Raw genomic sequence first — 115,343 nt, 5'->3', positions numbered from 1 at the left:
CTTGCCGCCCCGGTAGGCGGCCGCCTGGTAACAGAACATGCCGCCCTGCGAGTAGCCACTGAGATGCACGTCGCGACCGGTGAGTGCGTGCACCTTGTCGACGACCTCACTGATCGCGACGACGTGATCTGCGAGCGTGCGCCCCCAGCCGCCTTCCTCGGTGTCGGGCGATCCGAAGTCGACGACCCACGGGTCGAGACCCATGCTGTGCAGGATGCCCGCGGCGCCTTGGTCGGTGGTGACGTCGTAGACGTCCGCGGACACCATCATCGGCGGCACGAGGACTACCGGAGGCTTCGACTCCCGGTCGGCGTCCTCCGGGAAGTATCGACGCAATCGATACATCGCGTCCCGGTCGACGACCTTGAACGGCGACGGATCGACTTCGGTCTCGAGGCCACCGAGCCGGATGACCTCCAGACCGTTCTGTGCAGTGGCGATCGCACGCCGCAACGGCTCCCGAAACGCATCTGCATTCAGTCCCACCACAACAACTCCTGCGTTCGACTCGGCGACCCGACCGCCCACCCACCTTCGTAGGTTGAAGCTTCTCACACCGACCGCATCGAATTCCGGCGTGCGTGACTTTTTGTGTCAGTCCGTGATTAGTGCTGTCCGGGCCCACGTCCGTAGTTGCTCGGCCGACGATCGAACGCCACCCAATTGTGACGCGACCTGAACCGCAGCCGTACCGCCGCGCGAATCCCGTGAGGAAATCGATCCCTCGACGGTGAGAACCTCACGAACGGCAGGCGTCAGCGACGAGTCGATCGACGCCAACTCCTCGTCGGTCAGCTCGTCGAGTCCGACGCCACGAGCCTCGGCGGCCCTGACGCATGCGCCGGCTGCCTCGTGCGCGATTCGGAACGGCGTTCCCTGCCGGACCATCCATTCGGCGATGTCGGTCGCCAACGTGTAGCCGGCAGGCGCCAATTCGGCCATGCGATCGACGTCGAACGTCAGCGTCGACACCAGTCCCGCGAGGGCAGGCAACAACAACTCCAGTTGCGCGACGGAGTCGAAGACGGGTTCCTTGTCCTCCTGCAGATCCCGGTTGTACGCGAGCGGCTGCGCTTTCAGCGTCGCCAACAGCCCGGTGACGTTTCCGATGAGTCGTCCCGTCTTGCCACGCGTCAATTCCGCGACGTCCGGATTCTTCTTCTGCGGCATGATCGAACTGCCGGTCGACCACGCGTCCGCGAGCGTGACGTAACCGTATTCGGGCGTGCTCCAGGACACGATCTCCTCGGCGAGTCGCGACAGGTCGACGGCCGTCATCGCGAGCACGAACGCAGCCTCGGCCGCGAAGTCACGCGACGACGTGGCATCGATCGAGTTCTCGGCCGACGAGTCGAATCCGAGTTCGGCGGCGATCTGCTCTGGGTTCAGTCCGAGCGACGAACCTGCCAGAGCGCCGGAACCGTACGGGGACACCGCAGCTCGTTTGTCGAAGTCCTGGAATCGCTGGACGTCGCGCAGCAGCGGGTGCGTGTGTGCCAACAAGTGATGCGCCAGCAGAACCGGCTGGGCGGCCTGCGAATGCGTCTTGCCCGGCATGACGGCACTCGGATGCGAAGCCGCCTGCGTCGTCAACGCGTCGACGACGTCGAGCACGCCCGCCGATACACGACGGGCCGCGTCGCGCAACCACATTCGGAACAACGTCGCCACCTGGTCGTTCCGCGACCGGCCTGCACGCAACCGCCCGCCGACCTCGGGTCCGACGCGGTCGATGAGCCCGCGTTCGAGCGCACCGTGCACGTCCTCGTCGGACTCGGCGGCGACGAACTCACCCGAGGCGACATCGGCGGCGAGGCGCGCCAAACCGTCGAGCATCGTCTCGAGGTCCTCTGCGGTGAGCAGACCGGCACCGTGCAACACCCGCGCGTGTGCCATCGACGCGCGAATGTCGTAGGGCGCCAACACCCAATCGAAATGCGTCGACTTGCTCAGCGCCGCCATGGCCTCTGCAGGGCCGGACGCGAAACGCCCGCCCCACAGAGACCCTTCGTTGGTCTTCTGGCTCACAAGCCCAGGTCCCGCTTGGCCGCGATCTTGGAGGACAGGCCGTGCAGCTGCACGAAGCCCTTGGCCGACGACTGGTCGAACGTGTCGCCCTCGTCGTACGTCGCGAGGTTGAAGTCGTACAGCGACTCGCCGCTGCGACGACCGTTGACGTTGATCGTGCCCGCGTGCAGCGTGAGTCGGATCTCACCGGACACGTGCTCCTGGGTGTGCGTGTTGAACGTGTCGAGCGCACCCTTGAGCGGCGAGTACCAGAGACCGTCGTAGACCAGCTCGGCCCACTTCTGGTCGGTGTGGCGCTTGTAGCGTCCGAGCTCGCGCTCGAGGGTGACGTGCTCGAGCTCCTCGTGCGCGCGAATGAGCACCATTGCGCCCGGTGCCTCGTAGATCTCACGGCTCTTGATGCCGACGAGACGGTCCTCGACGACGTCGAGACGGCCGACACCCTGAGCGCCTGCGCGGGTGTTGAGCTCCTGGATGGCTTCCAGCACCGAGACGGGACGGCCGTCGATGCTGACCGGACGACCCTTGTCGAAGCCGATGATCAGCTCGTCGGGAGCCGTCCAATTGGCCGTCGGATCCTGCGTGTAGTCGTAGACGTCCTTGGTCGGCGCGTTCCACAGATCCTCGAGGAACCCGGTCTCCACGGCACGACCCCAGACGTTCTGGTCGATGGAGAACGGCGACTTCTTGCTGACGTTGATCGGGATCTTGTTCTCTTCGGCGAACGCGATGGCCTTCTCACGGGTCCACGCGTAGTCGCGGACCGGAGCGAGGACGTCGAGCTCGGGTGCGAGGGTGTTGAAGCCGACCTCGAACCGGACCTGGTCGTTGCCCTTGCCGGTGCAGCCGTGCGCGACGACGGTTCCGCCGTGCGCACGCGCGTTCTCGACGAGGTGCTTGACGATCAGCGGACGGCTGATGGCCGACACCAGCGGGTAGCGATCCATGTAGAGAGCGTTGTTCTGGATGGTCGGCAAGCAGTACTCGTCGGCGAACTCGTTGCGAGCATCGACGACGACGGCTTCGACTGCGCCACAATCGATCGCACGTTGGCGCACGACCTCCATGTCCTCGCCGCCCTGACCGAGGTCGATGGCGACGGCGACGACCTCTTTGCCGGTCTCCTTGCCGATCCAGCTGATGGCGACGGAGGTGTCCAATCCCCCCGAGTAGGCGAGAATGACGCGTTCGGCCATGGTGTGTGCGCTCCTTAACTAGCTTTTGTGTAGGTCTGTCGTTGTGCCGTCGACGGGGTGTTCACTCCCCGCGTCGGGCCAGTTTCTCTATCTTGTCCGCGAGCTCGCTGCCGGTCGTGGGCTCGCGCGCGATCATGAAGATCGTGTCATCCCCGGCGATCGTCCCGACAACCTCCCTCAGCGACGCCCGGTCGAGCGCGCTCGCGAGATAGTGCGCCGCGCCAGGGGGCGTGCGCAGGACTGCTTGGTTCCCGCTCGAATCGGTCGAGACGAGCAGCTCCCCGAGCAGTCGCGTCAGGCGGTCGGTGCCGCCCGACACGCCGCGGACGGGACTGCCGTCCTCTGGCACCACGTACACACCGACCCCGCCGTCCGCGGCGCGCAGTTTCACCGCGCCGAGTTCGTCGAGATCTCGCGACAACGTGGCCTGGGTGACGTCGATACCCTCGGCCGCCAGCAGCGACGCGAGCTCCGGCTGACTTCTGACCTGGTTCGTCGCCAGCAGAGTCACGATCCGCGCCTGCCTGCCTGCGCGGGTCGATGCCGTCAGCGGCGTCGACGACACCCCCTCGCTCACGGTCGTCGCGCCTGCTCGAGCAACCACACCAGAAGTGCCTTCTGGGCGTGCAGACGGTTCTCCGCCTCGTCGAGGACGACGCTCTGCGGGCCGTCGAGGACCTCGTCGGTGATCTCCTCGCCGCGGTGCGCGGGCAGGCAGTGCAGAACGACGGCGTCGGACTTCGCCTTGGTCAGCAGATCGGTGTCGATCCGGTACGGCCGGAACGGCGCGACGCGGTCGAGGCCGTCGTTCTCCTGACCCATCGACGTCCACGTGTCGGTGACGAGCGCGTCGGCGCCGGCCGCAGCTTCGTGGGGGTCCTCGGTGATCGTGATGGTGGCGCCGGTCTGCTCTGCACGCGCACGCGCCGCGTCGACGACGTCACCCAGCGGCGCGAACGCCTTCGGTGCAGCGATGGTCACGTTGATGCCCGCGGTGACACCGCCCAGCATCAGCGAGTGCGCCATGTTGTTGGCGCCGTCGCCGAAGTACGCCAGCTCTAGCCCCTTCAGGTTCCCCTTCTGCTCGACGAGTGTCTGCAGATCCGCGAGCACCTGGCACGGGTGGAACTCGTTGGACAGCGCGTTGACGATCGGAACCGTCGATCCGGTCGCCATCTGCTCGAGGCGCTTCTGGCCGAACGTGCGCCAGACGATCGCGTCGACGTACCGCGACAGGACACGGCCCGTGTCCTGCAGCGTCTCCTCGCGTCCGAGCTGCGTGCTCTGGCCGTCGACGACGACCGCGTGACCGCCGAGCTGCGCGATACCGATCTCGAACGAGAACCGCGTCCGGGTCGAGTTCTTCTCGAAGATGACGCCGACGCCCTTCGGTCCTTCGAGCGGTCGCTTCGAGAACGGTGCACGCTTGATCTCGGCGGCGAGCGCGAGAACTTCGCCCTGCTCCTGCGGGGTCAGGTCGTCGTCACGCAGAAAGTTCCTCAGTGCCATGGTTATTCCGTTTCCTGGGCTGTGTCGAGAATTGCGGGCAGGGCCGTCACGAACGTCGCCGCCTGCTCCTCGGTGAGAACGAGGGGCGGGGCCAGGCGTAGAACGTCGGGCTGTGCGGCGTTGATCAGGAACCCGGCGTCACGCGCTGCGGCTTCGGCCTTGGGCGCGACGGCTCGAGTCAGCACGACGCCGAGTAGCAGGCCTGCGCCCCGTACGTGATCGACCAGCGGGTGGTTCAGTTCTTCGATGGAATGCGTGATGACCTTGCCGAGTCGATCGGCGTGGGACACGAGATCCTCGTCGGCGATGGTCTTCAGAACCGCGAGAGCCGCCGACGCGCATACCGGGTTTCCGCCGAACGTCGTGCCGTGCTTGCCGGGATGCAGCAGGTTGCCTGCTTCGCCGATGCCGATGCAGGCTCCGATCGGCAGACCGCCGCCGAGTCCTTTCGCGAGGGTGATGACGTCCGGCACGATGCCGACGGCCTGATGCGCGTAGAACCATCCGGTCCGGCCGATACCCGTCTGCACCTCGTCGAGGATCAGCAGCGCACCGTGGCGTGCCGTGATTTTCCGCGCGGCAAGAAGATAACCCTCCGGCGGGACGACGACGCCACCCTCGCCCATGATCGGCTCGAGGAACACCGCGGCGGTATCCGAGTCGACGGCTGCTTCGAGTGCGGCGACGTCGCCGTACGGCACGTGGTGCACACCGGCAGGCATCGGTTCGAACGGTGCACGCTTGTCCGGCTGGCCCGTGAGCGCCAGCGCACCCATCGTGCGGCCGTGGAACGCCTTCTGCGCGGCGATGATCTTCGGACGCCCGGTCAGACGTGCGATCTTGAACGCGGCCTCGTTGGCCTCGGTTCCCGAGTTGCACAGGAACACTCGGCCGTGGGTGCCCGCACCGAGGTGCGACAGCAACTGTTCGGCGAGAGCGATACCGGGTTCGGTCGCGTAAAGGTTCGACGTGTGACCGAGCGTCGAAAGCTGTGTGGTCACCGCATCGACGACGGCCGGATGTGCATGTCCGAGAATATTGACAGCGATGCCGGCCAGCAGGTCGAGATAGTCCTTGCCGTCGGCGTCGGTCACGACGGCTCCCTGACCGCGCACCAGCGCGACGCGAGGAACACCGTAGTTGTCCATCAGCGAATTCGACCACCGGGTCTGGAGGTCTGCTGTCCCGTGATCACTCATGAAAGGCCCCCTGTGACAGTAGTGTTCGAGTCGGATACGGGCAGCTTGGCCACCATGGTGCCGATGCCTTCACCCGTGAACAGTTCGACGAGCACCGAATGCGGCACACGTCCATCGATGACGTGCGCGGACGGCACACCCCCGAGGACGGCGCGCAAGCATGCTTCCATCTTCGGGACCATCCCCGCGTCGAGAGACGGCAGCAGCGCGGCCAACGCGTCGGGGTCGATCTCGGACGTCAACGACGACCGATCCGGCCAATCGGTGTACAGCCCTTCGACATCGGTGAGCACGACGAGTTTCTCCGCGCCGATCGCCTCGGCAAGTGCGGCAGCCGCGGTGTCGGCATTGATGTTGTGCACGACGCCGTCCGCGTCGGGTGCGATGGTCGAGACCACCGGAATGCGCCCTGCCGCAACGAGATCGAGTACCGCGTCGGGGTTGACGGACGTGACGTCGCCGACAAGACCGATGTCGGTGAGAACGCCGTCGACCATCACCTCGCGCTTGGATGCGGTGAACAGGTGCGCGTCCTCGCCCGAGATTCCGACGGCGTACGGGCCGTGACTGTTGATCAGCCCCACGAGTTCTCGGCCCACCTGACCGAACAGGACCATGCGCACGACGTCCATGGCCTCGGGCGTCGTGACGCGGAAGCCGCCGCGGAATTCACCGGTCATACCGAGCTTGGACAGCATGGCCGTGATCTGCGGGCCGCCTCCGTGCACGACGACCGGCTGAATACCGGTGGTGCGCAAGAACACCATGTCCTCGGCGAACGCGCGTTTGAGCTCGTCGTCGACCATGGCGTTGCCGCCGTACTTGACGACGACGATCTTGCCGTGGAACCGCTGCAGCCACGGCAGTGCTCCGGCGAGTGTGTGCGCCTTCTGCGACGCCGACAGTTCGGGTGCGGTCATGACGAGTACGCCGAGTTCTCTTCGACGTACGCGTGCGACAGATCCGTCGTTCGAATGGTGACCGAGCTGTCACCGATTCCGAGGTCGATGACGACCTCGATGTCCTCGCCGGACAGGTCGACGTCCCTGGCACCGGGCGCGCCGACGCCGTCGACGCAGACGGGACTGCCGTTGAAGGACACCGAGATTCGATCGGGGTTCAGCTCGATCGGCGCGATGCCGATGGCCGCGAGCACACGGCCCCAGTTGGGGTCGGACCCGAACAGCGCGGTCTTGACGAGGCTGTCGCGTGCGACGGTACGTGCACCGATCAACGCATCGTCCTCGGACGCGGCGCCGGACACCGTGACCTTCACCCGCTTCGTGACACCCTCGGCATCGGCCATCATCTGATCGGCGAGGTCGTCGCAGACGGCCAGGACGGCGGCGTTCAGTTCGTCCTGGGTCGGCGTCACGCCACTGGCACCGGACGCGAGCAGCAGCACGGTGTCGTTGGTCGACGTGGCGCCGTCGACGTCGAGGCGGTCGTACGACAGTCTCGTCGCGTTGCGCAACGCCTCGTCCAACTGCTGTGCGGTGGCGACGGCGTCGGTGGTGACGACACTGAGCATCGTGGCGAGCGACGGAGCGAGCATGCCTGCGCCCTTGGCCATACCGCCCACGTTCCATTTGTCGGTGTGGTGAAAGGCGGCCTGCTTGGGGACGGTGTCGGTCGTCATGATGGCGTATGCCGCGTCGGTCCCGCCGGAGATTCCTCCCGCGAGTTCGTGCACGACTTCGGTGACGCCGGGAATCAGCTTGTCCATCGGCAAACGGTCACCGATCAGACCCGTCGAGCAGACCGCGACCTCGACGGCACCCGTCTCCGTACCCCAATTGCTCAGTGCACCTGCGACTTCCTCCGCAGTGCGATGCGTGTCCTGAAACCCCGGCGCGCCCGTACACGCGTTGGCGCCACCGGAATTGAGAACGACAGCACGAAGCTTGCCGGTCTGCAGTACCTGCTGCGACCACAGCACCGGTGCAGCCTTGACCTTGTTCTGCGTGAAGACGCCTGCCGCGGTGGTGTCCGGGCCCTCGTTGAACACCAGCGCCAAGTCGGGCTTGCCGTTCGCCTTGATTCCGGCCGCGATACCCGCACCGCGGAACCCGGCGGGCGCGGTGACGCCCTGACTGCGAACGAGCTTGCCCGACAATGCCTGTGCCTCGGTGGCGCTGCTCACGGTGCGACTCCAACTGTCGAGAGACCATCGGTCTCGGGGATGCCCAAGGCAAGATTCATCGATTGGATCGCGGCGCCTGCGGTCCCCTTGGTTAGGTTGTCGACGGCGGCGACCACGACGAGCAGACCTGCGTCCTCGTCGACGGACACACTCATCTGCACGGCGTTCGACCCGATCACCGCACCGGTCTGCGGTAGGCGACCTGCGCCGAGTACATGAACGAAAGGCTCGGCAGCGTACGCCTTTTCGTAGACCTCGGTGGCCTGCTCCTGCGTCGCCGTCGTCACCGCGGTGCAGGTGGCGAGGATGCCGCGCGGCATCGGCGCGAGAACGGGAGTGAACGACACCGTCACCGGCTCCGGCGACAACGCGGACAAGTTCTGCGCGATCTCCGGCGTGTGCCGGTGTGCGCCCGCAACGGCGTACGCCCGCACCGACCCCATGATCTCCGCGCCCAGCAGGTCCGCTTTCGGGGCGCGACCCGCACCCGATGCTCCGCTGACCGCGACGACGTTGACGCGCGGTTCGACGATGCCGGCCGCAACTGCCGGAGCGAGAGCAAGAGACGAGACCGTCGGATAGCAGCCGGGCACGGCAATGCGCGTCGCGCCGACGAGCTTCTCACGATGACCGGGCAGTTCGGGCAGACCGTACGGCCAGGTACCGGCGTGAGCCGACTTGTAGTACTTCTCCCACGCGGACGCGTCGGACAGGCGGAAGTCGGCGCCACAATCGATGATCACGACGGACTCCGGCAGCTGCTGGGCGATCTCCCCCGACTTGCCGTGCGGAAGTCCGAGGAAGACGACGTCGTGGCCGGACAGCTCGTCGATGGTGGTTTCCGTGAGGACTCGATCGGCGAGCGGGAGCAGGTGCGGATGGAACTCACCCAGCGCCGAACCGGCATTTCCACCTGCGGTGAGCGAACCGATCACGAGGCGACCCGACGCCACCCCTGGGTGTCCGAGCAGCAGGCGCAGAATCTCGCCACCTGCATATCCGCTTGCCCCCGCGACGGCGATCCGCAGCGGAGAGGTCTCCACGTCATCAATCCGAGCGTTCATACGATTGATTATGCATCATCATGCAAGCTCATTCATGACTGGGGTCGGGCCGTCCCATGTGCACGAAACTACATAGCCCGCTAAGTATTCTTGTGCACGTGCTCCGAAGGAGCCTTCATCGACCGCCGGATCTCGTCGAGCTTCTTGCGACCCGCTTCTTCACGGTCGTTCCACTGCTCGTCGAGAGAGTGGCCGGCCGGACTGCTCTGATCGAGTTCCTCCGCGCCGAGGGCCATCGCCGACCGGCCCTCCACTTTGCCGCGAACCGAGTCCCACGTCGGAACGCCCTGATCGGTGTAGCCGGTCGGTGACTCGTGATTGGACAGGCCTGCGCTGACGCCGCCGCCGATCGCCCCGTCGATTGCGCTGTCGTCGACCAACTCGGCGTCGATGATCGTCTGCCGAGGAAGCTGGGTCGGTGTGCCGCCCAGCGGATCACCCAATGGCTGGTCGATTCTGGGCTTGGTCACGTGCGGAATGTCCACGTCCGGGATGTCCCCGGGCGGAACGGACGAGGGGTCGTCCGAACTCGCCGTGTCGAGATCGGCCAGCAGTGCCGATGCGGTCGCGTGCAGCGGCGCAAGCGCCGGGCGGCCCGACACTGCGGCCAGGACCTCCCGTAACACCGCGACGTCGGACCTGCCCTCCACCCCGTGAATGCTCATGCCTCCACGCTACGTACTTCGGCGCGAGTCCGGGAGGGTCAGCGTCGAAGTTCTGCGCCCACGGCCGCCGCTGCAGCGGCCACGGCGGCGTCCCGCGCCTCCGTCGCCTGCGCCTCCGTCAACGTTCCTTCCGAGCTGCGGAACACGAGTGCGAAGGCCAGCGACTTCCGGTTCTCGCCGACTTGTTCGCCTTCGAAGACGTCGAACAGGCGAAGACTCTCCAGCAACTCGCCTGCACCCGTCCGAAGGGCCGATTCGACGTCGGCAGCAGGAACCGATCTGTCGACGACGACTGCCACGTCCTGCAGGACCGCCGGGAACGGCGACACGACCGGTGCAGGCAGCGACTCGACGATCGGCAATGCATCGAGATTCAGCTCGACGGCACACGTGCGAGCCGGTAGGTCTGCTCGCTCGAGCACCGCCGGATGCAGCTCACCCGCGTGCCCGACGACGACACCGTCGACGAGGATTTCGGCGCAACGGCCCGGATGCCACGGCAGGTACTGCGCAGCACGCAACTCGATGTCGACGCCCGCAGCCGCCGCGACCGTGCGCGCCGCGTCGAACGCGTCCGACGCCTCCGCGGCACGCCCCTGGCCCCACGGACCCGACGGCTCACGCTGTCCGGACAGCACGACGCCGACGTGCACCGGCTGTGCGGGCAACGACGCGCGCAGTCGGTCGATCTCTTCGTCGCTCGGACGCGTGTGGACGGCCAGAGCCTCGACCGCGGCGGTGTCGTCGCCGGGCAGAACGACCTGGGCAATTCCGAACAGCGACAGGTCGCGCTGACCGCGGGACACGTTGCGCGCCAAGATTTCCAGCAACCCCGGCAGGATCGTCGTCGCGAGCTCGGGGCGGTCGGCCTCGAGAGGATTGAGCACCGACGTCGTCCGACGACGAGCATCGTCGGCAGGCAGGCCCCAGATGTCGAACACACCGGTGGGCAGGAAGACCGTCGGGAGCACCTCGACGTACCCCGCGAAAGCGAGGGACTTTCCGACGGCTCTCTTCCGCTTCTGCGTCGCGGTCAGCCCACGCCCGGCCGGTGCAGCCGGCAGCACGGACGGGATCTGCTCCAGACCCTCGAGACGCAGTACCTCTTCGACGAGGTCGGCCGGCTGCTGCAGGTCGGGACGCCAGCTCGGCGGCGTCACGACGAGCTCGCCGTGTCCACTGGCGCTGACACCGACCTCGACGTCGCAACCGATCTGGGTCAGGCGACGCGCCGCGACCCCGTTGGGGTAGGTGACGCCCGCGACCCGGTCCGGGAGATCGATGTCGATCCGGACAGCCGGGAACGTGTGCACCGATCCGATGTCGGTCAGGACGGGCTCGACGTGACCGCCTGCGATCTCGACGAGCAGCTGAGCGGCTCGGTCCAACGCCGCCACCGGCAGGGCGGAGTCGACCGTGCGCTCGAAGCGCTTGCTCGCTTCACTCGACAGCTTGTGACGACGACCGGTGCGGAACACCGCGAGCGGATCGAACGTCGCGGCTTCGAGAATGACGTCGACGGTGTCGTCGCCCACCTCGGTCGACGCGCCACCCATCACGCCCGCGAGCGAGATTGCGCCGGAGTCGTCGGCGATGACGACGTCTTCCGCGTCGAGCGTGCGTTCGACGTCGTCGAGAGTCGTCAGCTTCTCCCCCGCCTTCGCGCGGCGGACGACGATTCCGCCGGTCAGCTTCGCCGCGTCGAACGCGTGGAGTGGCTGGCCCAACTCGTGCAGAACGTAGTTCGTGACGTCGACGGCGGCAGAGATCGGCCGGATCCCGGCGAGGAGCAGCCTGCGCTGCATCCACCACGGCGTGACCGCCTTCGGGTCGATCCCGCTGACCTTGCGCAACGCGAACCTGGATGCGCCGGACTCGGGTTCGACCGTCGTGGGCCAGGTGTCGCCCTCGTTGTTCTGCACCGGTCCTGCGGCGGGGTCGGCGTAGTCGAGATCGAAGCTGCTCGCGAGTTCGCGGGCGAGGCCGCGCACCGAGAACGCGTAACCGCGGTCCGGCGTGACGTTCAATTCGATGACCGAATCATCCATGCCGAGAACGACTTTGGCGTCGTCACCAGGCGCGGCGGTACCCTCCGGCAGAACCAGGATGCCCGACGAGTCCCTGCCGAGGCCCAGTTCGGCCGTCGAACAGATCATGCCGTTGGACGTCTTGCCGTACGTCTTGCGCGCCGCGATCGCGAAGCCGCCCGGCAACACGCTGCCCGGTAGGGCCGCCACGATCAGGTCGCCCTCGGCGAAATTCCGTGCTCCACAGACGATTTCCTGCGGCTCGTCGTTGCCGACATCGACGTGGCAGAAGCGGATCGGCTTCTTGAACTCGGTCAGTTCCTCGATCGACGTCACGCGTCCGACGACGAGCGGACCGGTGACGGTGTCGAGGGAATCGAGTTCCTCCACTTCGAACCCGACCCGGACGAAGCCCTCGTCGAGCTCCTCGGGAGTCACTTGCCACTGCGGCGTGGATCGCTGCAGAACCTCGGTCAACCAGGAATGTGGAACTCGCACGGTGCGTTCAGCTCTCTCTACGTGTCTGATGCAGGAATGAAGGTCAGGCGCCGACGCCGAACGGCATCGTGAAGCGAATGTCGCCTTCGACGATGTCGCGCATGTCGGGAATGTCGTTGCGGAACTGCAGCGTCCGCTCCAAGCCCATGCCGAACGCGAAGCCCGAGTACACCTCGGGGTCGATTCCACTGGCCTGCAACACCTTCGGATTGACCATGCCGCAGCCGCCCCACTCGACCCAGCCCGGGCCGCCCTTCTTCTTCGGGAACCAGACGTCGACCTCGGCGGACGGCTCGGTGAACGGGAAGTAGTTCGGGCGCATGCGCGTCCGCGTCTCCTCGCCGAACAGTGCCCGTGCGAACGCGTCGAGCGTGCCGCGCAGGTTGGCCATCGTCAGACCCTTGTCGATCGCCAGACCCTCGACCTGATGGAACACCGGCGTGTGCGTCGAGTCGAGTTCGTCGGTACGGAACGTACGGCCCGGGCACACGATGTAGATCGGAACCTCACGCGACAGCATCGACCGCACCTGAACCGGCGAGGTGTGCGTACGCAGGACCTGACGCGACCCCTCGGGCGCGATGTGGAAGGTGTCCTGCATCGTGCGCGCGGGATGATCGGGCAGGAAGTTGAGGGCGTCGAAGTTGAAGTGCTCGGCCTCGACCTCCGGGCCTTCCTCGACCTCCCACCCCATTCCGACGAACACATCGGCGACCTGGTCGGCGATGATCGTGATCGGGTGGCGAGCACCGACGGGACGGCGGTTCGACGGCAAGGTCACGTCGATCGTCTCGGCGACGAGGATCGCGGCGTCGCGCTCGGCCAACAGGACCTCGCGGCGCGCGTCGAATGCCTTCTGCACGCGATCGCGGGCAACCTTGACGCGCTTGCCCGCCTCCGCTTTCAGATCTCCCGGGATCGACCCGAGTGCGCGCTGCGCCAGGGCGAGAGGAGCACGGTTGCCGATGTGCTCGATCTTCACCGACGTCAGTTCGTCGAGATCCCGCGCGTCGGCGAACGCCTTCTCCGCCTCGTTCGCCGCGGCGTCGAGGGCAGCTGCCTCGAGCACACTGGGATCGACGGGCTGGGCGTTTCCGCCTTCTTTCTTCGCCACGAGAGGTGCAACTCCTTGATGGTCTAGGTCGCTCGAGAACGTTTCGATCCTAGGCGAGGTGGCCGGATCGATCACGACGGGACTGCCGCTGGGCGCGTGCGCTCGCGTACAGACAGATGGCAGCGGCCGTCGCGAGATTCAAGCTCTCCGCTCGCCCGTGAATCGGTATTCGTACGCGATGGTCGGCGTTCGCCGCGACGGACGGTGCGAGCCCGTGCGCCTCGTTGCCGAACAGCCACGCCGTCGGCCCGCTCAACAACTCGTCGGCATCGTCGAGGTCGACCTCACCGTCGGCGGCGGTCGCCAGAACGGTCAACCCGCGCGCGCGCAGGGCCTCGATACCCGTGTCGATCGAGCGCTCTCGCGCGATCGGCAGGTGGAACAGACTGCCCGCAGACGCGCGGACGCACTTGCCGTTGTGCGGGTCGACCGCATCGCCGAGCAGCACGACCGCATCGGCACCGACCGCATCGGCGACGCGAACGACGGTTCCCGCGTTCCCGGGCTCGGACACCTCCACCGGGACGGCGACGAGCTGCGGCGTTCCGTCGAGCGCGGTCGGGACGTCGACGTCGATCGTTCGGCACACCGCGACGATGCCGGGCGGCGTGACCGTGTCGGACAGACCCTTCGCGGCACGTTCGCTGATCGGGTACGTACGCACCCCCGCGGTGGCCGCCGCGTCGAGGACCAGGCGATTGCGGTCGGCGGAGTCGTCACGGAAGAACAGCTGCTCGACGACCCCGGCCGCAAGCGCTTCGGTGACCGAGTTGCTTCCCTCGGCGAGGAACAGGCCCGTCTTGCGACGCTCGGCCGCACGCAGGAGCTTGACAGCCGAAACGACCCGTGGGGTGCGCTCGGTGAGCGTGTCCACGGGTCGTTTCGGGTCTGGATCGACGTGAGTCAACCTGCTCAGGCTGCTTCTCCGGCAGGAGCGTTGACGTCGGCAGGCAGAGCAGCCTTGGCCACTGCGACCAGGCCGGCGAATGCCGCGGCGTCCGAGACGGCAAGCTCCGCGAGGATCTTGCGGTCGACCTCGACGCCCGCAGCCTTCAGGCCCTGGACGAAGCGGTTGTAGGTGATGTCGTTCGCGCGAGCTGCAGCGTTGATGCGCGTGATCCACAGCTTGCGGAAGTCACCCTTGCGCGCCTTGCGGTCGCGGTAGGCGTAGGTCAGCGAGTGGAGCTGCTGCTCCTTGGCCTTGGTGTACAGACGTGAGCGCTGTCCGCGGTAGCCCTTGGACGCTTCGAGAATCGAACGGCGCTTCTTCTGGGCGTTGACGGCCCTTTTTACGCGTGCCACTGGTGAATCCTGTCGATCTGGGGGCTTCTACGAACCCCGGATGGAAAAAGGGAGGGGCCGACGGCTCGGCCGCCGGCTACGAAGTCCAGATCAGAGGCCGAGCAGGCGCTTGACCCGCGGCTCGTCGGCCTTCGTGACGACTGCGACACCGTCGAGGCGACGAGTCACCTTGGTTGCCTTGTGCTCCAGCAGGTGGCGACGGCCGGCCTTCTGACGCAGGATCTTGCCGCTGCCGGACACCTTGAATCGCTTCTTGGCGCCACTGTGGGTCTTCTGCTTGGGCATGGAGTCCTCGGTTTCTGTAGTGCTCTTCGGTCTTGCTCGGCTGTAACCCTGCCGACCGACGGTCGGCAGGGTTCTTACGTGTTCTGGTCTAGCTTGCAGGCGGCGTGGCCGGGGCGTCGCCGGATGCGGGCTGGGCAGGTGCCGGAGCACGCTGCGCCTGCGGAGCGGCGGCGCTTTCCTGCGCCTTCACTCGGGTCTTGGCGCCCTTGTGAGGAGCCAGAACCATGGTCATGTTGCGGCCGTCCTGCTTTGCGGACGTCTCGACGAATCCCAGATCGGCAACGTCTGCGCCCAGACGCTGCAGCAACCGGAAGCCGAGTTCGGGGCGGGACTGCTCGCGACCACGGAACATGATGGTGACCTTGACCTTCGACCCGGCCTCGAGGAAGCGGATGACGTTGCGCTTCTTGGTCTCGTAGTCGTGGGCGTCGATCTTCGGACGGAGCTTCTGCTCCTTGATCACCGTGAGGGTCTGGTTCTTGCGCGACTCACGCGCCTTCTGCGCTGCCTCGTACTTGAACTTCCCGTAGTCCATGATCTTGCAGACCGGCGGACGTGCGTCGGGAGCCACTTCCACGAGATCGAGGTCGGCTTCGAGAGCCAAGCGGAGTGCATCTTCAACACGCACGATGCCAACCTGTTCACCGCCGGGTCCGACGAGTCGAACCTCGGGAACACGGATGCGATCGTTGATGCGGGTCTCAGTGCTGATGGGGCCTCCTAGGTAGTGCGGTGTGGTGTCGAGCCGACCGCCTGCCTGTCGCACAGCCCGCCTGCCCGGGTCCTTCGACATCTCGCCGTCAGGACACGTCCCCGAAAGGACACTGCCCTCTACAACGAAAAAACCCTGCTCCAGCATTCCGCTGGCGCAGGGCCCGATGTCGACCGGTCGATCACACCCGGCTCACGCCGTATGGATCTTCTCGTACTGGACGAGAAAGCTCGGCCATCCGAGGCAATCGCCTGAATGCTGCGATCGAACTCCGATGTGTCGAGCGACCGGACCGGAAGCAACTATTGTGCTGCATGCCGGTGGGAGTCGGGCTCCACTTGCTGCCTCCGTACGAACGAACTCTTGCGAGTGCGCGCGTCGAAGACGGTCGGTGGAAGACTCTACCAGGGCACCCCGCCCGACGACGAATCGGCGGTGGTCCGTCGGCGCATCTTCGACGGCATGGAATGCTCGAAGGCATGACAAGCACCCCCGAATCCGGCAACGACGCCGAGCACGACGTGCGCGAACTCGCCGACGTCCCCGCCGTCGAGGTCATCAGCCGCGCAGCCGTGATGCTCATGAGCTCCGCCGCCGAGAAGCTCGGCTTGTCCGAGGCGGACCCGTCGGAAAGCCCCTACCTGGATCTCGACGAGGCGCGACGCGTCATCACGGCTCTCGCAGGCCTCGTCACCGCGTCCGTCGAATACCTCGGGCCGCACGCAGGACCCATTCGTGAAGGTCTGCAGGCTCTGCAGAAGGCCTTCCGCGAGCAGTCGGCGCACCCGGACGAGCCGGGCAAGGGCCCGGGCGAGAAGTACACCGGCCCGGTGTACTGACCCCCCACCAGAAACGACTCCGCCCTCTACACACATGCGTGTAGAGGGCGGAACGCTCGAACGAGGTCACACCGCAGCGGCCTTGCGGGGACCACGCTTCTTCGCCGGAGCCTTCTTCGCCGCAGCCTTCTTCGGCTGAGCCACAGGCTCACGCGTCAGCGCCTCCTGCAGGAACTTGCCCGTGTAGCTCTCGGGCACGGCGGCGACATCCTCCGGATTGCCCTGTGCCACAACCATTCCGCCGCCGGAACCACCTTCCGGACCCATGTCGATGATCCAGTCGGACGTCTTGATGACGTCCAGGTTGTGCTCGATGACGATGACGGTGTTGCCCTTGTCGACGAGGCCGTTGACCACACCGAGCAGCTTGCGGATGTCCTCGAAGTGCAGACCTGTGGTGGGCTCGTCGAGGATGTACACCGTGCGGCCGGTGGACCGCTTCTGCAACTCGGACGCGAGCTTGACTCGCTGTGCCTCACCGCCGGACAACGTCGTCGCCGGCTGGCCGAGCCGGACGTAGCCGAGCCCGACCTCGACCAAGGTCTTCAAGTAGCGATGGATCGAGCTGATCGGCTCGAAGAACTCGGCGGCTTCCTCGATCGGCATGTCGAGAACTTGAGCGATGGTCTTGCCCTTGTAGTGCACCTCGAGCGTCTCGCGGTTGTAGCGGGCGCCCTCGCACACCTCGCACGGCACGTAGACGTCGGGCAGGAAGTTCATCTCGATCTTCAGCGTTCCGTCGCCCGAACACGCCTCGCACCGGCCGCCCTTGACGTTGAACGAGAATCGCCCGGGCTGGTAGCCGCGCACCTTCGCCTCGGTGGTGGCGGCGAACAACGTACGAATCTTGTCGAACACACCGGTGTAGGTGGCCGCGTTGGACCGCGGCGTCCGGCCGATCGGCGACTGGTCGACCCGCACGAGCTTGTCGAGCTGATCGAGACCGTTGATGCGGGTGTGCCGCCCCGGTACCTGACGCGCACCGTTGAGCTTGTTCGCCATGACCGTCGCGAGGATGTCGTTGACGAGCGTCGACTTCCCGGATCCCGAGACACCCGTCACGGACGTCAGGACGCCGAGCGGGAAGCTGACGTCGATACCGCGCAGATTGTGCTCACGCGCACCCACGACGGTGATCTGTCGTTTCTTGTCCACGACCCGGCGGAAGTCCGGGAGTGGAATTTCCATCCGACCCGACAGGTAGGCACCGGTGAGCGACTCCTCGTTGGTCAGCAAGTCCTGGTACGACCCGCTGTGTACGACGCGGCCGCCGTGCTCGCCTGCCATCGGCCCGATGTCGACGACCCAATCGGACGTCCGAATGGTGTCCTCGTCGTGCTCGACGACGATCAGCGTGTTGCCCAGATCGCGCAGACGCGTCAACGTGTCGATGAGTCGACGGTTGTCCCGCTGGTGCAGACCGATGGACGGTTCGTCGAGAACGTACAGAACGCCGACGAGACCGGAACCGATCTGTGTCGCCAACCGGATGCGCTGCGCCTCGCCACCGGACAGTGACCCCGCCGCGCGCGACAGCGACAAGTACTCCAGGCCGACGTCGAGCAGGAAGCCGAGGCGCGCCTGCACTTCCTTCAGCACCTGCCCCGCGATGGCCTCTTCCTTGCTACCGAGGGTCAGGCTGTTCAGGAAGTCCGCGGTCTCGGAAATCGACAACCGGCAGACGTCGGCGATGGACTTCGGCCCGAAACCGCCGGCCTCGATGGTGACCGACAGGATCTCCGGGCGCAGACGGTCGCCGCCGCACACCGGGCACGGCACGTCGCGCATGTAGCCGTCGTACCGCTCCTTCATCTGCTCGGACTCGGTCTGCTCGAGGCGACGGTGCAGGAACGGCATGACGCCTTCGAACTCGGCGTAGTACGAGCGGGTCCGGCCGTACCGGTTCCGGTACTTGACGTGGACCTGGTGGTCGCTGCCTTCGAGGACGGCTCGCTTCACCTTTGCGGGCAGCTTGTTCCACGGCGTGTTCAGGTCGAAGCCCATGGCGTCGGCCAGACCGGACAGCAGTCGTCCGAAATACTCGGATGTCTGGCCCATCGACCACGGTGCGATGGCACCCTCGCCGAGCGACAATTCGGGGTCGGGTACCACCAGATCGGGGTCGACCTCCTTGCGCACGCCCAGTCCGAGGCATTCCCCACATGCGCCGTACGGGGAGTTGAACGAGAACGACCGCGGTTCCAGATCGTCGATGGACAACGGGTGTGCGTTGGGGCACGCGAGCTTCTCGGAGAACCGGCGTTCACGATCGAGGGCGTTCTCGTCGCGGTCGACGAAGTCGAGGACGACGATGCCGTCGGCAAGGCGCAGGGCGGTCTCGACGGAGTCGGTCAGACGCTGCTTGGAACTGGCCTTGACCGTGAGGCGGTCGACGACGACCTCGATGTCGTGCTTCTCCTGCTTTTTCAGCTTCGGCGGATCGGTCAACTGGTGCACGACACCGTCGACGCGGATACGCGAGTACCCCTGGGTGTTCAGCGACTCGAACAGGTCGACGAACTCGCCCTTGCGGGTGCGCACGACGGGTGCCAGGACCTGGAACTTGGTGCCCTCCTCCATCGCCAGCACCTGATCGACGATCTGCTGCGGCGTCTGCTTGGCGATCTTCTCGCCGCACACCGGGCAGTGGGCCGTGCCTGCACGCGCGTACAGAAGGCGCAGGTAGTCGTAGACCTCGGTGATCGTGCCCACGGTCGATCGAGGGTTCCGGTTGGTCGACTTCTGGTCGATCGACACGGCCGGCGACAGACCCTCGATGAAGTCGACGTCCGGTTTGTCCATCTGACCGAGGAACTGGCGCGCGTAGGCGGACAAGGACTCCACATAGCGACGCTGGCCCTCGGCGAAGATGGTGTCGAACGCGAGCGACGACTTACCCGATCCGGACAGGCCCGTGAAGACGACGAGGCTGTCGCGTGGGAGGTCGATGTCGACTCCCCGCAGGTTGTGTTCGCGCGCACCCCGTACTACCAGGCGATCCGCCACTGTGTTCCCTTCTTTGTCGAACGAGCTGGCCTACCGACGTTCGTACCCGAACAGTCGAACCGAAACTCATGTAAAGCCTGCGCGAGGTATGACCTCACGCAGTAGCAATGCTAGGCCGACCCACCGACAAGTTCGGTGGACCGCTCGACCTACCTGGCTCTTCTCGCCACCCGCTGCGCGCCCGAACCGGCTCCCGAGGGGCGGGGCGGCGACGCGTCGAGGGCGACGGTAGCGTCCACCAAATGGACGAGCACCTCATGGTCATCGACGACCATTACACCGGCGCAGTGTCGCAGGAATCTGCCCCGCAACGGCGCACGATCACGGGTGGCACCATCACCAAGATTTCGGTCGGTCCGATGGACAACAACGCCTACCTCATCGTTTGTTCCGCGACGGGCCAGTCCCTGCTCATCGACGCAGCCAACGACGCGACCCGTTTGTCGCAGCTGATCGACGAGAACGCCCCCACCCTGGCGCTCATCGTCACGACTCACCAGCACGCCGACCACTGGCAGGCCTTGGAAGACATCGCCGGAGGCACCGCGTCGCCCACCGCCGCGCACAGCCTGGACGCCGAACCTCTGCCGGTCGCTCCCGATCGGCTGCTGGCCGACGGAGACACCGTCGAGGTGGGCGAACTCACTCTCGACGTCATTCATCTCAGTGGTCACACACCCGGATCGATCGCCCTCGCGCTGACCGATTCGAAGTCCGGTGTCACGCACCTGTTCACCGGCGACTCCCTGTTCCCGGGTGGCGTCGGCAAGACGTCCGACCCCGAGCACTTCACCTCCCTGCTGAACGACGTCAGCACGAAGTTGTTCGACGAATACGGCGACGACACCGTCGTCTATCCGGGCCACGGCAAGGACACGACGCTCGGCGCCGAGCGTCCGCACCTGGACGAATGGCGCCAGCGCGGCTGGTGAAACACGCTCGCGCTTGAAGTCCGGAACTCCCGGGTATGGATACGGTGGATCGACGCGGGTCGACGGGGGCGAGCTCCTGTCGGACGCGTCGTACATCGACGTTGTCCACGAACTACGCAGGAGGCTGTCAATGCTCGTCCGCCGAATCGCCCGTCCGCTGATGTCGACCATCTTCATCGCGGGAGGTATCGACGCGCTCCGGAATCCCGCTGGAAAAGCCAAGGCCGCGGCACCGTTGATCTCCCAGGGACAGGACGCGCTGCCGGACAGCGTCACCTCCAACGTTCCCGACGATCCCGAGACGCTGGTCCGCATCAACGGCGCGATCCAGGTCGGTGGAGGTTTGCTGCTCGCGACCGGCAAGGCGCCGCGTATCGCGTCGCTGGCTCTCGCCGGCAGCCTCGTTCCGACGACGGTCGCCGGTCACGCGTTCTGGAACGAGACCGACCCCGCGGCGAAGGCCGCTCAGCGCACCCAGTTCTTCAAGAACGTCAGCCTCCTCGGCGGACTTCTGATCGCCGCGGTCGACACCGAGGGCAAGCCGTCGCTCGCGTGGCGCGGCCGTCGTGCGGCTCGCAAGGCATCGGAGTCGATCTCGTCGGCACTCCCCGGCTCGCACGACACCGCCGACCGCCTCGGCACCGCATCCGATCGCGTCAAGGAACTCGCTTCGGTCGCGGCTGCTCGCAGTGCGAGCTTCGCAGATTCGGCGCAGCCGGTCGTCTCGCACTGGGCCGACGTCGCCGCCGAGAAGAGCTCGCAGTTCGCCGACACCGCGCAGCCGGTCGTCTCGCACTGGGCCGACGTCGCCGCCGAGAAGAGCTCGGAGCTCGCCGACACCGCGCAGCCCGTCCTGTCCCGATGGGCACACAAGGCAGCCGACCGTAGTTCCGAGATCGCCGAGGTCGCTCAGAAGCGCGGATCCAAGCTGGCCGACAAGGCGGCCGACCGCAGTTCGGAGCTCGCGGAGATTGCGCAGAAGCGCGGATCGAAGCTCGCCGACCGGGCGGCGGATCGCGGATCCGATCTGGCCGACCTCGCTCAGAAGCGCGGATCGACGCTGGCCGACAAGGCACAGAAGCGTGGCTCCGAGCTGGCCGAGCTGGCCCAGGACCGCGGCAGCAAGTGGGTCGACATCGCCGCCGACCGCACCGAGGGCCTCAGCAAGCGCGCACGCAAGCAGGCCGAGAAGCAGAGCCGCGATTTCGACAAAGCAACCGAGAAGGCTCGCGCGAAGCTGGAGAAGAAGGTCGAGAAGGCTCGCAAGGACCTCGACAAGCGCGTCCAGAAGTTCTCCAAGTAGCACCTCCAGATTCACCACCTGTTCGATCGGGCCCCGTCCTGAACTGCGGTTCTGCGGCGGGGCCCGTTCACGTCGTAGACTGCTTGGGCGAATTTCGCGCCATCGAATTCTTCTGCCGAACTCCCGAGGAGACCCTTTGCCGGACGACGGCCACACTTCCTCCGACCCCACGACTGTCACCGAGGAAGCACCGAGCGAGCAGGATCGTGAGCAGGCGTACGTCACGATGCTGTACGACCAGCTCGACGCACTGCGCAGGTACGCGCAGAATCGACTGAGCACCGTTCTTCTCGAAACCGGCGGCACCCCGCAGGCTCGAAGCGAACGAGAGTCGTTCAGTCAGCTCTACAACGACGACATCGCCAAGTACGACGCCGCCGAGAACGGTCTGTGCTTCGGCCGCATCGACCTGCAGCCGTCGGGCGACGACAACCCGGTCCGGTACATCGGCCGTGTCGGCATTCTCGACGAGGCCAACGACTACGAGACCCTCCTGCTGGACTGGCGTGCCCCGATGGCACGTCCGTTCTATCTCGCGACGACGGCGGCACCGGAGGATGTCGTCCGGCGCAGGCACATTCGCAGTCGGAGCCGACGCGTCACCTCCATCGCCGACGAGTACCTCGATCTCGCGGCCGCGAAAGATGCAGGCCTCGATGCGTCGGCCACCGGCGTCGCCGGCGAGAGCGCTCTGTTGTCGGCTCTCGACGCGGCCCGCACCGGGCACATGAACGACATCGTCGAGACCATCCAGAGCGAACAGGACGCGATCATCCGCTCCGAGCACCGCAGCGTTCTGGTGGTGCAGGGTGGTCCGGGTACCGGCAAGACCGCCGTCGCGCTGCACCGCGCCGCGTACCTTCTGTACACCTACCGACAGCAGCTCGCGAAGAGCGGTGTGCTGATCATCGGACCGAACGCCACGTTCCTCGACTACATCGGGCAGGTTCTCCCGTCGCTCGGTGAGACCGGTGTCCTGTTGTCGACGGTCGGAAACCTGTACCCGGGAGTGCGTGCGACGCTGGAGGATTCGATCACCGCGGCGCAGCTGAAGGGCTCGACCGACATGATCGCGGTGCTCACGAAAGCGGTGCGCGATCGCCAGGAGGTTCCGTCCGCGCCGAAACGCCTGCGTTTCGACACGTACGAGATCGTGCTCGACAAGAAGATCGTCACCCGCGCGCGAGGTCGCGCGCGATCGTCGCGGCGGCCGCACAATCTCGCACGTCCGCTGTTCGTCTCGTCCGTCATCGATCAGCTCGCGCAGCAGCTTGCAGACACGTTGGGCCAGAACCTCGTCGACGGCGGTAGCCTCCTCAGCCGCGACGACATCGCCGACATGCGCGACGAGATGCGCGACGACGCCGACGTGATGGCCGCGATCGACGAGTTGTGGCCGGATCTGTCCCCGCAGCAGGTGTTGTTGGAACTCTTCGCTTCCGAAGAACGGCTGGCATCCGCGGCCCCGAACCTCACCGACGACGAACGGCAGGCGCTGCTGCGCGTCGGCAGACGGTTCAGCACGGGCGACGCTCCCCTGCTCGACGAACTGGCCGAGCTTCTCGGCATCGACGACGCCGCCGAACGCGAGCGCGCAAACCGGCAGTGGCGCAATCAGATTGCGGACGCGCAGGGCGCACTGGACATCCTCACCGGTTCGGCACCGCAGGATCTCGAGGACGAACTCGACCCCGAGATCCTCATGGCCTACGACCTGATCGACGCCAGTCAGCTTGCGCAGCGCCAGGATTCGGGTGCTCGGCTGACCACCGCGGAGCGCGCGGCCGGCGACCGAACCTGGACGTACGGGCATGTCATCGTCGACGAAGCGCAGGAACTGTCGGACATGGCGTGGCGAATGGTCATGCGCCGGATACCGAATCGATGGATGACCCTCGTCGGCGACGTCGCGCAGACAGGCGACCCGGCCGGAACGACGTCGTGGAGCGAAGTACTGGAACCGTATGTCGCACAACGGTGGAAGCGTACGGAACTGACCGTCAACTACCGCACGCCGTCGGAAATCATGACGGTGGCGCGTGACGTGCTCGCCTCGATCGACCCCGTGCAGGCGGTTCCCCGCTCGGTCCGCGACTCGGGTCGGCATCCGTGGTCGCTGCACGTGAACCCCGACGACTTGACGGACGTCGTGAAGGCACGCGTCGACGAGCATCCGCGGCCAGGTCTGAGCGCCGTACTCGTACCGCACACGCTCGTCGACGCGTTCTCGTCCTTGAAGTCCGAGTACGTGACGGTGTCGACGGTGAAGGACGCGAAAGGCCTCGAGTTCGACTCGGTGCTCATCGTCGAACCCGCGGCCATCGTCACCGAATCACCACGTGGAATGGGTGACCTCTACGTCGCGCTGACCCGCGCGACCCAGCGCCTCGGCGTCGTCCACACGGAACCGTTGCCGGACGAACTCGCAGCGCTGCAGCCCTTCGACGCAGCCGTGTCCTGACACGAGAACGGCACGGGGAGCACACGCTCACCGTGCCGTTCACGGGCAGGACGTCAGCGAACGGTGTGCACGATCAGCACATCCGACGTCGACTTGCGGGCAGCGTCCGACGGAACGGATCCGAGCAGACGACCCGTCAACGAGTTCAGACCGCGGTTACCGACGACCAGCAGGTCGGCCTTCACGTCGTCGACCAACTGCAGCAGTGACTCGACGGGGGAACCGACGATGGCACGCTCCTCGATCGACTTGGCGCCCGCCTTCGTCGCATGCTCCCGTGCGGTGCGGAGAATGTCGTGAGTAGGAGCCGAACCGGTGATCTGGTAGGCGTCCTCGCGCAGGGCGTCGGCGGCCTGTGACGTCTCCTTCGGATCCGCCGGGTAGTAGGCGCAGGCGATGACGAGTTTCGCGTCGGCGTCACCTGCCAGTGCGGCAGCCTTCTCCACGGCCCGCAACGACGATTCGGAGCCATCGGTTCCGACGACTACGGTGCGGTAGGCACTCATTCATTCCTCCAGTTGTAGGTTGCGTCACATGCCGTGTGGCGCTTCGTTCCTGCTGTTTCGTGGTCTGTCACAGGCCCCGACGTGCAGGCCCCGCGATGTCTGCGATGACACTATCTGTATCCGGCTTTCCTGAGGCGAACTTCGCCGACAACACGAGTCGGTGGTCTCACCTAGATTGGTTTCATGCAGATCCCCCGGCCGCGACGGTCATCGAGGGCCGTCCTTCTCGCGGCCCTGACGATTGCCGCCGTGGTAGGCATTGCCGTCTTCTTCGTCGTACGCCCCTTCGACTCGGCACCGGACATCGCCACCCTCGACACGACGGTGACCGTACCGGAGAGCCCGGGCTCCCCCGAGTCCGTCGACCTCGACACGCGTCTCTACGTTCCCGAATCGACTCCCGCACCTGCAGTCCTTCTGGCGCACGGGTTCGGCGGCGACAAGTTCTCGGTCGACGGGCAGGCTCGCGCCCTCGCCGAGGACGGTTTCACCGTGTTGACCTACAGCGCACGCGGGTTCGGGACGAGCACCGGGACCATCTCTCTGAACGATCCGGACCGCGAAGTCGCCGACGGGCGGGCACTGATCGACTGGCTCGCCGACCGACCCGAGGTGCAACTGGACGGACCGGGAGACCCACGCGTCGGCGTCGCAGGGGGGTCGTACGGCGGCGCGCTCGCGCTGAGCGTCGGCGGCACCGACCCGCGCGTCGACGCGGTGGCGTCCGCCATCACCTGGAACGACTTGGGACAGGCGCTCTTTCCCAATTACGGCGTCACGTCCGACGCCGGTCGCGATGCTCTGGGTGCCATCACCACCCCGGCCGGGTCCGTGTACGGCGGGCCAGGAGTGCTCAAACGTGGCTGGGCCGGAGCGTTTTTCGGCGCGGGCAGCGCATCGGGTGCGTCCGACGACTCGTCCGCCACACCCCAGGAAGCGGCAGGCGGTGCACCCGGTTGTGGCCGCTTCGCGCCCGAATTCTGCGCAGCCTACGGCGAATCGGCTGTCACCGGTGTGCCGTCGCCCGAACTTCTCGCGCTGCTGACGGCTCACTCTCCCGCCGCGGTCGCGTCGAACATCACGGCACCAACGCTCCTCGTCCAAGGTGTGCAGGACACGTTGTTCGGCCTCGATCAGGCCGACGCCACCGCGCGTCAGATCGCCGACGCGGGAGGCGATGTCGAGGTGCGCTGGTTCGGCGGCGGCCACGACGCGGGCGGCACCAACGGCAGCGCCGACAACGCGATGAAGGACTTCCTCGACGAGCACCTTCGCGGCGAGTCGGATCCGGCGGCTGCGCCCTTCGCGTACACGCTCGAAGGGTCGGCGGCTGGGCAGCAGAGGTCGCGTGACCGGCGAATGACCGCGGCCGACTACCCCGGCTTGGCGTCGGATCAGCCGTCGTCCACCGAGGAGGTACCGGTTCCGCTGTCGCCGTCCGGTTCCGCCGATACGACGACCGGGGAACAGACGATCATCCGTCCACCGGGCGCATCCCCGTCGGCGATCTCGTCGGTCCCCGGCCTCGGTTCGGTCCTGTCGACGCTGACGGCGACCACCGCGGGAGCACAACTGGCAGCCGACATTCCCGGTCAATCGGCAACGTTCACCAGCGAACCGCTCACCGCCCCGCTGTCGGTGACGGGTGCATCGCGCGTGAACCTCCGAGTCGGCGCATTCGCCGGGCCGCAGGAAGCCGTTCTCTTCGTCAAGTTCTACGACGTCGGGCCGGACGGTCGAAGAACCCTTCCCGGAGGAGCGGTCGCGCCGATTCGGTTGCCCGACACGGTGAACGACGGGCCGATTCCGGTAACCGTGACACTGCCAGGCATCAGCTACGTGGTTCCGGAAGGGCATCGCGTCGAGGTCTCGGTGTCGACGACGGATCAGGCGTACGCCGTTCCGCTGCAGCCTGCCCAGTTCGTCGTCGCGCTCGACGATCCGGTGCTCACCGTGCCCATGGTCGACGGTGTCGCACGCGGGAACAGTTCGGTTCCGATCGCTCCGCTCGTCGGCATCGGGGCGATCGCGGTCGCCGTCGCGACTCTCGTTGCGATCAATGTGATTCGGTCGCGCCGTCGCCTCGTGGCCGAGGTCGACGAGTCGCTGGTCGACACTCCCCTCGTCATCACCGATCTGGCCAAGACCTACTCCAACGGCTTCAAAGCCGTCGACGGAGTCAGCTTCGCGATCCAGCAGGGACAGGTGCTGGGACTTCTCGGCCCCAATGGTGCGGGCAAGACGACGACGCTTCGCATGCTCATGGGGCTGATCACGCCGACGAGCGGTGAGATCAGAGTCTTCGGGCACAAGGTTTCCCCCGGCGCTCCTGTGCTGTCCCGACTGGGATCGTTCGTCGAGGGGTCCGGCTTCCTGCCGCACCTCAGCGGTATCGAGAATCTCCGTCTGTACTGGCAGGCGACCGGACGTCCGCTGGAAGAAGCGCACCTCGACGAGGCGCTGGAGATCGCCGACCTGGGCGCTGCCGTCGAACGCAAGGTCAAGTCCTACAGCCAGGGAATGCGACAGCGCCTCGCGATCGCCCAAGCGATGTTGGGGCTGCCGGATCTGATGGTTCTGGACGAACCGACCAACGGTCTCGACCCGCCGCAGATCCGAGCGATGCGGGACGTTCTGATCGACTACGCGCGCACGGGTCGAACGGTGCTCGTGTCGAGCCATCTGTTGGCCGAGGTCGAGCAGACGTGTACGCACGTCGTGGTGATGAACCGAGGTTCGGTGATCAGCACGGGAACCGTCAAGGAACTGACGGCCTCGGGCGGGCTGACGGACATTCGCGTCAGCGACCCCCAGCGCGGAGCCGAGGTGGTGGCCGAGACGGACCACACGCCCGAGGTGACCGACGACGGCACACTCCGCGTGGACCTGGGAACCACGGATCCCGGCGTCGTCGTCCGGGCCTTGGTGGATGCCGGACTCGACGTGCGCGGTGTCTCTCAGTCCACCCGGCTCGAGGACGTGTTCCTCGAACTCGTCCACGGTGACTCTCCCGCGAACGCGACTGCCGCGGTCACCGATTCCGAACCCGTGGCCTCGACGAAGGGCGACCGATGAGCACAACGCACACCGACGGGCGCGCCCCGGGGTATCAGGCGGGACGGACGCTGCCGTTCCGCACCGAGCTGCGACGCCAATTGGGCCGTCGGCGAACACAACTCGCCATCGGCTTCCTCGCGTTGCTCCCGGTGATCCTGGCGATCGCGTTCGCCATCGGGCGGTCGTCCGACGACGCGGACGCCGGCGGCCTGATCGAACTCGGCACACGCGGTGGCGTCAACTTCACCGTGTTCACCCTGTTCATGTCGGTCGGATTCCTGCTGATCGTCGTCGTCGCGCTGTTCTTCGGCGACTCGGTGGCCAGCGAGGCGTCGTGGTCGTCACTGCGGTACCTCCTCGCCATACCGGTACCGCGCACGCGTCTGCTGCTGCAGAAAGCGTTGGTGTCGGCCACGTTGTCGATCGTCGCGATCCTGGTGTTGGTGGCCGTGTCGTTGGCGTTGGGCACTGCGTTGTACGGCGCCGAACCCCTGGTGACGCCGTTCGGGGACGGTCTCCCGTACGTCGACGCTCTGGGCAGGCTCATGATCGCCATCGTGTACATCGCGGTGAACCTGCTGTGGGTCGCGGGGCTGGCGATGCTGCTGTCCGTGCTCACCGACGCACCTCTCGGAGCCGTCGGCGGGGCTGTGATGACGTCGATCCTGACGCAGATTCTCGACCAGATCACCGCGCTGGGATCGCTGCGCAACTACCTGCCCGGACACTACTTCAGCGCGTGGACCGACACGTTGTCGCCGACGATCGAATGGAACGACATGCTCGTCGGTGCGTTTTCGGCTCTCGCCTACGCAACCGTGTTCGGAATCGTCGCGTGGCGGCGCTTCTCCACCAAGGACATCACGAGCTGACACTCGTTCGTGCGCCGCTTCGTCGCGGCGCACGAACGAGTGTCACTTGCCGAAGACGCCGGGCGGGAACACACCTTGCTCGACGACGGCATCACGCCACGGCGTCGCGAGTTCGACGAGCCTCGCCGCGCCGTCCTCACCCAATGCCGCCCACGGCGCGAGAGCCAGATCGTCGGTGATGTCCTCGACGACGGTACGCAGATCGTGGCCATGTTCGGTGAGGGTCCCGTTCGAATCCAGGATCTCTCGGTCCCGCAGTGCGTCGACGCCGTCGTTCCACTGTTCCTCGGACCAGCCACGACGTTTCCGAGCGAACTCCTTCTCGAAGCCCTTGCCCGTCGCCGTGTGCGAGATCAGCGCCTCGATTCCGTTCAGCCCCGCTGTCTGCAGGGCTGCGATGTGGCCGTCGCCGCGATACTCCCGCAGCAGCGTCAACGCGTGCCACAGTCGAAGGTGCGGAACCTCCGGCCACTCGAGCTCCGCGTACGCGGAGTACAGCGGCCGGCCGTCGTTGCCGGGGATCTGGCTCGCGGCGATGGATGCCAGTTCGGCCGCCTCTGCCATCTCGGCCGAACGCAGTACCTCAGCTCCCAACAGACGCTCGTACGCGGCGTCGAGAGTTCTGTACCGGATCTCGATGATCTTCTCCGGCGACAGCACCGACCAGGCGGCCGGGACCAACGGCTCGATCAGTTCCCGGTTGAAGCTGTAGAACGTCGCCGTGACGACGCCTGCACCGACCGGACCGAGGGGCGCCGCTCGGCCGGCGAAGTAGGGTGCCCGACCCTCCAAGCCCGCTTCGGTCAGCGCGTCCTGGGTTTCGGGGACGAAGTAGGTGAGCGAATGAAGAAGTTCGAGTGCGCGTGCACTCCGGCCTGCGTTCGATGCGTCCATTCCTGAACCGTATCGAACGCCGATGCCGCTACTTCAGTCCCGCCGCGTCCATTCCGCGCAGCTCCTTCTTGAGATCCTGGATCTCGTCGCGCAAGCGTCCCGCCAGTTCGAATTGCAGTTCACGAGCAGCGTTCATCATCTGGTCGGTGAGGTTCTTGACGAGCTCGGCGAGCTCGGCGCGCGGCATGGATTTCACGTCCTGACCCTCGTACACGCCGGAACTGACTGCTGCGCGGCCCTTCTCGCCCTGCGCGCGACGGCCACGGCTGGCGTTACGTCCCGAACCACCGATCTCGACGGACTCTGCCGTGTCGTCGGCCTCTTCGTAGACCTGGTCGAGGATGTCGGCGATCTTCTTGCGCAGCGGCTGCGGGTCGACGCCCTTCTCCTTGTTGTATGCGATCTGCTTCTCGCGTCGGCGCTCGGTTTCCTCGATGGCGTACTTCATCGAGTCGGTCATCTTGTCCGCGTACATGTGGACCTCGCCGGACACGTTACGAGCTGCACGACCGATGGTCTGAATCAAGCTCGTGCCGCTGCGGAGGAAGCCCTCCTTGTCGGCGTCCAGGATGGCGACGAGAGAGACCTCGGGTAGGTCGAGACCCTCACGCAGCAGGTTGATGCCGACGAGCACGTCGTACTCACCGAGACGTAGTTGGCGCAGCAGCTCGACGCGGCGCAACGTGTCGATGTCCGAATGCAGATACCGGACTCGAATGCCCAGTTCGAGCAGGTAGTCGGTGAGGTCCTCGGACATCTTCTTCGTCAGCGTGGTGACCAGAACGCGCTCGTCCTTCTCGGTACGTTCGCGGATCTCGTGCACGAGGTCGTCGATCTGCCCCTTGGTCGGCTTGACGACGACCTTCGGATCGACGAGACCGGTCGGGCGAATGACCTGTTCGACGAACTCACCGCCCGTCTGACCCAGCTCGTATTTGCCGGGCGTCGCGGACAGGTAGACGGTTTGTCCGATCCGCTGCGTGAACTCCTCCCACGTCAGCGGCCGGTTGTCGGTGGCCGACGGCAGGCGGAAGCCGAACTCCACCAGGTTGCGCTTGCGGGACATGTCCCCCTCGTACATCGCACCGATCTGCGGCACGGTGACGTGCGACTCGTCGATGACCAGGAGGAAGTCCTCGGGGAAGTAGTCGATGAGCGTGGCCGGAGCGCTGCCTGGGCCACGCCCGTCGATGTGACGCGAGTAGTTCTCGATGCCGGAGCAGAACCCGACCTGCTTGATCATCTCCAGGTCGTACTCGGTGCGCATGCGCAGGCGCTGCGCTTCGAGGAGTTTGCCCTTGCCCTCCAGTTCCGCGAGCCGTTCTTCGAGCTCTGCCTCGATGTTCTTGACGGCCTTCTCCATGCGCTCGGGACCCGCGACGTAGTGCGTCGCCGGGAAGATGCGCACGGAATCGACCTGGCGCACGATGTCACCGGTCAGAGGATGCAGGTAGTACAGCGCCTCGATCTCGTCGCCGAAGAACTCGATGCGAACCGCCAGCTCCTCGTACGACGGGATGATCTCGACGGTGTCACCTCGGACGCGGAACGACCCACGGGTGAACGACATGTCGTTGCGGGTGTACTGGACGTCGACCAGAAGCCGCAGCAGGGCATCGCGTGGAACCTCGACGTTCACTTCCAGATGGATCGAACGGTCGACGTACGACTGCGGCGTACCGAGACCGTAGATGCACGACACCGATGCGACCACGACGACGTCGCGTCGGGACAGCAGATGTGCCGTTGCCGAGTGGCGGAGGCGCTCGACGTCGTCGTTGATCGACGAGTCCTTCTCGATGTACGTATCGGTCTGCGCGATGTACGCCTCGGGTTGGTAGTAGTCGTAGTACGACACGAAGTACTCGACCGCGTTGTTGGGCAGCATGTCACGCAACTCGTTGGCCAACTGTGCTGCGAGGGTCTTGTTGGGTGCCATGACCAGCGTCGGACGTTGCATCCGCTCGATGAGCCACGCCGTCGTCGCGGACTTACCCGTGCCGGTGGCACCGAGCAGAACCACGTCTTTCTCGTCGGCCTTGAGGCGGCGTTCGAGATCGGCGATGGCGGTGGGCTGGTCGCCTGCCGGCTTGTGTTCGCTGACGACCTCGAACGCAGGACCCGTCCGCTCGATGTCGCCTACCGGACGGAACTCGGAGTGAGCCACCACGGGATGTTCGGATGCAAACGCCATGCTTCCAGGGTAGACGCGACCACCGACAGATTCCCCGCGCGAAGACAGGTACCTTGATCACCCATGGACGCCCCCGCCTCCGCGCCCCACTCCCACGTCCATTCTCCCAAGGTCGAGTACTTCGACGTTCCGGGCCTGACCAACACGGACCCCAAGGGTTTCGTACGCCCGGTCGACGAATACCGCGTCGAACCGTGGGGTCTGTACATGGCCCGACCGTCGGATCACGCGCAGTTCGACTATCTGCAGTCGTGGCTGCTCCCCGACCTCGGGCTGCGCGCGTCGATCTTCCACTACGTCGCGGGCCACCGGCGGGATCAGAACTACTACGTCGACGTCGGCGAGTTCGTGGCCGGGAACGTCTGGACGTCCACCGACCACTACCTCGATGTCGTCGTGCGTACCGGGCGAGGGTTCGATCTCCTCGACGTCGACGAGCTTCTGGACGCTCGTTGCGCCGGACTGCTCGACGGCGCAACGTCCGAGCGCGCGATGCACCGGGCAGTCACAGCGGTCGACGGGCTGGCCCGCTTCGACTACGACCTCGACGCGTGGCTCGCCTCACTGGGAATGCCGACGACCTGGCGACCGTACGACTGACGCTCAGGCCTTCCAACCGGTCTCCTCGGCCCACGTCCACGCGCGCGTGTAGGCGCCGTCGAACCACGGCGCCTTGACGCTCTCGTACTTGTCGACCGCGTCCGCCGGGTCGTCGACCTCGGCTGCGGCTGCCTGGGCCGTGCGCTTGACGGCACCGTATTCGGCGGCCGCGTCGGCGTCCGCGCGCAGCCAGTCGCGGAACACGAGGGCGAATTGCTGTGCGGGCCAACCGTCGACCCTGATGTGCACCGTGGCCGGTCGTCCCGGGTCCGCGCTACCGTGAATTCGCTTGCCCCACACGGCCGGATCGGCTTCTCCCCCGATGCCGTACCCGGGCTCGGGATCGTCGAACGTGATCGCCTCGATACGCGGAAAACCGATGCGCCGCAACGACTCCGCGAGCGAATCCGCGTCGTCCAGGGTGGCGACGGTGATCTGGATGTCGAGCACGTCGCGGGCGTCGAGACCTGGGACAGCGGTCGATCCGATGTGATCGATTCTCGCAGCGGCACTTCCACACACCAGCGCGAGTCGCGCCACGAGACGCTCGGCCTGCGCCCCCCATGTCGGATCGGCGTCGACGAGCACGGGCGGTGTGGCGACGGTGACGCCGTCGCGAATGTTCTTCTCGAACGGCACGAGTCGGTCGCTCCACAGCGCGCGAACATTCGCCTCGATCGCTCCCATCGCACCGCTGTTGTCGATCCAGATGTCGGCGGCGGCACGACGATCGTCGTCCGACGCCTGTGCCGCGATCCGAGCGCGCGCGTCGTCCTCGGGCATGTTTCGTTGGTGCACGAGCCGATGGACCCGCTCCTCCGCGTCGACGTAGACGACGGCGACGAGTTGGAACAACGCGCCCATCTTGCCTTCGACCAACAAGGGGATGTCCTGGACGACGATCGCATCCTGCGGCGCACCGTCGACGAGTTCCGCGGTGCGCGCACCCACGAGCGGATGGACGATCGAGTTCAGGGTCGCGCGCGTTTCGTCGGTGGCAAATGCCTTCGACGCCAAGGCCGGCCGGTCCAACGCGCCGTCGGGCAACAGGATGTCGTCGCCGAAGGCCTCGACCAGTTTCGCGAGTCCGGGAGTGCCGGGTTCGACGACTTCCCGCGCGATCACGTCGGCGTCGACGATCACTCCGCCCAACTCGGACAGAATCTTCGACACGGTGGACTTTCCAGCTCCGATGCCTCCGGTGAGGCCCAGTCTCAACATGGTGACCAGTCTGTCATCGAACACGCCGGAGCACACCGGCCCCAAATACACCAGGTTTACCGATCGGTCCGTTATCTTCGTCGTGCGAGATAAGTATTTGCCGACCCGCTGCTAGCGAAAAGGATGTTCGATGCGAAGCAATCAGATCCACCAGGGTCGGCACCGTCTCGGCATGGAGTCGGGAGTTCACGTCATTCTGATTCCCGAAGTTGCCTTGGCGTTGGCCGATCATCGGCGTAACTGGTTCACCACCCTGCTCAGTCCGGCACGCCACAGCTTCGCTTCGATGCGCAAGCGGACCGCCGTCGCTCAGTGGAGCCCCGCCGTCGCAGGTTGAGCCGACCGTCGAATACGACGATGGACCCGAATCCTCACGGATCGGGTCCATTTTTGTGTGTGCAACCGCGTGAATGCGCCATAGATACGACTGGACAACTTCAGCGGTCCATTCATGCGTCGCCGGCATCGGCATCGGCATCGGACAGACGAAAGCCCCGGCTCTCCGAAGAGAACCGGGGCTTCCCAGCGTCACACCCTTACCGGGCGAGCGTCTGTTATCAGGCGTTGCCCGACAGCTTCTCGCGCAGCGCAGCGAGCTGAGCGTCGCTGGCCAGCGATCCACCGGACGATGCCGGAGCGGATGCTGCAGCAGCATCGCCTTCGGAGTCCGACTGACCCGACTCGGAGGAGTAGTTGGTGTTGGCGGCTTCTGCAGCCTCGTCCTTCGCCGTCTTCTCCATCTGAGCGGTGTGCATCTTGTGGCGACGCTCCGCCTCGGCGTAGCGGCCTTCCCACTCTTCACGCTGCTTCTCGTAGCCTTCGAGCCATTCGTTGGTCTCGGAGTCGAAGCCCTCGGGGAAGATGTAGTTGCCCTGCTCGTCGTACGAGTCGGCCATGCCGTACTTGGACGGATCGAACTCTTCCGCGTAGTCCTCGTTGGCCTGCTTGAGGCTCAGCGAGATACGACGACGCTCGAGATCGATGTCGATGACCTTGACGAGTGCGTCGTCGCCGACACCCACGACCTGGTCCGGAACCTCCACGTGGCGCTCGGCCAGCTCGGAGATGTGCACGAGGCCCTCGATGCCCTCTTCGACGCGAACGAACGCACCGAACGGAACGAGCTTGGTGACCTTACCGGGAACGATCTGGCCGATCGCATGCGTGCGAGCGAACTGACGCCACGGATCTTCCTGAGTTGCCTTGAGCGACAGCGAAACACGCTCGCGGTCCAGGTCGACGTCGAGAACCTCGACGGTGACCTCGGTGCCGACCTCGACAACCTCGGAGGGGTGGTCGATGTGCTTCCAGGACAGCTCGGACACGTGAACGAGTCCGTCGACGCCGCCCAGGTCCACGAATGCACCGAAGTTGACGATGGAGGACACGAAGCCCTTGCGGACCTGTCCCTTCTGCAGCTGGTGCAGGAACTCGCTGCGCACCTCGGACTGCGTCTGCTCGAGCCATGCACGGCGCGACAGGACCACGTTGTTGCGGTTCTTGTCGAGCTCGATGATCTTGGCTTCGATCTCCTTGCCGACGTACGGCTGGAGGTCGCGAACGCGACGCATCTCGACGAGCGATGCGGGCAGGAAGCCACGCAGACCGATGTCGAGGATGAGGCCACCCTTGACGACCTCGATGACGGTGCCCTTGACGGCCTCGTCCTTCTCCTTGAGCTCTTCGATCGTGCCCCAGGCGCGCTCGTACTGCGCACGCTTCTTGGACAGGATCAGGCGGCCTTCCTTGTCCTCCTTGGTGAGAACGAGAGCTTCGACCTCATCGCCGACGGAGACGACCTCGTTGGGGTCGACGTCGTGCTTGATGGAGAGCTCACGGGAAGGGATGACGCCTTCGGTCTTGTAACCGATGTCGAGCAGAACCTCGTCACGATCGACCTTGACGATGGTGCCTTCGACGATGTCACCATCGTTGAAGTACTTGATCGTGGCGTCGATTGCGGCGAGAAAATCCTCTGCGGAGCCGATGTCGTTGACGGCTACCTGCGGCGAGGTTGTGGTTGAGGGCATGTGTTGAGTTGCTCCGGACGGGTTGGGTATCGGTTGATGGATGTTCGGTCGGACGGTGAAGCTGATGAAGAACGAGCAGAGCCGGTACCGAAGTACCGGACGACGGTGTACAACAACGAGCACACCGATTTCGTTCCGCCACACGACGAGCGAGCGTCACCCACGGAAGACAACCCGATGAGCGACAGACCCTTCGATCCCGCGCAGCACGAACACACTCGCGCTCCATAGGGTACGCGATCGCGTCACAGCTGGGCAAACCTGGCGGGGGCCGTCGCAAACCTGGCAGGGGCCGTCGCAAACCTGGCGGGGCCTTGGTTCGACTAACGTGACCATGCGTGACCGACAGTCTTCACTCCTCACCCACACCCCAGCCACCTGGTACACCGGGTCGCGCCCGGCTGTCGTCCGCCGCCAGCGATCGAGCCAGCCGTTCGTGGTGGGATTCCGACGCCGACGAGTATCACCGAACACACGGTGAATTCTTGGGGGTGAGCACCGAACGCGGGGAATTCGTGTGGTGCCCCGAAGGCCTGCACGAAGGCGACGCACACCTGCTGGGCGACGTGGCCGACAAGGACGTTCTCGAAGTGGGCTGCGGGTCGGCACCGTGCTCGCGATGGCTCGGCAGCCAGGGAGCTCGCGCAGTGGGACTGGACATCTCGGGCGGCATGCTCCGTAAGGGCTTGGAGTCGATGGCAGTCGGCGGTGACCGTGTTCCGCTGATCCAGGCAAGTGCCGAATCCCTGCCGTTCGCCGACGAGAGTTTCGACATCGTCTGTTCCGCGTTCGGGGCGGTTCCCTTCGTCGCCGACTCCGCGAACGTGATGGTCGAAATCGCCCGCGTCCTACGGCCCGGCGGGAGCTGGGTGTTCGCCGTCAACCACCCGATGCGGTGGATCTTTCCCGACGACCCGGGACCCGCGGGGCTGACCGCGACGATTCCGTACTTCGATCGCACGCCCTACGTCGAATTCGACGACGAGGGGACGCCCACGTACGTCGAACACCATCGGACGATCGGCGATCGGGTACGCGAGATAGTCGCCGCAGGCATGGAACTGCGGGACATCGTCGAACCGGACTGGCCGGAGTGGCTGGACCGCGAGTGGGGTCAGTGGAGTCCACTACGCGGCCAGCTCTTCCCCGGCACGGCGATCTTCAGCTGCGTGAAGCCTCGCTAGAGCAATTTCGACAGGAACGCTTTGGTGCGCTCGTGCTGCGGATTCGCCAGCAGCGACCGCGGCTCCCCCGATTCGACGACGACACCCTGATCCATGAAGACCAGCTGATCGGCAACCTCGCGAGCGAATCCCATCTCGTGGGTGACGACGACCATCGTCATGCCGTCCTTGGCGAGCTCGCGCATCACTCCGAGGACCTCACCGACGAGCTCCGGATCGAGCGCGGACGTCGGCTCGTCGAACAACATGAGCTTCGGATCCATGGCAAGTGCTCGCGCGATCGCGACACGCTGCTGCTGGCCACCGGACAGCTGCGCCGGATAGGCCGTCGCCTTGTCGGCGAGACCGACACGGTCGAGCAACTCCTTCGCCCGTGTGACGGCGTCGGACTTCTTCATCTTCTTCACCTGGGTCGGCGCCTCGATGACGTTCTCGAGAGCCGTTCGGTGCGGGAAGAGATTGAAGTGTTGGAACACCATCCCGATGTCGCGACGCTGTTTCGCAGCTTGCTTGGGGTGCAGCTCGTAGAGCTTGCCGCCCTTCTCCTGATAGCCGACCAGCTCGCCGTCGACGTACAGCCGACCGGCGTTGACCTGCTCGAGGTGGTTGATGCAGCGAAGGAACGTCGACTTGCCGGAGCCCGACGGTCCGACGAGGCAGAGCACCTGGCCGCGGTCGATCTCGAGCGAGATGCCCTTGAGTACCTTCAGCGCCCCGAAATTCTTGTGGACGCGGTCGGCCTTGATCATCGGAGACATCAGATGCCCTTGTTGTCGTGGGTACGTGCGTCCACGGCCTGCGCGTCGGCGAGGGCCCGAAGCTGACGACCGGTCAGCTGTCGTGACGCACCCTTGGAGTAGTACCGCTCCAGATAGAACTGCCCGACCATGAGAATGCTCGTGATCACGAGGTACCAGGTGGCAGCGACCAACAGCAGCGGAATGGGCTCGAAGTTCGCCCCGGAGATGTCCCTGGCACGGCCGTAGACCTCTCCGGTGAACGGCACCGCGACGACGAGGGACGTCGTCTTCAGCATGCTGATGACTTCGTTGCCGGTCGGCGGAATGATGACGCGCATCGCCTGCGGCAACACCGTACGACGCATCGTCTGCGGCCACGACATACCCAGCGCGACGGAGGCCTCCATCTGCCCTTCGCCGACGGAGTTGATACCGGCCCGAACGATCTCGGCCATGTACGCGGCTTCGTTCAGGGCCAACCCGATGACCGCGAACCAGAACGCGTTGTAGATGGCCTGCAGATCGAACTCGGCGAACTGGACGGTGAACGGAATGCCCAGTGCCACGTTCTTGTAGATCGACGGAATCAATCCCCAGAACACGAGCTGCACGTACACCGGCGTGCCACGAAAGATCCACAAGTAGATCCAGGCGGCGCTGCGCAGCACGGGGTTCGGCGACAACCGCATGACCGCGAGCAGCACGCCGAGAAGAATGGCGGCGATCATCGAGTACACGGTCAATTGCAGCGTGTTCCACACGCCCTCGCCGATTCGGCTGTCGAACAGATAACGCCCGTACGTCCCCCAGCCGTACGCCGGGTTGGTCGCGGCGCCGTAGGCGAACAGCCCGAACAGCACGACGACCACCACCGCGGCGATCCAGCGTCCGGGATGCCGCAGCGGGATCGCTTTGATGGGCTCGGGCTCGGTGCCCGTGCTCAACGAGGCGGAGTCGGACACACCGAACCCTTCCGTCGGACGACGTCGTCTGACACCGACATCAGCTCACTGCGCCGTTGATCTGCGACTGCTCGATCACGCCTGCCTCGACGCCCCAGTTCTCGGCGATGGTCTGGTACTGACCGTTGTCGATCAGGTGTTGGACCGCCTGCTGCAGCGTCGCGGCGAGGGGCGAACCCTTGGCGACCGGGTAGCCGTACGGCGCGGAATCGAACACCTCACCGGCAGGTTCGAGCTTGTCGCCGGTCTGCTTGATGGCGTACGCCGTCACGGGCGAGTCCGCCGACATCGCGTCGACTCGTCCGAGAACCAGCGCCTGCGCTGCATCGTCCTGGCTGTCGAACTTGACGATCTCGATCGCAGGCTTGCCTGCCGCGACACATGCTTCGCTCTTCGCGGGAACTTCTTCCTGATCCTGGATGGTCGTGGTCTGCACGGCGACCTTCAGACCACACGCGTTCGCCGGATCCACGCTGCCGCCGGACTGCTGCGCCCACTGCGTGCCCGCGTTGAAGTAGGTCGCGAAGTCGACCGTCGCCTCGCGCTCCTTGGTGTCGGTGAACGACGACATTCCGACGTCGTAGGTTCCGGCCTGGATCGACGGGATGATGCGGTCGAAGTCCGCTTCCTCGTACTGCGCCGTCACGCCGAGGACGCCGGCGACGGCATTCATCAGGTCGACGTCGAAGCCGATGATCTTGCCCGACGCATCTTTGAATTCGTTGGGCGAGTACGGCACGTTGACGCCCACGACCAACGTGCCCGAGTCGACGTTCTTCTGCGGGAGCGTCGCCGCGATGTCGTCGACCTTGTCGACCTCGACGGCAGTGGTCTCCTCCGCGGCGGGGGCACCCCCGTCCTCGGTGTTCTGGGCACATGCGGTGAGCATCAGCGCGCCTGCGCCGGACAGTGCGATCAGAAGCCGAGCCGGCTTCGAGAAAGATCGTGTAACCACGAGAGGTCCTCCAAGAGTCGAAACGACACCACCATCTCTCGGTGCTGCCAGACGTTGAACGTACGCGACCGAATGCCACGTTGCCGCACCGGTAACCGAACAGTAATGCCGCGTGTCCAGTCGAAGACGGAATTTCCCCGTACGCGAGTTCGAAACCGTGACGGCTCAGGTCCTGAGTGTTCTCGCAACGACGGTTTCGGTGAATTCGCTGGTCGATGCGCGTCCGCCGAGGTCCGCGGTCGCGACTCCCGACTCGAGTGCACCGGTGACGGCGTGCCGAATCCGCAGTGCGGCACGCGCGCACTTCTGGCCGTGCCCGTGGACGGCGAGCCAGTCGAGCATCATCGCGGCCGACAGGAACAGCGCGGTGGGGTTGGCACGGTTCTTGCCCGCTATGTCGGGCGCAGATCCGTGGGCTGCCTGGGCCATCGCCTTCGCCTCGGAGGTGTTCAACGACGGCGCCATGCCCAGCGACCCGGACAGCTCCCCGGCCAGATCGGACAGAATGTCGCCGAACATGTTCTCCGCGACGATCACGTCGAAATCCTGACCGCGTCGGACGAGATGGGCAGTCAGCGCGTCGACGTGTTCCTGATCGACGGTGACGTCGGGAAACTCCTGCGCGACGGACGTGCACACGTCGCGGAACAGACCTGTCGTCAGCGACAGCACGTTGGTCTTGTGCACGATGGTGACGTTCTTCCGTCGAGAGCGGGCGAGCGTGAACGCCTCCCGCGCGATGCGCTCGCACGCGGTTCGGGTGAAGACACCGACCGCGAGTGCGACATCCGGGGTCGGCATGAACTCGCCTCCGCCGACGTGCATGTTCCGGTCCGCGTAGAACCCCTCGGTGTTCTCACGGACCACGACGAGATCCATGTTCGGCGAGACCGCCCGTACACCGGGGTGGGCCACCGCAGGCCGAATGTTCGCGAACAGGTCGAACGTCTTTCGAACGACACCGCCAGGTGTGAGCTGCGACCGGAACGGCTCCGGGTACGACGCGCTGTCGTGTGGGCCCAGGATCCAGGCGGGCAGCGTCGCCAGCTCGTCGAGCGTCGACTGCGGGACGGGCGAGCCGTGTGCGTCGATGGCGTCGCGACCGAGGGCGAGTTCGACCCACTCGATCGAGAGATGCTCGGCCTGGGCCGCGGCGTCGACGACGCGCACCGTCGCCGGCACGATTTCGTGCCCGATCCCGTCGCCGACCATCGACCCGATTCGAACCGTGTGTACCTGGCTGTCAGTCATGTCAGTCATCATGGCTGACATGGTGCAGTCGGTAGAACTCCTCCTCGACGACGAGCTCGACGACGCGGTCCGGCGCGAGTGGCAACTGCTGTTCGACGCCGGTCTGCCCAGTCAGGCGCGGCACCGAGGCGCGTCGAATCGTCCGCACGTCACCCTCGCGGTCGCCGACGACTTCACGGACCTGGATGCGCGAATCGGGACCCTGCCCGTTCCACTGTTTCCGATCCGGCTCGGGCCTCTGGTCGTGTTCCGCGGGCGGCACGCAACGCTCGCCCGTCTGGTGATCCCGTCCGCCGAACTGCTCGACGCGCACACCGCCGTCGCGTCGCTGGTCGGCACCGCGCGAGGCGTCAGGCCCCACACCGCGCCTGGACACTGGACGCCCCACGTCACGCTTGCTCGCCGAATGACCGACGACGAGCTGGGGTCGGCCATCGAACTACTGCATTCGGAACCGGGCATTCTCGTCGGCGAGACCTCAGCGCTTCGGCGGTGGGACGGCGACGGCAAGGTCGAATGGCTCGTCGGCCACGCGGCTCAAAACCCGTAGTCGCCGAACTGACTCTTCTGCCTGTGCGTATCGGGCGCGAATCCGCCGACCACGGCCAGGTGCATGACGGCCAGAACTGCCAAAATCAACAATGCGAGTGTCATGTCCTCGAGTCTGCTACCAGCAGCTTTCTCACAACAGCGGCAGATACGACACAGTTGCGCGTTTTCCTGCCATACTGACGGGCATGCTGAAACGAGTCGTCGTTCCACTCATGCCGTTGATCGAACAATTCGAGTTGGGCGTCGCGTGCGAGGTCTTCGGGTTCGATCGATCCGACGAAGGCCTGCCGACATACGACTTCTCGTTGATCGCCGGAGTCGATCGACCGATCAGGTCGCGCTTCGGCTACACCATCGACGTTCCCTACGACCTGTCACAGCTCGACGACGCCGACCTCATCATCATCCCCGCGGGTGGCACCCACCTCTCGGACGACGGGTGTTCGATGTGCTCGAGCGACTTCGACGAATCCGTCGAGCCGTTGCTCGTGAAGCTGCGCGCCGCGGTCGCACGGGGAGCCAAGGTCGCAAGCCTGTGCAACGGCGCGTTCGTGCTCGGCAAAGCCGGTTTGCTCGACGGTCGACGATGCACGACGCACTGGCGGCATTCCGCACGGCTCGCAGCGGACTATCCGCTCGCCGAAGTGGACCCCGACGTTCTGTACGTCGACGACGGGAACGTCCTGACCAGCGCCGGTACTGCGGCCGGGATCGATCTGTGCCTGCACATCGTGCGCAAGGAACAAGGAAGCGTCGTCGCGAACGGTATCGCCCGACGCATGGTCGTCCCGCCGCATCGGGACGGTGGGCAAGCGCAGTTCGTCACCTCTCCCCTGCCGACCGTCGAGGTCGAGACACTCGCCCCGCTGCTCGACTGGATGACCGAGAACCTCGACACCGAACTGTCCGTGCAGAAGCTGTCGGCGCGCGTGAACATGTCCACCCGAACCTTCGCACGACGCTTCCAAGCCGAGACCGGTACGACGCCTGCGCGGTGGCTCAACGACCAACGCGTACTCGCGGCACAGCAGCTTCTGGAGAACTCCGATCTGTCGATGGACGTCATCGCCGAACGCGTCGGGTTCGGCAACGCCGCCGTCCTTCGTCAGCACTTCGTTCGCCTGCGCTGCACGACCCCCAACGCCTACCGCCGGACCTTTCGGACAGCTCCGCTCGTCGGTGCCGCGGAATGATTTCGGTACCGTCGCGCGTTGAAGGCGGCAGAAGGTCATGGATACCGACGAAAGGGCAGGCGTGGCAACACAGACTTTGACTCAGCAGAACTTCGACGACATCGTCGGAGGTAACGACGTGGTCCTCGTCGACTTCTGGGCGTCCTGGTGTGGACCGTGCCGTCAGTTCGCTCCGACGTTCGAGAAGTCCTCCGAAGCGCACCCCGACGTGGTGCACGCGAAGGTGGACACCGAGGCCGAGCAGGGCCTGGCTGCGGCGGCGAACATCCAGTCGATTCCGACCATCATGGCTTTCCGCGAGGGTGTGCTCGTGTTCGCGCAGCCTGGTGCGCTGCCGGCATCCGCGCTGGAGGACCTGGTCGGTCAGGTCAAGGCTCTCGACATGGACGAGGTGCGTAAGCAGATCGCCGAGCAGAACGCTGGAGCCGACACCCAGTAGGCAGGACTGAACGACAAGAGGCCCGGTCGCACTCGCGACCGGGCCTCTTGCTATTGGGGAACTCCTAATGCGCGGCCTTGTCCCAGCTGGCGCCGGTGCCGACCGACACCTCGAGCGGGACCGACAGATCGATGGCCGACGACATCTTGTCGCGCACCAGCGCCTCGACCTCTTCGCGTTCGGACTCGACGACCTCGAGGACGAGTTCGTCGTGGACCTGCAGCAGCATGCGCGAACGCAGCCCGGCTTCCGCCAACGCCGTGTGCGTGTCGATCATGGCGACCTTGATGATGTCGGCGGCAGTGCCCTGAATGGGGGCGTTCAGCGCAGCACGCTCGGCGACCTCGCGGCGCTGCCTGTTGTCGCTGGTCAGATCCGGAAGGTAGCGACGCCGACCGTACAACGTCGATGTGTATCCGACCTTCCGCGACTCCTCGACGACGTTGCGCAGGTAGTCACGCACACCACCGAAGCGCGAGAAGTAGGCCTCCATCTGCTCCTTGGCCTCGTCGGTGGAGATCTTGAGCTGCGCGGCAAGACCGAACGCGCTCAACCCGTAGGCAAGGCCGTACGACATCGCCTTGACGCGGCGACGGAGTTCCGATGTGACGTCCTCGATCGGTACACCGAATGCGCGCGCACCGACGAAGCTGTGCAGATCCTCGCCGGTGTTGAACGCCTCGATCAGCCCCTCGTCGCCGGACAGGTGAGCCATGATGCGCATCTCGATCTGGCTGTAGTCGGCGGTGAGCAGCGTGTCGTAGCCGTCGCCGACGACGAAGCCGTCTCGAATGTGTCGTCCCGCGTCGTTACGAACCGGGATGTTCTGCAGATTCGGCTCGGTCGAGGACAACCGCCCGGTCGCCGCGACGGTCTGGTTGAAGGTGGTGTGGATGCGGCCGTCGTCGGCCACGGATTTGAGTAGACCGTCGACGGTGACCTTCATCCGAGTCGCGTCTCGATGGTCGAGCAGGAACTTCAGGAACGGGTGCTCGGTCTTCTCGAACAGACCCTGCAAGGCGTCGGCGTCGGTGGTGTAACCGGTCTTGGTCTTCTTCGTCTTCGGCATGTCGAGCTCCTCGAACAGCACGACCTGCAGCTGCTTCGGCGACCCCAGGTTGATCTGCTTGCCGATGACCTCGTACGCCGAGTTGGCGGCGTCGGCGACCTGAGACGCGAACTGGCTCTGCAGCTCACCGAGATGATTGTTGTCGACGGCGATACCGGTTGCTTCGAGGTCGGCAAGCACCGACAGCAGAGGCAATTCCATGTCGGTCAACAACGCGCTCGACTCGATGCTCGCCAGCTCGTCGTCGAGCGTCGCGGCGAGATCGAGGACTGCCTGAGCACGCAGAATCTCGCCCTCGGCCACGGCGGCGGCCGCGACGTCCTCGGTGTCGAGCAGCGACATCTGGCCCTCGACGGAATCCTCGGCGCGCAGTTCGCGCTTGAGGTACCGCAGGCAGAGGTCGTCGAGGTTGAAGCTGCGCTGACCTGGACGCACCAGGTACGCCGCGAGCGCGGTGTCGCTCGTGAGCCCGCCGAGCGTCCACCCGCGGCCGCGCAGCGCATGGATGGCCCACTTCGCCTCGTGCAGCGCCTTGGGCTGACCGTCGTCGGCGAGCCAGGCAGCCAACGCCTTCTCGTCCGACTCGTCGAGCGAAGCGGTGTCCACGAATCCGCCTTCACCATCGGACGCAGCAATGGCGATGGACAACGCGTCGCTGTCGAACGGACGACGTGGACCGACCACCGAGAGCCCGTGACGCTGCCCGGACGACGCATGCGTTGTCAGCCACTCGGCGAGCTCGCCCGGGGCGATCGCGCCGCCGCGGACGTCGAACCCTTCCTCCGCTTCGGGTTCTGCCGACGCCAACGTGTCGAACAGGCGGTCGCGCAGCACGCGAAACTCGAGATCGTCGAACAAGCCGTGAATCTTTTCGCGATCCCACGGCGCGAGCTCCAACTGATCGGGCGTGTACGGCAGTGGGACGTCGCGCACCATCTCGGTTAGCTCCCGGTTGAGCACCACACTCGACAAGTTGGCACGCAGCGCATCGCCGACCTTGCCCTTGACCTTGTCGACGTTGGTGACCAATTCTTCGAGAGACCCGTACTGGACGATCCACTTGGTCGCGGTCTTCTCGCCGACGCCAGGAATGCCGGGGAGGTTGTCGCTCGGGTCGCCGCGCAGCGCCGCGAAATCCGGGTACTGCGACGGCGTCAGCCCGTACTTCTCGGTGACGGCAGCGGGCGTGAACCGCGTGAGATCCGAGACGCCCTTGCGCGGGTACAGCACCGTCACGTTGTCGGTCACCAACTGCAGCGAGTCGCGGTCGCCGGTGACGACGAGCACCTTGTATCCGAGCGCCTCGGCCTGCGTCGTCAGCGTGGCGATGATGTCGTCGGCCTCGAAGCCCGCCTCCGCCATGACCGGAATGCCCATCGCACCCAGGACGTCCTTGGTGATGTCGACCTGGCCGGCGAACTCGTCGGGCGTCTTGCTGCGGTTTGCCTTGTAGTCCGGGAACCGCTCGGCACGAAAGGTCTGTCGCGACACGTCGAACGCCGCCGCGATGTGCGTCGGCTTCTCGTCGCGCAACAGGTTGATCAGCATCGACGTGAACCCGTAGACGGCGTTGGTGGACTGCCCACTGGTGGTCTTGAAGTTCTCCACCGGCAGCGCGAAGAACGCCCGAAAGGCGATGGAGTGCCCGTCGATGAGCAGCAACGTCGGCTGCTCGCCATCTGCGGACGTACCGGTCGAGGATGCGGAGGATGCACGTGCGTCGGTTACGGGGCTCACGGTTACTCAGTCTAGGTACGGGCACCGACAGGACGTAAACGGATCTCGAGGCACGCCTCCGACGTGCGGCCAAGTAGTTCGAAACGCAAAAGATACAAGCCGGAAATTCAACTCGCCGGTTTCGGGCGGTCCGGACGGTTAGAGTCCGAGAATTGCAAGCTCCAGTCGGCCGATACTGGCCGGCTCTTACACCGTCCGGAGGACGTGCGTGGCTCCAAGTGTGCGATGGAACCGAAGATCGACTCGACCACGGCGCCACCGCCGACATTCGTCCCGAATACTCGTTCTCTCACTTCTCGCCGCCGTGTTCGCGGTGGCGTTCGGCGGTTCCGCGCTCGCGCAGGAACCGCCTCCTCCTCCGGCGAACGCCGTCGCCGTCAGCGGCAGCCTGAACAACGGCGGGGAGAGACTGGTCGGCGTGGACGTCCGGGCGGTCGACGCGTCGGGCGCCGAGGCGGGCCGCACGACGTCGGAGGACGGCGGTCGCTGGACACTCGAATTGTCGCCCGGCACATACACGTTCGAGGTCGTCGCAGACACGCTGCCCGACGACGTCAGCGTCCAGGGCTCGGTCGAACGCGACGTCCAAGCGGGCCGAGCGAACACCGTCATCTTCTCGTTCGGCGAGGCGCGTACCTCGAACGAGGTCCCGTTCTACGAGAAGTTCATCCGAACGACGGTCGACGGCTTTCGATTCGGCCTCGTGATCGCACTGGCCGCCGTGGGCCTGAGCCTCATCTTCGGGACGACGGGACTGACCAACTTCGCGCACGGCGAGCTGGTCACGCTGGGCGCCGTCGCAGCCTGGGTCTTCAACGTGTCCATGGGTATTCAGCTCATCTGGGCGACGCTTCTGGCGATCGTCGTCGGAATAGCGATCGGGTGGCTGGCCAACTCTGCCATCTGGAGACCACTACGAAAACGTAAGACCGGCTTGATCGCACAGTTGGTGGTGTCCATCGGCCTCGCCATCGCGCTGCGGTATCTGATTCTGATCTTCTTCTCCGACCGTTCGGAGCCCTTCGACGACTATCAGGCGCAGACGCAGAACGAATGGGGGCCGTTCGCGATCACGAACGTGGGCCTCGCTTGCATCGTCATCAGCATCGTCGTCCTCGTCGGTGTCGCAGTGATGTTGCAGCGCACCCGAATCGGCAAGGCAATGCGCGCCGTGGCCGACAATCGCGACCTCGCTGCGTCGTCGGGTATCGACGTCGAACGTGTCGTCACCTTCGTCTGGTGTCTGGGCGGTGGATTGGCCGCCCTCGGCGGTGTCCTGTTCGGGCTGTCGGAACTCGGGGGCCGGGTCCAATGGGAGATGGGCTTCAAACTGCTGCTGCTCATGTTCGCCGGAATCACCCTCGGCGGCTTGGGAACCGCATACGGAGCGCTCCTCGGCTGCGTGATCGTCGGACTGCTCGTTCAGTGGTCGACGATGATCATCAATCCCGATCTCAAGTACATCGGAGGACTGCTCGTCTTGATTCTCATCCTCGTGGTCAGGCCTCAGGGCATCCTCGGTTCGCGGCAAAGGATCGGGTGATACGACATGGATGTTCTCGGAGCACTTCAAGTCTCGCTCGCACAGCTGATCGGGCCGTCGGCAATCTTCTACGCGCTGCTCGCGATCGGACTGAACCTGCACTTCGGCTACGCCGGTCTGCTGAACTTCGGTCAGATCGGATTCGCGTTGCTCGGCGGATACGGCGTCGGCATCATGACGATCACCTATCAGCAGCCGCTGTGGTTGGGAATCCTCGTCGGCCTCGGAGCGGCGGGACTCCTCGCACTCGTGCTCGGCATCCCGACGCTCAGGCTGCGAGCCGACTATCTGGCCATCGTGACAATCGCCGCGTCGGAAATTCTGCGTCTCGTGTTCCGTTCGACGGCAACCGATTCCGTGACGAAGTCGACGAACGGCATCTTCGGCTTCGCCGATCCGTTCACCTCGCTCAGCCCGTTCGACTCCGGTAAGCAGTACTCGTTCCTCGGGGTCAAGTTCTACGGCGACGACCTGTGGGCCATGGTCGTCGGATGGTCGCTCGTCCTGCTGCTGTGCGGGCTGGTGTACCTGCTGACGCACAGCCCGTGGGGCCGCGTCCTCAAAGCCGTGCGCGAGGACGAGGACGCCGCGCGGTCTCTGGGCAAGAACGTCTTCGTCTACAAGATGCAGGCCCTCGTGCTCGGCGGTGTCATCGGTGGCATGGGCGGCGTGTTCAACGCCCTGCAGACCAAGTCCATCAACCCCGACTTCTACTCGACGGCACAGACATTCTTCGCGTTCGGCGCGTTGATCCTCGGCGGCGCTGCGACGGTCTTCGGCCCGGTGCTCGGCGCGATGCTGTTCTGGTTCCTGCTGTCGATTCCCGACGCTCTACTGCGTCAAGCCATCGCAGGCCCGGATCCGTTGTTGAACCTCACCGAACAACAGGTCGGCGCAACACGTTTCGTGTTGTTGGGCATCCTGATCGCGGTACTGATGGTCTTCCGACCCCAGGGTATCCTCGGCAACAAGCGAGAGGTCCAGATCGATGCCCGATAAGACTGTGCTCAGCAAGGAGCAACGCGCCGCGCTCTTCGCGGGCGTTCCCGGAGTCCCGGGCGCACCGAAACCGGATCCGACGCTCGTCGTCGACGGCGTCTCGCGCACGTTCGGCGGACTCAAGGCCGTCGACGTCGCCCATCTCGAAATCCAACGAGGGTGTATCACCGGGCTCATCGGTCCGAACGGGGCAGGCAAGACGACTTTGTTCAACCTGCTCACCGGATTCGACCGCCCGGACACGGGAACATGGTCGATGGACGGGAAGTCACTCGGCCGCATGCACCCGCATCAGGTCGCACGGCAGGGCGTCGTGCGCACGTTCCAGCTGACCAAGGCGTTGTCGAAGCTGTCCGTTCTCGACAACGTGAAGTTGGGGGCCACCGGCCAGCGCGGTGAGCGAATCCTGAACACTCTCCTGCCCTGGACCTGGAAGGCCCAGGAGAGGGAGATCACCGAGCGTGCGTACGAGTTGCTCAGCCGCTTCAAACTCGACGCGAAAGCGGACGACCTCGCCGGCTCGCTGTCGGGTGGTCAGCGCAAGCTGCTCGAGATGGCACGCGCACTGATGACCGACCCGGCGGTGGTCATGTTGGACGAGCCGATGGCGGGCGTCAATCCAGCTCTGACACAGAGCTTGTTGAGTCACATCAAGTCCCTACGCGACGACGGCATGACCGTCGTGTTCGTCGAGCACGACATGGACGTCATCCGTGACATCAGCGACTGGGTCGTCGTCATGGCTCAGGGCAGCGTGATCGCCGAATCGACGCCGGAGGAACTGTCCAACAACGGCGCCGTCGTCGACGCCTACCTCGGCAGTCACCACGACCAAGCGCTCGAGTTCGACGAGAACGGTGATCCGGTCGGTGCAACAGCACGACTGGCCGAAGCACTCGAACAAGCCGAAGCGGAAGAGCTCGAAGCAGGCGGCGACCTGTCCGAACCGGAATTCGTGGCCGACTCCCCCACGGCAACAAAGGAGGACGGGCGATGAGCGAAGCGAACACAGGAAACCTGACACCAGCGGAATTCGCGGCGACGCCGGACGAACACGCCAGGCTCGCCGAGGGGGCACTGGTCCGCGCCGACAACCTGGTGGCCGGCTACATTCCCGGGGTCAACATCCTGAACGAATGCAATTTCTTTCTTCGTGACGGTGAGATCGTCGGCATCATCGGCCCCAACGGCGCGGGCAAGTCGACACTGCTGAAAACCCTGTTCGGCCTGATCCCCGTCCGTCAGGGTTCGGTGAAGCTGCGCGGCGACAACATCACGTCGGCCCAGGCGCACGTCCTGGTCACCAAAGGTGTCGGCTACGTTCCACAGACGCAGAACGTGTTCCCGTCGCTCACCATCGAAGAGAACCTCGAGATGGGAATCTACCTGCGTCCCAAGAAGTTCGCGGAGAGGTTCGCGTTCGTGAGCGAGCTGTTCCCACTTCTGGGCGAACGCAGGAAGGTCAAGGCAGGCGCACTGTCCGGCGGCGAGAGGCAGATGGTCGCGATGGGCCGTGCGTTGATGATGGAACCGTCGGTCCTTCTGCTCGACGAGCCGTCGGCCGGTCTGTCCCCGATGTTCCAGGACGAAGTGTTCATCCGCTGCAAGAAGATCAACGCGACGGGTGTCTCGATCATCATGGTCGAACAGAACGCCCGCCGATGCCTACAGATCTGCGACCGCGGATACGTGCTCGATCAGGGTCGAAACGCCTACACCGACACCGGTACCAACCTCATGAACGACCCGAAGGTCATCGAGTTGTACCTCGGCACGCTCGCGGGGAGTAAAGAGAAGTAGGTGCGCGCGCTGGGGGGGTGACCGAATGTCACCTTCGGTCACTTGGGGCCGGCTCACCGGACCGAGGGCGCCCCTTGCTCACTCAGAGTGAGCGAAGGCGTCATTCGGTCACCCAGGCTCACCGCGCCCCCCGGACCGAGGGCGCCCCTTGCTCACTCAGAGTGAGCGAGGGCGTCCTTCGGTCACCCAGGCCCACCGCGCCCGAACACGAACGAGCCCCGACCCGCTGAGCGGATCGGGGCTCGTTCACATCCGGTCGAGCATCACTCCCCGACGACGATGTATCCCTCTGTCGTGAGGGTGTTCTCGGGGCCGAAGACGAGCTTGCCGTAAGACCCGGTGGCAGGCTCACCCGAGTCGCTGAAGTTCAGCGCGCCGGTGATGCCGTCGTAGTCGATGTCCGTTCCGGCCTGGACCAGCGGCAGGCACTGCGCGAAGCTGGTGCACTTCTCGCCGTCCTTGGTGACACTGTTGATGTTGGCCGCGATGTCCGTTCCCGCAGTCGATTTCGCCTGTTCCGCCGCGAGCGCCGAGATGACGACGGCGTCGTAGGACTCACCGGAGTAGTTGAAGTCGACCAGCGCAGGGTTGAGCGCCTTCAGACGGTCCTGGAATTCGGTTCCGACGTCGGTGAGCGGCGTCGTGCCTTTCATCGTGTCCAGCAACGGCGTTGCGACGGCCTCACCCAGTGCGTTACCCATGTTGCCGTCGACACCGTAGACCAGAGTGCCGTCGGACGGACCGATGCCGACCTCGTGCATACGGGTGATGATCTTCGCCGACTCCTCGAAGCCGATGACCGCTACCGCGTCGGGCGCGAAGTTCTTCACGTCGTCGACCTCGGCGTTGAAGGACTGCGCATTGGGGTCGTAGATGATCTTCTGGATCTGATCCGACGGGATGCCCGCGTCCTGAAGATTGTCGACGGTGTTCTGCGCGAGACCGGTGCCGTACGGGTCGTTCAGCGCGAGGATGGACACACGCTGAGCGCCGTCCTCGGCGATGAGCTGCGACAACGCCTGTGCCTGTAGGACATCCGTCGGTGCGGTACGGAAGTACTGCCCCTTGTCCGGGTAGCAGACGAACTGGTCGGAGGTGTTGGCCGGCGAGAACTGCACGACGCCTGCGCTGGCGATCTTGTCGATCACCTTGAGCGACACCGACGACGACGCTGCTCCGACGATGACGTCGGCGCCACCGGCGAGTAGGCGGTCGACGGTGACGTTCGCGGTGTCCGTCGTGGTGTCGCCGGAGTCACCGGGGATCAACTGAACCGGCTGACCGAGTACGCCCCCTGCGGCGTTGACGTCGTTGATCGCGAGCTGAACACCGGCGACTTCGGGCGGGCCGAGAAAGGCGAGGGTACCGGTTTCGGGGAGCAACGTGCCGACGACGAGAGGCGTCGTGACCGGGGTGGCACCGGCGGTGGCCTGTTCCGGTGTGCAATCGGTGGACACCGTCGTCTCCGCGGCTGCCGATCCGCCACCGCTGGCGGAATTGGCACTGTCCTCCGAGCTGGAATCGTCACTCGAGGAACAGCCGAACAGTGCCAATGACGCAGCACTCAGAACCGCAGCCGTGCGGACGTAGGTCCGTTTTGCCATCGGGGGTCTCCTTGATTGCTCATCGATGAAGCGCACGTGAAATATGTGCCTCGTGTGGGATCAGACGCTATCTGCCCGAAGCGATGTGCGATCGGTGAGAAGAAGGCTCGTGACCTGACTGTGACCTCAGCTGCCGAAGATTTACGTGGCCGTAGCGTTCGGGGGCGCTGTCACGCCTCCGCGGGTGGATCGAGCGTCTCGATGATGACCTCGGCAACGGCCTTCATCGTCGTTCGCCTGTCCATGGCCGCGCGCTGAATCCACTTGAACGCCTGCGGCTCTGTCAAGGACTGCGACTCCATGAGCTTGCCCTTCGCACGCTCGATCAGCTTGCGCGTCTCTAGACGTTCCTGCAGATCCGCGATTTCGCTTTCGAGGGACGAGATCTCGGTGTATCGGCTTGCCGCGAGTTCGACGGCCGGCATCAGATCGGCTTTGGAGAACGGCTTCACGAGGTAGGCCATCGCGCCCGCGTCGCGCGCTTTCTCCACCAACTCGCGCTGACTGAATGCGGTGAGAATCACGACCGGCGCGATGCGCTTCTCCGCGATCTCCGACGCGGCGTCGATGCCGTCACGCCGAGGCATCTTCACATCCATGATCACCAGATCCGGACGGAGTTCGACGGCCAGATCGACGGCCTGCTGCCCGTCGGCGGCCTCTCCGACGACCTCGTAGCCCTCCTCGCGCAGCATCTCCACCAGATCCAGGCGAATCAGCGATTCGTCCTCGGCAACCACGACACGGAGAGCGGGCCTGCCGCCCTCCTGCGTAACAGGAGCATTCATGAGTAACAGTCTCCTTCGACAAGTCATCGACCAGCGCAAACCGTTCGCATGCGTAGGCACGCACGATGCTTCCACCCGGTCGTGAGAGCATTTGAAGGGTACCGGTGGTTGACCCCGTCGGCGCATCTTCTAAAGTAGTGAACCGCAAGACAACGCAGGCCCCCGTATCCCAATTGGCAGAGGAAACGGATTCAAAACCCGTACAGTGTCAGTTCGAGTCTGACCGGGGGCACCACATCTCGAAAAGGCAAGACAGCAGCGACAAATCGAGACACCAGCGAGAAATCAGAAGATCGAGGTCGTCTCGACGCGTCGCCGCACACTCCCAGGCGGCACACCGATTACCCGTTTGAATGCCCGCGCGAAGGCCGCGTCGGAGTCGTAGCCCGATCGCTTCGCCAATTCCGCCACGGTCACGTCGCCCGAGCGCAGCAGATCGTGTGCCACCTGCATTCGCCAGCGGGCGAGGTATTTCATCGGTGTCTCCCCCACCAACGCGGTGAATCTCGCCGCGAACGCCGAGCGCGACATCGTCACGGAGGCAGCAAGCGACGCGACGGTCCATTGCGTGTCCGGGCTGCGGTGCAACGATGCCAGCGCCGGTCCGATGCCCGGGTCCTGCAACGCGCCGAGCCAGCCGGTCCTGGCTGCGGGGTCGTGTTCGATCCACGATCGCAACGCCTGGATGACCAGAATGTCCGAGAGCCGCGTGATGACGGCTTCCCCACCGGGCCGTAGTGTGCGTGCCTCGTCGGCGACGAGACCGAGCGTGCTGTGCATCCAGGACAGATGCGGCGACGGCACGGATTCCACGACGATCAGCGGCGGCAGCGAGCGGATCAAGTGCACCGCCGACGGGTGATCGAGTCGAACGGCCCCACAGATCATCGTCGTCGAAACACCGCCGCCTCCATGGCGTATGACGGCGTAACGATCACTGACGTAGTCGTGCGGTAAGTCGTAGACGACCGGGGCGGATGCACCTGCGTGGTCGTCGCTGGCCAGTGTGTGTCCCAAACCGTGTGGCACGAGCGCGAATTCGCCAGGAACGAGGTACCTGATCGCGGCGCCGTCGACGTCGAGTCTGCACCGGCCGTCGGTGACGACGTGGAACCACATGCAGTCGTCCATTCGCGGCATCTCGAGCCCCCACGGCTCGGACAACTCCGACCGGCAATAGAAGGCACCCGTCATACGCAGGAAGTGCAGAGCTTCGCCGAGGGCATCCGGCGTCGCCCACGGGTCCGGTCCACGCATGCACCGATGATACGACCGAGCTGGACGAACGGGCATGAAACAGCGATGAACAGTCATGGAAAGTCCATGGATCGGCGTCGATGCTGAGTATCACCACACGACGAAGGAGCTCCCGATGATCGAACGCATTGCATCGGTGTCGACGACGATCGCAGCCGTCGGCTGCGGCATCACAGCAGGGGTACTCCTCGCCTTCTCGGTGAGCGTCATACCGGCGCTGCGATCGCAACCTCAGGATGCAGCTGTGTCGTCGATGCAACAAATGAACGTCGAGATCGTCTCTCCCGTCTTCATGACCGTGTTCTTCGGGAGTGCAGCCGCAGCTGTGGTCGCGGTGATGACGTCGTGGATGTCGCCGTCCGCCGGCAACAGGATTCTCGTGACCACAGGCGCGGCGTTGTTCGTGATCGGATGTGTCGTCGTCACGAGCGCGATCAACGTTCCGATGAACGACGCACTGGCGGCCGCCGACCCCCACTCGGCGGCCGGACTGCGTACGTGGAGCGACTATCTCACGCGCTGGACACGTTGGAACGATGCGCGAACCGTGACCGCGATCGCGGCGTGCGCGGCGTTGACGGTCGCCGCGCACCGCTAGATCTCCGGGTCGGCGGCCGCCTTGCGCATCGACTCGATCTCGTTCTCGAACGCCGCGATCAAGCGGTCGGCCTCCGCCAGCGCTGCGTCGTCGGCGCCTTCGTCCATCGACTGGTCGCGGCCGCGGCGCAGCACAGCCAGTTCGGCGTCGAGTTCATGGTTGTCGAGTACTCGTGGATCCAACATGGGCTCCATTGTCCGCCCTTCACAGGCGAACTCGCATCCTTTCGTGACGTGTCCCCGACTTTCGTCGTGTGTCACTGTGGAGCGGTGACCACCGTGCACAGTTTCCCGCCGATCATCGATCGTTCCGCGCACACGTTGATCCTGGGCTCGATGCCCGGCGTCGCCTCCCTGACGGCGAATCAGTACTACGCCCATCCGCGAAACGCGTTCTGGCCGATCATGGGCGACCTCTTCGGCGCGGGACCGTCGGTCCCGTACGAGAAACGGACGACGGTGCTGCAGTCCCACGGGATCGCTGTATGGGATGTGTTGAAACTGTGTACGCGTCTCGGCAGTCTCGATTCGGCGATCGAGGAATCGTCCATCGTCGTCAACGACATCGACACGCTGATTCGCGAACATCCGACGATCGAACGCATCTTCTTCAACGGGGCCAAAGCCGAATCCAGCTTCCTCCGGTACGTGACAACCCCGCAGAGTCCGATCGCACTGGTACGGCTGCCGTCGACGAGCCCGGCGCACGCGTCGATGACGTACGAACGCAAGCTCGACGCGTGGAGGGCCGTCGTCGATCGCGGATGAAGCTACTTTCTCGGGAAGTGCCGAATCAGGCCTTCCTGCACGACGGTTGCGAGCAGTACTCCGTCCGTCGAAAAGAAGCGGCCGGTCGCGAGACCGCGCGACCCCGCGGCCACAGGTGATTCCGTGGCGTAGAGGGCCCATTCGTCGAAACGAAACGGACGGTGGAACCAGATGGAATGGTTGACCGTCGCCGCGACGATACGGTCGAGTCCCCACGACAATCCGTGGGTGGTGAGGATCGAATCGAGCACCGTGGTGTCCGACGCGTACCCCATGGTCGCCGCGTGGAAGATCGGATCGTCGGGCAGCTCCCCGTCCGCCTTCATCCAGACGCGATTGTGCGTGAGCTTCTCCCCCGTGGTCTGCAGAATCCAGGCGGGGTCGTTGGCGTAGCGCATGTCGATGGGCTTGAGCGCGTCGACGAACATCTGCAGTCGATCCTCGTACCCGACGAAGTGATCACCCAACGGCGGCAACGTATCCGGGTACGGCACCTCGGGCAACTCGACGCTGTGCTCGAGCCCCTTGCCGAAATCCTGGAACGCCGCGAGCATCACGAAGATCTCGTCGCCGTCCTGCAGCGCGGTGACTTGACGGTTCGCGAAGGCGCGCCCGTCGCGGTGACGCTCGACGCGATACTCGATCGGCTTCTTGACGTCACCGCCTCGAATGAAGTGCGCATTGATGGCGTGCACGTCACGTGACGTGCCGGACACCGTGCGCCCGGCGGCGATCAGTGCCTGAGACACCATCTGTCCGCCGAAGGTCCGGCTGCCCACCTGGCGAGGATGAACCCCCCGGAACGTGTCCTCGCCGGTCTCCTCGAGCTCGAGCAACTCGAGGAGCGTCTGTAGATCCGTCTTGCCCTCGGTCGACGCTGAGGCTGCAGCGCCGGTTCCCCCCGCATCGGTCACTTACCGGTCCTCTTCTCCAATTCGGTGCACGTGGATCAAGTTGGTCGAGCCTACTGTGCCGGGAGGAGCTCCGGCTACGATCACGACCTGATCGCCCTTGCTGTATCGACCCAGCTCCAGCAGCGCCTTGTCGACCTCGATCACCATCGCGTCCGTCGTCGCGACCTCGGGGACCAGGAAGGTCTCGGTGCCCCAGCTCAGTGCGAGCTGCGACCGGACCTCGGGGATCGAGGTGAACGCGAGCAGCGGAAGGGACGTGTGCAGACGCGCGAGACGACGCACGGTGTCACCGGACTGCGTGAAGGCGACCAGAGCCTTCGCGTCGAGACGCTCGCCGATGTCGCGTGCAGCGTAGGAGATGACACCACGCTTGGTACGCGGCACATGGGTCAGCGGCGGAACCGGCTCGCCCTCGCTCTCGACGGTCTCGACGATCCGAGCCATCGTGCGGACGGTCTCCATGACGTACTTGCCGACGGAGGTCTCACCGGACAGCATCACGGCGTCGGTGCCGTCGAGCACGGCGTTCGCGACGTCCGACGCCTCCGCGCGGGTGGGGCGCGAATTCTCGATCATCGACTCGAGCATCTGCGTCGCGACGATGACGGGCTTGGCGTTGGCACGCGCGATCTGGATGGCGCGCTTCTGCACCAGCGGAACCTGCTCGAGCGGCAGCTCGACGCCGAGATCGCCACGCGCGACCATGATTGCGTCGAACGCGAGCACGATGGCTTCGAGGTTGTCGATGGCCTCCGGCTTCTCCAGCTTCGCGATGACCGGAACTCGTCGGCCGACGCGGTCCATCACCGCGTGCACCAGTTCGACGTCGGCGGGCGACCGAACGAAGGACAGTGCGATGAAGTCGACTCCGAGCTGCAGTGCGAACTCCAGATCGGCGATGTCCTTCTCGGACAGCGCCGGTACCGACACGTTCATACCGGGCAGCGAGACACCCTTGTTGTTGCTGACGGGTCCACCCTCGGTGACGCGGCACAGCACGTCGTTGCCCTCGACGCCGGTGACGACGAGTCCGACCTTGCCGTCGTCGACCAGCAGCCGGTCGCCTTCCTTGGCGTCCTGAGCGAGTTCCTTGTAGGTCGTCGACACGCGGTCGTGGGTGCCTTCGCACTCCTCGACGGTGATGCGCACCAATTCGCCGTTGGCCCAGGTGGTCTTGCCTTCGGCGAAGCGGCCGAGGCGGATCTTCGGTCCCTGCAGATCGGCGAGGATGCCGACGGCTTTGCCCGTGGCATTCGATGCGGCACGGACTCTTTCGTAGTTTGCCTGATGATCCGGGTGATCGCCGTGGCTGAAATTCAGTCGGGCGACATCCATTCCACTCTCGACGAGTTCACGGATTCGATCACTGGTAGCGGTGGCGGGTCCAAGGGTGCAAACGATCTTCGTACGTCGGCTCACGAACACGAGCCTAGACTGTGGCTCCTGCCTTCTCCATGGCAGAGGGGTCCGACGCGATTCTACCCGTCGGTAACATCGCGTCAGACCTGTTCAGAACACCTGGATCAATTCAGACCACGGCCAGCGGCAAAGCAGTCGGGTGCACCGGAGACGGCAGATCCGACCGGCCCGTCAGGTATGCGTCGACGCCATGTGCCGCCGACCGGCCTTCCGCGATGGCCCATACGACCAACGACGCTCCTCGGTGCGCGTCGCCGCACACGAAGACACCGGGCGCCGTCGTCTGCCAGTCCGGGCCACACGACAGCGCGCCGCGACGGGTCAGGGTCAGTCCGTAGTCGTCGAGCAGCGGCCCGTGCTCGACGCCCTCGAACCCGATGGCGAACAGCGCGAGGTCGCACGGCAACTCGACCTCCTCGCCGATCGGGGTGATGACGCGTCGGCCGTCCGCATCGCGCTGGACTTCGACCTCGGCGAGCACCATGGCGCGTACGTGACCGTTCTCGTCGCCCAGGAAACGCTGCACGGCAACCTGGTGCCGTACGACGCCACCCTCGGCGTGAGCCGGCGACGTCCGGAGAACCAGCGGCCACGACGGCCACGGCGAGCGCTCGTCGCGGATCTCGGGAAGCGCCTGGTTGTAATCCAACTGGGTCACCGACGCAGCACCCTGCCGGTGCGCGGTACCGAGACAGTCGGCCCCGGTGTCACCGCCGCCGATGATGACGACGTGCTTGTCCTTCGCGGAGATCGATGTAGGGCCGTCGCCCTCGCATTCCTTGTTGGCCGGCACGAGATGCTCCATGGCCAAGTGGATTCCGGCCAGAGAGCGTCCCTCGACCTCGGTGTTGTCCCGAGCGCGCAGCGCTCCGACCGCCAGCACGACCGCGTCGAACTTCTCCCGCAACTGCTCGACGGTGAAGTCGACACCGACTTCGCAGTCCGTGACGAAATGCGTTCCCTCGGCACGCATCTGCATCAGTCGCTGGTCCAGCACGGATTTCTCCAGCTTGAATTCGGGGATGCCGTAGCGCAGCAGACCGCCGAGACGGTCGTCGCGTTCGTAGACGGTCACGTCGTGGCCGGCGCGCGTGAGTTGCTGCGCTGCAGCAAGTCCCGCCGGACCGGAACCGACGACGGCGACACGCTTTCCCGTGTTGATCGTCGGAGGCTGGGGCACGACCGAGCCTGCGTCCCACGCGAGATCGGCGATGGTCTGCTCGACACGCTTGATCGTCACGCTACCGCCGGTGTCGCTCTCGGCGATCGACAGCACGCACGCCGCCTCGCAGGGCGCGGGGCAGACGCGTCCGGTGAACTCGGGGAAGTTGTTCGTCGCGTGCAGTCGGTCGCTCGCAGCGTCCCACCGGTCCCGTCGCACGAGATCGTTCCACTCCGGAATCAGGTTGCCCAGCGGACAGCCCGCAGTTCCCGAGTGACAGAACGGAATACCGCAATCCATGCAGCGACGAGCCTGGTCCGACACCTCTGCGGCGCGCTCGGACGCGGGCTGGTGCGAGTAGACCTCGTTCCAGTCCTTGACGCGTTCGGTGATCGGCCGCTTGGCGGCTTCCTGCTTGACGACGTTGAGGAATCCTCTGGGATCAGCCACGTGCTGCCTCCATGATTGCTGAGTCGACGTCGCGCCCCTCGGCGCGCGCCATCCTCGTCGCCTCCAGCACACGCTGGTAGTCGACGGGCATGATCTTCGTGAACAGTGCGGACCGCCGAGGCCAGTCCGCGAGGAGCGAGGCCGCGACGGTGGATCCGGTCCACTTCAGGTGGTTCTCCACCGTCTCGCGCAGCCACGCGAAGTCGTCGGGATCGGGAGTTTGCAACGTCACCATGTCCATGTTGACGTCGCTCGCATCCAGGCCGAGGACGAAGGCGATACCGCCCGACATTCCGGCGGCCATGTTTCGCCCGGTCGGGCCGAGGACGACGACGCGTCCTCCGGTCATGTACTCGAACGCGTGGTCTCCGACGCCCTCGTTGACGGCCGTCGCACCCGAGTTGCGCACCGCGAACCGTTCGCCGACGCGGCCGCGCAGGAACACCTCACCCGACGTCGCGCCGTAGAGAAGTGTGTTGCCTGCGATGACGTTGTCCTCCGGGACGAAGGAGACGTCTTCGGCGGGACGCACGACGACGCGGCCGCCGGACAGTCCCTTGCCGACGTAGTCGTTCGCGTCGCCGATCAGATCGATCGTGACACCTGCGGGCAGGAAGGCGCCGAGCGACTGCCCGGCCGAACCGGTCAGCTGCACTCGAATGGTGTCGTCCGGCAGACCCCGTCCACCGAACCGGCGGGTGACCTCGGAGCCGAGAAGTGTTCCGACCGTGCGGTTCACGTTGCGTACCGGTAGTTCGAGCGTGACCGGGTGAGCATCCTCGAGCGCACCCTCGGCGAGCTGAACGAGCGTGCGGTCGAGGGCGAAGTCCAGACCGTGATCCTGGCCGCGCAACCGTCGCCGCTGCGTCAGCGGAGCTCCGTGCTGGTCGGTCGGCATTGCGAAGATCGGCGACAGGTCGAGTCCCTGGCTCTTCCAGTGCGCGATGCCTGCAGACGTCTCGAGCGCATCCGCGTGTCCGACGGCCTCGTCGATGCTGCGGAAGCCCAACTTCGCCAGGTACTGCCTGACATCTTCCGCAACGAAACGGAAGAAGTCCTCGAGAAACTCGGGCTTGCCGTTGAAACGCTTGCGCAGGTCAGGGTTCTGCGTCGCGACGCCGACCGGGCAGGTGTCGAGGTGACAGACCCGCATCATGATGCAGCCGGACACGATCAACGGCGCAGTCGAGAAACCGAACTCCTCGGCACCGAGAAGCGCCGCCACGATGACGTCGCGCCCCGTCCGCAGACCGCCGTCGCACTGCACGGTGATGCGGTCACGAAGTCCGTTGAGCACCAACGTCTGCTGCGCGTCGGCGAGACCGATCTCCCACGGCGCACCAGCGTGCTTGAGCGAGGTCAGCGGCGCAGCGCCGGTACCGCCGTCGTAACCCGAGATCAGGACGACGTCGGCATGCGCCTTGCTGACACCCGTCGCGACCGTGCCGACCCCGACCGAGCTGACGAGCTTGACGTGAACGCGCGCATTCTCGTTCGCGTTCTTCAGATCGTGGATCAGCTGAGCGAGGTCCTCGATCGAGTAGATGTCGTGGTGCGGGGGCGGCGAGATCAGCCCGACGCCCGGCGTCGAGTGCCGCGTCTTGGCCACCCACGGGTAGACCTTGTAGCCCGGAAGCTGGCCTCCCTCACCCGGTTTCGCACCCTGCGCCATCTTGATCTGAATGTCCGACGCGTTCACGAGGTAATCGCTCGTGACACCGAAACGTCCGCTGGCCACCTGCTTGACGGCGCTGCGACGCGTCGGATCGTACAACCGGTCGGTGTCCTCGCCGCCCTCTCCCGAGTTGGAGCGTCCGCCGAGATTGTTCATCGCGACTGCCATCGCCTCGTGCGCCTCGGCCGAGATGGATCCGTAGCTCATCGCACCCGTGTTGAACCGGGTCACGATGGACTCGACCGGCTCGACCTCGTCCAGCGGAACAGGAGGGCGAATGCCTTCCTTCAACTCGAACAGCCCGCGCAGCGCGCCGCCCTCACGTGCCAGACGATCGACCTCGTCGCTGTACTTCTGGAAGACGTCGAAGCGTCCGGTACGCGTCGCGTGCTGCAGCAGGAACACCGTCTCGGGCGTGAACAGGTGCAGTTCGCCCTCGCGACGGAACTGGTACTCGCCGCCGATCTCGAGACGACGGTGCACGCGGTCGGTCGGATTCTCCGGATACGCGCGGCGGTGCCGCAGCTTGACCTCTTCGGCCAGCACGTCGAGGCCCACACCACCGAGCTTGCTGACGGTGCCCTTGAAGTACTCGCGCACCACGTCCTTGTCGAGGCCGATGGCCTCGAAAACCTGTGCGCCCGTATAGGATCCGACGGTCGAGATGCCCATCTTGGACATCACCTTCAGCACGCCCTTGCCGAGTCCGTACAGATAGTTGCGCACCGCCACGGACGATTCGACGCCCGTCAGCTCGCCTTCGCCGACGAGGTCCTCGATGGACTCCATGGCGAGGTACGGGTTGACCGCCGCGGCGCCGTAGCCGATGAGCAGCGCGAGATGGTGTACTTCGCGGGCGTCGCCGGACTCGACGACGAGTGCGACCTTGGTGCGCTCCTTCGTGCGGACGAGGTGATGGTGCACCGCCGCGGTCGCGAGCAGGGACGGAATCGGCGCATGCGTGTGGTCCGAATCGCGGTCGGAGATGATCAGCGTGCGGAACCCGGCTGCGATGGCCTTGCTCGCGCGGCGTCGCAGACTCTCGATGGCTTCGGCCAGTCCCTCTCCCCCGCGTTCCACCTCGTACAGCCCGCGCAGCACGGTGGCAGCGAGGCCGGGGTGATCCCCGTCGTGGTTGATGTGGATGATCTTGTTGAGCTCGTCGTTGTCGAGAACCGGCCACGGCAACACGATCTGGCGGCACGACGCGGCCGTCGGCTCCAGCAAGTTCTGCTCCGGGCCCATGACGCGGGACAGCGACGTGACGATCTCTTCACGAATCGAGTCGAGCGGGGGGTTGGTGACCTGCGCGAACAGTTCGACGAAGTAGTCGTACAGCAACCGGGACCGCTGCGACATGACGGCGGCGGGAGTGTCGGTTCCCATGGAGCCCAACGGTTCTCCGCCCGACGCGGCCATCGGCGACAGAACGACCCGCAGGTCTTCCTCGGTGTAGCCGAACGCGATCTGACGGCGCACGACCGACTCGTGGTTGTACTGGATGTGGGCGCGCTCCGGCAGACTCTTGATCTCGAGCAGTCCCGCGTGCAGCCATTCCTGATACGGGTGCTCGCCCGCGAGCTGCTGCTTGATCTCGGGGTCGGGCACGATGCGACCCGCCGCGGTGTCGACGAGGAACATCTTGCCCGGTTCGAGGCGACCCTTCGCGACGACCTCGGACTGCGGAACCTCGAGGACACCCGCCTCACTGGCGAGGATGATGCGTCCGTCGACCGTCTGCCACCATCGTCCGGGGCGCAGACCGTTGCGATCGAGCACGGCACCGACGTAGGAACCGTCGGTGAACGTGACGCAGGCGGGGCCGTCCCACGGCTCCATGATCGACGCGTGGAACTGGTAGAACGCGCGCACGTCGGGGTCCATGTCGCGGTGGTTCTCCCACGGCTCGGGCAGCATCATCATGACGACGTGCGGCACGCTGCGGCCACCGAGATGCAGGAGTTCGAGCACCTCGTCGAGGGACACGGAGTCCGAACCATCGGGGTTGCAGATGGGATACAGACGTTCGAGGTCGCCAGGGATGATGGCGCTGCTCAGCATCGCCTCACGTGCCCGCATGCGGTTGCGGTTGCCCATGACGGTGTTGATCTCACCGTTGTGCGCGACGTAGCGGTGCGGGTGAGCAAGAGGCCACGACGGGAACGTGTTGGTCGAGAATCGGCTGTGCACGATCGCAATCGCGCTCTTGCACAACGGGTTCCGAAGGTCGGGGAAGAACATGGGCAGCTGCATCGTGGTGAGCATGCCCTTGTAGACGATGGTCCGGCTGGACAGCGACGGAAAGAACAGTCCGGTACCGGCCGCGGCGATCTCCGGCGTGACGCGCTCCGCGCGCTTGCGCACCGCGTAGACCTGACGGTCGAGCTCGAGGCCGCCGAGGCGAACGCCGTCGACCTCAGGCGCTGCCACGAACAGGTAGGACATGTGCGGCATGCAGCCGAGCGCTGTCAGACCGATGTCCGCGCCGTCGGGATCGACCTGAACTTCGCGCCACCCGAGTACGTCGAGACCCTCTTCGTGGGCGATCGCCTCGACGCGCGCCACGGCGTCGGCGCGTTCGCGAATGCCCTGCGGCAGGAAGCAGATTCCGGCGGCGTACGTGTTGGTGCCGTCCGCCAGCGCTTCGGGCAGCGGGAAGTCGACCAGAGACTCGAGGAGTTCGACGGGAAGCTGCAACAGGATGCCCGCGCCGTCACCGCTGTTGGGTTCCGCACCGGCCGCGCCTCGATGTTCGAGGTTCTCGAGCGCCAGAACTCCATCGGCGACGATGCTGTGCGACCGACGTCCGGCCACGTCGGCGATCATGGCGACGCCGCACGAGTCCTTCTCCTGGGCAGGGTCGTACAGACCTTGCTCTGCCGGCAACTGTGAGAACAGCATTCTCGTCTCCTCCACCTGTGCCAGGGAGACACCGTGAAAATGCTGTGCGCCGCATCGGCGGCGTTCTTTCCTCGGCGACTCCGCCAGCGAATGAGCTCTGGTGACAACGATACGGGTCACGCGAGAGCTCGCTCGTGCTGAAATTCGGGGTCTACCGGGACAACTCTGGCCCGCGAAGGGGTCCGGCCGGGGCCGAACGAAACGAGCCTACCAGTAGCCCTTGACAGCTCGACAATTCCAGGGCTACCGGTCTCGACCGACGCTAATCGCGCAGGGGCCGACCGTGCTGGTCGCGGACACTGCCGGTGAGCATCATGATGCCGTCGATCAACGGCCAGATGCCACCGATGCCACAGGTCAACCAGGTGACGGCGATCTGCGCGATCGCGATCCCCGGCTGATTGAGATAGAACCGACCGGCACCGAAAGCGCCGAGCAGGATTTCGAGAAGCCCGGCCGTCACCTTGGACTTGTCCGACAGCGGCTCACCCGTCATCGGGTGACGCCCGAACGGTGCCGACGGATCGACGCCGTAGCCACCCTGGAACCCGCCGTACGGCTGCGGCGTATAGCCCTGGGGTCCATACCCGGGAGGGGGTGGCGGCGCGTATCCCGCGTCGGAAGTCGGCTGCGCGAACTGCTGGTAGCCAGGGTCCGGCGGCCCGTACACCGGTCCCCCGTGGTTCGGGTCACCGTAGTTGGGCGCGCCGTACGTGGGAGCACCGTACGGCTGAGTTCCGTAGTCGGTTCCGTACGAGTTCGGGTCGTACGACGGTGTCGCCGAGGGCTTGTCGAGATTCACACCCGGCGCGTCGGGCTCACTCGGCGGCGGGTAGCTCGGGCTTGCTCCCCATCCTGGACCGTTGCCGACGCCGGAGTGGACGTCCCATCCCGGACCCGAGCCGGAGCCCGACCCCGTCGCACCGGTGACCGGCCCGATCTCCGACGTGGCGGGCGGCTCCGACAACGATGCTTCCGCGGTCGCGTCGTAGTCGAACGGTGCACCGAACTCCGGTGGAGTGGACGGACGTTCCGCGTCGCTGCGGGATCCGCTCGTCGTCTCGTCTCGGTTCTTCTCGGGCTCGGTCACCGTGCGCTCCTCGTTCAGGTCGGGCAGCTGATGCGGAGAGTCTGCCATGTGAGTCGGTTCAGTTCTCGGGTGTGCGTTCCGCGGCGTCGTCGGCTGTTTCGTCGGTCGCCGCGTTCTCCTCCTCGGCGCCCTTCGACACCAGAGTCGACGGCTCCTCGCGCCCCTTCTTGGCCAGGACGACGTACGCCACCGCGAGCACGAAGACGATGGACGAGGTGAACGAGTTGATGCGAATGCCTGCGATGTGCGTCGCGTAGTCGTCACGCATCAGCTCGACCCAGAATCGACCTGCACAGTAACCGGCGACGTAGAGTGCGAACAGGCGTCCGTGGCCGATGGAGAACCGCTTGTCCACGATGACGAGAACCACGACGACCGCGAGGCTCCACAGGAGCTCGTACAAGAACGTCGGGTGGACGACCCTCTCGACGAGTCCCGTCGACACACCGGACAGCGAATCGATGCGGCCGTTCGCGTCGGCGCGTTCGTAGATTTCGAGACCCCACGGCACCGTGGTCTCGCGGCCGTACAGCTCCTGGTTGAAGTAGTTGCCGATGCGGCCGATCGCCTGTGCCAGCAGGATCGGGGGTGCCACGGCGTCGCCGAACGCGGGCAGCGGAATACCGCGTCTGCGGCACGCGATCCAGGCGCCGACGCCACCGAGCAGTACGGCGCCCCAGATTCCGAGGCCACCCTCCCAGACCTTCAGCGCTCGAATCGGGTCACCGCCCGCACCGAAGTACGTGGTCCAGTCCGTGGCGACGTGGTAGAGCCGCCCGCCGATCAGGCCGAACGGGACGGCCCACACCGCGACGTCGAGAACCGTTCCCTTGGTTCCTCCGCGAGCGACCCAGCGACGGTCACCCCAGATGATCGCGACGACGATGCCGAGAACGATGAACAGCGCGTAGGCCCGCAATGCGAGCGGACCCACGTACCAGACGCCCTGCGGCGGGCTGGGAATGTAGGCAAGGACAGAGGTCGACGACGCAAGGGCGGAAGTCACGACGACACGTTAGCCGAACGGACGCCCTCGGCGAGTTCGCTCGTGAGCGAGGCGACAGCATCCAGTCCGTTGTCGACCGCGCTGACCAGAGCGGAACCGACGATGACCGCGTCGGCGTAGCGGGCGATCTCGGCGGCCTGCGCGCCCGAACGCACACCGAGTCCGACGCCGATCGGAATGTCGGAGTGAGCGCGGATGCGCTTCGTCAGTTCGGGAGCGGCCGACGACACGGCGTCGCGTGCGCCGGTCACGCCCATCGTCGAGGCGGCGTAGACGAAACCACTGCTCAGTTCGACCGTGCTGGCGAGACGCTCCTCCGTGGACGACGGCGCGACGAGGAAGATGCGATCGAGATCGTGTGCCTTCGACGCCTCCAGCCACTCCCCTGCTTCGTCGGGAATGAGGTCGGGAGTGATGATGCCGAGTCCGCCTGCGTTCGCGAGATCCCGCGCGAACCGATCTATTCCGTAGCGCAGCACCAGATTCCAGTACGTCATGACGACCGCGCTACCACCCGCCGCCGACACCTTCTCGACGACCGTGAAGACGTCCTTGACCTTGACACCCGCGCGCAATGCCGTGTCGGCGGCCGCCTGGATGGTCGGGCCGTCCATGACCGGGTCGGAATACGGGATTCCGACCTCGACGATGTCGCAACCGGACTTCACCATGGTCTCGAGAACCTCGATCGACCCTTCGACCGTCGGGAAACCGGCCGGCAGGTAACCGACGAGCGCTGCGCGGTTCTCGGCGCGAGTCTTCTCGAATGTGGCTGCGAGCCCTGAACGTTCGGTCATTCCTGCGCACCCTTCTCGGCGTCCACGTGTGCTTCGCCATCGCTGTCGACCAGCCCGAACCATTCGGCTGCGGTGTCGACGTCCTTGTCGCCGCGGCCGGACAGGTTCACGAGCACGATCTTGCCTTCGCCCAGTTCCTTGCCGAGCTTCAGCGCACCGGCGACCGCGTGCGCCGACTCGATGGCCGGGATGATGCCCTCGGTCCGGCTGAGCAGCTTGAAGGCATCCATCGCTTCGGTGTCGGTGATCCCGCGGTACTCCGCGCGTCCGAGATCGTTGAGATGCGAGTGCTCCGGGCCGACGCCCGGGTAGTCCAGACCTGCCGAGATCGAGTGCGACTCGATGGTCTGGCCGTCCTCGTCCTGCAGCAGGTAGGAGTACGCGCCGTGCAGGGCTCCCGGGGTACCGCCGCTGATCGTGGCTGCGTGACGACCTGTCTCGACGCCGTCACCCGCGGCCTCGAAGCCCACGAGACGAACCGACGGATCGTCGATGAACGCGTGGAAGATGCCGATCGCGTTCGAGCCGCCGCCGACGCACGCGGCGATGGCGTCGGGAAGCCGTCCTGTCGACGCCTGAACCTGTTGTCGCGCTTCGAGTCCGATGATGCGCTGGAAGTCGCGGACCATCAGCGGGAACGGGTGCGGTCCGGCGACCGTGCCGAAGCAGTAGTAGGTGTCGTGAGCGTTGGTGACCCAGTCGCGCAGTGCTTCGTTGATCGCATCCTTCAGTGTGCGCGAACCCGACTTGACCGCAACGACACTGGACCCGAGCAGCCGCATCCGTGCGACGTTCAGTGCCTGACGCTCGGTGTCGACCTCGCCCATGTACACGACACAGTCGAGCCCGAGCAGGGCGCATGCGGTAGCCGTCGCGACACCGTGCTGGCCTGCACCCGTCTCGGCGATGACGCGTGTCTTGCCCATCCGCTTGGCGAGCAGAACCTGACCGAGGACGTTGTTGATCTTGTGAGAACCCGTGTGGTTGAGGTCTTCTCGCTTCAGCAGGATTCGCGCGCCACCCGCATGCTCGGACAGCCGCGTCGCCTCGAACACCGGCGACGGACGGCCCGTGTAGTCGCGCTGCAGTCGATCGAGCTCGCCGAGGAATTCGTTGTCGCTACGCACCTTGTCGTACTCGGCGGAGACTTCCTCGATGACGCCCATGAGCGCCTCGGGAACGAACCGTCCACCGTAGACACCGAAATGCCCGCCGACGTCGGGATTGTGCTGACTACGGTCGGTGACACCCGCGCTGGTCTCCGGGAGGTCACCGCCCTTGAAACGAGGGCTCTGAAGGTTGCTGCTCACCCGTCCAGTCTGCCCCAGCCGTCACCGGCGGCAGCGTTCGGGTCTACCGTTTCAGCGGGCAGGCTTGGGGCAGGAAGGGTGGGTTCCCGCGGTGACCAGATCGGAGACCGCGGTACGAGGATCGCCGCTGGTGACGAGCCCCTCGCCGACGAGCACCGCGTCGGCACCCGCGCCCGCGTACGCGAGAAGATCCGCCGTGCCCCTGACGCCCGATTCGGCGACGCGGATGACTTCGCTCGGCAGTCCGGGAGCGATGCGCGAGAACGCGTCACGATCGATTTCCAATGTCTTCAAGTCACGCGCGTTGATGCCGATGACGCGTGCACCCGCTTCGAGCGCACGATCCGCTTCGGCTTCGGTGTGCACCTCGACGAGGGCGGTCATGCCGAGCGACTCGGTGCGATCGAGGAGCGAGGTGAGCGCATGCTGGTCGAGTGCGGCGACGATCAACAGGATGACGTCGGCGCCGTGGGCCCGAGCCTCGTGGATCTGATACGGACCGACGATGAAGTCCTTGCGCAGCACCGGAATACTGACGGCCTTGCGCACCGCGTCCAGGTCGGCGAGCGAACCGTGGAATCGACGCTCCTCGGTGAGAACGCTGATGACGCGCGCGCCACCCTGCTCGTAGGCCTGAGCAAGAACCGCAGGATCACCGATCTCGGCGAGGGCGCCCTTCGACGGGCTCGCGCGCTTGACCTCGGCGATGACGCCGATGCCGTCCTCGTGCAATGCAGCGGTCGCGTCCAGTGCCGCAGGCGCCTTCAGCGCAGCGGCCTTCACGGAAGCGAAGTCGACAATGGATTCTCGCGCTGCGACGTCGGCACGCACACCGTCCAGAATCGAATCGAGAACAGTCATGGTGGCCCGAGTCCTTTCCCATCGGTGACCTGATGTGAGGAAGCTCATCGAGGTCTTCCCTAGCGTAGAGGGCGGTTTCAGTGATCGTTCCTCGGGGTCCTATCGGTCGGATCCTCCCCCGCATCGAGCGCGTCCCACAGCATCCGCTCGGTCAAGTCATCCCCCTCACCGTTCGCGTCGGCGCGTTCCGACGCAGTCCTCGCGCGCTCGGCGGCTTCGTCGCGCCGCGCGGCAGGAGCGTCGTACTTCGACGACAATACCTTCCGAGAGGTTGGTTTTCGTAGCAGAACGATCGCGGCGACCAGAGCGCACACGGCCCCGATCAGCGCTAGTGCTGCCGGGAGAAGAGAGGTCTGCGTCGACGTCACCTCGGCGCGGGTCGGGAGTTCGGCGACGCTCGCCGCCTCGTCCGCCGACACGTCACCGAACAATGCGCCGACGGCCGGAACGGCGGCGGCGACGGCGACGAGAGCGACGAGAACCGCCAGAACCCGCGACGCCCACCCCTTGACGGCGAATTGCGCGGCCACCGCCGCGACGAGCGCAAGCGCCAGGGGCGTCGACGCGGCCGCCCACGTGCTACCGAGGAGTTCGGTCGTGCGGGCCTCGCCCAGGCCGTCCGACGAGGTGACCGTCACCCACGTCATTCGCGAGCTGCCCCACAGACACGCTGCGCCGACGAGCAGAAAAACCACCGACACGGCCGTCGCGCGGGCTCCCGTGCCTCGTCGCTGCGTCTCCGACGTCACGGGTGATCGCCTCTCACGGCTCGGAGCGATTCGGCGGCGGCCACCGCGCCCAGAACGGCCATCGCCTTGTTCTTGGCCTCGGTGTCCTCGTATTCGGCCACCGAATCGGCGACGACGCCTGCCCCCGCCTGCACGTAGGCGGTGCCGTCCTTCATCAGGGCCGTGCGAATGGCGATCGCAGTGTCCGCATCGCCCGCGAAATCGAGATATCCGACGATGCCGCCGTAGATTCCGCGTCGAGTCGGCTCGAGCTCGTCGATCAGTTCCATCGCACGCACCTTGGGCGCACCGGACAGTGTTCCCGCAGGGAAGCACGCCTTGACCGCGTCGAGCGCCTGCCGTCCGTCGGCGAGATGTCCGGTCACGGTGGACACGAGGTGCATGACGTGGCTGTAGCGCTCGATGTGTCGATAGTCGTTGACGCGCACCGTCCCGGGGGTGCAGACGCGGCCCAGGTCGTTGCGTCCCAGATCCACGAGCATGAGGTGCTCGGCGTTCTCCTTCTCGTCGGCGAGCAGGTCCTTCTCGAGCAGGACGTCCTCTTCCTCCGACTTACCGCGCCACCTGGTGCCTGCGATGGGATGCGTCGTCGCGACACCGTCGACGACGGTGACGAGCGCTTCCGGGCTCGACCCGACGATCGAGAACGCCGTCTCGCCGTCTGCCCCCGGCACGTGCATCAAGTACATGTACGGACTCGGGTTCGATGCGCGCAGCATGCGATAGACGTCGATCGGCGCTGCGTCGGTGTCCATCTCGAACCGCTGCGACAGCACGACCTGGAAGGCCTCGCCCGCCTCGATCTCCTCGACGAGACGACGGACGTCCTTGCCGAAGCCTTCGGACGTGCGCTGGCGCCGATAGTTCGGGGTCGGGCGCGACATCGTCGAGACGGTCGACGGTGCAGGTGCGGCCAGGTCCGCGCACATCCGGTCGAGGCGTGCCACCGCGTCGTCGTACGCCTCGTCGACGCGCTCGTCCGTGCCGTCCCAGTTGACAGCGTTCGCGATCAAGGTGATCGCACCCTCGTGATGATCCACGGCCGCCAGATCCGTGGCGAGGAGCATCAGCATCTCGGGGACCTGAAGGTCGTCCTCCGCATGCTCGGGCAGGCGTTCGATACGGCGGACCGCGTCGTACCCCATGTAACCGACCATTCCGCCGGTCAGCGGGGGCAGCCCGGGGAGGCGCTCGGACCGCAGAAACTCCAGCGTGCGGCCCAGCACGTCGAGCGGATTTCCACCCGACGGCACGCCTGCCGGCACGTTTCCGCGCCAGACGGCGTCTCCGTTCTCCACGGTCAGCGCCGCCGGTGTGCCCGCACCGATGAACGACCAGCGCGACCAGGAGCGGCCGTTCTCCGCGGATTCGAACAGGAACGTCCCAGGGCGGTCGCCGCCGAGCTTGCGGTACGCCGACAACGGCGTCTCCGAATCCGCCAGCACCTTGCGAACGACGGGCACGACGCGATGTTCGGCGGCAAGTGCCCGAAACACCTCCCGCGTGGTCGTCGAGGACGAGTCGGCAGGTTGCGTCGCACCGGGCAGTGTCGTGGTCTCGCCATGCATGACTTCATCATCCCAGGTGCCGCACGCACGCCGCGTCGCGCGGTAGCCTGCGTGGCATGAAACCAGGTGACAGCGTCCCGGACTTCACGCTTCCCGACCAGACGGGCACCCCGCAGTCCCTCGACGGGCTGTTGCGGAACGGCCCGGTCGTCCTGTTCTTCTATCCCGCCGCCTTCACCCCCGGCTGCACCGCCGAGGCATGTCACTTCCGAGATCTGGCAGCCGAGTTCGCCGAAGTGGGCGCGACTCGGGTCGGAATCAGCACCGACGCCGTCGCCAAGCAGTCGGACTTCGCCGCGGACAAGGGGTTCGACTACCCGTTGCTGTCCGACTCCGACGGTGCCGTGGCCACGGCGTTCGGCGTCAAGCGCGGGTTGCTCGGGAAGTTGTCACCGGTCAAGCGGGCGACGTTCGTGATCGACACCGACCGCACCGTCCTCGAAGCCTTCAGCAGCGAATTCCGGTTCGAGGCGCACGCCGATCATGCGCTCGAGTTCCTGCGGAGTCGATCGACGCGGTAGTTCCGTACGGCGTGTGTGTGAAGCTTCAATCGGGTGGAACACTGTGACTGAGCACAACACAGTGTCTGCGTTCGATCAGGAGGGCTCACCGCGATGGACAAGTCGACGACCGAGGTCGAAGCTCGCTGGCTCAGCGACAGCCAGCAAGCCGCGTGGCGATCGTTGGTAGCCATCGTCACCCGACTACCCGCAGCGCTGGACACCCAGCTGCAGCGCGACTCCGGTCTGACTCACTTCGACTACTTCGTGCTGTCGAGCCTGTCCGAACACGCCGACCGGCGCATCCAGCTCCGCGATCTCGCCAAGATCGCGAACGCCTCGCTGTCGCGGCTGTCCCACGTCGTCACGAAGCTCGAGAAGGCCGGATGGGTTCGACGCGAAAGCATCGAAGGCAGTCGGGGTTCGTATGCGGTGCTGACCGACGCAGGCATGGAGAAGGTCGTCGGCGCCGCGCCGAGCCACGTCAACACCGTGCAGGCGCTGCTTTTCGAGGGCCTCGGGCCCGATCACGTCGAACAGCTGGCCTCGCTCAGCGCCGTCATGCTCGAGCAGCTGGACAAGGGCATCGCGGAGGGGACGGGGAAGGCCTGACGGTCTGCCCCGGTTTTCCCTTCCCTTTCCCGACCGAAGGTGACTTTCGGTCACTCCGAGTGACCACGGGACGCCCTCGGTCCCGACCGCGCCGCAACCTGACCCGACCGAAGGTGACATTCGGTCACTCAGAGTGACCATGGGATGCCCTCGGTCCCGACCCGACCTGACCCGACCGAAGGTGACATTCGGTCACTCGGAGTGACCATGGGACGCCCTCGGTCCGCGAACGAGGGCTCAGCCCAGCAGAACGTCCGAATCGAAGCAAGTGTGCGTTCCGGTGTGGCAAGCCGCGCCGACCTGGTCGACGACGAGAAGCACGGTGTCACCGTCGCAGTCGAGGCGCACCTCGTGGACGTACTGGGTGTGCCCCGAAGTCTCGCCTTTGACCCAGTACTGCTTCCGCGACCGCGAATAGTACGTTCCCCGACGCGTCTCGAGTGTGCGGGCCAGTGCCTCGTCGTCCATCCAGGCGACCATGAGTACGTTGCCGGTGCTGCGCTCCTGCGCGACGGCGCTGAACAGCCCGGCGTCGTTGCGCTTCAGCCGGGCGGCAATGGCCGGGTCCAGACTCATGCTCTCGCTCTACCTTTCGAGTTGCCGTGGACTGTCAGCGTACGACGATGCCGTCGACGCGCATCGCGTCCTTGACCTGTGGGATGGTCAGATCGCCGAAGTGGAAGACGCTCGCCGCGAGGACGGCGTCGGCTCCCGCGGTGACGGCAGGCGGAAAGTGTTCGACGGCACCCGCACCACCACTCGCGATGACGGGAACGTGGACGGCGGATCGGACTGCCGTGATCATCGGGAGGTCGAAGCCTGCCTTCGTGCCGTCGGCGTCCATCGAGTTGAGCAGAATTTCACCGACCCCGAGCTCGGCGCCGCGCACGGCCCACTCGACAGCGTCGATTCCGGTGCCGCGCTTGCCGCCGTGGGTGGTGACCTCCCACCCCGACGGTGTGTCTTCCTGGCCGTCCGGAACCGTTCGGGCATCGACGGACAGCACGATGCACTGCGATCCGAAGCGCTCGCTCAGTTCACGCAGCAGTTCGGGTCGCGCGATGGCTGCGGTGTTCACGCTTACCTTGTCGGCGCCGGCACGCAGCAGCTTGTCGACGTCGTCGACCGTGCGCACTCCCCCGCCGACGGTCAGAGGAATGAAGACCTGTTCCGCGGTTCGACTGACGACGTCGAGCATCGTGCCTCGTGCGGCGGTCGACGCGGTGACGTCGAGGAACGTCAGCTCGTCGGCCCCCTGCGCGTCGTACGCACGGGCGAGTTCGACGGGATCGCCTGCGTCGCGCAGGTTTTCGAAGTTGACGCCCTTGACCACTCGGCCGGCATCCACGTCGAGGCACGGGATGACACGTACTGCGACGCTCATCGAACACGTCCTTCCAGGAAATCTTTCGGATCGCCGAGTGAGGCGACGACCTTCGACAGTTCTTCGTGCACCCCGGGCGATCCGGCCAACACCGAGGTGGAGTCGACGGTCCACGGGGCGCCCGCGAGGTCGGTGACGACACCGCCTGCCGCCTGCACCATCAGGGCGCCTGCGGCGTTGTCCCACGCGCGATGACCGAACACGACACAGCCGCCGAGGACACCGCTCGCGGTGTACGCGAGGTCCACCCCGGTGGCGCCGTGCATACGCAGGCGAGAAGACACCTTCGACAGTTCTTCGAGTATGCGCACGCGGTACAAGCCGGGGATACGTCCACGACTCGCGATGTTGAATGCGCCGAACCCGATCATCGAGTCCCCGAGCGCTCGGTGTTCGAGCCGCGGCAATGCCTCACCGTCGAGCCTCAACGGCCCGCCCGCGATGGCCGTGAATCGCTGACGTACCAGTGGAAGCCACGTCAACGCCAGCACCGGGACGCCGCCGTCGAGCAGTGCGAGCAAGGTACCTGCCGAGGGCAGACCGGCCGAATAGTTGAACGTCCCGTCGATCGGGTCGAGCACCCACACCGGATCGCCGTGCAGGTCGGGACCACCGAACTCTTCGCCGTGGACTTCGATTCCGGTGTGCTCGAACAGCTCCGACGTCAGTCGCTTCTCCAGTTCGAGGTCGACGGCCGTCGCGAAGTCGTCCGGGCCCTTCTGCACGGCACTCGGCGCACCGACGCCCGCGACGAATCGCTCGTGTACGCCGTCGAGCAACCGACTGGCGATGTCCAGCAGGCGCTGCGGATCCTCGGGCAGACTCATGTGCGGCTACCCGGACACTGCGGCGAGCGCGTCGGGAAGGGTGAACCGACCGGCGTAGAGGGCCTTTCCGACGATGGAACCCTCGACTCCTTGGTCGACGAGTGTGGCGATGGCACGCAGATCGTCGATCGTCGAGACACCACCGGACGCCACGACGGGCTTGTCGGTCTTGGCGCACACCTGACTCAGCAGATCGAGGTTCGGCCCCGTCAAGGTGCCGTCCTTGGACACGTCGGTAACGACATACCGCGAACATCCGTCGCGCTCGAGCCGTTCGAGGATCTCCCAGAGATCCCCACCGTCGCTGACCCACCCGCGTCCCTTGACGCGCGGGATGCCATCCTCGATACGGACGTCGAGGCCGACCGCGATGCGGTCGCCGAACTCGCCGATCGCACGCGCGCACCATTCCGGGTTCTCGATCGCGGCGGTGCCCAGATTGACTCGCGCACAACCGGTTGCGAGCGCTGCGCGCAGCGATTCGTCGTCGCGGATGCCGCCGGACAGCTCGACCTTGACGTCCAGCTCACCGACGACGTCGGCCAGCAGTTCACGGTTGGAGCCACGACCGAATGCTGCGTCGAGGTCGACGAGATGCACCCACTCGGCGCCGTCGTTCTGCCACGCCAGCGCGGCATCACGCGGGGATCCGTACTTCGTTTCGCTCCCCGCCTCTCCCTGAACGAGACGGACAGCTTCGCCGCCTGCGACGTCGACAGCAGGCAATAAGACCAGGCTCACGTGCGTTCATGCTACTGCCCGCATCCGACAATCGAGCTGCTGGGTCACTCGTCGTCGCCGAGTCCACGGCGCGTCATGCGTGTGGAGACGACGCCCATCGAGGTGATTGCCGCGGCGATACCGATCGCGACGATCACCAGACCCCAGCCCGGACCAGGTCGAACCACTGCGACGACGACGGTGGTGAGCAACAGCGCGAGAGCGGCACTGCCGAGAGAGGCGACAACGAGGCGCCCGAACGAGAACTCTCGCTCGCTCATCCCGTCGTACCGATCACAACGAGTCGACCCAGTTCTTCAGCAGCGCCGCGCCTGCGTCACCGGACTTCTCCGGGTGGAATTGGGTAGCGGACAACGGGCCGTTCTCGACGGCGGCCAGGAAGTCGCCGCCGTGGTCTGCCCACGTCAACAGCGGAGCTGCGATGGTGTCACCGACATCCATCGTCCACTTCTGCACCGCGTAGGAGTGCACGAAGTAGAACCGGGTGTCGGCGTCGATACCGTCGAACAGAACGCTCTTCTCCGGCGCGCGGACGGTGTTCCAGCCCATGTGCGGAAGCACCGGTGCGGCCAACCGTTCGACGGTGCCGGGCCACTCGCCGCAGCCGTCGGCCTCCACGCCGAATTCGACGCCCCTCTCGAACATGATCTGCATCCCGACGCAGATGCCGAGCACGGGACGTCCGCCTGCGAGGCGTTGGCCGATGATGCGGTCTCCCTTGACCCCGAGGAGACCTTCCATGCACGCCGCGAACGCGCCGACGCCGGGAACGACGAGACCGTCCGCAGCCAGAGCGGCCTTGGGGTCGTTCGTCACCTCGACGTCCGCTCCGACGCGGTCGAGTGCGCGCTTGGCCGAGTGAAGATTGCCCGAGCCGTAGTCGAGCAGGGCCACAGATTTCATGGCCCGAGTCTATCCGCCTGCATTCGTCGCGACGTCGCCACCACCACGGCCATCAGGAACGCGACCACGGCGACCATCGCGAATCCGCCGGTGTAGCCGGTTGTTCCGACGACGAGGCCGAGCGTCATCGCGCCCGCGCCGGTGCCTGCGTCGAATCCGATGTTCCAGGCGGCGCTGGCCTGGCTGTAGCGCTCGCGGCCCGCGGCGTCGAACGCCATCACCAAGCTGTCGTTCTGCGTCGCGCCGTACCCGAGTCCGAACAGCACCGCCGCGGCCATGAACACGACCGCAGGGTTGGTCTCGAACACGGCGAACGCGAACACCGCGACACCGCCACCGACGAGCGCCAGGGCTGGTGCCAGTGCCCGACCGATTCCGATGTGGTCGGCGATCACGCCGGCACCGTAGCGTCCGACGAGCATCGCGACACTGACGACCGACAGCGCGACGCCGATCATCGACTCGCGCCCCGGTTCCGCGATCGGCAGCAGACTCGACAGCCCGCCGAACGACGCCGACGCGGCCGCGATGGCGAGACACGGGATCAGCAGCCGTCCGAATCCGCGACGCGATGTCCGCGGCTCGCCGCGTGCGGGCACCACAGGGCGAATCGGGGGCAGAAACACGATGGCCACGAGTCCGAGCAGCGGAACCGCCGCGCCGATCAGGAACACCGAAGTCGGGGACACCGCGAACAACGCCAACCCGGCGGGAAGCGTCACGGCTTGGGACAGCGCGACGGCTATGCCCTGGGCGCCGGTCGCACGACCGAGTTGCGCAGGAGGCGCCAGTTCCGCGACGAGCGCCGACGCCGCCACCGTCAACATGCCGAACCCGATGCCTCGCACCGCCGACACACTCAGCGCAGGAATCACGTCCACCGACAGCGCGAACGACGCCGCGGGCGCACCGAGCAAGATGCACCCGGCCGCCAGGACGAGACGGTGACCGAATCGAGCCAACATGCGCGGCACGAACAGCTGTGTCGCGACCGTCGTCGCCATGAAGATCGCGGTACTCGCGCCGGCGACGGCGTCGGACCCGCCTGCGACGGACACGGCCAACGGAACGACGGGAAGGAGAAGTCCCCATCCCCCGAACGCGGCAGCACCCATCGCCATCGCGGCGGGCAGACCGCGAATGGACAGCAGCGACGTCAAGCGGACGTCACAGACTTCCCTTGGTCGACGGAATCCCGCTGACCCGAGGGTCGAACTCGACGGCCTGCCGCAGCGCACGCGCGACGGCCTTGAACTCCGCTTCGGTGATGTGGTGCGGATCGCGTCCGTAGAGAACTCGAACATGCAGCGCGATACGAGCATTCATCGCGAGCGACTCGAACACGTGCCGGTTGATGACCGTCGAGTAGGGCACGCCGGGGTAGCCGCCGATGACCGAGTGCACGAGGTAGTCCGGCTCACCGGTGTGCACGCAGTACGGCCGACCCGAGACGTCGACGGATGCGTGGACCTGCGTCTCGTCCATCGGAATGAACGCGTCGCCGAAGCGGGTGATACCCGACTTGTCGCCGAGCGCCTGGCCGAGCGCCTGACCGAGCACGATGGCGGTGTCCTCGACGGTGTGGTGTGCGTCGATCTCGACGTCGCCCTTCGCGTGCACGGTGAGATCGAACCGAGCGTGCGTACCCAGCGCCGTCAGCATGTGATCGAAGAACGCGACACCCGTCGAGATGTCGACCGTGCCCGTGCCGTCGAGGTTCAGTTCGACGGTGATGTCGGACTCTTTGGTCGCGCGCTCGATGCGGGCGATCCTGGGTGATGCTGCCGTGGTCATCGGCTGGCCTCCGGTTGCGTTGTGATCGTGACGAGTTCGTCTCGAACCAGTTGTGCACTGACGTCGAGGAACCGGTCGTTCTCGGTGTCGAGTCCGATGGTGGTGCGTAGATATCCGGGAATGCCGACGTCGCGGATCAGCACGCCCTCGTCGAGGTAGCGCTTCCAGGTGGCAGCAGCGTTCGAGAACCGGCCGAACAGAACGAAATTGGCGTCGCTCGGTACGACGTCGAAACCGTAGCTCGTCAGTGCTGCCATCACGCGGTCACGCTCGGACGACAGCTGCGCGACGCTACCGAGCGTCTCCGACGCGTGCCGCAGCGCCGCGAGTGCGGCGGCCTGAGTGACGACCGACAGGTGATACGGCAAGCGCACCAACAACATCGCGTCGACGACGGCAGGAGCTGCCACGAGGTAGCCGAGCCTCCCGCCCGCGAACGCGAACGCCTTGCTCATCGTGCGGCTCACGACGAGTTTGGTCGGGTAGTCGTCGATCAGCCCGATCGCGCTGCGCAGCGACGAGAACTCGGCGTACGCCTCGTCCACGATGACGATTCCGCCCGCCGCATCGAGAATTCGTCGCAGGTCGGACTCGGCGATGCTGTGGCCGGTCGGGTTGTTGGGGCTCGTCACGAACACGACGTCGGGCTGACGCGCCTCGATCGCCGAGACCGCGTAGTCGACGTCGAGCGAGAAGTCGTCGCGACGCATCGCCTCGATCCACTCGGTCTGGGTGCCCGACGAGATGATCGGGTGCATCGAGTACGACGGCACGAAACCGAGCGACGAGCGTCCCGGTCCACCGAATGCCTGCAGCAGCTGCTGCAGAATCTCGTTGGAGCCGTTGGCCGCCCACACGTTGGCGACGTCGACGGCGAATCCGGTCTGTCCCGTCAGGTAGTCGGCCAGCGCAGTGCGCAATTCGACGGCGTCTCTATCCGGGTACCGGTGCAACTGAGTCGCGGCGACGCGCACCGACTCGGCGACATCGTCGACGAGTGCCTGCGTCGGCGGGTGCGGGTTCTCGTTCGTGTTGAGCTGTACCGGAACCGTCAGCTGCGGCGCACCGTATGCGGACTTACCGCGCAAGCTGTCTCGGATCGGCAGGTCGTCGAGCGAAACAGACCGGCCGGCAACGGAACTCACGAGGTCAGTCCTTCGAATCGGAGGCGGACGGCTTCGCCGTGGGCGGGCAGGTCCTCGGCGTTCGCCAGGGCGATCACGTGACCTGCAACATCTTTCAGGGCCGCTTCCGAATAGTCGACGACGTGAATGCCGCGCAAGAAGGTCTGCACGCTGAGCCCCGACGAGTGCCGTGCGCACCCGGCGGTCGGCAGCACGTGATTGGACCCTGCGCAGTAGTCACCGAGACTGACGGGCGACCAGGCGCCGACGAACACCGCTCCGGCGCTTCGTACCCGAGCAGCCACCGCCGACGCGTCCTCGGTCTGAATCTCGAGGTGTTCGGCGGCATAGGCGTCGACGACGCGCAACCCCTGGTCGATGCCGTCGACCAGGACGATGCCCGACTGCGCACCCGAGAGCGCCGTCGTCACTCGCTCGGCATGCCTGGTGAATTCCAGCTGGGCCGACAACGCCGCGTCGACCGCGTCCGCGAGTTCGGTGCTCGTGGTCACCAGCACACTTGCCGCCATGACGTCGTGCTCGGCTTGGCTGATCATGTCCGCTGCCACGTGCACCGGATCGGCCGACGCGTCGGCCAGGATCGCGATCTCCGTCGGGCCCGCCTCGGCGTCGATACCGACCACGCCACGGCACAACCGCTTCGCAGCAGTGACGTAGATGTTGCCGGGGCCGGTGATCAGATCCACCGGGGCCAGCTCGGCGCCGTCGGTGTCGGTGCCGCCGTAGGTCAGCAGAGCGACGCCCTGGCCACCGCCGACAGCCCACACCTCGTCGACACCCAACAGCTGCGCGGCAGCAAGGATCGTCGGGTGCGGCAGACCGCCGAACTCCGCCTGCGGGGGCGACGCGACGACGAGCGAGCCGACGCCCGCGGTCTGCGCGGGCACCACGTTCATGACCACCGACGACGGGTAGACGGCGTTACCACCGGGCACGTACAGCCCCACGCGGTCGACGGGAATCCATCGCTCGGTCACAGTGCCCCCGGGGACGACCTCGGTCGTCGTGTCCGTCCGGCGCTGATCTGCATGCACGACGCGGGTACGCGTGATCGCGACCTCCAGCGCCTCACGCACCGTAGGATCGAGCTCGTCGAGCGCCTTGACCAGCGCCTCGGCCGGCACCCGCACCCGATCGGGGCGAACACCGTCGAACTGCTCGCTGTACTCGAGGGCCGCGTCGACACCACGATCGCGGACCGCGTCGACGACCGGGCGAACATGATGCAGCACCGCGTCGACATCCACTCCGCCTCGTGGGAGAGCGCCGCGTAGTTCGGCGGTGGATGGAGTTCGGCCGCGTAGATCCACGCGGGCGAGCTCGATGCGGGCAGGCATAGTGACCCCTTCGGAAAGTCGTATGGTGTAACTCAAGGATAGTTCGCGTGATTTTCGGCTATCGCCGCACGTCCCACAGATGATGGACCGGGTCGTGGATGTAGTACTGCGCCAGTGTCCGGATGGTGAACCGCGCGCCGTCACTCCGCCGACCGGTTCGCGACAGATCGGCATCCGGCACCGCGTCGAACGCGTCCGCGAGGGCGCGTGCCGCGTCGGCGAGTTCGACCGCCACCGTGGCCGGGTCCTGCGCGTTGTAGTCGTCCTCGATCGCCGTCGCGTCCTGGTCCCAGTTCTCGAACAGAGGGTCGTCCTCGGTACGCACCAGATCGAGGCGCGTCAGAAACTTCCGGTGGACGTCGCGGACGTGCGCGCCGTACTCCAGTCGCGACCAGGTCTGCTCGTCCGGTCGCTGTGCGACGTGTGGGGACGACAGGACGTCCGCCCAGGCGTCGACGTCGGCTCTGATCAATGCGGGGATGTCGCGAAACGAGACGTCGCCGGCGAAGAACCCGCAGTCGGGACACTGCCGCTCGAGGACCCAGGTCCAGTTCTTCGTGTCGGGAACGATTGCCATGCCGAAAAGTCTAGATCCCTGCGGCCCCTCAGATTCCCATCGAGCGCGCGAGCATCGGCCACGACGCGTGCAGGTCGTCCTGCCAGTAACCCCACGAGTGCGTGCCGACGGGACGGAAGTCGACCTGGGCCGGGATGCCGAGGCGGTAGAGCTCCTTGGCCATGTTCGACGTGCAGAAGTTGACGACGGCTTCGATTCCGCCGCCGACGATCAGCTGGTCGGGGAACAACCGGGCCTTGCCCTCGGCAAAGCGCGGGTTCAGTGGGGTGTCGTGCGGGATGCCGGGAAGGCCGGTACCGGTGCTCATGTAGATCTCGGTGCCGCGCAGCTGCTCGGCGTGCAGGATCGGGTCGTTCTCGCGCCACACCGGTCCGTCGAGCGGACCCCACATGTTCTCGACGTTGCCGCCGCCGTACGTCTCCACCACGAGCTTGACGAACTGCTGCGAGAGCGGGTCCGACGTCTGAGCGCAGCCGCTGTACGCCGCGACGCCGCGGTACTGGCCGGGGTAGGCGATCGCCAGGTTCAGCACGGAGGTACCCGACATCGACAGTGCGGCGATGGACTGAACACCGTTGGTGTCGAACTGCGCGTCGATCAGCGGCGGCAGCTCCTCGCCGATGAAGGTCTGCCACTTGTTGCGGCCGAGAACCGGGTCGTCGGCGATCCAGTCCGTGTAGTACGACCACTTGCCTTCCTGCGGAGTGACGACGAAGGCATTCTTGTCCTGGAAGAACTGCACGCTGTCGGTCTGCGACTGCCAGGACGCCGAGTCCTCGCCGCCGCCTGCGCCGTTGAGCAGATAAAGCACCGGCCGGGACACCGAGCCGTCGGCCGGTGTCATGACCTGGACAGGGATCGTGCGGTCCATCGCGGCGGAGTAGATCTCGAGCTTCAGCTGACGGTCGTCGATGCGCGTCGCGGAGGTGATGTACGACCCGTCGGCGGACGACGCGGCAGCGACCGGAAGGTCCTCGGCAGCAGCGGAGCTCACTCCGGCGATCGAGGGAGTGAGCACACACAGCAGTGCTGCGGTACACGTCGCGATGGCTCGCCTGGTGTTCACATGAATCCCTTCCGCCACATCCTGCAACCGTGTCCACTGATTGGTGCGGCGAACAGTATCACCGAAAAAGGGCGAAACCGACGGGAACGGATTTCGAGACGAATCCGTCACCGCCGGTTCACCGCACCGTCTTTCAGGCGTACTGCCGCGCCAGCTTCTCCAGGGTCGAACTGATTCCCTTGGCGTTCTGCTGCGGCATCTTGAAGATTTCCAGCACCTTCGGCGCCTTCGCGGTGCCGTACTGGAACGACTCCGTCACAGTGGTGACGCCGGGCTGTTTCTCGTCGAACTCCCACCGCCACGTGTGGCCCATGGGGTGTCGCCACTCGACGACCTTCGAGGTGCTCTCGTCGACGAAATCCGTCACCGTGCTCGTGATCTTGTAGGGCACCCCGTACTGCTTCATGCCGACCGAGAACTTCGCCCCACGGCTCAGCCGATCGGGGCCGTTCACCGTGTCCTTCACGGTTCCGGATCCGTCGAGCTCTCCATGCCGGTGCGGGTTCGCCACCCTCGCGAACAGTTCTTCGGCCGACGCGTTGACGTCCACCTGGCGAGCCACGACGCGGTCGCCTCTGTCGATCGTGCGTATCGAAACCATGTCTCCACACGTACCCCGGCGCGGAGAACTTCACTCTCGGGCGATTCGACCGGCACGGCATACACATAGTTCAATAGGCCGATGACCTGGCATGTGTGGCTGGCTTTCCTCGGCGCGAGCGTCGTCATCAGTCTCTCCCCCGGCGCGGGAGCGATCGCGTCGATGTCGACCGGCCTTCGCCACGGACTCCGACGCGGATACTGGAACATCTTCGGCCTGCAGATCGGGTTGCTCCTGCAGATCGCCATCGTCGCCGTCGGTCTGGGCGCGGTTCTCGCCAACTCGGCGCTCGCGTTCACCGTCATCAAATGGTTCGGCGTCGCCTACCTCGTCTACCTCGGCATTCGCCAGTGGCGCGCGGCCCCCACCGAGATCGACGGCGCGACGCCCGTCGCCGATCGTGGTGTCACGATGCTCGTGCGCGGGTTCCTCGTCAACGCGAGCAACCCGAAAGCCGTCGTGTTCATGCTCGCGGTGCTCCCCCAGTTCCTCGATCCGTCGAGTCCCCTGCTGCCGCAGTACCTCGTCATCGCCGCGACGATGGTCGCCGTCGACATGCTGGTGATGACGGGTTACACGTCGCTGGCCTCACGCGTGCTGCGCGTGATGCGGTCGCGTCGTCAGCAGGTCGGCGTCAACCGCACGTTCGCCGGGTTGTTCTTCGTCGCGGCGTCGTTCCTGGCCACGATCCGACGCGCCGCACCCGCGGCCTGATCGGGAGGTTGTCGTGAGCACCGTCTGCCCCTGCCTACGCGGCGAGCCGTTCGACGCATGCTGCGGTCCCTACCTGCGCGGGGAATCGACGCCGCCGACCGCGGAACGTCTGATGCGGTCGCGGTACAGCGCCTTTGCCGTCGGCGACGAGGAGTACCTGCGTCGCACCTGGCACCCGACGACGGCGCCGCACGACCTCGCACTCGATCCACAACAGCGGTGGTACCGCCTGGAGATACACGACACCCGGGCAGGCGGCCTGCTCGACGACGAAGGCATCGTCGAGTTCAGCGCCTACTACAAGCACCCCGACGGCAACGGTGTACTGCGCGAACGCAGCCGTTTCGTACGTGTCGACGGGGCGTGGTCGTACCTCGACGGGGTCATCGGCCTTCGGTGACTAGCGGTTCTTCGCGGGCCGGTTCGTCGCGGCGCGTCGCGCCTCTTCTTTGGCCTTCACTCGCTCGGCTTCGGCACGCACCTCGGCTTGGGTGCGGCGTTCCTTGACCAACCAGTCCGGCTGATCCTCGAGTAGTTCGGCGATCTGCGACGCGGTCAGCGCGTCGGTGATCTCGGCGCGGGCCAGTCCCGCGATCGACACACCCAGCTTGCGGGCGACGACGTCCTTCGGGAACGGGCCGTTCGTCTGCAGCTCGGTCAGCCATGCGGGCGGATCCTTGCGGAGCGCCTCCAGATCCGACCGGGTCAGCGGTGTGTTCTGGAATTCGTCGGGGGCTGCCTGCAGGTAGATACCGAGCTTGTTCGCCGCGGTCAGGGGCTTCATGTACTGCGGGTTCTTCTCCGGGCTCACCGGTACAGCTTATCGGTAGAAAACTGCCCCGAATGCCACCGACTCCGAGCAGCGCCTCGGCCCTCGCCTACTGTGACGACTGTGAACTTCGACGTCCGTGACCTCCGCTGGTACATCGCCGTAGCCGAGGAACTGCACTTCGCGCGGGCGGCGAAGTCGCTGAACATCGCTCGAACTCGGCTCAGCCGCACCGTCATCGATCTCGAGGAAAGCCTGGGTTTTTCGCTGTTCGTCCCCGGGGCGTCGCCGACACAGCTCACCGAACAGGGGGCCGAATTCCTCCTCGAGGCGCGTCGCCTCGTGGCCGAGGACGAAGAGCGCGTCGCCGCCGAGGCAGCGGCGCGAACCGATCCCACCTTCACGATCGGATACACCGAGGGCGTCACGCTGACGAAGTGGACGCGGATCTGGGCCGAGCGCATCCCCGACGTCGAACTGCGACTGGTCCCGACCACCGTCGAGACTCAACTCCTCCCGCTCGCCGACGAGTCCGCGGACGTCTGTTTCGTGCGGTTGCCCATCGACCGCGACGGCCGGAGCATCATCACGCTGTACGAGGAACAGCTCGTCGTCGTCGTGCCCAAAGATCACCCGGTGGCGGCGTACGACCGTGTGCCGGTGACGGATCTCGCCGACGAGCACCTCCTGCAGGACGCGGACGAAGTTCCCGAGTGGGCTTCCGTCGCAACGGAAATCGCCGACGGTTCCCGCCTGGCGCCGATCGAGGTCGAGTCGAACGCGCAGCTGTTCGAATACGTGGCTGCCGGGCTGGGCATCGCGGTCGTACCGCAGTCCATCGCACGGCTGCACAGTCGACGCGACCTGGTCTACCGGCCGGTCGACGGTGTGGCGTCGTCGCCGATCGCCGTTGCGTGGCCGACGGATCGGACGACCGAATTGGTGGAGGAATTCGTCGGCATCGTGCGCGGGAGGTCGGTTCGCAGTTCGCGTGGGTCGACGACACCGGCAGCGCAGACCCGCAAGAAGGCGGCGCCGAAGAAGAAGCCGCAGCCGACTGCCTCCAAGGGACGCAAGGGCTCACCGCCCAGCAAGCGCGGCAAGCGGGGCTAACCCAGCCCCCGCAGCTTGTCGGTCTCGCGTCGTTCTCGCTTGGTGGGCCTTCCCGCACCTCGATCGCGTCGCGGAACGGACGCGAGGATCTCCTTGGACGGCGGAGGCGGACTACGGTCGATCAGGCATTGCGGAACGACGGACGCGCCGACGCGTTTCGCAATCGGTCGCGTCACCACGACGATCTTCTCCAGCCCGCCGACGCGGAGACGGATCTCGTCGTCGGGGCCGATACGCAGACCGGGCTTCGCAGGCGTGCCGTTCACGCGGACATGACCCGCCCGGCATGCGCTCGCCGCGTCCGAACGGGTCTTGAACAGCCGCACCGCCCAGACCCAGCTGTCCAGCCGTACGCTCTGATTTTCGACCATCACTCTCGAATTTAGCCGACGCCCTCGGCATCGATGGTCCGCGGCATCGAAAAGACGGCTGCCGCGGACCAACGATGCCGAAAAAGGGTGAACCTACATGTCCAACCCGAGGTCGAGGACCGTCACCGAATGCGTGAGGCCGCCGACGGCCAGGTAGTCGACCCCGGTCTTCGCGTAGTCGTGCGCGACATCGATCGTCAGACCTCCCGACGACTCCAGCTTGGTCTGCGGTGCCACCTTGTCGCGGCGCTGCACAGCCATCTGCGTCTGCCACAGCGGGAAATTGTCCAGCAGAACCAGCGCCACATCCTCGGCGAGCACCTCATCGAGCTGCTCGAGACTGTCGACCTCGACCTCACATTCGAGGTCCGGCGCGAGAGCCCGCACGGCATTCAATGCCGCGACGACCGATCCCGCCGCGGCGACGTGATTGTCCTTGATGAGCGCCGCGTCGCCGAGGCCCATGCGATGGTTGACGCCGCCTCCCGCGCGGACCGCGTACTTCTGCAGCGCGCGAAGGCCGGGCAGAGTCTTGCGACTGTCGCGGATCTTCGTGTCGGTGTCGGCCACTTCGGCCACCCACGCCGCGGTTGCAGTCGCGATTCCGGACAGGTGACAGATCAGGTTGAGCATCGTCCGCTCGGCCGTCAGCAAGCCGCGCGTCGGCGCGGTGATGGTCAGAACCGATTGTCCCGGAACGACTGTCGACCCGTCCGAGACTCGGTCCGTCACCTCGTACGCTTCGAGCACCTCGTCGAGAACCACGAGACCGACGTCGATGCCGGCGACGGTGCCCGGCTGGCGAGCGACGACCGAGGCGGTCGCGACGGCGTCGGCGCTCACGGTAGCTGTCGTCGTCACGTCCGGTCCGAATCGCAGATCCTCGTCCAGGGCTACACGTACGAGCGCACCAATCTCCTCCGGATCGAGTCCCTGTTTCGCCAGTTCGGTCACCGTCTGTTCCTTCACTGTCGACCTACTCCCGTCAATTCTTCGACACCGCGTATCTCGATGTCGCCTGCTTCGTCTCGACGAACGCGGCTGCTTCGCGCCGACGACATGTCCGGACAGTCACGCCGCGTATGGCAGCCGCGGCTTTCCTCGCGGGCCGACGCCGCCAGCGCGAGAACCGACGCGGCCGTCGTCAATGCTGCGTCCTCCCATACCTTCTCGTGCATCTCGACGGCACGTGCGCCGTCCAGAGCACGCACGACGGTCTCGAGACCCTCGGCATCCCGTACGACGCCTGCGTTCTCGGTCATGAGTGCCTGCAGAGTCGCCCGAGGCATACTCGCGGTCGACGGCAGCGAGACGTCCCCGATCTCGGCACGCCGTCCGCGGCGTTCCGCTGCGGCGATTCCCGCGCGTTCACCGACGACCAAACCCTCCAGCAAGCTGTTCGACGCGAGCCGATTCGCGCCGTGCAACCCTGTTCGCGCGACCTCGCCGGCCGCGAAAAGGCCTGGGACACTGGTTCGTCCCCACACGTCCGTCGCGACGCCTCCGCACGAGTAGTGCGCAGCGGGCGCGATCGGAATCAGGTCGTCCAGCGGATCGATGCCTGCCGCGAGGCACGACGCGGTGACGGTCGGGAACCGCGTGTGGAAGTGACGGATGGCCCGAGCGTCGAGCATCACGTGGTCGCTGCCGGTGAGGCGCATCCGCTCGGCGATCGCCCGCGAGACGACGTCACGCGGCGCGAGATCCCCCAGCGGATGACTGTCCGCCACGAAGCGGATACCGGTGAGATCGACCAGATGTGCGCCCTCTCCCCGAACCGCCTCGCTCACGAGAGGTCTGCGGCCGGTCGACCCGGGGGCGAACAACACCGTCGGATGGAACTGAACGAATTCCAGATCCATGATCTCCGCGCCTGCGTCGAGCGCCAACGCGATACCGTCCGCGGTCGCCTCCGGCGGATTGGTGCTGCACGAGAACAGCTGTCCGAGCCCGCCCGTCGCCAACAGCACGGCAGGGGCATGCACGACGCCGTACCCGGCCGCCGAGTGCGCCAGCACTCCGACGACGTCGCCGCGATCGACGAGCACGCGGATCACCGAGGTCCCGTGGAGAACGGACGGCATCGAATCGCTCAGTGCACGTTGCACTTCCGCGCCTGTGGCGTCACCGCCCGCATGGACGATGCGTCGGACGCGGTGGCCGCCTTCCCTGGTGCGGGCGCGGGCGCCGTCGACACCACGATCGAAGACGGCACCGAGCGACTCGAGCATCGACAGCGCCGCGGGCCCCGCCTCGACGATCGATCGAACCGCGTCCTCGTCGCACAGACCGACGCCGGCTTCGCACGTGTCGTGCACATGCGAATCGACGGAGTCGCCCTCGGCAGCCGTGCCAGGAACAGCGATGCCGCCTTGTGCGTACTGCGTCGAGGTGCCCGACGCGTCGCCCTTGGCAAGGGTCACGACGCGCAGTCCACGCCGTGTCGCCGAGATCGCCGCGCTGAGTCCGGCCACGCCGCCGCCGACGACCACCAGGTCCGCCGAAGCTTCCCAACCGATCGACGGCTCGGCTCCCCCGACGGACGGTGTCACTCGCCGCCGCCGGGTGTGCCGATCTCGATCATCCGTTGCACCGACTTGCTCGCGACGTGAGCGGTGTCGAGATCCACGTGCACCTCGTCCTTGCCTTCGACGAGGCATCGCAGCAGGGCTGCGGGGGTGATCATCTTCATGTAGCCGCACGACGCACGGTCGTTCACCGGTTGGAAGTCGACGTTCGGCGCGGCACGGCGCAGCTGGTGCAGCATGCCGATCTCGGTCGCGACGAGCACTTGCCGTGCACCGGTGTCGCGGGCCGCGTCGAGCATGCCGCCGGTCGAGAGGATCTTGACCTTGTCGGGCGCCACGAAGCCCTCGCCCGCGAGATACAGAGCCGACGTCGCGCAGCCGCACTCGGGGTGCACGTACAGTTCGGCGTCGGGCAGGCTGCGGCTCTTGGCGGCGAGCTCGTCACCGTTGATGCCGGCGTGCACGTGGCACTCGCCCGCCCAGATGTGCAGGTTCTCGCGGCCGGTCACGCGCTTGACGTGTGCGCCGAGGAACTGGTCCGGCAGGAACAGGATGTCGAGACTCGGGTCGATCGACTCGACGACCTCGACGGCGTTGCTCGACGTGCAGCAGATGTCGGTGAGGGCTTTGATCTCGGCCGTCGTGTTGACGTACGACACGACGACCGCGTGGGGGAACTCGTCCTTCCACTCGCGCAGCTGATCGGCGCTGATCGAATCGGCGAGCGAGCATCCGGCACGCTGATCCGGGATGAGCACTGTCTTGGACGGGCTCAGGATTTTCGCGGTCTCGGCCATGAAGTGCACGCCGCAGAACACGATTTCGTTCTCGGGCACCTCGGCGGCGACACGCGACAGTGCGAGAGAGTCACCGACGAAGTCCGCGACGTCCTGGATCGCCGGAAGCTGGTAGTTGTGCGCGAGAAGCGTCGCGCCACGCAACCTCGCCAACCGCTTGACCTCCGCGGCCCACTCCTCGGTCGGTTCGACTCCCCCGTATCCCGCCGGGCCGTCGACGATCTCGCCCAGGTCGACAGCAGTGTCGAGACGGAATGCAGTGCTCGTCATTTCGGTACTCCTTCACCGATCACCCGGCTGCACAATGTCGTCGTGGTGACGTCACCTTCGTCCGGATTTCCTCCGTAAGGGTTTTCGACTTACAATCGAAAACATGACTCATCGTAGCACTGTGCACGAGGTGCTCATCGCGGTGTTCCAGGTGCGAACCTTTTCCGCAGGCCACGGCCCCGAACTCGCCGTCCTCCTCTGGCAACGAGCGCAAGAGCCCGACCTGGGATCTTGGTCACTCCCCGGCGGGGTTCTCGGCGACGACGAAGACCTTCCGACGTCGGCGCGTCGGCAGCTCGCCGAGAAGGTGGACGTGCGGACGGTCGCGCATCTCGAACAGCTGTCGATCTTCTCCGACCCCGACCGCATCCCCGGCGACCGCCGAATCGCGTCGAACTTTCTCGGTCTCGTCCCCATCTCGTCGGACCCCACACTGCCGCCTGACACGGCGTGGCATCCGGTTGCTCGCCTACCCGAGACGGCGTTCGATCACGGCACGGTCGTGCGGCACGCGCGCGCTCGTCTCGTCGCGAAGCTGTCGTACACCAACATCGCGTTCGCACTCGCTCCCGTCGAGTTCGCGATGTCGACGCTGCGCGAAATCTACGCGGCAGCTCTGGACTATCAGGTCGACGCGACCAATCTGCAGCGCGTGCTGGCGCGACGGAAAGTGCTCGAAGCGACGGGAAAGACTGCGCCGCCGGGCAAGGCCGGTGGCCGCCCGCCTGCGCTCTACCGATTCGCCGACGCGTCGTTGCGCGTCACCGACGAGTTCGCCGCTCTGAGACCGCCCGGTCAGGCGTGATCCTTCTCGAGTGCGACGTCGTCCGGTTCGATCGACTCGTCGACGGGTGTGTACATCAGGTTGTCGTGCGGATTCATCGCGGCGAGCAGTACGACGACGAGCGACGTCACGAGCGGCTGGATCACGAGGGCCAACAGGGATCCGATCCCCGGTGCCACCTCGACGACCGATCCGACGGCCGGATCCTGCGGCCGCGCGTGCAGTAACCCGGCGACCCACACTCCGATACCGAGCATCGCCAGCGCGCCGAGAACGGCACCCGCCAGCATTCCCAGGAACAGGACCGGACCGCGGGCGGCCTTGCGCGTCCAGAACGCGACGGGGAGCAGCACGCCGCACACGAACGAGATGCAGCCGAACAACGCGAGGGAATCGAATCGGTGCAGGCTTTCTCCCGTCAGCGCTGCACCCTGACCGGGAACGACGACCACGAATTGTTCCGTCGGCGCGAGTATCGACCACAGGAGGCCGGCGAGGGCGCCCACCACCACGGATGCGACGACGGCGACGAGCGACGTCCTGACCGTCGTCCGTGCTCCGACTCCCTCGTTCGACACGCGTCTACCTCCGCTCGAGCGACGTCGAGTCGACGACGCCGTGCCGCGAGCACGTGGACGACCAGCCGTCGGGCACGATCTGCACGACCATGCGGCGGCCGCAGTCGCGACAGAATCGAGCAGGTTCGAGGCCGAGACGGGCCGCGGCGGGCATCGAGTCGATGACGCCGGGTACGACGGGCTGACCGGTGAAGGGGTTGTAGCGAAGCTCGCTGGTCACCGAACCCACTTTAGATGGTCGAATTCAGCGCTTTGATCGGCATCCGCAGGGAATCCAGAAGGTCGAGGTCCTGTTCTGCGGGTCGACCGAGCGTCGTCAGGTAGTTGCCGACGATGACGGCGTTGATGCCACCGAGGATTCCCTGCTGCGCACCGAGGTCTCCGAGCGTGATCTCGCGGCCGCCTGCGAATCGCAGAATGGTGCGCGGCAGAGCAAGGCGAAACGCTGCGACCGCGCGCAACGCCTCCGATGCCGGCAGAACCTCGAGCTCGCCGAACGGTGTGCCGGGACGTGGGTTGAGGAAGTTCAGTGGCACTTCGTTCGGTTCGAGCGAGGCCAGGTCCGCCGCGAACTCGGCGCGCTGCTCGAGCGACTCCCCCATACCGAGGATTCCGCCGCAGCACACCTCCATGCCCGCGTCGCGCACCATCCGCAGCGTGCCCATCCGCTCTTCCCAGGTATGGGTCGTCACGACGTTCGGGAAGTAGGAACGCGAGGTCTCCAGATTGTGGTTGTACCGGTGGACCCCCATCTCGACCAGGCGGTCGACCTGCTCCTGGGTCAGCATGCCGAGCGAGCACGCGATGTCGATCTCGACCTCGTTGCGAATCGCCTCGATGCCCGCGGCGACCTGCGCGAGCAGACGCTCGTCCGGACCGCGAACCGCGGCGACGATACAGAACTCCGTGGCGCCCGTCTTCGCCGTCTGCTTGGCCGCCTCGACGAGGCTCGGAATATCGAGCCGCGCAGCCCGAACCGGAGATTCGAACAGCCCCGACTGCGAGCAGAAATGGCAGTCCTCGGGGCACCCGCCCGTCTTCAGACTGACGATGCCCTCGACCTCGATCTCGGGACCGCACCACGCCATGCGCACCTCGTGCGCCAGCGCCAGCAGCTCGTCCAGGCGTTCGTCGGGCAGGTTCAGTACCTCGAGCACCTGCGCCTCGGTCAGGCCGACCCCGTCGCGCAGCACCTGCATCCGCGCGGTTTCGAGAACGTCGGTCGATACCTGAGTCATGGGCTGCTCCTCGTCTAGGCGCTCTTGAACACTGTTCAAGTTGAACGCCGTTCAAGCTATGCTGGGCGTCGGTTAATGTCAAAGGCCGACACACGGACAGGAGTCAGGGAGTGCAACTGCGCAGAGCGGACGTTCTCGACGGCGCGATCGCGATCCTCGACGAGTACGGCCTGGGCGACCTGACGATGCGCCGGCTTGCGACGTCGTTGCACGTGCAGCCCGGCGCGCTCTACTGGCACTTCAAGGACAAGCAGACGTTGCTGGGCGCCATCGCCGATCATCTGCTGGCAGGCGTCGACACCCCGGTCGAGGCCGCACAGTGGGACGAGCAACTACTGGAACTCGCCCACCGCCTACGCAACGCATTGCTGTCGCACCGTGACGGCGCCGAGCTCGTCGCCGCGACCTACGCGTCGCGGCTGACTACCAACCGAGTGCGCGAACGCATTGCGGCCGTGTGCATTCGGGCCGGAATGGCCCGCGGCCACGCCGAACTGACGGCGGACACACTGCTGTACTACATCCTCGGGCAGACGGTCGACGAACAGTCGCGCATGCAGATGGATTCGGTCGGCGCACTTGCCGACGACGCGTCGCCCCTCTTCGAAAGTCCGGATCCGACAAGCAAATTCGAGTTCGGACTCGGCTTGTTCGTCGACGGCGTGCGGCATGCACTCGGGGCGGACGAGCGGGTCTAGATTTCGCTGGTTCATCGCGCACTTTTCAGCGAATGCGCACGTTGCAACGCGCGCACTCACTGCAACCTGCGCGGTCAGGCGTGACTAGCCGCCGAAGATCACACCGAGGCCGGAACGGTTCGCCGCAGTGCCCGCGAACGGGTTGTCGTGCACCATGTAGGTCCACGTCGACGTCGGACGGTGCAGACCTTCGGTATCGAGATCGATTCCCTCCGAGGTGATCTCGGCGTTCTCGAACGTCGAGACCGCTTGCTCGATCGCCTTCGACGAGACGGTCTTGAACGCGTCGACCGCGATGCGGTGATACTCGTCCAACGGATTCTCGCGACCCAACGCACGGAGGTGAATACTCTCCCGGACGTCGGCGAGGTGCGCGAGGTAATCGGACCACGCACGATCCAAGTGGTACAACACGATTCGACGGGCGGCAACGACGAGAACGTCCTCGTCCAGCGTCCGACGAAGCTCTGCCGCCCGGTCGGGAGCAGCCGACGCGAGCAGTTCCAGCGCCTCGTCGGTGGTCAGCAACGACGCACGCCTGCTGTCGAGAATTTCTCGGTGCTGCGCGGTCAGTTCGTTGTACTTCCATGTGCGCGAGTGCACGTCGAGCATGGCGCCCTCGGCGATGCGTTGCGCGTGATCGATCTTGTCGGCGACACGTCCCGCAGTGATCAAGCCGGTCTCGTCGTGTTGCTTGGGCTGTTCCTTCGGGCCGAGGTTCGCCGTGACGACGTCGTCCTCCCAGCTCGAGAAGAACACCGATCGGCCGGGATCACCCTGTCTGCCTGCACGTCCGCGGAGCTGATCGTCGAGACGTTCTGTCGTGTGCCGACCCGTTCCCACGACGAGCAGCCCGCCCAGTTCGACGACTGCAGCCTTCACCGATGCGTCCTCGACGCCCTCGGGACCGCCGAGCTTGATGTCCGTGCCGCGTCCGGCGATCTGCGTCGACACCGTGACTGCGCCGCGGACACCCGCCTTCGCGATGACCGTCGCCTCCTCGGCGTCGTTCTTGGCGTTGAGCACGACGGCAGACACGCCCGCGTCGTCGAGAAGTGATGCCAGAGATTCCGATTCGGCGACGTCATGGGTGCCGATCAGAACGGGCTGGCCCGTCGCGTGTACTTCCTTCACGAATTCGACCACGGCCGCATTCTTGTTGGCGACCGTGTCGTAGACGCGATCCGGTTCGTCGACGCGAACGTTCGGTTGATTCGACGGAATGACCGACACGCCGAGGCCGTAGAACGTCCGAAGTTGTTCGCCCGCTGCCAATGCCGTGCCGGTCATGCCGCACACCGTCGCGTATCGGCCGATCAGTGCCTGCACGGTGATGGTGTCCAGAATTTCTCCGGTCTCGGTCTGCGTCAGTCGTTCCTTCGTCTCGACGGCAGCCTGCAAACCGTCCGGCCACCGTTGCAATTCGGCGACGCGGCCGCGGGAGGCGTTGATCAACTGGACGCGTCCGTCGCGCACGATGTAGTGCACGTCGCGCTTGACCAGAACCTGCGCGTGCAGGGCCACGTTCACTGCGACGAGCGTCGTCCCGACGTGGTCCTCGGAGTACAGGTCGATGCCGCCGAGTTCTTTCTCGACGCGCGTCGCACCGACGTCGGTGAGGAACACGTTGCGCCCATCGGCGTCGGTGTCGTAGTCGATTCCCTCGTCCAGCAACCGAATTGCGTCGAACACCTTCTCGGCAGGCACATCGGTCGACACCGAACCGGCCAGCACCAGAGGCACGAGTGCCTCGTCGACGAGAACGGAGTCGGCCTCGTCGATCAGCGCGACGTCGGGCGTCGGCGTCACCAGCTGTGCGACGTCGTCGACGAGATGGTCACGCAAGACGTCGAATCCGATCTCGTTGACCGACGCGTAGGTGACGTCGCACCCGTAGGCGTTGCGTCGATGCTCGGGCGTCGACGATTCGGCGATCCACCCGACGCTGATGCCGAGGATTTCGAACAGCGGGCCCATCCACGTTGCGTCGCGCTGCGCGAGGAAGTCGTTGATCGAGATCACATGGACGTGACGACCGGACAGCACGTACCCGACGGCGGCCACGGCTCCGGCGAGGGTCTTGCCCTCACCGGTGGCCATCTCGACGACGTCGCCCTCCAGCATGCGGACTGCCCCGAGCAACTGGACGTCGAACGGTCGCATGTCGATGGATCGGTCGGCGGCTTCGCGAACGAGGGCCAAGTAGCGAGGTACGTCCAACTTGCCCGCATCGGCGACGCGCAGACTCGTGGCCGTGTCGGCGATCTCGGCGTCGGTCAGGTCCGTCGCCCAGGACGCGAGGTCGGACGCCTGATCGACGGTGCTCCGAGAACGCGACTGGTTCTTCTGTGCCGAACGTCCGAGAGCCCGCCACAGTCGATCCGAAACCAATGCCATTCGGTCAGCCTACGCAGCGCGTCGAATCCCGATGCCCCTCCGGCGTCGCGAACTGGGAATATCGACGCCTGCGCGACGTTTACCTCGATGGGACTTCGATGCCCCACCCAGCAGGAAGGACGGCACATGTCGCGCACCTACGCGAAGGATTCGAGCGCCATCGAACGGCTGACGCCGGAGCAGTACCGCGTCACGCAGCAGAACGGCACCGAGCGAGCCTTCGACAACGAATACTGGGACAACCACGAACCCGGCTTGTACGTCGACGTCGTCACCGGTGAGCCGCTGTTCTCGTCGGCCGACAAATACGACACCCACTCCGGCTGGCCGAGTTTCACCCGACCACTCGACGCGCGGAGCGTCGTGGAGAAGCGAGACTACAGCCACCTGATGATGCGTACCGAGGTCCGATCCGCAACAGGCGATTCGCACCTGGGCCACGTGTTCACGGACGGGCCGAAGGACGAGGGCGGACTTCGCTACTGCATGAACTCGGCGGCCCTGCGGTTCGTGCCGGTGGATCGGTTGAAGGCCGAGGGCTACGGTGAATACCGCGCGCAGTTCGAGACAACTGACGATGCACAGCCAGACGAAGGAGCGCAGAAGTGACTGCAACGACCGAAACCGCCATCCTCGCCGGAGGATGCTTCTGGGGAGCCCAGGAATTGATCAGGCACCAGCCCGGGGTCGTGTCGACTCGCGTCGGATACTCGGGCGGCGACGTTCCGAACGCCACCTACCGCAACCACGGCACACACGCCGAAGCGGTCGAGATCGTGTTCGACCCGTCGGTCATCTCGTTCCGTGACCTGCTCGAGTTCTTCTTCCAGATCCACGATCCGTCGACGAAGAACCGTCAGGGCAACGACGTCGGCATGAGCTACCGCTCCGCGATCTTCTACACCAGCGACGAGCAGAAGCAGGTGGCTCTCGACACGATCGCCGACGTCGACGCGTCGGGCCTGTGGCCGGGCAAGGTCGTCACCGAGGTCACCGCTGCGGGCCCGTTCTGGGAGGCCGAACCGGAACACCAGGACTACCTGCAGAACTACCCCACCGGGTACACGTGCCATTTCGTGCGACCCGGCTGGAAGCTGCCGCGTCGTGAGGCCGCATCCAACTGATTCACACCACCGAAGGGCCCCGAGCGCACGCTCGGGGCCCTTCGTCGTATCTGGACTTGTTCTCCTGAAAGGATCCGGGTGTGGACATTTTGATCGTGATGGTCGCAGGCCTGCTCGCGATCGCCGCGGCATCGATGCTCGGCGAGCGAATCGGCGTCGCCGCTCCCCTGCTCCTGGTACTCCTCGGCATCGGCATCAGCTTGATGCCCTTCGTGCCCGACGTGGAGATCGACCCCGAGTGGATTCTCGCAGGAGTGCTTCCGCCGCTGCTCTATTCGGCGTCGGTGTCGATGCCGACGATGGATTTCAGACGCGAGTTCGGTGCGATCGGTGGCTTGTCGGTGCTGCTCGTCGTCATCAGCGCCATCGTGCTCGGCTCGTTCTTCAGCTGGGTCATCCCGGATCTGAACATCTGGTGGGGTATCGCGCTGGGAGCAATCGTGAGTCCGACCGACGCCGTCGCGACGTCCATAGTTCGCGGCCTACCGGTCTCCAAACGGGTCGTGTCGATACTCGAGGGCGAGGGTCTGTTGAACGACGCCACCGCACTCGTGCTGCTGCGCACCGCGATCGCCGGTGCCGCCGCGTCGGTGTCGCTGCTGGGAGTCATCGGCGACTTCGTGTTCGCCGTCGCCGTTGCAGCCGTCATCGGGCTCGTCGTCGGGCATCTCAATCTGAAGATTCGTTCGAAAGTCACCGATTCGACGGTCAACACCGTCATCTCCTTCACCGTTCCCTTCCTCGCGGCCGTTCCTGCCGAGGAACTGGGCGCGTCCGGGCTCGTCGCAGCCGTCGTCGCCGGTCTCGTCACCGGCCACGGCGCGCCTCGATCGCTGTCGCCGCGACACCGGCTGTCGGACACCCAGAACTGGCGGGCAGTCGAATTGGTGCTGGAAGGCGCCGTGTTCCTGACGATGGGACTCGAACTGTCCACGATCGTCGCCGACGTCAACGACGACCACCGCGGCATCGGAACAGCGGCACTCGTGGCCGCAGGTGCCTTAATCGTCACCATCCTCGTGCGCGCCGCGTTCGTCGCACCGCTGATTCGCCTGCTTCGCCGACGTGCAGCTCGTTTCGAACGCTTGAAGCCCAAGCTGTACGACGCCGCAGGCCGCCTCGACGGAGACGGTGAGACCTACCTGTTTCGCGGACGTCGTCAGGCGTCGGAAAGTCAGATCGCTCGCTTCCGCACTCGGATACGCCGCGGACTCGCCGACATCGACTACTTCCTCGCCGCGCCTCTGGATTGGCGCGACGGCACCGTCGTCGTGTGGGCCGGGATGCGTGGTGCCGTCACGTTGGCTGCCGCGCAGACTCTTCCCGAGGACACGCCTGCGCGATCGCTGCTCGTTCTCGTCGCATTCCTCGTCGCCGTCGGTTCACTTCTCCTGCAGGGCGGCACACTGAAACGCGTCGTGGGTTGGGTGACGCCGACGGGCGCCGAGGAGACGGAGGAGGACGACGCGCAACGCGAGGGAATTCGACGCCTGCTGGCCGAGGCGGCAGCACCGTTGGACGGGCAGAGCAGGTGGGAGCAGATCTCCGCGCAGCGGACTGCCCTGCTCGACGCCCGCGACGACGGCTTGTTCGACGCGGAATCGTTGGAAAAGGCGCTCAACGTGTTGGATGCCGAGCAGATCGGATTGGAGCTCAGAAGGCATCCGGAAGGGTGACGACGGGTCGACGGGGTATGCCGCGGGAACGTCAGTGATTCATTACGCGCCTGTGGTTCACGAACCGGTCGTCGCGCAGGATCGGCACAGAGCGGCTTCGATTCACCTCGGCCGCGATGGCGACATCCGACGGATACCCGTCGAGAACGAGTTCGCGCCCCGACGCACAGCTCTGCAGCTTTGCCTCGACCGTGCCCGAAATCGAGTTCCACGTCGCTGCAGCGACTTCGGCCTCAGGTGACACCTCGAGACTCGGCCTGCGGTCGACCAACTCGGCGAGTACCGCACCTGCTCCCCACAGATCTTCGACCGAGGGTCGCAGGGATCCATCGGGCCAGCGCTCCCCCGCTGCGATGACGGACACGACCGATCCATCGCGGTAGTTCGCAGAGATGCATTCGGCGACCGACGACGCGTTGCGTAGGGAGGCGCCGATACACACGCCGGACGAGGCGGACAACGAATGCGCAATCGACGATCCGTTCGGCGATGGGAGCACCAATCTCGCCAGCCCCTGCGCGGACCGGACCGTGCCTGGCGAAAGGCTTATATCGGATGCCCGCGCTTCGCGTCGACCGACAGCAAGGACGGTGCCACGGTCCGCGGCGAATCGCGCGGCTCCGTCGTCTCGCCAACGGTATGGGAACACCTCAACGCCCCGGTCGACGGCAACAGAGAGTGTCGTGGTGAAGGACAACACATCCACGACGACCGCCACGTCGGCATCGGCCCCGATCGCAGAAGCTCCGGTGGATCCCCAGTCGAAGCGGACGGAATACGAGCGCTGTCGATGTGCGGTATGCATCGCCTCAGTGTTGCACGATCAATGCTGTTGCACCGCGGCTGAATTCGGGATGCTGAGACTGATGTCCCACTTGTCCCCCATCCATCCGGATTCCCGGCTCAGCCGCGCACAACAGGGACAACACGCCCACCCCGCCTACCGCTGCGCCAGATACGTCGAGGTCTGCCCTTCGACGAGGTCGGTGAGATCGCCGAGCGCCAGGTTGACGTCCTGAAGATGCAGTCCCCAGCCCGCGGTCGGCAAAGCCCTCAGCTCCGCGGAGTCGCCACCCTCGATGCGGAGGACCCGCGCATCCCCGTCGGATTCACACCGCGCCGTGTAGTTCTGTGCCGGAATCACGAACGGTGCGGGCGCCACGAGAGCGTTCGCGTTCACGACGACCGCGGGAGCACCGGGAACGACCGCTGCAGACCGTAACACCGTCTGTAGCGGAGCTCGTGAATTGTCCTGCAGCGACGCAGGATTGGTGCACAACACCTCGTAGTCCGGACCGTACGGGAGGTCGAGAGCGGAACCGTAGTTGTCGGCGGACGGCGAACGCCCGAACCGGGCGTCGGCCGGCGGCACGTCGTCGAACGCGGAATACGCCACGACGCAACCGATGTGGTCCGCAGACGTGCACCCCGGCAGATTCTCGAAATCTCCGCCGACATTGCTTCCCCGCTCGACCAGCACGTTGCCGCCGATGAGCAGCGCCGAGACGATCCGGGAACGCGCGTCGTCGTCGTGGTCGACGTGCTGACGAATCAGCGCCCGAAGCATGTAGGTCCCCTGAGAATGGCCGATCAACACGACGCCCCGACCGTCGTTGTACCGCGTCGAGTATTCGTCCCAAGCACGCTCGATGTCCCCGTACGCCTCCGACAGAGCGGCAGCTCGCGCATCGCCCGCCGACGTCGCGAGCCCCAGTAGTGTGCTCTGGCGATAGACCGGTGCGAAGACCCGGCAGTGCGGAGAGAACCGTTCGACCTGCTGCTGCGCGATGAATCGCTCCTCCACACCGACGGACCGGTCCGCGTTGAGGGCGGGGTCGAGCGACACCGTCGGATAGACGTAGAAGCAATCGATGGGCGGATCGGACGGGGCGGGGCCGGCCTCGACCGACTTCGACGCGGCGACGTACGTCTCCTGGCTGCCGCCACACGGATTCGGAACCGAACCGGGCTTGCAGAGCCACACCGTCGGCGACTCGTCTGCGGACGCACTGCCGGTCGTCACAGCCGCTATCGCAGCCGTGGCTGCAACGACGATTCCCAACGACCGAACGATCCCCATCGAACCCCTCCCCGAGTCAGGGCGTCACTGTAGCAACCTGGGCGCTGGGCAGCTCCGGTTCGAGCACTTACGCCGCCACCAGCTCCCGATTCCGTTGCAGCGCAGTCGCGACGACCAGAACGCCGACAGCAGCGGCGGTGATCACCGCGCCCGCCCAGATGGGTGACGTGTAACCGAGACCTGCGGTGATCGTGACGCCACCGATCCACGCACCCAGAGCATTGCCCAGGTTGAACGCCGCGATGTTGGCTCCCGACGCCATCGTCGGTGCCTCCGACGCGAACGACATCACCCGCATCTGCAGAGCGGGAACCGTCGCGAAACCGAACGCACCCATCAGGAACAGTGACACGACGGTGGCGATCTGGCTCTCCGCGGTCGACGCGAAGAACACGAGCACGACCGTCAACACGGCGAGGACGACGAGCAGCGTGCCGGTGAGACTGCGGTCGGCTGCCTTGCCGCCCACGTAGTTTCCGACGAACAAACCGACGCCGAACAGGAGGAGCAGCCACGGCACCGACGTCGTCGCGAACCCTGCGACATCGGTGAGCGTGAACGCGATGTACGTGAACGCTCCGAACATGCCGCCGTACCCCAGGACCGTCAGCGCGATGGACAGCCAGACCTGGACCTCGCGGAACGCGCGCAGCTCGTGACGCAGATTCGCGTCGGCCTGCGATCCCTGCTGCGCCGGGACGAGAGCGAGAATGCCGACGAGCGCGACGACCCCGATGACCGTGATGGCCCAGAACGTCGACCGCCAGCCGTACGTCTGGCCGAGAAACGTGCCGAAGGGCACGCCCAACACGTTGGCAGCGGTGAGCCCGGCGAACATCATCGCGATGGCGCCCGCCTGCTTGCTCGGTGCAACCATGCCTGCGGCAACGACCGAGCCGATGCCGAAGAACGCACCGTGACACAGCGCCGCGACGACGCGTCCCCCCATCATCACCTCGTACGTCGGCGCGAGAGCCGACAGGAAATTACCTGCGATGAACAGGCCCATCAGTCCGACCAGCACGCTCTTGCGCGGAAACCGGCTGACGAGTGCGGTGACCACGAGCGCTCCGACGACGACGCTCAGTGCGTAGCCGGTGATCAGCCAGCCCGCGACGGGCTCGGTGACGCCGAAGTCCGCGGCGACGTCGGGCAGCAGTCCCATGATGACGAACTCGGTGAGCCCGATGCCGAACCCTCCGACGGCGAGAGCAAGTAGCCCTAGTGGCATGAAAAGACCCCTCGATCGATGCGTGAGTAGATATAGAGCGTGTGCATGTAGTTGCACACGCGTCGTAAATAGTTGCACGCGCGCGATAAACGCGCAAGCTGCTAAACTCGGGCCCGTTCACCGGCACCAGGAGCAGACATGGGAATCGCAGACGACTCGTCGCTCGTTCGCGCACAGGGCTGGCGGACACTCGCCGCCCTTCACGCACACATCGAGAACGAGCTGGAGCGGACCCTGCAGTCCGAGCACTCGCTGTCGGTCGTCGAGTACACGGTGCTCGACGCATTGAGCCGTCAGGACGGATGGCACATGCGCATGCAGCAGCTGGCCCGAGCGTCGGCACTCAGCAGCAGCGCGACTACTCGTCTCGTGAACCGCCTCGAAGATCGCGGGATTCTCACGCGCATTCTCTGCAAGGACGACCGACGCGGCATCTACACGGAACTGACCGAGGAGGGCAGGCAGTTGTTGAACCGAGCTCGCCCCACGCACGACGACGTCCTCGAAAGCGCTCTCGCCTCGGCACACCAGGTCCCCGAACTCGCACCGCTGGTCGACGCCATACACGCACTTCCCGCCGCGACGTCAGCTCCCGTTGCTTGATTGTTCACGTAGGGCTACGGACCAGTATCGTGTCCCCGAGCCACTGAACGCCGTACTGGATACACGCCGACTGCCGGAGTTTTCACCCTCATATGCATGCCCATAGCCACCCCGTCGGCGTCACCGATCCTCAGCTGCCCGCGCCTCGGGTCGAGGGGAACGCTGCGGTTCGCGAGGACCTCAACGGACTCCGCGGTGTGGCAATCGCCCTCGTGGTCGTGTTCCACGTCTGGATGGGTCGCGTATCCGGCGGTGTCGACGTCTTCCTCACGCTCACCGGTTTCTTCTTCACGGCATCGCTGATCCGCACCGCCCGGGCGGGCGGAAGCCTGAACCCGTTCACCCGTGTCTCTCGAATCCTCCGCAGGCTCGGGCCACCTCTCGTGCTGGTTCTTGCCGGAGTCGCGGTCGGGGCGGTGACCGTGTTTCCGCGCACTCGCTGGGCGGACATCGGGGATCAGCTCGTGTCGGGCGTCTTCTTCTTCGCGAACTGGGAACTGGCCTGGACGTCGCAGGATTACCTGGCAGCGGATCCGAACGTCAGCCCACTGCAGCACCTGTGGTCCGTGGCCGTGCAGTTCCAGTTCTATCTGCTCGCGATCGTCGTCGTGTTCGGTCTCGCCGCGATCCTGCGTCGCTCGCGGGGCTTTCACCGCGCAAGCCCCGATCCCCGCGTCTACCTCGTTCTGTTCTCCGGATTCGCTCTTCTGTCCTTCGTGTACGCGGCGGACGGCGCAACGCGGCTGCAGTCGTGGAACTACTACGACACCGGCGCTCGTCTCTGGGAGATCCTGGCCGGAGCCGCATTGGCTGCGGTGTTCGCCGCCCGCGGCTCGACGGCAGAGGACGAGGAAGGTCTGCCGAAGCGGACCGGCCGGACCGTGCTCGCACTGGCAGGTATCAGCGCGATCGTCGCGTGCGGTTTCGTGCTCGACGGCGTCCGTGAGTTTCCCGGCCCCTGGGCACTGTTTCCCGTTCTCGCGACACTTGCGTTGATCGTGGCGGGACCGTCGACGCCCGTCGCCCGTGTGCTGCGCAGCCGCGTCGGCCTGTGGCTCGGATCGATCGCGTTCCCGCTCTACCTCTGGCACTGGCCCATCCTCATCTTCTGGCTCGCAGTCACCGGCGAGCCGTCCGCGAGCATTCCCGTCGGCGCCGCGATCATCGCCGTGTCGGTGCTTCTGGCCATGGCCACCGTCCGGCTCGTCGAGAAACCGATGCAGTCGAAGGCCAGGTCCATTCCCCGAATCGCCATCACCGCCACCGCCGCGGTCCTGGCTGCCGTCGTGGTTGTCGGCTCGACCGGCTGGAATTTCTACATCGATCGCACGGTCGCGAAGCTCCAGGCTGCCGACGGCGACGATCTGGCGACGCATCCCGGTGCGCTCGTTCTCACCGACGGCGCCCAGGCCGACGACGCCGACATCGCACCGTCCCTTTTCTCCGCTCCCGAAGACCTGCCGATCACGACGATCGAGGGCTGCATCGCCGACTTCGAGACGAAGGACGCCGTCAGTTGCGAGTACGGCGATACGACGGCGCCGCGCACCATTGCCCTGGCGGGCAGTTCGCACGCCGAGCACTGGATCACCGCGCTCGACGCACTCGGACGCGAACACGGATTCCGCATCGTGACGTACCTGAAGATGGGATGTCCGCTGACCCTCGGAACGATGCCGATGCTGGGCGACACCGAATATCCGGACTGTCTCGACTGGAGCCGGACCGTCGTCGACAGGCTCGGAGAGAGTTCGCCCGATTACGTGTTCACGACGTCGACACGCCCCCGCGAGGACGGGCCGGGCGACTACACCCCGGACTGGTATCTGCAGGTGTGGTCCGAGCTGTCGGCGCGCGGCATTCCCGTGCTCGCGATGCGCGACAACCCGTGGCTCGAACGCGGCGGCGTCCAGTATCGAGCGATCGACTGCCTCGCCGACGGCGGTTCGGCGACGTCGTGCGGCATGCCCCGCGACAATGCGCTGTCCCCGATCGATCCCGCGCTCGCCGCATCGTTCCGATTCCCGACGGTGTTCCCCCTCGACCTGTCGAACGCGCTGTGCGACGTCGACATCTGTCGTGTGATTGCGGGCAACGTGCTGATCTATCGCGACGAACATCACCTCACTGCGACGTACATGCGGACTCTGACCGCGGAACTCGGGCGGAAGATGGCGTCGGCGACGGGTTGGTGGTGAGCCGGGGCGACCCGGCCACAGTAGGGTTGATCCATGCCTGAGGACACCGCCACCGAATCACCCGCGATCGAAATCTGGCCGGGGTCCGCCTATCCGCTGGGAGCCACCTACGACGGTGCCGGGACCAACTTCGCGTTGTTCTCCGAAGTGGCCGAAGCAGTCGACCTGTGCCTCATCGCCGACGACGGAACCGAGACACGCGTCCGCTTCGAGGAATCCGACGGATTCGTCTGGCACGCGTACCTCCCGTCGGTCGTGCCGGGCCAGAAGTACGGGTACCGCGTACACGGACCGTGGGATCCGGCGAACGGACACCGTTGCGACCCGAGCAAGCTTCTGCTCGACCCGTACGGCAAGGCGTTCGAGGGTGACTTCGACGGCGACCGGTCGCTGTTCTCCTACAGTCTCGACGCCCCGGCACCCGAGATTCCGGCGGAACCGGACACGGACGAGAAGCCGTTCGAGGACGCCGAGGATCTCGTCGATCCCGACGGGGAGATCGTCGACATCGACCCCGTCGCGCACGACGAGACGCCGCGCGACGACTTCCCGCAGCACGACTCGCTCGGCCACACGATGACGACCGTCGTCATCAACCCGTTCTTCGACTGGCAGAACGACCGCGCGCCGAAACGCCCGTACCACGAGACCGTCATCTACGAGGCACACGTCAAGGGTATGACGATCGCGCACCCGGACGTACCCGAGTCGCTCCGCGGCACGTACGCCGGTCTCGCGCACCCCGCGATCATCGATCACCTGCTCGATCTGGGGATCACGGCGATCGAGCTCATGCCGGTGCACCAATTCATGCAGGATCAGACGTTGCTCGACAAGGGTCTGCGAAACTACTGGGGCTACAACACATTCGGATTCCTTGCGCCGCACGCGGACTACGCGTCGAACCCCAACGCAGGCGCGGCCGTCAGCGAATTCAAGGCCATGGTGCGCGCATTTCACGATGCCGGCATCGAAGTCATCCTCGACGTGGTCTACAACCACACCGCCGAGGGCAACCACATGGGCCCGACCATCAGCTTCCGCGGCATCGACAACGCCGCCTACTACCGCCTGGTCGACGGCGACCCGTTTCACTACATGGATTACACCGGCACCGGCAACAGCCTCAATGCCCGCCATCCGCACACGTTGCAGCTGATCATGGATTCGCTGCGGTACTGGGTGACCGAGATGCACGTCGACGGCTTCCGCTTCGACCTCGCGTCGACGCTTGCTCGCGAACTCCACGACGTCGATCGCCTGAGCGCCTTCTTCGATCTGGTCCAGCAGGACCCGATCGTCAGCCAGGTCAAACTGATCGCCGAGCCGTGGGATGTCGGCGAGGGCGGCTATCAGGTCGGCAACTTCCCCGGACTCTGGACGGAATGGAACGGCAAGTATCGCGACACCGTCCGCGACTACTGGCGCGGTGAGCCGGCGACGTTGGGCGAGTTCGCTTCTCGCTTCACCGGGTCGTCCGACCTGTACGAGGCAACCGGGCGTCGTCCCGGCGCGAGCATCAACTTCGTCATCGCGCACGACGGCTTCACCCTGCACGACCTGGTCTCGTACAACGAGAAGCACAACGAGGCCAACGGAGAGGACAACAACGACGGCGAGAGCCACAACCGATCGTGGAACTGCGGCGTCGAAGGCCCGACCGACGACCCCGAGATTCTCGAACTCCGCGGACGGCAGATCCGCAACATCATGGCGACGCTGCTGCTGAGTCAGGGAACGCCGATGCTCGCGCACGGCGACGAATTCGGGCGCACCCAGCAGGGCAACAACAACGTCTACTGCCAGGACTCCGAATTGGCGTGGATGGACTGGTCTCTCGCCGAGAGCAACGCGGACCTGTTGCAGTTCACCAAGACCGCGATCGCGCTACGCAACGACCATCCGGTTTTCCGTCGCCGACGCTTCTTCGAGGGCAGGCCGATTCGTAGTGGCGAGCAAGCGCGCGACATCGCCTGGCTGACGCCGTCGGGCGAAGAGATGACGCCCGAGGACTGGGACAGCGGCTTCGGCAAGAGCCTCACCGTCTTCCTCAACGGTGAGGGTATTCCCGAGCCGGACCAGCGCGGCGAACGCGTCGTCGACGACTCGTTCCTGTTGTGCTTCAACGCACATCACGAGGCACTCGACTTCCTGACGCCGGACGGCGCCTACGCCAAGGAATGGACCGTCGCGCTCGACACGGCCGTGCCGAACGGCGTGAGTGAGAATGTCATCGAAGCGGGTACACACGTCGAGGTGGCCGCCCGGTCACTCCTCGTTCTACGAAAGACGGACTGACCCCATGACGATCCCGTCCAGTACGTATCGACTACAGCTGCGCGGGGACGGGTTCACGCTCGAAGATGCCCGAGGGATCGTCGACTATCTCGACGACCTCGGCGTCAGCCATGCCTACCTGTCCCCCGTCCTGTCCGCGACCAAGGGCTCGACACACGGATACGACGTCGTCGATCCGACGATCGTCTCCCCCGACCTCGGCGGGCGAGCGGCACTGGAAGCGCTGACGGCCGAACTGCGTTCGCGCGGAATGGGCGTCGTGATCGACATCGTGCCCAACCACGTCGGAGTCGAGGATCCGCGGCAGAATGCGTGGTGGTGGGACGTACTGCGGAACGGTCGCGCGTCGCAGTACGCCGGCTTCTTCGACATCGACTGGGCCGACGACAACGGGGTGGACGGCAAGATCGCGCTGCCGATCCTCGGCTCGGACTCCGATGTGGACGAGCTGACGATCGACCGCACCGGTGATGCGCCACTGCTCGCCTACTACGACCACCGATTCCCCATCGCCGACGGGACCGACGACGGTAACGCGACCACGATTCACGACCGTCAGGCGTATCGACTGGTCAGTTGGCGGGCCGGACTCGTCGGGTACCGCCGTTTCTTCTCCGTCAACGGCCTCGCCGGGCTCCGGCAGGAGGACTACGACGTCTTCACCGAATCCCACAAGGAGATCGCGTCGTGGATGACGGACGATCTCGTCGACGGCCTACGCGTCGACCATCCGGATGGTCTCGCGGATCCCGCGGGCTACCTGACCGAGCTGCGTGAGCTGATGGGCGAGGATCGCTGGCTCGTCATCGAGAAGATCCTGGCGCGGGGCGAGCCGCTCGACACGTCACTGCCCGTCGACGGCACGACCGGCTACGACGCGCTTGCCGACGTCGGCGGCGTGTTCGTCGATCCGGCAGGCGCCGCGGCGCTGGGCGAGCTGTCGCAGTCACGTACGGGCAGCGCGAGCGATCCGGAGTGGCTACATGCCACGGAACGAGAGCTCAAAGCGGCTGTCGCGCAAGGCGACCTGGCACCCGAAGTGCGCCGGCTCACCCGCGCGATCCTGCGCGAATCACAGGCCGACATCTCCGCCGAGACCGTCACGGACGCCGTCGTCGCTCTGGTGGCGCACATGCCGTACTACCGATCCGATTACGCACCCCTCGCGGGAACGATCCCCCGCGTCATCGGGACGGTGTTGCAGAACAGACCCGACCTCGAAGCCGGACTCGACGCTGTCGCAACGGCTCTGGTGGCGAACGGTGAGTCGGCGGTCAGGTTCGAGCAGGTGTGCGGCGCGGTCACAGCCAAGGGCGTCGAGGACTGCCTGTTCTACCGGGCCACCCGGCTGATCTCGTTGCAGGAAGTCGGCGGTGATCCGGCGATCTTCGGTGTCGCCCCCGCGCAGTTCCATCTGGCGAACGCCGATCGCGCGGACCGCTGGCCTGCGGCGATGACCACCCTGTCGACGCACGACACCAAGCGCGGCGAGGACGTCCGAGCACGCATCGGCGTCCTGTCCCAGATTCCCGAACTATGGGCACGCTGCGTCGCGGACTGGGAAGAGATGGTTCCCAGTCCTGACGGCGCGACCGGACTTTTCCTGTGGCAGAACCTCTTCGGCGTCTGGCCGGTCGACGGCGCCATCGACGACTCACTACGCGAGCGAATTCACGCGTACGCGGAGAAGGCGATGCGCGAAGCGAACCTCCGCACGGGATGGAACGACGTCGACGAGACGTTCGAGTCGTCGGTGCACGAATGGCTCGACTCGGTGATGCAGGGATCGGTCGCCGACTCGATGACCATGCTCGTCGCGCGAGTCGACGTACACGGACGCAGCGACGCGCTGGGGCAGAAGCTTCTTCAGCTCGTCGGACCCGGCGTTCCCGACGTCTACCAGGGCACCGAACTGTGGGACGACTCCCTGGTCGATCCGGACAACCGGCGACCCGTGGACTATCGGATTCGGCGAGAGTTGTTGTCCGGCAACGACGTCCCTCCCTCGGCAACCACCGATGCGGCATCGAAGTTTCGCGTCGTACGGGCAGCGCTGCGTCTGCGTCGGGAACGTCCCGCGAGTTTCGTCGGCGGAACGTACGCGCCCGTGTACGCGACGGGATCGGCATCGGCACACGTCGTCGGATTCTCTCGCGGGCCGCAGCAGGGTGAGCCGGACGTAATGGCACTCGCAACGCGTCACTCGTCGACCCTGCAGAACGAGGGTTGGGGAGACACCACCGTGGTACTCCCGCAGGGACAGTGGCGCGATCGCCTCACCGACACGGTGTACACCGCGCAGGCATCCGCCACCGAACTGTTCGCAGCGCTCCCCGTGGCGCTCCTGGTCCGCGAGAACGTAGGAGACACCGACCGATGACGCATCGCTTCGAGGTTTGGGCACCGACACCCGACACCGTCCGCCTGCACCTGGACGGTGAGCTGCACTCGATGCAGAAGCGTGAGGACGGATGGTGGTTCGTCGACGCCGACGCATCACTGGGCAGCCGGTACGGCTTCGTGCTCGACGACGACGACGCCGTGATCCCCGACCCACGCTCGCCGCGCCAACCCGAGGGGGTGCACGAGCTGTCGCAACTGCACCGCGTCGACCCCTCGGTGTGGACGGATTCGGCATGGACCGGTCGGCAGCTGCCGGGGGGTGTGGTGTACGAACTGCACATCGGCACGTTCACACCCGAGGGCACGTTCGACGCGGCCGTCGACAAGCTCGATCACCTGGTCGATCTCGGCGTGACGTTCGTCGAGATCATGCCCGTCAACGGATTCAACGGTACCCACAACTGGGGCTACGACGGCGTCCTCTGGTACACCGTCCACGAGGCGTACGGCGGGCCCGACGGGTTGCAACGACTCGTCGATGCGTGTCATGCCCGCGGTCTGGGCGTCGTGCTCGACGTCGTCTACAACCACCTCGGGCCGTCGGGAAATTATCTCGAGCGGTTCGGTCCGTACATGTCCCAGGGCGCAAACACGTGGGGCCAGACCATCAACTACGCAGGCGCCGAGTCCGGCAATGTCCGGCGGTACGCGATCGAGAACGCGCTGCGCTGGTTCTCCGAGTTCCACATCGACGGACTACGGCTGGATGCGGTGCACGCCATCGCGGACACCACGGCGGTGCACCTGCTCGAGGAACTGGCCATCGAGACCCGTCGCCTGTCGGCGCACCTCGGACGCCCGCTCACTCTCATCGCGGAGAGCGACCTGAACGACCCGACACTGATCACGCCTCGCTCGGGCGGCGGCTACGGTCTCGACGCACAATGGGACGACGACCTGCACCACGCGATCCATGCTGCGGTGTCGGGCGAGCGGCAGGGATACTACGGCGACTTCGGCTCGCTCAAGGGTCTCGCGAACACGTTGCGGCAGGGCTTCTTTCACGCCGGAACGTACTCGAGTTTCCGAGGGCGCAGGCACGGCAGGCCGGTCGACACGCGACGGATACCGGCGAGCTCGTTCGTCACGTACACGACGACGCACGACCAGGTCGGCAACCGGGCGACCGGCGACCGCCCCGGCTTCTACCTGACGCCCGGGCAGTTGGCGGTGAAAGCTGCACTGGTGCTTGCCTCTCCGTACACCCCGATGCTGTTCATGGGCGAGGAGTGGGGCGCGTCGACGCCGTTCCAGTTCTTCACCTCGCATCCCGAACCCGAGTTGGGGAAGGCGACGGCGGAAGGTCGCAAGGCCGAATTCGCCGAGCACGGTTGGGATTCCGACGACATTCCCGACCCGCAGGACCCGCAGACATTCCTGCGGTCGAAGCTCGACTGGTCCGAACTCGGCGACGGCGACCACGAACGCCTACTCGAAACGTACCGCGGATTGCTGTCGCTCCGTAAGCAGTACGCGGACCTCACCGATCCCTGGCTCCAGAACCTGACGGTCGACTACGACGAGGACGAGCAATGGATCGTCCTGCATCGCGGGTCGCTCCGCGTGGTCTGCAACCTGTCCCCCGACACGGTGACCGTCCCGGTCGGCGGCACCCCACTGCTGTCGTGGGAGCCGCCGATTTCGGACGAAACCGGTGCCGCGACGCGAGTTCCGGGTCATTCGTTCACGATCTTGGCGGCTGCGCCGCGCGTGCGCGCTTAGTCGGCCCCTGGGCCAACCACGCGCGCACGGGTGCGTAAACGCACCGCGACGACGATCGCCGTCAGCGCCAACAGCACGGCCGTCGCCACCGAAGCCACGTGCATACCCGTCACGAACGCGGTGTGCGCAGAATCGGCCAACAGGGCGGCGGCCTGCTCCGGCAGGTTCCGGGAGACCTCGACGGCACCGCCGAGCGTCTCCTGCGCCGTCGCGGCCTGCGCCGAGTTCAGTCCCGACACGTCGAGTCCACGACGGAAGAACGACATGACGACGGTACCGAGAACCGCAACACCCAGTGCGATGCCGAGTTCGTAGGCGGTCTCGGACACTGCCGACGCCGCGCCCGCCTTCTTCGGCGGGACGGCGCCGACGACGAGGTCCGACGTCAACGTCAGCGCGACACCGGCACCGAGGCCGATGAGGACGAAGCCACCGACGAACAACGCCGGACCGCTGCTCACCCCCGAGCCGTACAGAAGTGCCGGGCCCAATGCCGACAGAGCGAGGCCACCTGCCAACACCGTTCCCGGACGCCAGATTCGGACCAGGTACGCAGCCATCAACGACATCACGATGCTCGACGCCGTACCCGGCAACATCGACAACCCTGCTTCCAGTGGGCTGTACCCGAGCACCAGCTGCAGGTACTGCGCACCGAAGAAGAGCACACCCGCGAGCGCGAACACCGACAGGAAGTTCGTGAAGACAGCCGTCGAGAACGCGGGGTTCGAGAACAACCGCAGATCGATCATCGGGTCGTCGAGCATGCGCTGACGTCGGACGAACACGACGCCCGCGGCGACGCCGACCACCGCGGCGAGCACGTTCACGACACTGACTCCGTGCGTCGCCGTTTCCTTGACGGCATACACCAGCGGAACCAGTGCGAGCATCGACAGAGCTGCGCTCACGAGATCGAACTTGCCCGGGTTCGGATCCTTCGACTCGGGAATCACGAACGGCCCCAACAGGATCAGCAGGACCATGACGGGGATGTTGATCAGGAACACCGCTCCCCACCAGAAGTGCTCGAGTATCCAGCCGCCGACGAGCGGGCCCGCCGCGGCCCCACCGCCCGCCATCGCACCCCAGACGCCGATGGCCGTGGTGCGCTGCCGGGCGTCGGCGAACATCGTTCTGATCAGGCCGAGCGTCGCGGGCATCAGCGTCGCACCGGACAACCCCTGCAGGACACGGGCCGCGATGAGCATGTCGGGGCTCGTCGACAGTCCGGCAACGACGGACGCGATACCGAACCCCGCAGCGCCGAGAAGCAGGAGTTTTCGCCGCCCGATGCGGTCACCCAACGTGCCCATCGTGATCAGGAGGCCGGCGAGCACGAACGAATAGACGTCGATGATCCACAACAGCTGATTACTCGTCGGCGCCAGGTCGGCGCTGATGAACGGCAATGCAAGGTCCAGCACGGTGCCGTCGACCGCGATCAGCAGCACCGCCAACGCGAGCACGATCAGCCCGATCCAGTCCTTCTTCGTCGCCATCGTCGTGACGTCGGATTGCACGTCGTGCGTGCGCAACTCACTCACTTGTTCTCCTTGGATGACTCCGGCGACTCGACCGTCCAGCCGGTACAGTCACCGAGCGTAGCAGCTGACCGTCCAGCCGGTACAGTCGTTTACACTGGCGGTATGTCACGCGACACACGAGACCGAATACTCGACGCGCTCGAGGAGCTCCTGCTGGGCGAGGGATCGACGAAGGTGACGCTGGAGGCCGTCGCGGCGAAGGCCGGGGTGTCCAAGGGCGGGCTGCTCTATCACTTCAACACCAAGGACGCGATGATCGCGGCGATGGTGCGACGGCTCGGCGACCGTTCCGACGCACAGCGAGCGCAGGCCGAGCAGGGCGGAACCACCGTCGCTCAGTGGTACCTGCAACCGCCGAAGACCATTTCGGAGAAAGAGATCGCTCTGTTTCGATCGACTCTCGCGGTGCTGCGCAGCATCGACGGCGCGCCCGGCGAGATCCAGGATGCCGTGACCGAGGTCATGCGGTTGTGGGACGAAGCGATTCGCGCCGAGATCACCGACCCCGTCTCGGCCGAGATCGTCCGACTCGTCGGCGACGGGATCTACCTGAACGCGCTGATGAACCTGCCCGACGTGGAACCCGAGCTACACCAGAAGGTGGTCGAGCGCTTGCTCGCCGGCGATCAGGTCAAGTAGCTGTACGCCGGTGAACCCGGTTCGAGCTGTTCGACGCGCAGCCGCGACGACCGCATCCGCTCGAGCAACGAACTGAGTCCCGATGCATGACCCAACTCGACGCCGACGAGCGCGGCACCGGTTTCCCGGTTGTTGCGCTTGACGTACTCGAACAGTGTGATGTCGTCGTCGGGCCCGAGAACTTCGTCGAGGAATCGACGCAACGCGCCCGGCTCCTGTGGGAAATCCACCAGGAAATAGTGCTTGAGTCCGAGGTGCACCAGCGAGCGTTCGAGAATCTCGCCGTACCGCGACACGTCGTTGTTGCCACCGGACACCAGGCACACGACCGTACTGCCCGGCGCGACCGAGATCTGGTTCAACGCAGCAACACTCAGCGCACCAGCCGGTTCGGCGATGACTCCCTCGTTCTGGTACAGGTCGAGCATCGCCGTGCAGATCGCACCCTCGTCGATCTGCGTCATCAAAAACGGTCCCGACGCGTTCTCGGTGCGCGGGAAGGTCGGCACCGTCACGAGGGGCAGCGACGCGTGCGAGACGACCTCGGCGCCGAGGAATCGCAGCGCCTCGTACGGCACGTCGCCGATACGGCGCACGGCGGCACCGTCGACGAAGGGATCGATGTTCGACAACGTCACCGGACCGCCCGCCACGAGCGCGGCCGTCATCGACGCAGCCCCCGACGGCTCGACACCGACGAGTGCCGTCGACGGGGAGCGTTCGCGCAGATACGTGGAGATGCCGGCGATGCAGCCGCCGCCTCCGACCGGCATGACGACCGTGTCAGGAGCGGCGCCGAGCTGCTCGACGATCTCGGCGGCGATCGTGCCCTGACCTGCCACGGTCCGCGGGTCGTCGAACGGCGGAACCATCGTGGCGCCGGTCTGGACGACATCCTCGGCGGCCGACGCCGCAGCCGCGTCGAACGTGTCGCCGGTGACGATCAGCTCGACGAACTCGCCCCCGTGCACACGGATCCGATCGCGCTTCTGTTTGGGCGTGTTGGCCGGCACGTAGATCCGGCCCTGCACCTGCATCGCGCGGCACGCGAAAGCGACGCCCTGCGCGTGGTTGCCTGCACTGGCAGTGACGACTCCGACGGCCAGCTCCTCGGGCGTCAGCTGGGCCATCAGGTTGTAGGCGCCGCGAATCTTGTACGAGCGCACGATCTGGAGGTCTTCACGCTTGAGATAGACGTGCGCGCCGGTGACAGCGGACAGCCGTTCGCAGTATTGCAGCGGCGTCGACGCGACGACGTCCGAAATTCGCCGGGCAGCCGCATCGATGTCGTCCGCGGTGACCGCGAACGGATGAGTGCGTGCTTCGGCTACTTCAGGCGAGTTGGACACCCGTCCATGCTGCCACCAGCGCAGTTCCGACGGTAAGTCGGGACTACCGTCTCGGGTCGAACTGAGACGGTAGCGGAACGTTACGCAGGTTCGACTTGGCCATCTGCACCGCCTCGCCGACGCCACCGTTCATGACCATCCGTGACATCGCCAACGCGAAACCCTTCACCTGCTCGCCGGTGATCGTCGGCGGCAGCGACAGCGCGTTCGGGTCGGTGACGATGTCGACCAGCGCCGGCCCGTCGTGTTCGAGCGCCGCCGCGATTCCCGACTCCAGGTCGGCCGGGTCCTCGATGCGCCGCGAGAAGATCTTCAGCGCCGACGCGATGGCCGCGTAGTCCGTGGCGGGCACATCGACCCCGAAGTCGGGAATGCCGTCGACGAGCATCTCCAACTTGACCATGCCCAGCGTCGAGTTGTTGAACACGACGATCTTCACCGGCAGTCGATACATCGCGACGGTCAGCAACTCCCCCATCAGCATGGACAGGCCACCGTCGCCCGAGAGCGACACGACCTGACGCGTCGGGAACGCCACCTGCGCTCCGATCGCATGGGGAAGCGCGTTGGCCATCGAACCGTGCAGTGCCGACGACACGAAACGTCTACTGCCGTTCGGATTCAGATAGCGAGCGGTCCACACGTTGCACATGCCGGTGTCGGAGGTGAACACGGCGTCGCGTGCAGCCAGGTCGTCGAGGATCGACGCCGCGTACTCCGGGTGGATCGGCGTTCGTTGCTTGACCGGTGTCGTGTACGCGCCGACGACCTTCGTCATCAGCGTCTCGTGTCGATCGAGCGTGCGTTTCAGGAACGACCTGTCGGACTTGCGCTGCACCAGGGGCAGCAATGCCGCCAGCGTGCTCTTCGCATCGCCGTGCACGGCGAAATCGAGACTCGTTCTGCGACCGAGCTTTTCGGCCGCACTGTCGATCTGCGCCGTCCGCACGCGGTCGGGCAGGAACTGATCGTAGGGAAAGTCCGTCCCGATCAGGAGAAGCAGGTCCGCGTCGTGGATGCCGTCGTGCGCCGCGCCGTATCCCAGAAGTTCCGTCATCCCGATGTCGAACGGATTGTCGTACTGCACGTACTCCTTGCCGCGCAACGAATGCCCGATCGGTGCACCGAGCAGCTCGGCGAGTTCCAGTAATTCGGTCCTCGCGTCCTTCGCCCCGGCACCCGCGAAGATCGCCACCGTCGACGCCTCGTCTATCGCGGCGGCGAGCCGTCGAACATCGGCGTCGTCGGGAACAAGTGACGGTGTGCCCGTCTTCACGAACGACGGCGCCGGACGTCCCACGGGTTCGTCGGCGATGTCACCGGGCAGCGTCACGACGGCGACGCCCGGCGCACCGAGTGCATGCTGCACAGCCGAATGCACCACCCGCGGCGATTGTTCGGCGGTGCTGATCAACTCCGCGTACACCGAGCATTCGACGAACAACCGGTCCGGATGCGTCTCCTGGAAGAAGCTCGAACCGATCTGCACGCTCGGGATGTGCGACGCGATCGCGAGCACCGGCGCGCCCGATCGGTTGGCGTCGTAGAGGCCGTTGATCAGGTGCAGGTTGCCGGGACCGCACGAGCCTGCGCAGACCGCGAGTTGTCCGGTCAGCTGCGCTTCCGCGGACGCGGCGAATGCCGCCGCCTCCTCGTGCCGAACGTGGATCCAGTCGATGCCGCCTTCCGACGATCCCCCGCTGCGGCGGACCGCGTCGACGATCGGGTTGAG

104 protein-coding genes and 1 tRNA gene (2 of these 105 only partly in view) are annotated in these 115,343 nt (G+C 65.8%); 35 read left to right on the top strand and 70 right to left on the bottom strand.

Translation table 11 applies throughout. The annotated features are described in order from the left end of the window. From RhoFasB10_RS03535 to infC, 16 genes are all read right to left on the bottom strand, one after another. Positions 1-489, bottom strand: the 5' end (the start) of a protein-coding gene (locus RhoFasB10_RS03535; protein WP_167675072.1) for an AMP-binding protein. The gene continues 2,529 nt to the left of window position 1, outside the view; 489 of the gene's 3,018 nt are visible here — the first part of the coding sequence; it begins with the start codon at positions 487-489; the stop codon falls past the left edge of the window. 105 nt (positions 490-594) lie between these two features. Next, entirely contained in the window at positions 595-2,028 is a 1,434-nt protein-coding gene (gene argH, locus RhoFasB10_RS03530) for an argininosuccinate lyase (RefSeq protein ID WP_167675070.1), read from the bottom strand. Further along, complete coding sequence (locus tag RhoFasB10_RS03525; RefSeq protein WP_068420882.1) at positions 2,025-3,224, bottom strand: argininosuccinate synthase; 1,200 nt, start codon at positions 3,222-3,224, stop codon at positions 2,025-2,027. The genes argH and RhoFasB10_RS03525 overlap by 4 nt, the downstream gene beginning before the upstream one ends. Before the next feature lie 61 nt (positions 3,225-3,285). Continuing rightward, positions 3,286-3,774: an arginine repressor gene (locus tag RhoFasB10_RS03520; protein ID WP_114330686.1), complete on the bottom strand. Its 489-nt coding sequence runs from the start codon at positions 3,772-3,774 to the stop codon at positions 3,286-3,288. Between the two features lie 23 nt (positions 3,775-3,797). Next, entirely contained in the window at positions 3,798-4,733 is a 936-nt protein-coding gene (argF, locus tag RhoFasB10_RS03515; RefSeq protein WP_068420880.1) for an ornithine carbamoyltransferase, read from the bottom strand. 2 nt (positions 4,734-4,735) lie between these two features. Then, a complete protein-coding gene (locus RhoFasB10_RS03510; RefSeq protein WP_068420879.1) occupies positions 4,736-5,932 on the bottom strand; it encodes an acetylornithine transaminase in 1,197 nt (398 codons plus the stop codon). Then, a complete protein-coding gene (gene argB, locus RhoFasB10_RS03505; RefSeq protein ID WP_167675068.1) occupies positions 5,929-6,852 on the bottom strand; it encodes an acetylglutamate kinase in 924 nt (307 codons plus the stop codon). Before argB ends, RhoFasB10_RS03510 begins: the two co-directional genes overlap by 4 nt. Next, on the bottom strand, positions 6,849-8,075 hold the full coding sequence (gene argJ / locus RhoFasB10_RS03500; protein ID WP_068420877.1) for a bifunctional glutamate N-acetyltransferase/amino-acid acetyltransferase ArgJ: 1,227 nt from the start codon (positions 8,073-8,075) through the stop codon (positions 6,849-6,851). Before argJ ends, argB begins: the two co-directional genes overlap by 4 nt. Beyond that, positions 8,072-9,139, bottom strand: coding sequence for an N-acetyl-gamma-glutamyl-phosphate reductase (gene argC / locus RhoFasB10_RS03495; RefSeq protein ID WP_167675066.1), 1,068 nt, complete (start codon positions 9,137-9,139; stop codon positions 8,072-8,074). Before argC ends, argJ begins: the two co-directional genes overlap by 4 nt. An 80-nt stretch (positions 9,140-9,219) precedes the next feature. After that, complete coding sequence (locus RhoFasB10_RS03490) at positions 9,220-9,804, bottom strand: hypothetical protein (protein WP_167675064.1); 585 nt, start codon at positions 9,802-9,804, stop codon at positions 9,220-9,222. 38 nt (positions 9,805-9,842) lie between these two features. Then, on the bottom strand, positions 9,843-12,329 hold the full coding sequence (pheT, locus tag RhoFasB10_RS03485) for a phenylalanine--tRNA ligase subunit beta (protein ID WP_167675062.1): 2,487 nt from the start codon (positions 12,327-12,329) through the stop codon (positions 9,843-9,845). 43 nt (positions 12,330-12,372) lie between these two features. Beyond that, entirely contained in the window at positions 12,373-13,443 is a 1,071-nt protein-coding gene (gene pheS, locus RhoFasB10_RS03480) for a phenylalanine--tRNA ligase subunit alpha (RefSeq protein ID WP_167675060.1), read from the bottom strand. Between the two features lie 49 nt (positions 13,444-13,492). After that, positions 13,493-14,317, bottom strand: a complete 825-nt coding sequence (locus RhoFasB10_RS03475) for an RNA methyltransferase (protein ID WP_068420868.1) — start codon at positions 14,315-14,317, stop codon at positions 13,493-13,495. Positions 14,318-14,355: 38 nt separating this feature from the next. Continuing rightward, a complete protein-coding gene (gene rplT / locus RhoFasB10_RS03470) occupies positions 14,356-14,745 on the bottom strand; it encodes a 50S ribosomal protein L20 (RefSeq protein WP_068420867.1) in 390 nt (129 codons plus the stop codon). Positions 14,746-14,835: 90 nt separating this feature from the next. Continuing rightward, the gene (gene rpmI, locus RhoFasB10_RS03465) at positions 14,836-15,030 is read right to left on the bottom strand and encodes a 50S ribosomal protein L35 (protein WP_068420865.1); all 195 of its coding nucleotides are present in this window, start codon (positions 15,028-15,030) and stop codon (positions 14,836-14,838) included. An 88-nt stretch (positions 15,031-15,118) separates the two neighbouring features. After that, positions 15,119-15,742, bottom strand: a complete 624-nt coding sequence (infC, locus tag RhoFasB10_RS03460; RefSeq protein ID WP_217266246.1) for a translation initiation factor IF-3 — start codon at positions 15,740-15,742, stop codon at positions 15,119-15,121. 479 nt (positions 15,743-16,221) lie between these two features. Here infC and RhoFasB10_RS03455 point away from each other — a divergent pair, with 479 nt between their 5' ends. Next, positions 16,222-16,581: a DUF1844 domain-containing protein gene (locus tag RhoFasB10_RS03455; RefSeq protein ID WP_157105193.1), complete on the top strand. Its 360-nt coding sequence runs from the start codon at positions 16,222-16,224 to the stop codon at positions 16,579-16,581. A 66-nt stretch (positions 16,582-16,647) separates the two neighbouring features. On the opposite strand, the gene uvrA is transcribed toward RhoFasB10_RS03455, so the two are convergent. After that, entirely contained in the window at positions 16,648-19,587 is a 2,940-nt protein-coding gene (uvrA, locus tag RhoFasB10_RS03450) for an excinuclease ABC subunit UvrA (RefSeq protein WP_068420859.1), read from the bottom strand. Positions 19,588-19,829: 242 nt separating this feature from the next. Between uvrA and RhoFasB10_RS03445 the strand changes: the two genes are divergently transcribed. From RhoFasB10_RS03445 to RhoFasB10_RS03435, 3 genes are all read left to right on the top strand, one after another. Continuing rightward, positions 19,830-20,519: an MBL fold metallo-hydrolase gene (locus RhoFasB10_RS03445; RefSeq protein WP_068420857.1), complete on the top strand. Its 690-nt coding sequence runs from the start codon at positions 19,830-19,832 to the stop codon at positions 20,517-20,519. A gap of 130 nt (positions 20,520-20,649) precedes the next feature. Beyond that, entirely contained in the window at positions 20,650-21,822 is a 1,173-nt protein-coding gene (locus RhoFasB10_RS03440) for a DoxX family protein (RefSeq protein WP_068420983.1), read from the top strand. A 226-nt stretch (positions 21,823-22,048) separates the two neighbouring features. Then, positions 22,049-24,283, top strand: coding sequence for an ATP-binding domain-containing protein (locus tag RhoFasB10_RS03435; RefSeq protein ID WP_157105201.1), 2,235 nt, complete (start codon positions 22,049-22,051; stop codon positions 24,281-24,283). Positions 24,284-24,336: 53 nt separating this feature from the next. Here RhoFasB10_RS03435 and RhoFasB10_RS03430 read toward each other — a convergent pair whose 3' ends face one another. Next, positions 24,337-24,789, bottom strand: a complete 453-nt coding sequence (locus RhoFasB10_RS03430) for a universal stress protein (protein ID WP_068420853.1) — start codon at positions 24,787-24,789, stop codon at positions 24,337-24,339. A 183-nt stretch (positions 24,790-24,972) separates the two neighbouring features. Between RhoFasB10_RS03430 and RhoFasB10_RS03425 the strand changes: the two genes are divergently transcribed. Then, the gene (locus RhoFasB10_RS03425) at positions 24,973-27,864 is read left to right on the top strand and encodes an alpha/beta fold hydrolase (RefSeq protein WP_068420851.1); all 2,892 of its coding nucleotides are present in this window, start codon (positions 24,973-24,975) and stop codon (positions 27,862-27,864) included. Continuing rightward, the gene (locus tag RhoFasB10_RS03420) at positions 27,861-28,718 is read left to right on the top strand and encodes an ABC transporter permease subunit (protein ID WP_068420849.1); all 858 of its coding nucleotides are present in this window, start codon (positions 27,861-27,863) and stop codon (positions 28,716-28,718) included. Before RhoFasB10_RS03425 ends, RhoFasB10_RS03420 begins: the two co-directional genes overlap by 4 nt. A gap of 42 nt (positions 28,719-28,760) precedes the next feature. Here the strand turns inward: RhoFasB10_RS03420 and RhoFasB10_RS03415 are convergent, their stop codons facing one another. Continuing rightward, on the bottom strand, positions 28,761-29,612 hold the full coding sequence (locus RhoFasB10_RS03415; RefSeq protein WP_068420847.1) for a hypothetical protein: 852 nt from the start codon (positions 29,610-29,612) through the stop codon (positions 28,761-28,763). Positions 29,613-29,640: 28 nt separating this feature from the next. Continuing rightward, on the bottom strand, positions 29,641-31,806 hold the full coding sequence (uvrB, locus tag RhoFasB10_RS03410; RefSeq protein ID WP_068420845.1) for an excinuclease ABC subunit UvrB: 2,166 nt from the start codon (positions 31,804-31,806) through the stop codon (positions 29,641-29,643). Between the two features lie 63 nt (positions 31,807-31,869). Here uvrB and RhoFasB10_RS03405 point away from each other — a divergent pair, with 63 nt between their 5' ends. Continuing rightward, complete coding sequence (locus RhoFasB10_RS03405) at positions 31,870-32,406, top strand: DUF402 domain-containing protein (protein ID WP_068420843.1); 537 nt, start codon at positions 31,870-31,872, stop codon at positions 32,404-32,406. Positions 32,407-32,409: 3 nt separating this feature from the next. Here the strand turns inward: RhoFasB10_RS03405 and coaE are convergent, their stop codons facing one another. Then, entirely contained in the window at positions 32,410-33,627 is a 1,218-nt protein-coding gene (gene coaE / locus RhoFasB10_RS03400) for a dephospho-CoA kinase (RefSeq protein WP_068420982.1), read from the bottom strand. 130 nt (positions 33,628-33,757) lie between these two features. Between coaE and RhoFasB10_RS03395 the strand changes: the two genes are divergently transcribed. Then, on the top strand, positions 33,758-33,964 hold the full coding sequence (locus tag RhoFasB10_RS03395; RefSeq protein WP_068420840.1) for a hypothetical protein: 207 nt from the start codon (positions 33,758-33,760) through the stop codon (positions 33,962-33,964). Between the two features lie 220 nt (positions 33,965-34,184). On the opposite strand, the gene rpsA is transcribed toward RhoFasB10_RS03395, so the two are convergent. Next, positions 34,185-35,657, bottom strand: coding sequence for a 30S ribosomal protein S1 (rpsA, locus tag RhoFasB10_RS03390; protein ID WP_068420838.1), 1,473 nt, complete (start codon positions 35,655-35,657; stop codon positions 34,185-34,187). A 338-nt stretch (positions 35,658-35,995) separates the two neighbouring features. Between rpsA and RhoFasB10_RS03385 the strand changes: the two genes are divergently transcribed. Next, positions 35,996-36,841: a class I SAM-dependent methyltransferase gene (locus RhoFasB10_RS03385; RefSeq protein WP_068420835.1), complete on the top strand. Its 846-nt coding sequence runs from the start codon at positions 35,996-35,998 to the stop codon at positions 36,839-36,841. Here the strand turns inward: RhoFasB10_RS03385 and RhoFasB10_RS03380 are convergent. From RhoFasB10_RS03380 to RhoFasB10_RS03365, 4 genes are all read right to left on the bottom strand, one after another. Further along, positions 36,838-37,599 carry an amino acid ABC transporter ATP-binding protein gene (locus RhoFasB10_RS03380; protein ID WP_068420833.1) on the bottom strand — a complete coding sequence of 254 codons (762 nt, stop codon included), beginning with the start codon at positions 37,597-37,599 and terminating at the stop codon, positions 36,838-36,840. The two genes, RhoFasB10_RS03385 and RhoFasB10_RS03380, sit on opposite strands and share 4 nt — an antisense overlap. Further along, on the bottom strand, positions 37,599-38,543 hold the full coding sequence (locus RhoFasB10_RS03375) for an amino acid ABC transporter permease (protein ID WP_068420831.1): 945 nt from the start codon (positions 38,541-38,543) through the stop codon (positions 37,599-37,601). The genes RhoFasB10_RS03380 and RhoFasB10_RS03375 overlap by 1 nt, the downstream gene beginning before the upstream one ends. A gap of 40 nt (positions 38,544-38,583) precedes the next feature. Then, positions 38,584-39,432 carry an ABC transporter substrate-binding protein gene (locus RhoFasB10_RS03370; RefSeq protein ID WP_068420981.1) on the bottom strand — a complete coding sequence of 283 codons (849 nt, stop codon included), beginning with the start codon at positions 39,430-39,432 and terminating at the stop codon, positions 38,584-38,586. 231 nt (positions 39,433-39,663) lie between these two features. Further along, positions 39,664-40,770 carry an isocitrate/isopropylmalate dehydrogenase family protein gene (locus tag RhoFasB10_RS03365; RefSeq protein WP_157105192.1) on the bottom strand — a complete coding sequence of 369 codons (1,107 nt, stop codon included), beginning with the start codon at positions 40,768-40,770 and terminating at the stop codon, positions 39,664-39,666. Here RhoFasB10_RS03365 and RhoFasB10_RS03360 point away from each other — a divergent pair. From RhoFasB10_RS03360 to trxA, 3 genes are all read left to right on the top strand, one after another. Further along, positions 40,769-41,299, top strand: coding sequence for a 2'-5' RNA ligase family protein (locus RhoFasB10_RS03360; RefSeq protein WP_068420980.1), 531 nt, complete (start codon positions 40,769-40,771; stop codon positions 41,297-41,299). The two genes, RhoFasB10_RS03365 and RhoFasB10_RS03360, sit on opposite strands and share 2 nt — an antisense overlap. A 187-nt stretch (positions 41,300-41,486) precedes the next feature. Further along, a complete protein-coding gene (locus RhoFasB10_RS03355; RefSeq protein ID WP_068420828.1) occupies positions 41,487-42,494 on the top strand; it encodes a helix-turn-helix domain-containing protein in 1,008 nt (335 codons plus the stop codon). A 61-nt stretch (positions 42,495-42,555) separates the two neighbouring features. Beyond that, on the top strand, positions 42,556-42,933 hold the full coding sequence (trxA, locus tag RhoFasB10_RS03350; RefSeq protein ID WP_068420979.1) for a thioredoxin: 378 nt from the start codon (positions 42,556-42,558) through the stop codon (positions 42,931-42,933). Between the two features lie 64 nt (positions 42,934-42,997). Here trxA and polA read toward each other — a convergent pair whose 3' ends face one another. Then, entirely contained in the window at positions 42,998-45,739 is a 2,742-nt protein-coding gene (gene polA, locus RhoFasB10_RS03345; RefSeq protein ID WP_068420827.1) for a DNA polymerase I, read from the bottom strand. Between the two features lie 313 nt (positions 45,740-46,052). On the opposite strand from polA, the gene RhoFasB10_RS03340 reads away from it, so the two are divergent. From RhoFasB10_RS03340 to RhoFasB10_RS03325, 4 genes are read left to right on the top strand one after another with little or no spacing between them, the layout of a single operon-like run. Beyond that, entirely contained in the window at positions 46,053-47,282 is a 1,230-nt protein-coding gene (locus tag RhoFasB10_RS03340) for a branched-chain amino acid ABC transporter permease (RefSeq protein WP_254303374.1), read from the top strand. A gap of 6 nt (positions 47,283-47,288) precedes the next feature. Beyond that, positions 47,289-48,281, top strand: coding sequence for a branched-chain amino acid ABC transporter permease (locus RhoFasB10_RS03335; protein WP_068420823.1), 993 nt, complete (start codon positions 47,289-47,291; stop codon positions 48,279-48,281). Continuing rightward, positions 48,271-49,278, top strand: coding sequence for an ABC transporter ATP-binding protein (locus RhoFasB10_RS03330; RefSeq protein WP_068420817.1), 1,008 nt, complete (start codon positions 48,271-48,273; stop codon positions 49,276-49,278). The genes RhoFasB10_RS03335 and RhoFasB10_RS03330 overlap by 11 nt, the downstream gene beginning before the upstream one ends. Then, complete coding sequence (locus RhoFasB10_RS03325; protein WP_167675058.1) at positions 49,275-50,081, top strand: ABC transporter ATP-binding protein; 807 nt, start codon at positions 49,275-49,277, stop codon at positions 50,079-50,081. The genes RhoFasB10_RS03330 and RhoFasB10_RS03325 overlap by 4 nt, the downstream gene beginning before the upstream one ends. A 263-nt stretch (positions 50,082-50,344) precedes the next feature. On the opposite strand, the gene RhoFasB10_RS03320 is transcribed toward RhoFasB10_RS03325, so the two are convergent. After that, positions 50,345-51,685: an ABC transporter substrate-binding protein gene (locus RhoFasB10_RS03320; protein WP_068420813.1), complete on the bottom strand. Its 1,341-nt coding sequence runs from the start codon at positions 51,683-51,685 to the stop codon at positions 50,345-50,347. 170 nt (positions 51,686-51,855) lie between these two features. Next, positions 51,856-52,473, bottom strand: a complete 618-nt coding sequence (locus RhoFasB10_RS03315; protein ID WP_068420811.1) for a response regulator — start codon at positions 52,471-52,473, stop codon at positions 51,856-51,858. Positions 52,474-52,631: 158 nt separating this feature from the next. Between RhoFasB10_RS03315 and RhoFasB10_RS03310 the strand changes: the two genes are divergently transcribed. Then, positions 52,632-52,708: transfer RNA gene (locus RhoFasB10_RS03310), tRNA-Leu, on the top strand. A 50-nt stretch (positions 52,709-52,758) separates the two neighbouring features. Here the strand turns inward: RhoFasB10_RS03310 and RhoFasB10_RS03305 are convergent. Next, positions 52,759-53,730 (bottom strand): AraC family transcriptional regulator, encoded by a 972-nt coding sequence (locus RhoFasB10_RS03305; RefSeq protein WP_167675056.1) that lies wholly within the window; start codon positions 53,728-53,730, stop codon positions 52,759-52,761. A gap of 115 nt (positions 53,731-53,845) precedes the next feature. Between RhoFasB10_RS03305 and RhoFasB10_RS03300 the strand changes: the two genes are divergently transcribed. Next, positions 53,846-54,328: an anthrone oxygenase family protein gene (locus RhoFasB10_RS03300; RefSeq protein WP_114330681.1), complete on the top strand. Its 483-nt coding sequence runs from the start codon at positions 53,846-53,848 to the stop codon at positions 54,326-54,328. Here the strand turns inward: RhoFasB10_RS03300 and RhoFasB10_RS03295 are convergent. Continuing rightward, positions 54,325-54,513 carry a hypothetical protein gene (locus RhoFasB10_RS03295; RefSeq protein ID WP_167675054.1) on the bottom strand — a complete coding sequence of 63 codons (189 nt, stop codon included), beginning with the start codon at positions 54,511-54,513 and terminating at the stop codon, positions 54,325-54,327. The two genes, RhoFasB10_RS03300 and RhoFasB10_RS03295, sit on opposite strands and share 4 nt — an antisense overlap. 84 nt (positions 54,514-54,597) lie before the next feature. Between RhoFasB10_RS03295 and RhoFasB10_RS03290 the strand changes: the two genes are divergently transcribed. Further along, the gene (locus RhoFasB10_RS03290; protein WP_068420807.1) at positions 54,598-55,095 is read left to right on the top strand and encodes a DNA-deoxyinosine glycosylase; all 498 of its coding nucleotides are present in this window, start codon (positions 54,598-54,600) and stop codon (positions 55,093-55,095) included. A 2-nt stretch (positions 55,096-55,097) separates the two neighbouring features. On the opposite strand, the gene RhoFasB10_RS03285 is transcribed toward RhoFasB10_RS03290, so the two are convergent. From RhoFasB10_RS03285 to RhoFasB10_RS03235, 11 genes are all read right to left on the bottom strand, one after another. Next, positions 55,098-56,009, bottom strand: coding sequence for an acyl-CoA thioesterase II (locus RhoFasB10_RS03285; RefSeq protein WP_167675052.1), 912 nt, complete (start codon positions 56,007-56,009; stop codon positions 55,098-55,100). Continuing rightward, positions 56,010-57,428, bottom strand: coding sequence for a pyruvate kinase (gene pyk / locus RhoFasB10_RS03280; protein WP_167675050.1), 1,419 nt, complete (start codon positions 57,426-57,428; stop codon positions 56,010-56,012). It lies immediately after the preceding gene. A 109-nt stretch (positions 57,429-57,537) separates the two neighbouring features. Next, positions 57,538-59,040 carry a glutamate synthase subunit beta gene (locus tag RhoFasB10_RS03275; protein ID WP_068420802.1) on the bottom strand — a complete coding sequence of 501 codons (1,503 nt, stop codon included), beginning with the start codon at positions 59,038-59,040 and terminating at the stop codon, positions 57,538-57,540. Continuing rightward, positions 59,033-63,616 carry a glutamate synthase large subunit gene (gltB, locus tag RhoFasB10_RS03270; protein WP_167675048.1) on the bottom strand — a complete coding sequence of 1,528 codons (4,584 nt, stop codon included), beginning with the start codon at positions 63,614-63,616 and terminating at the stop codon, positions 59,033-59,035. The genes RhoFasB10_RS03275 and gltB overlap by 8 nt, the downstream gene beginning before the upstream one ends. A 262-nt stretch (positions 63,617-63,878) precedes the next feature. Further along, positions 63,879-64,706, bottom strand: coding sequence for a TM2 domain-containing protein (locus tag RhoFasB10_RS03265; protein ID WP_167675103.1), 828 nt, complete (start codon positions 64,704-64,706; stop codon positions 63,879-63,881). A 58-nt stretch (positions 64,707-64,764) separates the two neighbouring features. Beyond that, positions 64,765-65,712 carry a prolipoprotein diacylglyceryl transferase gene (gene lgt, locus RhoFasB10_RS03260; RefSeq protein ID WP_167675046.1) on the bottom strand — a complete coding sequence of 316 codons (948 nt, stop codon included), beginning with the start codon at positions 65,710-65,712 and terminating at the stop codon, positions 64,765-64,767. Next, complete coding sequence (gene trpA, locus RhoFasB10_RS03255) at positions 65,709-66,509, bottom strand: tryptophan synthase subunit alpha (RefSeq protein WP_068420794.1); 801 nt, start codon at positions 66,507-66,509, stop codon at positions 65,709-65,711. The genes lgt and trpA overlap by 4 nt, the downstream gene beginning before the upstream one ends. Continuing rightward, positions 66,506-67,819: a tryptophan synthase subunit beta gene (trpB, locus tag RhoFasB10_RS03250; protein ID WP_167675044.1), complete on the bottom strand. Its 1,314-nt coding sequence runs from the start codon at positions 67,817-67,819 to the stop codon at positions 66,506-66,508. The genes trpA and trpB overlap by 4 nt, the downstream gene beginning before the upstream one ends. A gap of 51 nt (positions 67,820-67,870) precedes the next feature. After that, positions 67,871-68,680: an indole-3-glycerol phosphate synthase TrpC gene (gene trpC, locus RhoFasB10_RS03245; RefSeq protein WP_068420791.1), complete on the bottom strand. Its 810-nt coding sequence runs from the start codon at positions 68,678-68,680 to the stop codon at positions 67,871-67,873. Positions 68,681-68,757: 77 nt separating this feature from the next. Next, positions 68,758-69,429, bottom strand: coding sequence for a TIGR02234 family membrane protein (locus RhoFasB10_RS03240; RefSeq protein ID WP_167675042.1), 672 nt, complete (start codon positions 69,427-69,429; stop codon positions 68,758-68,760). Beyond that, positions 69,426-70,997 carry an anthranilate synthase component I gene (locus RhoFasB10_RS03235; RefSeq protein ID WP_167675040.1) on the bottom strand — a complete coding sequence of 524 codons (1,572 nt, stop codon included), beginning with the start codon at positions 70,995-70,997 and terminating at the stop codon, positions 69,426-69,428. Before RhoFasB10_RS03235 ends, RhoFasB10_RS03240 begins: the two co-directional genes overlap by 4 nt. 56 nt (positions 70,998-71,053) lie before the next feature. On the opposite strand from RhoFasB10_RS03235, the gene RhoFasB10_RS03230 reads away from it, so the two are divergent. Together RhoFasB10_RS03230 and RhoFasB10_RS03225 are read left to right on the top strand one after the other, a co-directional pair. Further along, complete coding sequence (locus tag RhoFasB10_RS03230) at positions 71,054-71,518, top strand: peroxiredoxin (RefSeq protein ID WP_068420785.1); 465 nt, start codon at positions 71,054-71,056, stop codon at positions 71,516-71,518. Between the two features lie 93 nt (positions 71,519-71,611). Then, positions 71,612-72,109, top strand: coding sequence for a MarR family transcriptional regulator (locus RhoFasB10_RS03225; protein WP_068420784.1), 498 nt, complete (start codon positions 71,612-71,614; stop codon positions 72,107-72,109). A 237-nt stretch (positions 72,110-72,346) separates the two neighbouring features. Here RhoFasB10_RS03225 and hisI read toward each other — a convergent pair whose 3' ends face one another. The 13 genes from hisI to RhoFasB10_RS03160 form a co-directional block, all read right to left on the bottom strand. Beyond that, positions 72,347-72,685 (bottom strand): phosphoribosyl-AMP cyclohydrolase, encoded by a 339-nt coding sequence (hisI, locus tag RhoFasB10_RS03220; protein WP_068420782.1) that lies wholly within the window; start codon positions 72,683-72,685, stop codon positions 72,347-72,349. Positions 72,686-72,719: 34 nt separating this feature from the next. After that, positions 72,720-73,493: an imidazole glycerol phosphate synthase subunit HisF gene (gene hisF / locus RhoFasB10_RS03215; protein WP_068420779.1), complete on the bottom strand. Its 774-nt coding sequence runs from the start codon at positions 73,491-73,493 to the stop codon at positions 72,720-72,722. Next, entirely contained in the window at positions 73,490-74,320 is an 831-nt protein-coding gene (locus RhoFasB10_RS03210) for an inositol monophosphatase (protein ID WP_068420777.1), read from the bottom strand. The genes hisF and RhoFasB10_RS03210 overlap by 4 nt, the downstream gene beginning before the upstream one ends. 6 nt (positions 74,321-74,326) lie before the next feature. Beyond that, on the bottom strand, positions 74,327-75,061 hold the full coding sequence (gene priA, locus RhoFasB10_RS03205) for a bifunctional 1-(5-phosphoribosyl)-5-((5-phosphoribosylamino)methylideneamino)imidazole-4-carboxamide isomerase/phosphoribosylanthranilate isomerase PriA (RefSeq protein ID WP_068420775.1): 735 nt from the start codon (positions 75,059-75,061) through the stop codon (positions 74,327-74,329). Between the two features lie 44 nt (positions 75,062-75,105). Then, on the bottom strand, positions 75,106-75,321 hold the full coding sequence (locus RhoFasB10_RS03200) for a hypothetical protein (protein WP_068420773.1): 216 nt from the start codon (positions 75,319-75,321) through the stop codon (positions 75,106-75,108). Positions 75,322-75,334: 13 nt separating this feature from the next. Continuing rightward, positions 75,335-75,964, bottom strand: a complete 630-nt coding sequence (gene hisH, locus RhoFasB10_RS03195) for an imidazole glycerol phosphate synthase subunit HisH (protein WP_068420771.1) — start codon at positions 75,962-75,964, stop codon at positions 75,335-75,337. Then, positions 75,961-77,085 (bottom strand): MFS transporter, encoded by a 1,125-nt coding sequence (locus tag RhoFasB10_RS03190; RefSeq protein ID WP_068420974.1) that lies wholly within the window; start codon positions 77,083-77,085, stop codon positions 75,961-75,963. The genes hisH and RhoFasB10_RS03190 overlap by 4 nt, the downstream gene beginning before the upstream one ends. A gap of 46 nt (positions 77,086-77,131) precedes the next feature. Next, the gene (gene hisB, locus RhoFasB10_RS03185) at positions 77,132-77,758 is read right to left on the bottom strand and encodes an imidazoleglycerol-phosphate dehydratase HisB (RefSeq protein ID WP_068420769.1); all 627 of its coding nucleotides are present in this window, start codon (positions 77,756-77,758) and stop codon (positions 77,132-77,134) included. Beyond that, complete coding sequence (locus RhoFasB10_RS03180) at positions 77,755-78,903, bottom strand: histidinol-phosphate transaminase (RefSeq protein ID WP_068420768.1); 1,149 nt, start codon at positions 78,901-78,903, stop codon at positions 77,755-77,757. Before RhoFasB10_RS03180 ends, hisB begins: the two co-directional genes overlap by 4 nt. After that, a complete protein-coding gene (gene hisD, locus RhoFasB10_RS03175; RefSeq protein WP_068420766.1) occupies positions 78,900-80,240 on the bottom strand; it encodes a histidinol dehydrogenase in 1,341 nt (446 codons plus the stop codon). Before hisD ends, RhoFasB10_RS03180 begins: the two co-directional genes overlap by 4 nt. Positions 80,241-80,298: 58 nt before the next feature. After that, positions 80,299-80,817: a DinB family protein gene (locus RhoFasB10_RS03170; RefSeq protein WP_068420764.1), complete on the bottom strand. Its 519-nt coding sequence runs from the start codon at positions 80,815-80,817 to the stop codon at positions 80,299-80,301. 28 nt (positions 80,818-80,845) lie between these two features. Continuing rightward, the gene (locus RhoFasB10_RS03165) at positions 80,846-81,811 is read right to left on the bottom strand and encodes an alpha/beta hydrolase family protein (RefSeq protein WP_254303373.1); all 966 of its coding nucleotides are present in this window, start codon (positions 81,809-81,811) and stop codon (positions 80,846-80,848) included. 205 nt (positions 81,812-82,016) lie between these two features. Further along, positions 82,017-82,484 (bottom strand): SRPBCC family protein, encoded by a 468-nt coding sequence (locus RhoFasB10_RS03160; RefSeq protein ID WP_167675038.1) that lies wholly within the window; start codon positions 82,482-82,484, stop codon positions 82,017-82,019. Between the two features lie 81 nt (positions 82,485-82,565). Here RhoFasB10_RS03160 and rhtB point away from each other — a divergent pair, with 81 nt between their 5' ends. Both rhtB and RhoFasB10_RS03150 read left to right on the top strand, forming a co-directional pair. Further along, positions 82,566-83,198, top strand: a complete 633-nt coding sequence (gene rhtB / locus RhoFasB10_RS03155) for a homoserine/homoserine lactone efflux protein (protein WP_068420760.1) — start codon at positions 82,566-82,568, stop codon at positions 83,196-83,198. 13 nt (positions 83,199-83,211) lie between these two features. Next, complete coding sequence (locus RhoFasB10_RS03150; protein ID WP_167675036.1) at positions 83,212-83,598, top strand: YchJ family protein; 387 nt, start codon at positions 83,212-83,214, stop codon at positions 83,596-83,598. Here the strand turns inward: RhoFasB10_RS03150 and RhoFasB10_RS03145 are convergent, their stop codons facing one another. After that, the gene (locus tag RhoFasB10_RS03145) at positions 83,599-84,009 is read right to left on the bottom strand and encodes a DUF5997 family protein (protein ID WP_068420756.1); all 411 of its coding nucleotides are present in this window, start codon (positions 84,007-84,009) and stop codon (positions 83,599-83,601) included. 81 nt (positions 84,010-84,090) lie between these two features. Here RhoFasB10_RS03145 and RhoFasB10_RS03140 point away from each other — a divergent pair, with 81 nt between their 5' ends. After that, complete coding sequence (locus tag RhoFasB10_RS03140; protein WP_068420971.1) at positions 84,091-85,080, top strand: LysR family transcriptional regulator; 990 nt, start codon at positions 84,091-84,093, stop codon at positions 85,078-85,080. Here the strand turns inward: RhoFasB10_RS03140 and RhoFasB10_RS03135 are convergent. The 4 genes from RhoFasB10_RS03135 to nadA form a co-directional block, all read right to left on the bottom strand. Then, the gene (locus tag RhoFasB10_RS03135) at positions 85,077-85,451 is read right to left on the bottom strand and encodes an RNA-binding S4 domain-containing protein (RefSeq protein ID WP_068420754.1); all 375 of its coding nucleotides are present in this window, start codon (positions 85,449-85,451) and stop codon (positions 85,077-85,079) included. The two genes, RhoFasB10_RS03140 and RhoFasB10_RS03135, sit on opposite strands and share 4 nt — an antisense overlap. Before the next feature lie 93 nt (positions 85,452-85,544). Further along, entirely contained in the window at positions 85,545-86,405 is an 861-nt protein-coding gene (gene nadC, locus RhoFasB10_RS03130; RefSeq protein ID WP_068420970.1) for a carboxylating nicotinate-nucleotide diphosphorylase, read from the bottom strand. Between the two features lie 11 nt (positions 86,406-86,416). Then, entirely contained in the window at positions 86,417-88,003 is a 1,587-nt protein-coding gene (locus RhoFasB10_RS03125) for an L-aspartate oxidase (protein WP_068420752.1), read from the bottom strand. After that, positions 88,000-89,046, bottom strand: coding sequence for a quinolinate synthase NadA (gene nadA, locus RhoFasB10_RS03120; RefSeq protein ID WP_068420750.1), 1,047 nt, complete (start codon positions 89,044-89,046; stop codon positions 88,000-88,002). Before nadA ends, RhoFasB10_RS03125 begins: the two co-directional genes overlap by 4 nt. A 103-nt stretch (positions 89,047-89,149) precedes the next feature. Here nadA and RhoFasB10_RS03115 point away from each other — a divergent pair, with 103 nt between their 5' ends. Further along, positions 89,150-89,851: an NUDIX domain-containing protein gene (locus RhoFasB10_RS03115; RefSeq protein ID WP_167675034.1), complete on the top strand. Its 702-nt coding sequence runs from the start codon at positions 89,150-89,152 to the stop codon at positions 89,849-89,851. Here the strand turns inward: RhoFasB10_RS03115 and RhoFasB10_RS03110 are convergent. From RhoFasB10_RS03110 to bioB, 3 genes are read right to left on the bottom strand one after another with little or no spacing between them, the layout of a single operon-like run. Next, entirely contained in the window at positions 89,842-90,408 is a 567-nt protein-coding gene (locus RhoFasB10_RS03110; RefSeq protein ID WP_084423508.1) for a DUF2567 domain-containing protein, read from the bottom strand. The two genes, RhoFasB10_RS03115 and RhoFasB10_RS03110, sit on opposite strands and share 10 nt — an antisense overlap. 4 nt (positions 90,409-90,412) lie before the next feature. After that, the gene (locus RhoFasB10_RS26215; RefSeq protein WP_243636768.1) at positions 90,413-90,628 is read right to left on the bottom strand and encodes a hypothetical protein; all 216 of its coding nucleotides are present in this window, start codon (positions 90,626-90,628) and stop codon (positions 90,413-90,415) included. Positions 90,629-90,638: 10 nt separating this feature from the next. Then, complete coding sequence (gene bioB / locus RhoFasB10_RS03100) at positions 90,639-91,646, bottom strand: biotin synthase BioB (protein ID WP_167675032.1); 1,008 nt, start codon at positions 91,644-91,646, stop codon at positions 90,639-90,641. Between the two features lie 110 nt (positions 91,647-91,756). Between bioB and RhoFasB10_RS03095 the strand changes: the two genes are divergently transcribed. Continuing rightward, positions 91,757-92,344 (top strand): TetR/AcrR family transcriptional regulator C-terminal domain-containing protein, encoded by a 588-nt coding sequence (locus RhoFasB10_RS03095; protein WP_068420742.1) that lies wholly within the window; start codon positions 91,757-91,759, stop codon positions 92,342-92,344. 84 nt (positions 92,345-92,428) lie between these two features. Here the strand turns inward: RhoFasB10_RS03095 and secA2 are convergent, their stop codons facing one another. Continuing rightward, a complete protein-coding gene (secA2, locus tag RhoFasB10_RS03090) occupies positions 92,429-94,741 on the bottom strand; it encodes an accessory Sec system translocase SecA2 (RefSeq protein ID WP_167675030.1) in 2,313 nt (770 codons plus the stop codon). Positions 94,742-94,867: 126 nt separating this feature from the next. On the opposite strand from secA2, the gene msrB reads away from it, so the two are divergent. From msrB to RhoFasB10_RS03075, 3 genes are all read left to right on the top strand, one after another. Further along, positions 94,868-95,350, top strand: coding sequence for a peptide-methionine (R)-S-oxide reductase MsrB (gene msrB, locus RhoFasB10_RS03085; RefSeq protein ID WP_068420738.1), 483 nt, complete (start codon positions 94,868-94,870; stop codon positions 95,348-95,350). Further along, positions 95,347-95,865 carry a peptide-methionine (S)-S-oxide reductase MsrA gene (msrA, locus tag RhoFasB10_RS03080; RefSeq protein ID WP_068420736.1) on the top strand — a complete coding sequence of 173 codons (519 nt, stop codon included), beginning with the start codon at positions 95,347-95,349 and terminating at the stop codon, positions 95,863-95,865. The genes msrB and msrA overlap by 4 nt, the downstream gene beginning before the upstream one ends. An 80-nt stretch (positions 95,866-95,945) precedes the next feature. Further along, positions 95,946-97,541 carry a sodium:proton antiporter gene (locus tag RhoFasB10_RS03075; RefSeq protein ID WP_346764344.1) on the top strand — a complete coding sequence of 532 codons (1,596 nt, stop codon included), beginning with the start codon at positions 95,946-95,948 and terminating at the stop codon, positions 97,539-97,541. A gap of 31 nt (positions 97,542-97,572) precedes the next feature. On the opposite strand, the gene RhoFasB10_RS03070 is transcribed toward RhoFasB10_RS03075, so the two are convergent. From RhoFasB10_RS03070 to RhoFasB10_RS03060, 3 genes are all read right to left on the bottom strand, one after another. Next, a complete protein-coding gene (locus RhoFasB10_RS03070; protein WP_167675028.1) occupies positions 97,573-98,346 on the bottom strand; it encodes a 2-phosphosulfolactate phosphatase in 774 nt (257 codons plus the stop codon). Between the two features lie 135 nt (positions 98,347-98,481). Then, positions 98,482-99,621, bottom strand: a complete 1,140-nt coding sequence (locus RhoFasB10_RS03065; protein WP_167675026.1) for a DUF3089 domain-containing protein — start codon at positions 99,619-99,621, stop codon at positions 98,482-98,484. Between the two features lie 67 nt (positions 99,622-99,688). Continuing rightward, positions 99,689-100,852 carry an MFS transporter gene (locus tag RhoFasB10_RS03060; RefSeq protein ID WP_167675024.1) on the bottom strand — a complete coding sequence of 388 codons (1,164 nt, stop codon included), beginning with the start codon at positions 100,850-100,852 and terminating at the stop codon, positions 99,689-99,691. Positions 100,853-100,990: 138 nt separating this feature from the next. On the opposite strand from RhoFasB10_RS03060, the gene RhoFasB10_RS03055 reads away from it, so the two are divergent. From RhoFasB10_RS03055 to treZ, 5 genes are all read left to right on the top strand, one after another. After that, complete coding sequence (locus RhoFasB10_RS03055; RefSeq protein ID WP_068420730.1) at positions 100,991-101,455, top strand: MarR family transcriptional regulator; 465 nt, start codon at positions 100,991-100,993, stop codon at positions 101,453-101,455. A gap of 92 nt (positions 101,456-101,547) precedes the next feature. Next, a complete protein-coding gene (locus RhoFasB10_RS03050) occupies positions 101,548-103,653 on the top strand; it encodes an acyltransferase family protein (RefSeq protein WP_167675022.1) in 2,106 nt (701 codons plus the stop codon). Positions 103,654-103,686: 33 nt separating this feature from the next. Next, complete coding sequence (gene glgX / locus RhoFasB10_RS03045; RefSeq protein WP_167675020.1) at positions 103,687-105,951, top strand: glycogen debranching protein GlgX; 2,265 nt, start codon at positions 103,687-103,689, stop codon at positions 105,949-105,951. A 4-nt stretch (positions 105,952-105,955) separates the two neighbouring features. Continuing rightward, complete coding sequence (gene treY / locus RhoFasB10_RS03040; RefSeq protein WP_068420723.1) at positions 105,956-108,331, top strand: malto-oligosyltrehalose synthase; 2,376 nt, start codon at positions 105,956-105,958, stop codon at positions 108,329-108,331. After that, positions 108,328-110,076, top strand: coding sequence for a malto-oligosyltrehalose trehalohydrolase (gene treZ, locus RhoFasB10_RS03035; RefSeq protein ID WP_068420721.1), 1,749 nt, complete (start codon positions 108,328-108,330; stop codon positions 110,074-110,076). Before treY ends, treZ begins: the two co-directional genes overlap by 4 nt. Here the strand turns inward: treZ and RhoFasB10_RS03030 are convergent. Then, positions 110,073-111,578 carry an MFS transporter gene (locus tag RhoFasB10_RS03030; protein WP_167675099.1) on the bottom strand — a complete coding sequence of 502 codons (1,506 nt, stop codon included), beginning with the start codon at positions 111,576-111,578 and terminating at the stop codon, positions 110,073-110,075. The two genes, treZ and RhoFasB10_RS03030, sit on opposite strands and share 4 nt — an antisense overlap. Positions 111,579-111,725: 147 nt before the next feature. Here RhoFasB10_RS03030 and RhoFasB10_RS03025 point away from each other — a divergent pair, with 147 nt between their 5' ends. Beyond that, positions 111,726-112,262, top strand: coding sequence for a TetR/AcrR family transcriptional regulator (locus RhoFasB10_RS03025; RefSeq protein WP_167675017.1), 537 nt, complete (start codon positions 111,726-111,728; stop codon positions 112,260-112,262). On the opposite strand, the gene ilvA is transcribed toward RhoFasB10_RS03025, so the two are convergent. Further along, complete coding sequence (gene ilvA, locus RhoFasB10_RS03020) at positions 112,250-113,611, bottom strand: threonine ammonia-lyase IlvA (RefSeq protein WP_167675015.1); 1,362 nt, start codon at positions 113,609-113,611, stop codon at positions 112,250-112,252. The genes RhoFasB10_RS03025 and ilvA overlap by 13 nt on opposite strands. 43 nt (positions 113,612-113,654) lie before the next feature. Beyond that, positions 113,655-115,343: the 3' portion of a pyruvate dehydrogenase gene (locus RhoFasB10_RS03015; protein ID WP_167675013.1), read on the bottom strand. Its footprint extends 99 nt past the window's final position; only the last 1,689 of its 1,788 coding nucleotides appear in the window; its start codon lies off the right edge, out of view; its stop codon occupies positions 113,655-113,657.

Source organism: Rhodococcus sp. B10, from assembly GCF_011770055.1.
GTDB classification, from domain to species: domain Bacteria; phylum Actinomycetota; class Actinomycetes; order Mycobacteriales; family Mycobacteriaceae; genus Rhodococcoides; species Rhodococcoides kyotonensis_B.
The sequence above is the reverse complement of the archived record's forward strand: the minus strand, read 5'-3'. Positions and strand labels throughout refer to the sequence as shown.

What these genes read in the sequence shown, in the direction of transcription:
- RhoFasB10_RS03525 (WP_068420882.1), bottom strand. Translation starts at nt 3,224, where the DNA reads ATGGCCGAACGCGTCATTCTCGCCTACTCGGGGGGATTGGACACCTCC.
- argF (WP_068420880.1), bottom strand. Translation starts at nt 4,733, where the DNA reads ATGGCACTGAGGAACTTTCTGCGTGACGACGACCTGACCCCGCAGGAG.
- RhoFasB10_RS03510 (WP_068420879.1), bottom strand. Translation starts at nt 5,932, where the DNA reads ATGAGTGATCACGGGACAGCAGACCTCCAGACCCGGTGGTCGAATTCG.
- argB (WP_167675068.1), bottom strand. Translation starts at nt 6,852, where the DNA reads ATGACCGCACCCGAACTGTCGGCGTCGCAGAAGGCGCACACACTCGCC.
- argC (WP_167675066.1), bottom strand. Translation starts at nt 9,139, where the DNA reads ATGAACGCTCGGATTGATGACGTGGAGACCTCTCCGCTGCGGATCGCC.
- RhoFasB10_RS03490 (WP_167675064.1), bottom strand. Translation starts at nt 9,804, where the DNA reads ATGAGCATTCACGGGGTGGAGGGCAGGTCCGACGTCGCGGTGTTACGG.
- rpmI (WP_068420865.1), bottom strand. Translation starts at nt 15,030, where the DNA reads ATGCCCAAGCAGAAGACCCACAGTGGCGCCAAGAAGCGATTCAAGGTG.
- RhoFasB10_RS03455 (WP_157105193.1), top strand. Translation starts at nt 16,222, where the DNA reads ATGACAAGCACCCCCGAATCCGGCAACGACGCCGAGCACGACGTGCGC.
- RhoFasB10_RS03445 (WP_068420857.1), top strand. Translation starts at nt 19,830, where the DNA reads ATGGACGAGCACCTCATGGTCATCGACGACCATTACACCGGCGCAGTG.
- RhoFasB10_RS03440 (WP_068420983.1), top strand. Translation starts at nt 20,650, where the DNA reads ATGCTCGTCCGCCGAATCGCCCGTCCGCTGATGTCGACCATCTTCATC.
- RhoFasB10_RS03435 (WP_157105201.1), top strand. Translation starts at nt 22,049, where the DNA reads ATGCTGTACGACCAGCTCGACGCACTGCGCAGGTACGCGCAGAATCGA.
- RhoFasB10_RS03430 (WP_068420853.1), bottom strand. Translation starts at nt 24,789, where the DNA reads ATGAGTGCCTACCGCACCGTAGTCGTCGGAACCGATGGCTCCGAATCG.
- RhoFasB10_RS03425 (WP_068420851.1), top strand. Translation starts at nt 24,973, where the DNA reads ATGCAGATCCCCCGGCCGCGACGGTCATCGAGGGCCGTCCTTCTCGCG.
- RhoFasB10_RS03420 (WP_068420849.1), top strand. Translation starts at nt 27,861, where the DNA reads ATGAGCACAACGCACACCGACGGGCGCGCCCCGGGGTATCAGGCGGGA.
- RhoFasB10_RS03415 (WP_068420847.1), bottom strand. Translation starts at nt 29,612, where the DNA reads ATGGACGCATCGAACGCAGGCCGGAGTGCACGCGCACTCGAACTTCTT.
- uvrB (WP_068420845.1), bottom strand. Translation starts at nt 31,806, where the DNA reads ATGGCGTTTGCATCCGAACATCCCGTGGTGGCTCACTCCGAGTTCCGT.
- RhoFasB10_RS03405 (WP_068420843.1), top strand. Translation starts at nt 31,870, where the DNA reads ATGGACGCCCCCGCCTCCGCGCCCCACTCCCACGTCCATTCTCCCAAG.
- coaE (WP_068420982.1), bottom strand. Translation starts at nt 33,627, where the DNA reads ATGTTGAGACTGGGCCTCACCGGAGGCATCGGAGCTGGAAAGTCCACC.
- RhoFasB10_RS03395 (WP_068420840.1), top strand. Translation starts at nt 33,758, where the DNA reads ATGCGAAGCAATCAGATCCACCAGGGTCGGCACCGTCTCGGCATGGAG.
- rpsA (WP_068420838.1), bottom strand. Translation starts at nt 35,657, where the DNA reads ATGCCCTCAACCACAACCTCGCCGCAGGTAGCCGTCAACGACATCGGC.
- RhoFasB10_RS03380 (WP_068420833.1), bottom strand. Translation starts at nt 37,599, where the DNA reads ATGTCTCCGATGATCAAGGCCGACCGCGTCCACAAGAATTTCGGGGCG.
- RhoFasB10_RS03370 (WP_068420981.1), bottom strand. Translation starts at nt 39,432, where the DNA reads ATGCTCACCGCATGTGCCCAGAACACCGAGGACGGGGGTGCCCCCGCC.
- RhoFasB10_RS03360 (WP_068420980.1), top strand. Translation starts at nt 40,769, where the DNA reads ATGGTGCAGTCGGTAGAACTCCTCCTCGACGACGAGCTCGACGACGCG.
- RhoFasB10_RS03365 (WP_157105192.1), bottom strand. Translation starts at nt 40,770, where the DNA reads ATGTCAGCCATGATGACTGACATGACTGACAGCCAGGTACACACGGTT.
- RhoFasB10_RS03355 (WP_068420828.1), top strand. Translation starts at nt 41,487, where the DNA reads ATGCTGAAACGAGTCGTCGTTCCACTCATGCCGTTGATCGAACAATTC.
- RhoFasB10_RS03335 (WP_068420823.1), top strand. Translation starts at nt 47,289, where the DNA reads ATGGATGTTCTCGGAGCACTTCAAGTCTCGCTCGCACAGCTGATCGGG.
- RhoFasB10_RS03330 (WP_068420817.1), top strand. Translation starts at nt 48,271, where the DNA reads ATGCCCGATAAGACTGTGCTCAGCAAGGAGCAACGCGCCGCGCTCTTC.
- RhoFasB10_RS03325 (WP_167675058.1), top strand. Translation starts at nt 49,275, where the DNA reads ATGAGCGAAGCGAACACAGGAAACCTGACACCAGCGGAATTCGCGGCG.
- RhoFasB10_RS03320 (WP_068420813.1), bottom strand. Translation starts at nt 51,685, where the DNA reads ATGGCAAAACGGACCTACGTCCGCACGGCTGCGGTTCTGAGTGCTGCG.
- RhoFasB10_RS03315 (WP_068420811.1), bottom strand. Translation starts at nt 52,473, where the DNA reads ATGAATGCTCCTGTTACGCAGGAGGGCGGCAGGCCCGCTCTCCGTGTC.
- RhoFasB10_RS03305 (WP_167675056.1), bottom strand. Translation starts at nt 53,730, where the DNA reads ATGCGTGGACCGGACCCGTGGGCGACGCCGGATGCCCTCGGCGAAGCT.
- RhoFasB10_RS03300 (WP_114330681.1), top strand. Translation starts at nt 53,846, where the DNA reads ATGATCGAACGCATTGCATCGGTGTCGACGACGATCGCAGCCGTCGGC.
- RhoFasB10_RS03295 (WP_167675054.1), bottom strand. Translation starts at nt 54,513, where the DNA reads ATGTTGGATCCACGAGTACTCGACAACCATGAACTCGACGCCGAACTG.
- gltB (WP_167675048.1), bottom strand. Translation starts at nt 63,616, where the DNA reads ATGCTGTTCTCACAGTTGCCGGCAGAGCAAGGTCTGTACGACCCTGCC.
- trpA (WP_068420794.1), bottom strand. Translation starts at nt 66,509, where the DNA reads ATGACCGAACGTTCAGGGCTCGCAGCCACATTCGAGAAGACTCGCGCC.
- trpC (WP_068420791.1), bottom strand. Translation starts at nt 68,680, where the DNA reads ATGACTGTTCTCGATTCGATTCTGGACGGTGTGCGTGCCGACGTCGCA.
- RhoFasB10_RS03235 (WP_167675040.1), bottom strand. Translation starts at nt 70,997, where the DNA reads ATGCATGGCGAGACCACGACACTGCCCGGTGCGACGCAACCTGCCGAC.
- RhoFasB10_RS03230 (WP_068420785.1), top strand. Translation starts at nt 71,054, where the DNA reads ATGAAACCAGGTGACAGCGTCCCGGACTTCACGCTTCCCGACCAGACG.
- RhoFasB10_RS03225 (WP_068420784.1), top strand. Translation starts at nt 71,612, where the DNA reads ATGGACAAGTCGACGACCGAGGTCGAAGCTCGCTGGCTCAGCGACAGC.
- hisI (WP_068420782.1), bottom strand. Translation starts at nt 72,685, where the DNA reads ATGAGTCTGGACCCGGCCATTGCCGCCCGGCTGAAGCGCAACGACGCC.
- hisF (WP_068420779.1), bottom strand. Translation starts at nt 73,493, where the DNA reads ATGAGCGTCGCAGTACGTGTCATCCCGTGCCTCGACGTGGATGCCGGC.
- RhoFasB10_RS03210 (WP_068420777.1), bottom strand. Translation starts at nt 74,320, where the DNA reads ATGAGTCTGCCCGAGGATCCGCAGCGCCTGCTGGACATCGCCAGTCGG.
- RhoFasB10_RS03200 (WP_068420773.1), bottom strand. Translation starts at nt 75,321, where the DNA reads ATGAGCGAGCGAGAGTTCTCGTTCGGGCGCCTCGTTGTCGCCTCTCTC.
- hisH (WP_068420771.1), bottom strand. Translation starts at nt 75,964, where the DNA reads ATGAAATCTGTGGCCCTGCTCGACTACGGCTCGGGCAATCTTCACTCG.
- RhoFasB10_RS03190 (WP_068420974.1), bottom strand. Translation starts at nt 77,085, where the DNA reads ATGGCGATGGGTGCTGCCGCGTTCGGGGGATGGGGACTTCTCCTTCCC.
- hisB (WP_068420769.1), bottom strand. Translation starts at nt 77,758, where the DNA reads ATGACCACGGCAGCATCACCCAGGATCGCCCGCATCGAGCGCGCGACC.
- hisD (WP_068420766.1), bottom strand. Translation starts at nt 80,240, where the DNA reads ATGCCTGCCCGCATCGAGCTCGCCCGCGTGGATCTACGCGGCCGAACT.
- RhoFasB10_RS03170 (WP_068420764.1), bottom strand. Translation starts at nt 80,817, where the DNA reads ATGGCAATCGTTCCCGACACGAAGAACTGGACCTGGGTCCTCGAGCGG.
- RhoFasB10_RS03160 (WP_167675038.1), bottom strand. Translation starts at nt 82,484, where the DNA reads ATGGTTTCGATACGCACGATCGACAGAGGCGACCGCGTCGTGGCTCGC.
- rhtB (WP_068420760.1), top strand. Translation starts at nt 82,566, where the DNA reads ATGACCTGGCATGTGTGGCTGGCTTTCCTCGGCGCGAGCGTCGTCATC.
- RhoFasB10_RS03135 (WP_068420754.1), bottom strand. Translation starts at nt 85,451, where the DNA reads ATGGTCGAAAATCAGAGCGTACGGCTGGACAGCTGGGTCTGGGCGGTG.
- nadA (WP_068420750.1), bottom strand. Translation starts at nt 89,046, where the DNA reads ATGACGAGCACTGCATTCCGTCTCGACACTGCTGTCGACCTGGGCGAG.
- RhoFasB10_RS03115 (WP_167675034.1), top strand. Translation starts at nt 89,150, where the DNA reads ATGACTCATCGTAGCACTGTGCACGAGGTGCTCATCGCGGTGTTCCAG.
- bioB (WP_167675032.1), bottom strand. Translation starts at nt 91,646, where the DNA reads ATGACTCAGGTATCGACCGACGTTCTCGAAACCGCGCGGATGCAGGTG.
- secA2 (WP_167675030.1), bottom strand. Translation starts at nt 94,741, where the DNA reads ATGGCATTGGTTTCGGATCGACTGTGGCGGGCTCTCGGACGTTCGGCA.
- msrB (WP_068420738.1), top strand. Translation starts at nt 94,868, where the DNA reads ATGTCGCGCACCTACGCGAAGGATTCGAGCGCCATCGAACGGCTGACG.
- RhoFasB10_RS03070 (WP_167675028.1), bottom strand. Translation starts at nt 98,346, where the DNA reads ATGCATACCGCACATCGACAGCGCTCGTATTCCGTCCGCTTCGACTGG.
- RhoFasB10_RS03065 (WP_167675026.1), bottom strand. Translation starts at nt 99,621, where the DNA reads ATGGGGATCGTTCGGTCGTTGGGAATCGTCGTTGCAGCCACGGCTGCG.
- RhoFasB10_RS03060 (WP_167675024.1), bottom strand. Translation starts at nt 100,852, where the DNA reads ATGCCACTAGGGCTACTTGCTCTCGCCGTCGGAGGGTTCGGCATCGGG.
- RhoFasB10_RS03055 (WP_068420730.1), top strand. Translation starts at nt 100,991, where the DNA reads ATGGGAATCGCAGACGACTCGTCGCTCGTTCGCGCACAGGGCTGGCGG.
- RhoFasB10_RS03050 (WP_167675022.1), top strand. Translation starts at nt 101,548, where the DNA reads ATGCATGCCCATAGCCACCCCGTCGGCGTCACCGATCCTCAGCTGCCC.
- glgX (WP_167675020.1), top strand. Translation starts at nt 103,687, where the DNA reads ATGCCTGAGGACACCGCCACCGAATCACCCGCGATCGAAATCTGGCCG.
- treY (WP_068420723.1), top strand. Translation starts at nt 105,956, where the DNA reads ATGACGATCCCGTCCAGTACGTATCGACTACAGCTGCGCGGGGACGGG.
- treZ (WP_068420721.1), top strand. Translation starts at nt 108,328, where the DNA reads ATGACGCATCGCTTCGAGGTTTGGGCACCGACACCCGACACCGTCCGC.
- RhoFasB10_RS03030 (WP_167675099.1), bottom strand. Translation starts at nt 111,578, where the DNA reads ATGGCGACGAAGAAGGACTGGATCGGGCTGATCGTGCTCGCGTTGGCG.
- RhoFasB10_RS03025 (WP_167675017.1), top strand. Translation starts at nt 111,726, where the DNA reads ATGTCACGCGACACACGAGACCGAATACTCGACGCGCTCGAGGAGCTC.